At 42.7% G+C, this 115,343-nt stretch carries 113 protein-coding genes (2 of these 113 cut by a window edge); 70 read left to right on the top strand and 43 right to left on the bottom strand.

All coding sequences use genetic code 11. The annotated features are described in order from the left end of the window. The 5 genes in view from AWH66_RS21665 to AWH66_RS21645 are tightly spaced (at most 24 nt apart) and all read left to right on the top strand, a layout consistent with a single transcriptional unit that may run on beyond the window. Nucleotides 1-579, top strand: partial view of an acyl-CoA dehydrogenase family protein gene (locus tag AWH66_RS21665; protein ID WP_063603507.1) — the 3' portion only. The gene continues 576 nt to the left of window position 1, outside the view; only the last 579 of its 1,155 coding nucleotides appear in the window; its start codon lies beyond the left edge, outside the window; its stop codon occupies nt 577-579. A 24-nt stretch (nt 580-603) separates the two neighbouring features. After that, the gene (locus tag AWH66_RS21660) at nt 604-1,386 is read left to right on the top strand and encodes an enoyl-CoA hydratase (protein WP_063603508.1); all 783 of its coding nucleotides are present in this window, start codon (nt 604-606) and stop codon (nt 1,384-1,386) included. Nucleotides 1,387-1,395: 9 nt separating this feature from the next. Next, complete coding sequence (locus AWH66_RS21655; RefSeq protein WP_063603509.1) at nt 1,396-2,526, top strand: enoyl-CoA hydratase/isomerase family protein; 1,131 nt, start codon at nt 1,396-1,398, stop codon at nt 2,524-2,526. A gap of 11 nt (nt 2,527-2,537) precedes the next feature. Further along, on the top strand, nt 2,538-3,461 hold the full coding sequence (mmsB, locus tag AWH66_RS21650) for a 3-hydroxyisobutyrate dehydrogenase (protein WP_063603510.1): 924 nt from the start codon (nt 2,538-2,540) through the stop codon (nt 3,459-3,461). Continuing rightward, nucleotides 3,462-4,220 (top strand): SDR family oxidoreductase, encoded by a 759-nt coding sequence (locus AWH66_RS21645; RefSeq protein ID WP_063603511.1) that lies wholly within the window; start codon nt 3,462-3,464, stop codon nt 4,218-4,220. A gap of 22 nt (nt 4,221-4,242) precedes the next feature. Here AWH66_RS21645 and AWH66_RS21640 read toward each other — a convergent pair whose 3' ends face one another. Further along, nucleotides 4,243-5,910 carry an electron transfer flavoprotein-ubiquinone oxidoreductase gene (locus AWH66_RS21640; RefSeq protein ID WP_063603512.1) on the bottom strand — a complete coding sequence of 556 codons (1,668 nt, stop codon included), beginning with the start codon at nt 5,908-5,910 and terminating at the stop codon, nt 4,243-4,245. Between the two features lie 135 nt (nt 5,911-6,045). Here AWH66_RS21640 and AWH66_RS21635 point away from each other — a divergent pair, with 135 nt between their 5' ends. The 8 genes from AWH66_RS21635 (at nt 6,046) to AWH66_RS21600 (ending at nt 11,968) form a co-directional block, all read left to right on the top strand. Further along, nucleotides 6,046-6,795 carry an electron transfer flavoprotein subunit beta/FixA family protein gene (locus AWH66_RS21635; protein ID WP_063603513.1) on the top strand — a complete coding sequence of 250 codons (750 nt, stop codon included), beginning with the start codon at nt 6,046-6,048 and terminating at the stop codon, nt 6,793-6,795. A 27-nt stretch (nt 6,796-6,822) separates the two neighbouring features. Then, nucleotides 6,823-7,767, top strand: a complete 945-nt coding sequence (locus tag AWH66_RS21630) for an electron transfer flavoprotein subunit alpha/FixB family protein (protein WP_063603514.1) — start codon at nt 6,823-6,825, stop codon at nt 7,765-7,767. A gap of 238 nt (nt 7,768-8,005) precedes the next feature. Next, nucleotides 8,006-8,749, top strand: a complete 744-nt coding sequence (locus tag AWH66_RS21625) for a class I SAM-dependent DNA methyltransferase (protein ID WP_038226737.1) — start codon at nt 8,006-8,008, stop codon at nt 8,747-8,749. 149 nt (nt 8,750-8,898) lie between these two features. Beyond that, entirely contained in the window at nt 8,899-9,336 is a 438-nt protein-coding gene (locus tag AWH66_RS21620) for an ACT domain-containing protein (protein ID WP_063603515.1), read from the top strand. Continuing rightward, nucleotides 9,320-9,751 carry an NUDIX hydrolase gene (locus AWH66_RS21615; RefSeq protein WP_063603516.1) on the top strand — a complete coding sequence of 144 codons (432 nt, stop codon included), beginning with the start codon at nt 9,320-9,322 and terminating at the stop codon, nt 9,749-9,751. Before AWH66_RS21620 ends, AWH66_RS21615 begins: the two co-directional genes overlap by 17 nt. A gap of 27 nt (nt 9,752-9,778) precedes the next feature. Beyond that, the gene (locus tag AWH66_RS21610) at nt 9,779-10,420 is read left to right on the top strand and encodes a glutathione S-transferase family protein (protein WP_063603517.1); all 642 of its coding nucleotides are present in this window, start codon (nt 9,779-9,781) and stop codon (nt 10,418-10,420) included. Nucleotides 10,421-10,471: 51 nt separating this feature from the next. Beyond that, nucleotides 10,472-11,515, top strand: coding sequence for an NAD(P)H-dependent flavin oxidoreductase (locus AWH66_RS21605; protein ID WP_063603518.1), 1,044 nt, complete (start codon nt 10,472-10,474; stop codon nt 11,513-11,515). 84 nt (nt 11,516-11,599) lie between these two features. Further along, nucleotides 11,600-11,968 (top strand): MmcQ/YjbR family DNA-binding protein, encoded by a 369-nt coding sequence (locus tag AWH66_RS21600; RefSeq protein WP_063603519.1) that lies wholly within the window; start codon nt 11,600-11,602, stop codon nt 11,966-11,968. Between the two features lie 17 nt (nt 11,969-11,985). Here the strand turns inward: AWH66_RS21600 and AWH66_RS21595 are convergent, their stop codons facing one another. The 5 genes from AWH66_RS21595 to AWH66_RS21575 form a co-directional block, all read right to left on the bottom strand. Further along, nucleotides 11,986-13,134, bottom strand: coding sequence for a dihydrolipoamide acetyltransferase family protein (locus AWH66_RS21595; protein WP_063603520.1), 1,149 nt, complete (start codon nt 13,132-13,134; stop codon nt 11,986-11,988). Beyond that, nucleotides 13,131-14,129, bottom strand: a complete 999-nt coding sequence (locus tag AWH66_RS21590) for an alpha-ketoacid dehydrogenase subunit beta (RefSeq protein ID WP_063603521.1) — start codon at nt 14,127-14,129, stop codon at nt 13,131-13,133. Before AWH66_RS21590 ends, AWH66_RS21595 begins: the two co-directional genes overlap by 4 nt. Continuing rightward, complete coding sequence (pdhA, locus tag AWH66_RS21585) at nt 14,122-15,213, bottom strand: pyruvate dehydrogenase (acetyl-transferring) E1 component subunit alpha (protein WP_063603522.1); 1,092 nt, start codon at nt 15,211-15,213, stop codon at nt 14,122-14,124. Before pdhA ends, AWH66_RS21590 begins: the two co-directional genes overlap by 8 nt. A 363-nt stretch (nt 15,214-15,576) precedes the next feature. Beyond that, complete coding sequence (gene gloA2 / locus AWH66_RS21580; RefSeq protein WP_063603523.1) at nt 15,577-15,963, bottom strand: SMU1112c/YaeR family gloxylase I-like metalloprotein; 387 nt, start codon at nt 15,961-15,963, stop codon at nt 15,577-15,579. Between the two features lie 22 nt (nt 15,964-15,985). Next, entirely contained in the window at nt 15,986-16,909 is a 924-nt protein-coding gene (locus AWH66_RS21575; RefSeq protein WP_063603524.1) for a LysR family transcriptional regulator, read from the bottom strand. Between the two features lie 165 nt (nt 16,910-17,074). Between AWH66_RS21575 and AWH66_RS21570 the strand changes: the two genes are divergently transcribed. Continuing rightward, a complete protein-coding gene (locus tag AWH66_RS21570; protein ID WP_063603525.1) occupies nt 17,075-18,268 on the top strand; it encodes a glycine C-acetyltransferase in 1,194 nt (397 codons plus the stop codon). A 52-nt stretch (nt 18,269-18,320) separates the two neighbouring features. Next, nucleotides 18,321-19,352 (top strand): L-threonine 3-dehydrogenase, encoded by a 1,032-nt coding sequence (gene tdh, locus AWH66_RS21565; protein ID WP_063603526.1) that lies wholly within the window; start codon nt 18,321-18,323, stop codon nt 19,350-19,352. 70 nt (nt 19,353-19,422) lie between these two features. Here the strand turns inward: tdh and AWH66_RS21560 are convergent, their stop codons facing one another. Continuing rightward, on the bottom strand, nt 19,423-19,680 hold the full coding sequence (locus AWH66_RS21560; RefSeq protein ID WP_063603527.1) for a putative hemolysin: 258 nt from the start codon (nt 19,678-19,680) through the stop codon (nt 19,423-19,425). Nucleotides 19,681-19,889: 209 nt separating this feature from the next. After that, nucleotides 19,890-21,374: a DUF3943 domain-containing protein gene (locus AWH66_RS21555; RefSeq protein WP_063603528.1), complete on the bottom strand. Its 1,485-nt coding sequence runs from the start codon at nt 21,372-21,374 to the stop codon at nt 19,890-19,892. Between the two features lie 188 nt (nt 21,375-21,562). Between AWH66_RS21555 and AWH66_RS21550 the strand changes: the two genes are divergently transcribed. Next, nucleotides 21,563-22,081, top strand: coding sequence for an NUDIX hydrolase (locus AWH66_RS21550; protein ID WP_063603529.1), 519 nt, complete (start codon nt 21,563-21,565; stop codon nt 22,079-22,081). 17 nt (nt 22,082-22,098) lie between these two features. Then, nucleotides 22,099-22,758 (top strand): potassium channel family protein, encoded by a 660-nt coding sequence (locus AWH66_RS21545; RefSeq protein WP_063603530.1) that lies wholly within the window; start codon nt 22,099-22,101, stop codon nt 22,756-22,758. Nucleotides 22,759-22,761: 3 nt separating this feature from the next. On the opposite strand, the gene AWH66_RS21540 is transcribed toward AWH66_RS21545, so the two are convergent. Further along, nucleotides 22,762-23,223, bottom strand: a complete 462-nt coding sequence (locus AWH66_RS21540; protein ID WP_063603531.1) for a DUF4174 domain-containing protein — start codon at nt 23,221-23,223, stop codon at nt 22,762-22,764. 123 nt (nt 23,224-23,346) lie between these two features. On the opposite strand from AWH66_RS21540, the gene AWH66_RS21535 reads away from it, so the two are divergent. Further along, entirely contained in the window at nt 23,347-23,826 is a 480-nt protein-coding gene (locus AWH66_RS21535; RefSeq protein ID WP_031496709.1) for a LabA-like NYN domain-containing protein, read from the top strand. A gap of 1 nt (nt 23,827) precedes the next feature. Continuing rightward, nucleotides 23,828-24,202, top strand: a complete 375-nt coding sequence (locus AWH66_RS21530) for a nitrous oxide-stimulated promoter family protein (protein ID WP_063603532.1) — start codon at nt 23,828-23,830, stop codon at nt 24,200-24,202. 22 nt (nt 24,203-24,224) lie between these two features. On the opposite strand, the gene AWH66_RS21525 is transcribed toward AWH66_RS21530, so the two are convergent. From AWH66_RS21525 to AWH66_RS21515, 3 genes are read right to left on the bottom strand one after another with little or no spacing between them, the layout of a single operon-like run. Next, complete coding sequence (locus AWH66_RS21525; RefSeq protein WP_083400102.1) at nt 24,225-24,689, bottom strand: DUF3429 domain-containing protein; 465 nt, start codon at nt 24,687-24,689, stop codon at nt 24,225-24,227. Nucleotides 24,690-24,701: 12 nt separating this feature from the next. Continuing rightward, a complete protein-coding gene (locus AWH66_RS21520) occupies nt 24,702-25,022 on the bottom strand; it encodes an AzlD domain-containing protein (RefSeq protein WP_063603533.1) in 321 nt (106 codons plus the stop codon). Beyond that, nucleotides 25,019-25,711, bottom strand: coding sequence for an AzlC family ABC transporter permease (locus AWH66_RS21515; protein WP_063603534.1), 693 nt, complete (start codon nt 25,709-25,711; stop codon nt 25,019-25,021). The genes AWH66_RS21520 and AWH66_RS21515 overlap by 4 nt, the downstream gene beginning before the upstream one ends. 279 nt (nt 25,712-25,990) lie before the next feature. Here AWH66_RS21515 and AWH66_RS21510 point away from each other — a divergent pair, with 279 nt between their 5' ends. Continuing rightward, nucleotides 25,991-26,674, top strand: a complete 684-nt coding sequence (locus AWH66_RS21510; RefSeq protein ID WP_143081557.1) for a hypothetical protein — start codon at nt 25,991-25,993, stop codon at nt 26,672-26,674. Here the strand turns inward: AWH66_RS21510 and AWH66_RS21505 are convergent. From AWH66_RS21505 to AWH66_RS21490, 4 genes are all read right to left on the bottom strand, one after another. After that, a complete protein-coding gene (locus tag AWH66_RS21505) occupies nt 26,671-27,462 on the bottom strand; it encodes an EAL domain-containing protein (protein WP_063603536.1) in 792 nt (263 codons plus the stop codon). The two genes, AWH66_RS21510 and AWH66_RS21505, sit on opposite strands and share 4 nt — an antisense overlap. A gap of 313 nt (nt 27,463-27,775) precedes the next feature. Beyond that, on the bottom strand, nt 27,776-28,564 hold the full coding sequence (locus AWH66_RS21500; protein ID WP_063603537.1) for a lipase family protein: 789 nt from the start codon (nt 28,562-28,564) through the stop codon (nt 27,776-27,778). An 85-nt stretch (nt 28,565-28,649) separates the two neighbouring features. Beyond that, nucleotides 28,650-29,282, bottom strand: coding sequence for a hypothetical protein (locus AWH66_RS21495; RefSeq protein ID WP_063603538.1), 633 nt, complete (start codon nt 29,280-29,282; stop codon nt 28,650-28,652). Nucleotides 29,283-29,316: 34 nt separating this feature from the next. Then, on the bottom strand, nt 29,317-29,961 hold the full coding sequence (locus AWH66_RS21490) for a helix-turn-helix domain-containing protein (protein WP_063603539.1): 645 nt from the start codon (nt 29,959-29,961) through the stop codon (nt 29,317-29,319). Between the two features lie 193 nt (nt 29,962-30,154). Between AWH66_RS21490 and AWH66_RS21485 the strand changes: the two genes are divergently transcribed. The 4 genes from AWH66_RS21485 to AWH66_RS21470 all read left to right on the top strand — a co-directional run bounded on the left by AWH66_RS21485 (nt 30,155) and on the right by AWH66_RS21470 (nt 33,102). After that, complete coding sequence (locus AWH66_RS21485; RefSeq protein ID WP_063603540.1) at nt 30,155-30,391, top strand: DUF2164 domain-containing protein; 237 nt, start codon at nt 30,155-30,157, stop codon at nt 30,389-30,391. Nucleotides 30,392-30,551: 160 nt separating this feature from the next. Next, on the top strand, nt 30,552-31,094 hold the full coding sequence (locus AWH66_RS21480) for a cytochrome b (RefSeq protein WP_063603541.1): 543 nt from the start codon (nt 30,552-30,554) through the stop codon (nt 31,092-31,094). Further along, complete coding sequence (locus AWH66_RS21475) at nt 31,091-31,660, top strand: YceI family protein (RefSeq protein WP_063603542.1); 570 nt, start codon at nt 31,091-31,093, stop codon at nt 31,658-31,660. The genes AWH66_RS21480 and AWH66_RS21475 overlap by 4 nt, the downstream gene beginning before the upstream one ends. Nucleotides 31,661-32,028: 368 nt before the next feature. Continuing rightward, nucleotides 32,029-33,102: a YadA C-terminal domain-containing protein gene (locus tag AWH66_RS21470; RefSeq protein ID WP_063603543.1), complete on the top strand. Its 1,074-nt coding sequence runs from the start codon at nt 32,029-32,031 to the stop codon at nt 33,100-33,102. A 99-nt stretch (nt 33,103-33,201) separates the two neighbouring features. On the opposite strand, the gene focA is transcribed toward AWH66_RS21470, so the two are convergent. Then, a complete protein-coding gene (focA, locus tag AWH66_RS21465; protein ID WP_063603544.1) occupies nt 33,202-34,650 on the bottom strand; it encodes a formate transporter FocA in 1,449 nt (482 codons plus the stop codon). 373 nt (nt 34,651-35,023) lie between these two features. On the opposite strand from focA, the gene AWH66_RS21460 reads away from it, so the two are divergent. Together AWH66_RS21460 and AWH66_RS21455 are read left to right on the top strand one after the other, a co-directional pair. Further along, nucleotides 35,024-35,929, top strand: a complete 906-nt coding sequence (locus tag AWH66_RS21460) for a LysR substrate-binding domain-containing protein (protein ID WP_063603545.1) — start codon at nt 35,024-35,026, stop codon at nt 35,927-35,929. 126 nt (nt 35,930-36,055) lie between these two features. Beyond that, nucleotides 36,056-36,535 (top strand): DUF1097 domain-containing protein, encoded by a 480-nt coding sequence (locus AWH66_RS21455; RefSeq protein ID WP_063603546.1) that lies wholly within the window; start codon nt 36,056-36,058, stop codon nt 36,533-36,535. A 49-nt stretch (nt 36,536-36,584) separates the two neighbouring features. Here the strand turns inward: AWH66_RS21455 and AWH66_RS21450 are convergent, their stop codons facing one another. Further along, on the bottom strand, nt 36,585-38,219 hold the full coding sequence (locus AWH66_RS21450; protein WP_063603547.1) for an ATP-dependent endonuclease: 1,635 nt from the start codon (nt 38,217-38,219) through the stop codon (nt 36,585-36,587). A gap of 241 nt (nt 38,220-38,460) precedes the next feature. Here AWH66_RS21450 and AWH66_RS21445 point away from each other — a divergent pair, with 241 nt between their 5' ends. Both AWH66_RS21445 and AWH66_RS21440 read left to right on the top strand, forming a co-directional pair. Continuing rightward, entirely contained in the window at nt 38,461-40,170 is a 1,710-nt protein-coding gene (locus AWH66_RS21445; RefSeq protein ID WP_063603548.1) for a bifunctional metallophosphatase/5'-nucleotidase, read from the top strand. Nucleotides 40,171-40,575: 405 nt separating this feature from the next. Next, on the top strand, nt 40,576-41,154 hold the full coding sequence (locus tag AWH66_RS21440) for an SOS response-associated peptidase family protein (RefSeq protein WP_063603549.1): 579 nt from the start codon (nt 40,576-40,578) through the stop codon (nt 41,152-41,154). A 271-nt stretch (nt 41,155-41,425) separates the two neighbouring features. Here the strand turns inward: AWH66_RS21440 and AWH66_RS21435 are convergent, their stop codons facing one another. Both AWH66_RS21435 and AWH66_RS21430 read right to left on the bottom strand, forming a co-directional pair. Beyond that, entirely contained in the window at nt 41,426-41,671 is a 246-nt protein-coding gene (locus tag AWH66_RS21435; protein ID WP_063603550.1) for a YgjV family protein, read from the bottom strand. A gap of 274 nt (nt 41,672-41,945) precedes the next feature. Further along, the gene (locus AWH66_RS21430; RefSeq protein WP_006072802.1) at nt 41,946-42,263 is read right to left on the bottom strand and encodes a DUF496 family protein; all 318 of its coding nucleotides are present in this window, start codon (nt 42,261-42,263) and stop codon (nt 41,946-41,948) included. Nucleotides 42,264-42,429: 166 nt separating this feature from the next. On the opposite strand from AWH66_RS21430, the gene AWH66_RS21425 reads away from it, so the two are divergent. The 5 genes from AWH66_RS21425 to luxQ all read left to right on the top strand — a co-directional run bounded on the left by AWH66_RS21425 (nt 42,430) and on the right by luxQ (nt 47,497). Beyond that, nucleotides 42,430-42,669, top strand: a complete 240-nt coding sequence (locus AWH66_RS21425) for a hypothetical protein (RefSeq protein WP_083400101.1) — start codon at nt 42,430-42,432, stop codon at nt 42,667-42,669. 50 nt (nt 42,670-42,719) lie between these two features. Continuing rightward, nucleotides 42,720-43,379, top strand: a complete 660-nt coding sequence (locus AWH66_RS21420; RefSeq protein WP_063603552.1) for a YceH family protein — start codon at nt 42,720-42,722, stop codon at nt 43,377-43,379. 60 nt (nt 43,380-43,439) lie between these two features. Next, nucleotides 43,440-43,724 carry a GIY-YIG nuclease family protein gene (locus AWH66_RS21415; protein WP_063603553.1) on the top strand — a complete coding sequence of 95 codons (285 nt, stop codon included), beginning with the start codon at nt 43,440-43,442 and terminating at the stop codon, nt 43,722-43,724. Between the two features lie 84 nt (nt 43,725-43,808). After that, nucleotides 43,809-44,903, top strand: a complete 1,095-nt coding sequence (locus AWH66_RS21410; RefSeq protein WP_063603730.1) for an autoinducer 2-binding periplasmic protein LuxP — start codon at nt 43,809-43,811, stop codon at nt 44,901-44,903. After that, nucleotides 44,903-47,497, top strand: coding sequence for a quorum-sensing autoinducer 2 sensor kinase/phosphatase LuxQ (gene luxQ, locus AWH66_RS21405; protein WP_063603554.1), 2,595 nt, complete (start codon nt 44,903-44,905; stop codon nt 47,495-47,497). Before AWH66_RS21410 ends, luxQ begins: the two co-directional genes overlap by 1 nt. A gap of 49 nt (nt 47,498-47,546) precedes the next feature. Here luxQ and AWH66_RS21400 read toward each other — a convergent pair whose 3' ends face one another. The 5 genes from AWH66_RS21400 to AWH66_RS21380 form a co-directional block, all read right to left on the bottom strand. Beyond that, nucleotides 47,547-48,806 (bottom strand): hydroxymethylglutaryl-CoA reductase, encoded by a 1,260-nt coding sequence (locus AWH66_RS21400; protein WP_063603555.1) that lies wholly within the window; start codon nt 48,804-48,806, stop codon nt 47,547-47,549. 161 nt (nt 48,807-48,967) lie between these two features. Then, nucleotides 48,968-49,180, bottom strand: a complete 213-nt coding sequence (locus AWH66_RS26020; RefSeq protein WP_063603556.1) for a hypothetical protein — start codon at nt 49,178-49,180, stop codon at nt 48,968-48,970. 158 nt (nt 49,181-49,338) lie between these two features. After that, a complete protein-coding gene (yccS, locus tag AWH66_RS21390; RefSeq protein ID WP_063603557.1) occupies nt 49,339-51,510 on the bottom strand; it encodes a YccS family putative transporter in 2,172 nt (723 codons plus the stop codon). Nucleotides 51,511-51,629: 119 nt separating this feature from the next. Beyond that, complete coding sequence (gene ylqF / locus AWH66_RS21385; protein ID WP_062458800.1) at nt 51,630-52,568, bottom strand: ribosome biogenesis GTPase YlqF; 939 nt, start codon at nt 52,566-52,568, stop codon at nt 51,630-51,632. 136 nt (nt 52,569-52,704) lie between these two features. Then, nucleotides 52,705-53,604, bottom strand: a complete 900-nt coding sequence (locus tag AWH66_RS21380) for a LysR substrate-binding domain-containing protein (protein ID WP_063603558.1) — start codon at nt 53,602-53,604, stop codon at nt 52,705-52,707. Between the two features lie 112 nt (nt 53,605-53,716). Between AWH66_RS21380 and AWH66_RS21375 the strand changes: the two genes are divergently transcribed. The 6 genes from AWH66_RS21375 to AWH66_RS21350 all read left to right on the top strand — a co-directional run bounded on the left by AWH66_RS21375 (nt 53,717) and on the right by AWH66_RS21350 (nt 59,357). After that, nucleotides 53,717-54,652 (top strand): DMT family transporter, encoded by a 936-nt coding sequence (locus tag AWH66_RS21375; RefSeq protein WP_063603559.1) that lies wholly within the window; start codon nt 53,717-53,719, stop codon nt 54,650-54,652. Nucleotides 54,653-54,777: 125 nt separating this feature from the next. Next, complete coding sequence (locus tag AWH66_RS21370) at nt 54,778-56,928, top strand: LruC domain-containing protein (protein WP_083400099.1); 2,151 nt, start codon at nt 54,778-54,780, stop codon at nt 56,926-56,928. A 9-nt stretch (nt 56,929-56,937) separates the two neighbouring features. Next, complete coding sequence (locus AWH66_RS21365) at nt 56,938-57,432, top strand: hypothetical protein (RefSeq protein WP_063603560.1); 495 nt, start codon at nt 56,938-56,940, stop codon at nt 57,430-57,432. Between the two features lie 103 nt (nt 57,433-57,535). Further along, nucleotides 57,536-58,012, top strand: coding sequence for an RNA-binding S4 domain-containing protein (locus tag AWH66_RS21360; RefSeq protein ID WP_063603561.1), 477 nt, complete (start codon nt 57,536-57,538; stop codon nt 58,010-58,012). An 87-nt stretch (nt 58,013-58,099) separates the two neighbouring features. After that, a complete protein-coding gene (locus tag AWH66_RS21355) occupies nt 58,100-58,843 on the top strand; it encodes a phosphatase (protein WP_063603562.1) in 744 nt (247 codons plus the stop codon). A 127-nt stretch (nt 58,844-58,970) separates the two neighbouring features. After that, a complete protein-coding gene (locus AWH66_RS21350) occupies nt 58,971-59,357 on the top strand; it encodes a cytochrome b562 (protein WP_240495657.1) in 387 nt (128 codons plus the stop codon). A 73-nt stretch (nt 59,358-59,430) separates the two neighbouring features. On the opposite strand, the gene AWH66_RS21345 is transcribed toward AWH66_RS21350, so the two are convergent. After that, nucleotides 59,431-61,134, bottom strand: coding sequence for an FAD-dependent oxidoreductase (locus AWH66_RS21345; protein ID WP_063603564.1), 1,704 nt, complete (start codon nt 61,132-61,134; stop codon nt 59,431-59,433). A 160-nt stretch (nt 61,135-61,294) separates the two neighbouring features. Here AWH66_RS21345 and AWH66_RS21340 point away from each other — a divergent pair, with 160 nt between their 5' ends. From AWH66_RS21340 to AWH66_RS21315, 6 genes are all read left to right on the top strand, one after another. Beyond that, entirely contained in the window at nt 61,295-61,630 is a 336-nt protein-coding gene (locus tag AWH66_RS21340; RefSeq protein ID WP_143081556.1) for an ArsR/SmtB family transcription factor, read from the top strand. Nucleotides 61,631-61,721: 91 nt separating this feature from the next. Next, nucleotides 61,722-62,138 (top strand): YeeE/YedE family protein, encoded by a 417-nt coding sequence (locus tag AWH66_RS21335; protein ID WP_063603565.1) that lies wholly within the window; start codon nt 61,722-61,724, stop codon nt 62,136-62,138. 15 nt (nt 62,139-62,153) lie between these two features. Beyond that, nucleotides 62,154-62,597, top strand: coding sequence for a YeeE/YedE family protein (locus tag AWH66_RS21330; protein ID WP_063603733.1), 444 nt, complete (start codon nt 62,154-62,156; stop codon nt 62,595-62,597). 192 nt (nt 62,598-62,789) lie between these two features. Then, entirely contained in the window at nt 62,790-63,794 is a 1,005-nt protein-coding gene (locus tag AWH66_RS25770) for an efflux RND transporter periplasmic adaptor subunit (RefSeq protein ID WP_143081555.1), read from the top strand. Between the two features lie 9 nt (nt 63,795-63,803). Then, a complete protein-coding gene (locus tag AWH66_RS21320; protein WP_063603566.1) occupies nt 63,804-66,980 on the top strand; it encodes an efflux RND transporter permease subunit in 3,177 nt (1,058 codons plus the stop codon). An 81-nt stretch (nt 66,981-67,061) separates the two neighbouring features. Further along, nucleotides 67,062-67,250: a YgaP family membrane protein gene (locus tag AWH66_RS21315; RefSeq protein ID WP_063603567.1), complete on the top strand. Its 189-nt coding sequence runs from the start codon at nt 67,062-67,064 to the stop codon at nt 67,248-67,250. Nucleotides 67,251-67,282: 32 nt separating this feature from the next. On the opposite strand, the gene AWH66_RS21310 is transcribed toward AWH66_RS21315, so the two are convergent. Further along, nucleotides 67,283-68,173 carry an endonuclease/exonuclease/phosphatase family protein gene (locus AWH66_RS21310; RefSeq protein WP_083400098.1) on the bottom strand — a complete coding sequence of 297 codons (891 nt, stop codon included), beginning with the start codon at nt 68,171-68,173 and terminating at the stop codon, nt 67,283-67,285. A 296-nt stretch (nt 68,174-68,469) separates the two neighbouring features. Here AWH66_RS21310 and nrdD point away from each other — a divergent pair, with 296 nt between their 5' ends. From nrdD to AWH66_RS21290, 4 genes are all read left to right on the top strand, one after another. Continuing rightward, a complete protein-coding gene (gene nrdD, locus AWH66_RS21305) occupies nt 68,470-70,590 on the top strand; it encodes an anaerobic ribonucleoside-triphosphate reductase (RefSeq protein WP_063603568.1) in 2,121 nt (706 codons plus the stop codon). Nucleotides 70,591-70,622: 32 nt separating this feature from the next. Next, the gene (gene nrdG, locus AWH66_RS21300; RefSeq protein WP_063603569.1) at nt 70,623-71,093 is read left to right on the top strand and encodes an anaerobic ribonucleoside-triphosphate reductase-activating protein; all 471 of its coding nucleotides are present in this window, start codon (nt 70,623-70,625) and stop codon (nt 71,091-71,093) included. Nucleotides 71,094-71,229: 136 nt separating this feature from the next. Further along, a complete protein-coding gene (locus AWH66_RS21295) occupies nt 71,230-72,411 on the top strand; it encodes an amino acid aminotransferase (RefSeq protein WP_063603736.1) in 1,182 nt (393 codons plus the stop codon). 54 nt (nt 72,412-72,465) lie between these two features. Next, nucleotides 72,466-73,182 carry an ATP-dependent zinc protease family protein gene (locus tag AWH66_RS21290; protein WP_063603570.1) on the top strand — a complete coding sequence of 239 codons (717 nt, stop codon included), beginning with the start codon at nt 72,466-72,468 and terminating at the stop codon, nt 73,180-73,182. A gap of 54 nt (nt 73,183-73,236) precedes the next feature. Here the strand turns inward: AWH66_RS21290 and AWH66_RS21285 are convergent, their stop codons facing one another. Then, a complete protein-coding gene (locus AWH66_RS21285) occupies nt 73,237-73,773 on the bottom strand; it encodes a hypothetical protein (protein ID WP_063603571.1) in 537 nt (178 codons plus the stop codon). 112 nt (nt 73,774-73,885) lie between these two features. Next, entirely contained in the window at nt 73,886-74,263 is a 378-nt protein-coding gene (locus AWH66_RS21280) for a YgiW/YdeI family stress tolerance OB fold protein (RefSeq protein ID WP_063603572.1), read from the bottom strand. A gap of 179 nt (nt 74,264-74,442) precedes the next feature. On the opposite strand from AWH66_RS21280, the gene AWH66_RS21275 reads away from it, so the two are divergent. From AWH66_RS21275 to modC, 4 genes are read left to right on the top strand one after another with little or no spacing between them, the layout of a single operon-like run. Beyond that, nucleotides 74,443-75,912 carry a cobyric acid synthase gene (locus AWH66_RS21275; RefSeq protein ID WP_063603573.1) on the top strand — a complete coding sequence of 490 codons (1,470 nt, stop codon included), beginning with the start codon at nt 74,443-74,445 and terminating at the stop codon, nt 75,910-75,912. Next, nucleotides 75,912-76,670, top strand: coding sequence for a molybdate ABC transporter substrate-binding protein (gene modA / locus AWH66_RS21270; RefSeq protein ID WP_083400097.1), 759 nt, complete (start codon nt 75,912-75,914; stop codon nt 76,668-76,670). Before AWH66_RS21275 ends, modA begins: the two co-directional genes overlap by 1 nt. A 2-nt stretch (nt 76,671-76,672) precedes the next feature. Beyond that, nucleotides 76,673-77,365, top strand: a complete 693-nt coding sequence (modB, locus tag AWH66_RS21265; RefSeq protein ID WP_063603575.1) for a molybdate ABC transporter permease subunit — start codon at nt 76,673-76,675, stop codon at nt 77,363-77,365. Further along, on the top strand, nt 77,362-78,474 hold the full coding sequence (gene modC, locus AWH66_RS21260; protein ID WP_063603576.1) for a molybdenum ABC transporter ATP-binding protein ModC: 1,113 nt from the start codon (nt 77,362-77,364) through the stop codon (nt 78,472-78,474). Before modB ends, modC begins: the two co-directional genes overlap by 4 nt. Before the next feature lie 44 nt (nt 78,475-78,518). Here modC and AWH66_RS21255 read toward each other — a convergent pair whose 3' ends face one another. Beyond that, nucleotides 78,519-78,956 (bottom strand): DUF3069 domain-containing protein, encoded by a 438-nt coding sequence (locus AWH66_RS21255; protein ID WP_038226845.1) that lies wholly within the window; start codon nt 78,954-78,956, stop codon nt 78,519-78,521. 213 nt (nt 78,957-79,169) lie between these two features. Here AWH66_RS21255 and AWH66_RS21250 point away from each other — a divergent pair, with 213 nt between their 5' ends. Beyond that, entirely contained in the window at nt 79,170-80,153 is a 984-nt protein-coding gene (locus AWH66_RS21250) for a GGDEF domain-containing protein (protein ID WP_083400096.1), read from the top strand. 137 nt (nt 80,154-80,290) lie between these two features. Then, entirely contained in the window at nt 80,291-81,262 is a 972-nt protein-coding gene (locus AWH66_RS21245; RefSeq protein ID WP_063603578.1) for a Solitary outer membrane autotransporter beta-barrel domain, read from the top strand. Nucleotides 81,263-81,278: 16 nt separating this feature from the next. Here AWH66_RS21245 and AWH66_RS21240 read toward each other — a convergent pair whose 3' ends face one another. After that, a complete protein-coding gene (locus AWH66_RS21240) occupies nt 81,279-82,517 on the bottom strand; it encodes a GGDEF domain-containing protein (RefSeq protein ID WP_063603579.1) in 1,239 nt (412 codons plus the stop codon). Nucleotides 82,518-82,810: 293 nt separating this feature from the next. On the opposite strand from AWH66_RS21240, the gene AWH66_RS21235 reads away from it, so the two are divergent. The 8 genes from AWH66_RS21235 (at nt 82,811) to AWH66_RS25515 (ending at nt 91,419) form a co-directional block, all read left to right on the top strand. After that, a complete protein-coding gene (locus AWH66_RS21235; protein ID WP_063603580.1) occupies nt 82,811-83,086 on the top strand; it encodes an HlyU family transcriptional regulator in 276 nt (91 codons plus the stop codon). 344 nt (nt 83,087-83,430) lie between these two features. Further along, entirely contained in the window at nt 83,431-84,969 is a 1,539-nt protein-coding gene (gene pntA, locus AWH66_RS21230) for a Re/Si-specific NAD(P)(+) transhydrogenase subunit alpha (RefSeq protein WP_063603581.1), read from the top strand. Nucleotides 84,970-84,977: 8 nt separating this feature from the next. Then, the gene (pntB, locus tag AWH66_RS21225) at nt 84,978-86,381 is read left to right on the top strand and encodes a Re/Si-specific NAD(P)(+) transhydrogenase subunit beta (RefSeq protein ID WP_063603582.1); all 1,404 of its coding nucleotides are present in this window, start codon (nt 84,978-84,980) and stop codon (nt 86,379-86,381) included. Between the two features lie 621 nt (nt 86,382-87,002). Beyond that, nucleotides 87,003-88,457: a sensor histidine kinase VxrA gene (vxrA, locus tag AWH66_RS21220; protein WP_143081554.1), complete on the top strand. Its 1,455-nt coding sequence runs from the start codon at nt 87,003-87,005 to the stop codon at nt 88,455-88,457. Beyond that, nucleotides 88,432-89,091, top strand: coding sequence for a response regulator transcription factor VxrB (vxrB, locus tag AWH66_RS21215; RefSeq protein WP_038226856.1), 660 nt, complete (start codon nt 88,432-88,434; stop codon nt 89,089-89,091). The genes vxrA and vxrB overlap by 26 nt, the downstream gene beginning before the upstream one ends. Then, nucleotides 89,091-89,969: a DUF2861 family protein gene (locus tag AWH66_RS21210; protein WP_063603583.1), complete on the top strand. Its 879-nt coding sequence runs from the start codon at nt 89,091-89,093 to the stop codon at nt 89,967-89,969. Before vxrB ends, AWH66_RS21210 begins: the two co-directional genes overlap by 1 nt. A gap of 91 nt (nt 89,970-90,060) precedes the next feature. Beyond that, nucleotides 90,061-91,179 carry a conjugal transfer protein TraF gene (locus AWH66_RS21205; protein WP_063603584.1) on the top strand — a complete coding sequence of 373 codons (1,119 nt, stop codon included), beginning with the start codon at nt 90,061-90,063 and terminating at the stop codon, nt 91,177-91,179. Between the two features lie 78 nt (nt 91,180-91,257). Continuing rightward, entirely contained in the window at nt 91,258-91,419 is a 162-nt protein-coding gene (locus AWH66_RS25515; RefSeq protein WP_083400095.1) for a YoaH family protein, read from the top strand. Nucleotides 91,420-92,695: 1,276 nt separating this feature from the next. Here AWH66_RS25515 and yciH read toward each other — a convergent pair. Together yciH and AWH66_RS21195 are read right to left on the bottom strand one after the other, a co-directional pair. Further along, nucleotides 92,696-93,007: a stress response translation initiation inhibitor YciH gene (gene yciH, locus AWH66_RS21200; protein WP_063603585.1), complete on the bottom strand. Its 312-nt coding sequence runs from the start codon at nt 93,005-93,007 to the stop codon at nt 92,696-92,698. A gap of 1 nt (nt 93,008) precedes the next feature. Next, nucleotides 93,009-93,383, bottom strand: a complete 375-nt coding sequence (locus AWH66_RS21195) for a DUF3319 domain-containing protein (protein ID WP_063603586.1) — start codon at nt 93,381-93,383, stop codon at nt 93,009-93,011. Between the two features lie 97 nt (nt 93,384-93,480). Between AWH66_RS21195 and AWH66_RS21190 the strand changes: the two genes are divergently transcribed. Further along, nucleotides 93,481-94,440, top strand: coding sequence for a site-specific integrase (locus tag AWH66_RS21190; protein WP_063603587.1), 960 nt, complete (start codon nt 93,481-93,483; stop codon nt 94,438-94,440). Here AWH66_RS21190 and AWH66_RS21185 read toward each other — a convergent pair. Then, complete coding sequence (locus AWH66_RS21185) at nt 94,437-95,432, bottom strand: D-alanine--D-alanine ligase (protein WP_063603588.1); 996 nt, start codon at nt 95,430-95,432, stop codon at nt 94,437-94,439. The two genes, AWH66_RS21190 and AWH66_RS21185, sit on opposite strands and share 4 nt — an antisense overlap. Nucleotides 95,433-95,596: 164 nt before the next feature. Further along, a complete protein-coding gene (locus tag AWH66_RS21180; RefSeq protein ID WP_063603589.1) occupies nt 95,597-96,187 on the bottom strand; it encodes an SPOR domain-containing protein in 591 nt (196 codons plus the stop codon). A 244-nt stretch (nt 96,188-96,431) separates the two neighbouring features. On the opposite strand from AWH66_RS21180, the gene AWH66_RS21175 reads away from it, so the two are divergent. After that, the gene (locus tag AWH66_RS21175; protein ID WP_063603590.1) at nt 96,432-99,116 is read left to right on the top strand and encodes a bifunctional acetate--CoA ligase family protein/GNAT family N-acetyltransferase; all 2,685 of its coding nucleotides are present in this window, start codon (nt 96,432-96,434) and stop codon (nt 99,114-99,116) included. Nucleotides 99,117-99,125: 9 nt separating this feature from the next. On the opposite strand, the gene AWH66_RS21170 is transcribed toward AWH66_RS21175, so the two are convergent. From AWH66_RS21170 to AWH66_RS21160, 3 genes are all read right to left on the bottom strand, one after another. Then, nucleotides 99,126-100,013, bottom strand: coding sequence for a LysR family transcriptional regulator (locus AWH66_RS21170; RefSeq protein ID WP_063603591.1), 888 nt, complete (start codon nt 100,011-100,013; stop codon nt 99,126-99,128). A gap of 115 nt (nt 100,014-100,128) precedes the next feature. After that, nucleotides 100,129-102,162, bottom strand: a complete 2,034-nt coding sequence (locus tag AWH66_RS21165) for a TonB-dependent hemoglobin/transferrin/lactoferrin family receptor (protein WP_063603592.1) — start codon at nt 102,160-102,162, stop codon at nt 100,129-100,131. Nucleotides 102,163-102,374: 212 nt separating this feature from the next. Further along, nucleotides 102,375-102,740: a hypothetical protein gene (locus tag AWH66_RS21160; protein WP_063603738.1), complete on the bottom strand. Its 366-nt coding sequence runs from the start codon at nt 102,738-102,740 to the stop codon at nt 102,375-102,377. A 509-nt stretch (nt 102,741-103,249) separates the two neighbouring features. Here AWH66_RS21160 and AWH66_RS21155 point away from each other — a divergent pair. From AWH66_RS21155 to AWH66_RS21145, 3 genes are all read left to right on the top strand, one after another. Next, nucleotides 103,250-104,482 carry an L-lactate MFS transporter gene (locus AWH66_RS21155; protein ID WP_063603593.1) on the top strand — a complete coding sequence of 411 codons (1,233 nt, stop codon included), beginning with the start codon at nt 103,250-103,252 and terminating at the stop codon, nt 104,480-104,482. A gap of 152 nt (nt 104,483-104,634) precedes the next feature. After that, the gene (locus AWH66_RS21150) at nt 104,635-106,989 is read left to right on the top strand and encodes a fatty acid cis/trans isomerase (protein ID WP_063603739.1); all 2,355 of its coding nucleotides are present in this window, start codon (nt 104,635-104,637) and stop codon (nt 106,987-106,989) included. Between the two features lie 30 nt (nt 106,990-107,019). After that, nucleotides 107,020-107,205 (top strand): hypothetical protein, encoded by a 186-nt coding sequence (locus tag AWH66_RS21145; RefSeq protein ID WP_006074903.1) that lies wholly within the window; start codon nt 107,020-107,022, stop codon nt 107,203-107,205. 27 nt (nt 107,206-107,232) lie between these two features. Here the strand turns inward: AWH66_RS21145 and AWH66_RS21140 are convergent, their stop codons facing one another. The 3 genes from AWH66_RS21140 to torS all read right to left on the bottom strand — a co-directional run bounded on the left by AWH66_RS21140 (nt 107,233) and on the right by torS (nt 111,145). Then, nucleotides 107,233-107,718, bottom strand: coding sequence for an RES family NAD+ phosphorylase (locus AWH66_RS21140; RefSeq protein WP_063603594.1), 486 nt, complete (start codon nt 107,716-107,718; stop codon nt 107,233-107,235). 77 nt (nt 107,719-107,795) lie between these two features. Next, entirely contained in the window at nt 107,796-108,149 is a 354-nt protein-coding gene (locus AWH66_RS21135) for a hypothetical protein (protein ID WP_063603595.1), read from the bottom strand. Between the two features lie 74 nt (nt 108,150-108,223). Beyond that, a complete protein-coding gene (torS, locus tag AWH66_RS21130; RefSeq protein WP_063603596.1) occupies nt 108,224-111,145 on the bottom strand; it encodes a TMAO reductase system sensor histidine kinase/response regulator TorS in 2,922 nt (973 codons plus the stop codon). 92 nt (nt 111,146-111,237) lie between these two features. On the opposite strand from torS, the gene torT reads away from it, so the two are divergent. Next, complete coding sequence (gene torT, locus AWH66_RS21125) at nt 111,238-112,230, top strand: TMAO reductase system periplasmic protein TorT (RefSeq protein WP_063603597.1); 993 nt, start codon at nt 111,238-111,240, stop codon at nt 112,228-112,230. 162 nt (nt 112,231-112,392) lie between these two features. Further along, entirely contained in the window at nt 112,393-112,848 is a 456-nt protein-coding gene (locus tag AWH66_RS21120; protein ID WP_006074898.1) for a methylglyoxal synthase, read from the top strand. 47 nt (nt 112,849-112,895) lie between these two features. Here the strand turns inward: AWH66_RS21120 and AWH66_RS21115 are convergent, their stop codons facing one another. Next, complete coding sequence (locus AWH66_RS21115; protein WP_063603598.1) at nt 112,896-113,810, bottom strand: alpha/beta fold hydrolase; 915 nt, start codon at nt 113,808-113,810, stop codon at nt 112,896-112,898. Nucleotides 113,811-113,983: 173 nt separating this feature from the next. Further along, a protein-coding gene (locus AWH66_RS21110) for a response regulator (protein WP_063603599.1) crosses the window boundary here: on the bottom strand, nt 113,984-115,343 show its 3' portion. 1,805 nt of this gene lie beyond the right edge of the window; only the last 1,360 of its 3,165 coding nucleotides appear in the window; the start codon falls outside the window, past its right edge — the gene reads right to left on this strand; the stop codon is at nt 113,984-113,986.

The raw sequence follows: 115,343 nt of genomic DNA, 5'->3' as shown, positions 1-115,343 counted from the left end.
TATGGGCGCAAAGAGCCTAAAATGGGCTGGAATAGCCAACCAACGCGAGCCATCACATTCGATAGCGTCGTTGTCCCAGCGCAATATCGCTTAGGTGAAGAAGGACAAGGCTTTACCTTTGCCATGAAAGGGTTGGATGGCGGGCGAATCAATATCGCGACGTGTTCCGTAGGGACGGCGCAGCATGCTTTAAACCAAGCTGCTCAGTATCTCCATGAACGGAAGCAGTTTGGAAGTAGTTTAAGTCAGTTTCAAGCATTGCAGTTTAAGTTGGCAGATTTGGCAACGGAGTTGGTTGCGGCGAGACAAATGGTACGTTTGGCGGCATTTAAACTAGATAACCAGCATCCAGATGCGACGACCTATTGCGCCATGGCGAAACGATTTGCTACGGATGTCGGATTTAAAGTGTGTGACGGTGTGTTGCAACTCTTTGGTGGTTACGGATACATCAAAGAATACTCGCTTGAGCGTCATTTCAGAGATGTAAGAGTGCATCAAATCTTAGAAGGGACTAACGAGATTATGCGTTTGATCATCGCAAGACGGGTCCTAAGCGACGCATTCGCTATTGAGTAACGCATTCAACGCGGAGGAAACAAGATGTCAGAGGTCAATTCGATTCCTTATACCATTGATAACCATGTGGCTGTATTAACCATGTCCAACCCACCCGCTAATACATGGACTTGTGAAAGCTTAGTTCGTCTTAAACAACTAATAATTGAGCTAAACGATAACAAAGATGTCTATGCGCTGGTTATTACCGGGGACGGTGACAAATTCTTTTCCGCCGGCGCTGATTTGAAGGTGTTTGCTCAAGGGGACAAAGAAAGTGCTTGCACCATGTCACGAGTGTTCGGTGAAGCGTTTGAGGCACTGTCTGGTTTTTGCGGCGTGTCTATTGCAGCCATTAACGGCTATGCGATGGGTGGTGGTTTAGAAGTGGCACTCGCTTGTGATATTCGAATCGCAGAGCAACAAGCCATTTTGGCACTTCCAGAGGCCAAAGTCGGTTTGTTACCTTGTGCGGGAGGAACACAAAACCTTACTGCTCTGGTAGGTGAAGGTTGGGCTAAACGAATCATTTTGTGTGGAGAGCAAGTATCGGCACAAAAAGCACTGGATATTAGGTTGATTGAAGAGATTGTCGAAAGGGGTGATGCATTGTCTACCGCGGTAGCATTGGCAGAACAAGTTGCTCATCAATCACCGAGTTCAGTAACGGCATGCAAGACGTTGATTCAGTCTAATCGACACGATTTTATATCTTATGGGTTAGTCAAGGAGAGAGAGCTGTTCATTCGATTATTCGATACCGACGATCAGCGAGAGGGGGTGAATGCTTTTCTAGAAAAAAGACCACCTGAATGGAAGAACAGCTAGGAGAGCAAAATGTCAGATACGGTTAACTTTCAAGAACTTCCCTGTGGTGAAGACGATAATGTTGTTGCTATTGCCACGCTAGATAACAGTGGCTCATTAAATGCACTCACTCACAATATGATTGTGCTACTGAAACAACAACTCGAAAAGTGGCATCAGGATGAGCGAGTGGTGTGTGTGATTTTGGACGGTGCGGGTGAAAAGGCGTTCTGTGCGGGTGGCGATGTACGGGCCATGCACACCGTGATGAAAACAGAACCAGCAGATGTGGCCAAAGCGTACTGCGAGCAGTTTTTTAGTGTGGAATATGAATGCGACTACCTAATTCATACCTACTGTAAACCTATTATTGGTTGGGGTGATGGCATTGTGATGGGTGGAGGGATGGGGCTCTTCATGGGAACAAGTCATAAGGTTGTGACTTCGACATCACGCTTAGCCATGCCAGAAATTAGCATCGGTCTGTTCCCCGATGTGGGTGCTACTTATTTCCTTAACCAACTTGAGGACCGACTAGGCCTGTTTCTAGGACTAACTGGTGTCATGTTTAATGCTACGGATGCGATGGACATTCATATGGCTGACCATTTAGTTGTCCCTGATGCTAAAGAAAAGCTAGTTATTCAGTTGCAAGAAACAGATTGGAACTGTGTCGAAGATAGTTACGAATTTATCTCCGAATGTTTGGAGAAGTTGGCCGCCAAAGATAAGTCCTACTTGCCAGCACCGCAGTTGAAACCGCGCTTGAATGATATTTGTACGGCATGCAACGCAACCGACATCGGGATGGTGTTCACTAATATCATGGCGTTACCTGGTAACGAAAAGTGGTTGGCTGCAGCAAAACATAACCTAACAGGAGGCAGTCCTATTACTGCTCACATCTGTTTTCGACAAATTAACGACTATAGCCATTTATCGCTTGCGGATTGTTTTCGACTCGAACTCATTCTCGGTGTTAGGAGCGCCACGTTAGGGGAATTTGAAGAAGGGGTGCGTTCACGTCTAGTTGACAAAGACGGCGCGCCGCATTGGAAGTATCCAAACATTAACTCAGTTGATAAAGCCGTAATTGACGAGTTGTTTACCTCATTATGGCGAGAGCAAGAACACCCTCTATTTCAGCTTGGTCGCGTTTAAGGAGAAGCGCTATGAATCAGTCAGAATGTAACACCATTGCGTTTGTGGGGCTTGGTAACATGGGCGGTCCTATGGTGGAAAACCTGTTAAAAGCCGGTTTATCCGTCAATGTCTTTGATCTTGTCCCTGAGCTTGCAAAGAAGCTTGAGTCTGCCGGTGCGAAGGCATTTAACAGTCTAGAAGCTGCGGTTGAAAATGTTGATGCGGTAATAACCATGCTTCCTGCGGGAGAGCATGTGCGAGCGGTGTATTTAGGTGACCATCATGGAGGTGAAGGGCTACTCAAACTGGTAAAACCGGGTACATTCCTTATCGATTCTTCGACAATCGAGCCGGATTCCGCAAAGTTAGTTGCTAAAGAGGCGACCAAAAAGGGATTGAGTTTTGTTGATGCGCCTGTTTCTGGTGGAGTAGCGGGTGCCAAAGCTGGAACGCTTACATTTATTGTTGGTGGTTCTGCTCAAGCGTTTGAAACCTCAAATCAAATCTTGGCTCATATGGGGAAGAACATCTTCCATGCTGGGCAAGCCGGCGACGGCCAAATGGCTAAAATTTGTAATAACTTGTTATTGGGTATCGTCATGTCTGGAACCTGTGAAGCCTTGAGCCTTGGGATCGATAACGGTCTCAACCCTGAAGTACTATCAAATATTATGCAACAGAGCTCTGGAAGAAACTGGGTTTTAGAACTATATAACCCTTGTCCGGGAGTAATGGAAACCGCTCCAGCGAGCAATCAGTACGCTCCGGGCTTTATGAGTAAGTTGATGTCAAAAGACTTGGGACTAGGGATGCAGGCAGCGGCTAATAGCCAATCGGCTGTTCCTATGGGCGCATTAGCGCGTAATCTCTACGCATTTCATAACAATAATGGCAATGCAGAGTTAGATTTCTCCAGTCTGTTTGAGTATTTTCGTAGTGAAAGGGAGAAGTAGATGGAACTGAAACAGAGCGTTATCGCCATTACTGGTGCTGGCCAAGGATTAGGTCAAACAATGGCGACAAGTCTTGCACAACAAGGAGCGCATCTAGCCTTGATGGACGTGAACCTTGAAGCGTTGGCACAGACCAAACAGTTGTGTGAGGATTTAGGGGTTAAAGCGCAAATCTATCAAGTAGACGTGACCGATGAAGAGCAGGTGGAATCTGTATTTGGTGACATTGTCACTGATTTTGGGGCGCTAAATGGTTTGATTAATAATGCCGGTATTCTTCGTGATGGCATGCTAGTTAAGGCGAGAGATGGCGAGATATCTAAGATGTCTTTGGACCAGTTCAACTCGGTCATTAACGTCAATCTAACTGGTACGTTTTTGTGTGGACGTGAAGCCGCAGTGAAAATGATCGAGACGGACTCAAGAGGCGTGATTATCAACATCTCAAGTGTGTCGAGAGCAGGTAATATGGGGCAAACCAACTATGCAGCTTCTAAAGCTGCGGTGGCAACCATGGCTTCCGTTTGGGGGAAAGAGCTCGCGCGCTATGGCATTCGCGCTGCTGCAATTGCTCCGGGAGTCGTTGAGACATCGATGACCGCGCAAATGAAGCCAGAAGCTCGTGAAAGGCTTGAGCATATGGTTCCAGTAAGACGAATGGCCGATCCGTTGGAAATTGCTCATACGGTACGTTTTATACTGGAGAATGAGTACGTGAATGGTCGCGTCATCGAAGTAGATGGTGGTTTGGTGATTTAATCGTCTTTATTCGCATTAACCATTACATAGCTTGATAATTTGGACCTCCACCACCTTCAGGTGGGGTCCATTTTATATTGGCTGATGGGTCTTTAATATCGCACGTCTTACAATGCAAACAGTTACTGGCATTGATCTGCAGCTGTTTGTGACCTTCCACTTCAATAATCTCATACACACCGGCAGGACAATAGCGCTGACTAGGTTCGTCAAACTGTAGAATATGGCTATCGATTACCACATTAACATCCAGAAGTTGCAGATGACACGGTTGATTCTCTTCATGTTGGGTACCAGACAAATAAACTGAAGAAGGTTTGTCAAAACTTAATACTCCATCGGGTTTTGGGTAACTAATGTTAGGAACGTTGGCTTTATGTGCTAACTGTAGGTGATCGTCATTGGTGTCTGACACTGCCCAAGGAGCGGGGCGTTTGAATAGACGTGTCCATACATTTTGTTCGAACATATTGAGCATGCCGCCGATAGGTTCGCCAAAACGATGCAAATTAGCGCCAAAGTTTTGTGTGTCGCTGAGTTCTTGGTAGAGCCACGACGCTTCAAACAAGGTTTGATAATCGGCCTCATTGTGAGCACATCCCTTGGCGAGTTGTTGATAGACCGCCTCAGCAGATAACATGCCGGATTTCATCGCTGTATGGGTGCCTTTTATTTTGCCCATGTTAAGGGTGCCAGCATCGCAACCAATGAGCAGACCGCCAGGAAATTGCTGTTTGGGGAGCGAACGAAGACCTCCTTTGGCGATGGCTCTTGCGCCAAACGAGATTCGTTCACCACCGTGAAGGTATTTCGAAATGGCTGGGTGGTGTTTGAAGCGTTGAAATTCGTCAAAAGGGCTTAGGTGAGGATTGGTGTAATTGAGGTCGACGATTAAACCAACAGCGATCTGATTATTGTCCAAGTGGTATACGAAACTGCCTCCGGTGGCTTTAGAGTCATGTAATGGCCAACCGACACCATGAATAACTTTGCCTTTGGCGTAGTGAGGTTGCTCATCGGGAAGTTGCCAAACTTCTTTGAATCCTAAAGCGTAATGCTGTGGTTGCTTGTTCTGATCCAGCTTAAATCTCTGAATAAGTTCCTTACCTAAATGCCCACGCGCACCTTCAGCGAAAATTGTGTACTTACCCTTTAATTCGATACCCGCTTCAAACGTGCTTTTGTGTGCTCCTTTCTTATCTAATCCCATATCTGAGGTACAAACACCAACCACTGCGCCTGTATTGGAATAAATAACGTGCTGCGCTGCAAAGCCAGGAAAGATTTCAACGCCAAGGCGTTCTGCTTGATCTGCAAGCCACTGACATAACAAACCAAGACTAATGATGTGATTCGATTTGTTGTTGTGAAGGGTGGCTGGCGTTAGAAATGACGGTATGTTTAGGTGATTGTATTGTGTGGTCAGATAGATGAAGTCATCTAGCAGCACAGGATTGTGCACAGGCGCGTTAAGTGATTGCCAGTCAGGAATAAGCTCATCAAGCGCTCTGGTTTCAAACACTGCACCAGAGAGAATATGAGCCCCAACTTCAGCACCTTTCTCAATCACGCACACCGATAGCTCAGTATCGTTTTGCGTTGCAAGCTGTGTTAGATGAATGGCACAAGCAAGGCCCGCTGGGCCGGCACCAACTATAACTACGTCAAATTCCATGCATTCTCTTTCCATGTTCACCACCTAATTTTACAAAATGGGCCCATTTCGGAACTCTATGTATAACTATAGTGCAGTTGACGTAAACGTAAACTTTACTAAGCTCAAATAATAACCTTTAGGCTTGTTCTTTTTATCCAAGGAGTCGGTATGAAAGTGTTAGTTGCTGTAAAGCGTGTCGTTGATCCTTATGTGAAAGTGCGTGTAAATAAAGACGGTAGTGGTGTTGAAACTGCTAATGTCAAAATGTCGATGAACCCTTTCTGTGAGATTGCAGTGGAAGAAGCCATTAGACTCAAAGAGTCCGGCTCTGTGGACGAAGTAGTGGTGGTGAGTATTGGTGATAAGGCAGTGCAAGAAACTTTGCGCAATGCCCTTGCTTTGGGGGCTGACAGAGCGATTCATATAGAAGCGACATTATCACCTGAACCTTTAGCTGTGGCAAAAATCTTGAAAGCGATGGTTGAGAAAGAACAGCCGACACTGGTTCTACTTGGTAAACAATCGATTGATACGGACAATAATCAAGTCGCACAAATGCTAGCGGCTTTGACGAGTAGACCTCAAGGAACGTTTGCTTCTAAAGTCGCACTATCGAGTGAGCATGTTGAAGTCACTAGAGAGATCGACGGGGGATTGGAGACCTTGAAGCTGACATTACCTGCCATCATCAGCACTGATCTGAGGTTGAACGAGCCCCGTTATGCTTCTTTACCGAACATCATGAAAGCCAAACGCAAGCCACTTGATGTTATCGATATTGATTCATTTGGCGTGGATTTGATTCCAAAACATCAGATGTTAGAAGTCTTGGCACCCAAAGAGCGTCCAGCAGGAGTGAAAGTCGCAAATGTGGATGAACTGATTGATAAGTTAACTAATGAAGCGAAAGTACTTTAAGCAGAAGAGTATCAAGGAGAGATGATTATGGATACGCAAATTCTTGTTATTGCAGAGCACGATAACCACAGCGTAGCGCTTGATACCTTTAAAACGCTATCCGCAGCGGCGCAAATAGGTGGTGACATTTCGGTGCTTGTCATGGGGCATCAATGTCAGGAGGTAATAGAACGTATTGGCCACTGCGATATAGTCAAGCAAGTGATCGTCGCCGACGATGAACAATTTAGTCATTTACTTGCTGAGAACGGAGCACCAATAGCGGTGCAGCTTGCCAAAGACTTTACACATATTTTGGCTCCAGCGACGACATTTGGAAAAAATCTGCTACCACGTATTGCTGCGCTGCTCGACGTCGGCCAGCTATCTGATGTCGTGGAAATTGTGACGGCAGATACGGTTATCCGTCCAATCTATGCCGGTAATGCGCTAGCGAAAGTGAAGTCGACAGAGGAAAAAATACTCATGACGATACGCGGTTCGGCGTTTGAAGCAGTGGGGCATGACCCCGCGAATCAAGCGACAGTGATAACGGTCGGCGGTCATGATGTTGGGAATGGTCTTTCTGCATTTGTCTCTCAGCAACAAAATGAAAGTGAGCGCCCTGAATTGGCGGCTGCTCGTGTTGTTATTTCAGGTGGGCGTGGCGTAGGCAGTAAAGACAACTTTACTTTGGTGGAGCAGCTCGCTGATAAACTCGGTGGTGCTATTGGTGCGTCGCGAGCTGCGGTTGATGCAGGGTTTGTTTCAAATGACCTGCAAGTTGGTCAGACGGGCAAAATAGTCGCACCGGATTTGTACATTGCCATCGGTATTTCAGGCGCGATCCAACACATGGCAGGGATGAAAGACTCTAAAGTGATCGTCGCGATAAATAGTGATCCTGAAGCGCCTATTTTCCAAGTTGCGGACTACGGATTAGTAGGAGACCTGTTTGAGATTATGCCGGAGCTTATCGACAAAGTACCTTAAGAGCTTAGGTTAAACACCAAGTTGCTACTTTGCTGTTAGGACTTTTCCTACAGCGCGTTTGAGGCTGGTGATTACTCGATAATGTACTTCTAAGGTATTGAATAGCAGCTACTATTTATCTTTTAAGTGTGAATTGGTAGAGAAGTTGTTTTCGGGCGCTAACTTTTTGTTATGAATATCTTTGATTTCGTATAGGATGCGCCACCCGCAGTTTTTCGTCGGCAACGACTAGGCAAACATGTCCGCCAATTCTCTCTATACTGACCTTTCTGGTTACTACGACCTAATGTGTGTCGATATTGATTACCAAGCGCAAAGTCATAACGTAAAACGATTGCATCAATTGTTTGGAAACCAAGGAAATACTCATCTTGATTTAGCATGTGGTACAGGTCCTCATGTCCGTCACTTTATTGATTATGGTTATCAAAGTAGTGGTTTGGATATCAATCAACCTATGTTGGATTTCGCGTCGGTTAGATGTCCGGAAGCTCATTTTTCGCTACAAAATATGAGCGAGTTTAATGTTACACAACCACTTGATTTGATTACCTGCTTTCTCTATTCGATTCATTACTGTGATGGGATAGAAAAGCTTAAACAGTGCCTCAATAGTGTGTTCAATGCTCTGTCAGTCGGTGGCGTATTTTGCTTCAATGCGGTTGATAGGTTGAAAATCAATAACCATTCTTTTGTTCAGCATTCAGCAGAGAGTGAAGGCAGTAAATTTACGTTTCGTTCAGGTTGGTATTATGAAGGGCAAGGTGAGCGTCAGGCACTTAAGCTTAACATTGAAAAAAACACGGGTGAGGAAACGCAAAGTTGGTTTGATGAGCATCCGATGGTGGCTTTTACTATCCAGGAACTAAAAGCATTGCTAGAACCGCTATTCGAAGTGCATCTGTTTGAGCATGACTATGAAAAAATCACGCCTTGGGATCAGCAATCTGGCAATGTTCTAGCGGTTTGCGTAAAGAAGTAACAGTGTCTTGCTAGGTTGTAACGAGAGTAAGTGAATCAAAGCTCGTTAAATATGCAACCTAGCTATCATATTGAACACCCTTAACTTGAAGCGAGTGCACTTCGCTTGCAGGATAATGCACTCTGTTTTAAGTCACTAAGGAATGTTTGATGGCTGGTATTACCGAGCTGGAGCAGTTACTGAGCTCTATGAGTCCATGTCTACTCGACGACGAAGTCGTATTCTGTCATGTGAAAGGGACGCTTAAGGAATATACAAAACTTGAGTTGATTGCTACCTTCATTGAAGCGGAAGGTCTCACACTTGTCCTACCTAAAGCCGAAGCCGTAAAAGCGAAGTTGAGCTTTGAGTCAGTATTTCAACAAATTACGCTTAATGTTCATTCTAGCCTTGAAGCTGTAGGTCTAACCGCAGCCGTCGCCTCAAAATTGGCGGACAGAGGCATTAGTGCCAACGTCATCGCTGCCTACTATCACGACCATATTTTTGTGCCATCACTAGATGCTCAAAAAGCTTTACTAGCTTTACAAGAGTTTAGTGACGACAAATCCAACAATGATGAAGCATCTAATGACCGCTGCCATTAGAGCTAAAGCCGTTTGCCTTTTTCGGCATAACGGAAAGGTGTTACTTGCAGAAGGTTACGACCCTGCAAAAGACCAGAACTACCTGATCCCCATTGGTGGTGGCATTGAGTTTGGTGAAACGTCGCGAGAGGCCGCTGAACGAGAAGTAAAAGAAGAAATCGGCGCAGATGTGACCTCCCTTGAACTTCTCGGGGTTAGTGAGAATCTCTTTACCTTCGATGGACGCACTGGACACGAGATTGTGTTTGTTTATCAGGGGCGATTTGTTGATCAAGGTTTCTATCGAAAGACTCATATCGACGGGATTGAAACTAATGGAGTGGAATTCGTCGTTAAATGGGTTGAAGAAAGCGAGGTATTGGCAGGAAAGATACCGATTTATCCAGAGGGTATCTCAGAGATGTTACCAACGTAAGGAATGAAAAGAAGAAAGGACGCTGTTTTGTATCAATTATATTATTACCCTAACAATGCGAGCTTGGCGCCGCATCTTTTGCTTCATCATATGAAGCTTCCCTATGATCTGCTTTTGGTGGATAAAAAGGAGAAGGTTCAAAAGTCTGCAGATTATTTAAAGCTTAATCCTGCGGGGCGAATTCCCACTCTCGTCGCCAACGGTCAGGCTATTTTTGAGAGTCCGGCGATTTGTATTCACTTATGTGAAAGTCACCCCGAACATAAGCTGATTCCGGAGATTGGGAGTCCGTTGCGTCCGCTTTTTTTTCAGTGGTTAACCTATTTAAATAATACACTGCAAGCTGAATTGATGGTGCGTTACTATCCACATCGCCACACCAATGATGTATCGACAATTCCCAATCTCTTGTCGGCCCAAGACGAGCGTATTGCAGAGGCGCTAAGCATTATCAATGATCAGCTTGATGGTAACGAATACCTATTAGGTGCAAACATTTCTGCCTGTGATTATTTCTTATTTATGCTGGCGGAATGGTTACTGCCCATAGAAAAAAATCCAATGACGTTCACTCATTTGGCGGATTATCTACAAAGATTGTCGACTAACCCAACGATTAAAGCAGTCAGTGAACTAGAAGACATAGACCTTTCTCCATTTATCAAATAATAGAAAAATAACGGGATCGTCGGATAAACTAATACTAATAAGGGATTAAACATGAAACAAAGGACGTTTTCATCATGGCTGCATACTGAGCTGCCAATCATTCAAGCGCCTATGGCTGGAGTACAAGACAGTAAGCTCGCGATAGCGGTAAGCGAAGCTGGTGGTTTAGGCTCTATACCTTGTGGCATGCTTTCTAAAGAGCGTATTGTAGAAGAGTTGGAGTCCATTACATTAGCTACCGATCAACCATACAATCTTAATTTTTTCTGTCACTCAATGCCTAACTTTGATCAAGAACGCCAAGCTCAGTGGCGTAATCGACTTGCACCGTATTTTGAAGAGTTGGAACTCGATATTGCCATTCAACCAAGCATGGCAACGCGCATGCCATTTAGTGAGGATATCGCTGACGCTATTGAAGCATTTAAACCTCCTTACATCAGTTTCCATTTTGGCCTGCCTAACAAGGCTCTTGTGGAACGAGTAAAAAGCTGGGGGACATGTATTTTGTCTTCGGCGACTACCGTCGAAGAGGCGATTTGGTTAGAGAAAAACGGAGCGGATGCGATTATTGCTCAAGGTGTGGAAGCGGGCGGTCATAGGGGAATGTTCTTAACGGATGATCTTGCTACTCAATTATCGGTCGAAGATCTCATCAAGAAGATTGTTGATAACGTCACTGTACCCGTCGTGGCGGCTGGAGGCATCAGCACTGCAGACAAGGTTGAACAGGCATTTAACATAGGAGCTGAGGCAGTTCAGGTGGGGACCGCTTTTCTATTGTGTGATGAGGCCACGACATCGGTGTTACATCGTGATGCTATCAAAAGTACTCAGTCTCAGCATACTGCAATTACCAATGTGTACTCGGGCCGACCAGCACGAGGAATAGTCAATCGTGCAATGAGGGAGCTCGGTTTTATAACACAGGAAGCACCACAATTTCCTTATGCGTCTATTGATATAACACAGCTGAGGGGACAGGCGGAACAGCAAGGTAGTGCAGACTTCTCGCCGCTATGGTGTGGAGAAAGCACTGATGGTTGTAAGGAAGTATCGGCAGAGCAGATACTCAGAGAACTCGCTAGAGTCTGAATAACCAGCGTAATATTCCGATAAACCTTATTTATTCATAAACCATGGTTACTAATAAACTCAAGTTACTATAGGGAAATCACAATGGATTACGACCAATTCAACGAATTTTGCGGCGCTTTCCCAGCGACCAGTCATGTTATTCAATGGGGTGATGCTCATGTCTGGAAGGTCGGTGGCAAGGTCTTCGCTATTGGTGGCTGGAACAAAGAGAGCGGGGCAGCGTTTACTTTCAAAACGTCGGATTTGAATTTTGATTTTCTTAGTGACAGTGAAGGCTATCGGCCTGCGCCATACTTTGCGAGTCGTGGGATGAAGTGGATACAGCAGGTAGAGACGTCAGGTCGATTTGACGAAGAATTAGAGTATTACCTTAAAGAATCATATCGGCTGGTGGCGTTAGGTTTAAGTAAGAAAAAACGTGGTGAGTTAGGTATCCTGATTGACGGCTAACTCACCCTGTTTAACGTTTAGTCAACGGTTGGCTGCTGCAAGTGCTCAACCAGTACTTTGACGAATCGCGCTGCTTCGCCACCAGTACACGCTCGATGATCGAATGTGATCGACAAAGGTAGCGCTTTGATGACTATTGGCTGACCGTCTTGTAAAACTAGTTTCTCGATAATTCGACCAGCTCCTACGATAGCGACTTGAGGTGGTGAGACGACAGGGGTCGCGAATATTCCGGCAATGGCGCCAAAGTTCGACAGCGTTATCGTCGCGTGTTGAAGTTGTTCTCTGCCTATCCGTCTGGCTCGAATTCCCTCAACGGTGTCATTTAGCCAGTGACGGATTCCTTGTTGGTCAAAGCTATCGGCGTTTCTGAGTACTGGCACATACAATCCATGGCTACTATCTACCGCGATTCCGATATTCACTTTGCTATGAACACAACGTGTCATTGTATCGGCATCAAACCATGCGTTTAAGGCTGGCTCTTTTTGGCAAGCAAACACAACAGCTTTAATTAAACGACCGGAAATATCCTCTTTTTGTGACCAATTGGACAACAACGCTTCTTCAGTGATCGTCACAGAAGCAACGTTGTGATGTGACTCCGCCATAGTGCCGACCATGGTGCGTCTTGCACCTTTAAGCACTTCCGTCCCAGGTGTTTGTCGGTCGAGTTCGTTGTAAATATCTGTGTCAGTAATAACACCGTCGTGCCCGCTACCTTTCACCTTTAATAGGTCAACACCGAGCTTCTTAGCGAGAAGCCGAGCAGACGGCATCGCAGTGACCGTTTGTTCAGAGTTTGAATGGTGAGCAGGTCCCACCCAAAAGTCATCAACTTCAACGTGGTGTGTGTGGTTTGATACATTGCCAACAACGGTGGCTGCGTCGCTCGGGGCTGATGTAGAGTTAGTGGCAGACGCTTCCGTGACTACTTCTTCAATTTCAATCAGTAAACTGCCGATGTTGATGACGTCACCTTCCTCCCCATGACGGCTGACGATTTTCCCGCTGTAGGGTGCTGGCACTTCAACAACGGCTTTCGCAGTTTCGACGGTTAAGATCACCTGATCAACGTCTACATGTTCACCAACGTTAACGTGCCATTGAACAATTTCTGACTCAGCGAGTCCTTCCCCTAAATCTGGTAATAAAAATGACTTCATTTCCAGCCCTCCACAAGTTCGCGTGCGGCAAGTGTGATGTCTTGTTCTTGAATTAAGAAATAGTCTTCGTTTTTGTAATATGGCATAACTGTGTCGAGCCCGGTAACACGTTTAGGTGGAGCTTTGAGAAGACACATAGAATGTTCGGAAACTCGAGTAATGATCTCCGCTCCGACACCACAGCTTTGGCTCGCTTCATGGACGATAAGTAAACGTCCGGTTTTTTCCAGTGATTTAATAATGGTGTCCATATCGAGAGGCTTAATACTCGCGAGATCGATAACTTCTGCTTCAATTCCTTGCTCCGAAAGAGATTGAGCGGCTTGCAGGGTTTCAACTACACAAGCTCCCCAAGTGACGACCGTGAGATCTCGTCCTTTTCTTAGGGTGTAACAGGTATCGAGAGGCAGAGCTTGTCCATCGTTTACTACGGGTGATTTGACTGTTCGATAGATTCGCTTTGGCTCGAAAAACATTACAGGGTCGTTACTACGAATTGCAGATAGCAGAAGTCCGTATGCTCGTTGAGGAGAGGAGGGAACGACGACCTTCAGTCCAGGAATATGAGCAAACAGGGCTTCGATGCTTTCAGAGTGATGCTCAGGGGCGTGTATACCGCCACCAAACGGCGCCCGAAATACCGCAGGGCAGGTTAACCGGCCTCTAGTGCGGTTTCTCATTCTTGCAGCGTGGCAGATGAGGTGTTCCATTGCAGGAAAGACAAAGCCCTGAAATTGAAATTCGGCAATAGGTCTTAGCCCTTGTGTTGCCATGCCAACCGCAACGCCTCCTATTAGGGCTTCGGCAAGGGGAGTATCAATCACTCTTCTTAATCCAAATTTCTCTTTTAAACCGACAGTAGCGCGAAACACACCGCCGTTGTCTCCAACGTCTTCACCTAGTAGCACGACGTTGTTGTCGTGCTCCATTTCATAATGAAGTGCCAAGTTAACTGCTTCAATGAGCGTGATTTCGGGAGTTTGTTGATTAATCATGTTTGCCTCCCTGCATTCGCAACGTCTTATTAATCAGCGTATCTCTTTGCGGTGCTAGCTCGCTTGTTGGGGTTTCGTAGAGATAATCGAACGCTGATTCAGGTGGTTGAGGTGGTGTGGCTAAATAGCGAGTAACAGCCTCTTCAACGATGGTTTTAGCTCCTTGTACCAGCAACTGCTCCTGATCATCAGACCAAAGGCTTCGCGAGATTAGATAGGATTTTAGACGTTTTATTGGTTCATAGTCCCATGCTTGTTGTAGCTCTGAATCACTACGGTAACGACTAGCATCATCAGCGGTAGTGTGGTCACTAAGGCGATAGCTGATAGCTTCAATCAGCGTGGCTCCTTTGCCCTTTCTAGCTCGATCGACCGCTTGCAAAATAGTGTCATACATAGCTATAACATCGTTGCCGTCCACTGTCAGGCCGGGTAATCCAGCTCCAACTGCTTTGTCTGCCAAAAATTCTGCGCCACATTGTAGTGAGCGAGGGACCGAAATCGCCCATTGGTTATTGTTGACGACAAAAATCAAAGGAATGTTCCATGCACCAGCACAGTTGAGCGATTCCAAGAAGTCGCCTTTAGACGTGGCTCCATCTCCACAAGTTACCAAAGCGACATCGTGGTTCCCCTTAATTTTTAATGCGGACGCCACTCCTACGGCATGAGTGCATTGTGTGGCAATAGGAACGCAGAAGGGAAGATCGGTGCACGGTGAGCCATCATCAAATTCGAAGTCACTGCCTCGCTCATCGCCTCCCCAGTATTGAAGGTTTTTTTCTATGGCGATACCACGAACCCAGAGAGCGGGCATATCACGGTAGTAAGGAACAAAGACGTCTGATCTTGTGAGAGCGTGACCGACGGCGATACCTATGGCTTCCGCGCCAAGATGGGAAGGGTAGGTCCCAAGTTTGCCGGTTCGCTGAAGAGCAACGGCTTTTGCATCGTATGTTCTCGCAACTACCATGTCACGATAGAACTGAAGTAAGGTGTTCTCATCTGCCCAGTGGGGCAACGGCTTAACGAGATTACCTTGGTAGTCGATAAAACGATGCATGGGTAATGCTTGTACGTTCATCTCGAACTCCTTTTCGCACGCTCCGATAAGAGCTAGTGCTAGAAAATCCCAGGGTACAACCTTGATTTTTGTTTTCGGACATGATGGTAATCGTCTGAAGACAAAAGAATCATTGATACTATAAGTGTAATCAAATTGTTAAAAAGTGCCGCATTTAGATGCCCTGACACTAGTAAAATTAACCTTACAGGGGTACTTATGCGAATTAATATATGGAATTAAAAATCAAATCTGGGGATATTGACTGGTTTTGAATGGGTGCGATTGTTTGGTGTGATATATGTTACTGGTATTACCTGTTGTAATTTCATGTGGAGGTTGCGCAACTACAACAGGTTTTCTGCGGTATGTGGATCTTTAGTTCTAGAGCTCTTCACATAGTTCGAGTGGTAGACCGTCAGGATCTTGGAAAAACGTAAAACGCTTACCAGTGTATTCATCAATTCGTATTGGTTCTACGTCAATATCATTTGCTTCTAGATAATCGACGATTTGCTCGAGCTTGGTGACATTAAACGCTAAATGTCTTAAACCCTTAGCCTCTGGAAAGCTAGGACGATCAGGAGCACCAGGGAAAGTGAACAGCTCAAGTTGCGTGCCATCAGGTAAGGCGAGATCCAATTTGTAGGAGTCTCGATGTTCGCGGTAGTTCTCGTCGATTACTTCCAGCTTTAGTATGTTGACATAAAAGTGTTTCGACTTTTCGTAGTTGGAACAAATGATGGCGGTGTGATGGATCCCATTAAGCATTTTGTCTTCCGTCGTTGATTGGTTAATTGTTTAGCTTCGATGGCAGTTCCTTGACGACATAGTCAATAAACACGCGTAAGCGGGCCGGCATGTATTTGGTTTGTGCGTATTGGAGTGCAACGGCTCCATGGTAGTTACTCTTGATGGTCCAATCCGAGAGGACGGGCACAACACTGCCATCTTCTATGGCTTCAGAAATAACAAAATCATGAAATATTCCGATGCCGAGACCTTGTTTAACGCCATGGAGGCGCATTTGAGAGTGGTTGATGGCATAACGTCCTGTTACTTTCACGGTATGAAACTCATCGTCTTTGAGAAAATCCCAAATGTTGTCGCGTTCCGTTTCAGCAAGATAGAGGCAGTCATGTTTCTCAAGATCACCTGGTGTATAGGGCAGTCCGCGCTTAGCAATGTAATCGGGACTGGCACACAGTACGAGGTTGGTTGGTCCTAACTCTTTCATAACCAGGTTTTCGTCTGGTTTGTCAGTAAGCTTGAATGCTACGTCGATGCCCATGCGCAGCAGGTCGATTTCGCCATCAACGGCGCGAACTTTCAATTGAATCTCGGGATATCTAACTAAGAAGGGCGTAATAAAAGGTTGTAATACTGAGTTAAGAAACGCTTCCGGTGCGGCGACAGTAATAGACCCGCTTGGCTCAGCATGATCGGATTGAGAAACGTCAATGGCTTGTTGTGCCGCGTTCACCATTAACACACTTTGGTCGTAAACCTTTTGTCCAGCCTGAGTGATAACCAGTTTACGCGTAGTGCGCTCAAACAACTTTGCCGATAGCGCACTTTCGAGACGAGTAATGGTTTTAGATAGCGCGGATGGCGTAACACCCAGTTTTTTTGCGGCGGCGGTAAAGCTGCCTTCGTTTACTACCAAAATAAAAGACGCGAGGTCAGGTAATAAACTCAATAACTTATGGCTGAACATTATTGTTGCCTCAGATTCACTAATGGTTTTCCATCTTAAGGGATAATCGTTTGCACCACAATGAACTAAAATGATTCCAATCTAGATATAAGGCGAATCAATACGCTGTAAATATCACCTCCCTACATAACCTATTGATAAATAGGATAGAAAAAGGAATCCACTATGTCTTCTGCGTTTTATAAGCAAATCCAAGAGCAAATTGAAGAAGTAAAAGCTGAAGGACTTTACAAGTCTGAGCGCATTATCACTTCTCAACAACAAGCGGCTGTTGAAATCTCAACAGGTGAAGAAGTACTAAACTTCTGCGCGAACAACTATCTTGGTCTTGCAAACCATCCTGCACTTATCGATGCTGGTAAAGCGGGCATGGATAAAAACGGCTTTGGTATGGCTTCAGTTCGTTTTATCTGTGGTACTCAAGACATTCACAAAGAACTTGAGCAGAAACTGTCTACATTCCTAGGTAAAGAAGACACTATCCTTTACACATCATGCTTCGATGCAAACACAGGTTTGTTCGAAACTATTTTGGGTAAAGAAGATGCGATCATTTCTGATGCGTTAAACCACGCTTCTATCATTGACGGTGTTCGTCTGTGTAAGGCAATGCGTTACCGTTACTCTAATAACAATATGGAAGAGCTTGAGCAGCAACTAATCGCTGCTAACGAAGCAGGTGCTCGCCATAAGCTAATCGTAACTGACGGTGTATTCTCAATGGACGGTGTGGTTGCAAACCTTCCTGCAATCTGTGATTTGGCAGATAAGTACGATGCACTAGTGATGGTAGATGACTCTCACGCAGTTGGCTTCATGGGTAAGAACGGCGCGGGTACGCATGAGTTCCACGACGTTGTAGACCGTATCGACATCATCACTGGTACGCTAGGTAAAGCGATGGGTGGTGCGTCAGGTGGCTATACTTCTGGTAAGAAAGAAGTGATTGACTGGTTACGTCAGCGTTCACGTCCATACCTGTTCTCTAACTCTGTAGCGCCAGCTATCGTTAACGCTTCAATTCGCGTTTTAGACTTGCTGCAAGAGAGCGGTGACCTACGTGACCACCTATGGGAAAACGCCGCTCATTTCCGTACTCGTATGGAAGGTGCAGGTTTCACTATGGGTGGGGCAGATCACGCAATCATTCCAATCATGCTAGGCGACGCAAAAGTGGCTGCAGAGTTTGCTGAACGAGCACTAGAGAAAGGCATCTACGTTATCGGCTTCTCTTTCCCAGTAGTACCAAAGGGTCAAGCTCGTATTCGTACTCAAATGTCTGCGGCTCATTCTCGTGAGCAACTTGACCGTGCTATCGATGCATTCATCGAAGTGGGCAAGGATATGGGTCTTATCTAAGGTTTTTAGGGTTTCAGGCTTAAAGCCTGAAACCTGTCTTTAAGGTTACATTATGAAAATTAAAGCGCTATCTAAGCTAAAGCCTGAGCAAGGCATTTGGATGACCGAGGTGGATAAGCCTGAACTTGGTCACAATGATATTCTAATCCGCATTAAGAAAACTTCAATTTGTGGTACTGACGTACATATCTATAACTGGGATGAGTGGTCACAAAATACGATTCCTGTTCCTATGGTAGTCGGTCACGAATACGTAGGTGAAGTAGTTGGTATTGGCCAAGAAGTTCGTGGTTTCGAAATTGGCGACCGCGTCTCTGGCGAGGGCCACATTACTTGCGGACACTGCCGTAACTGCCGTGGTGGTCGTACTCACCTATGCCGCAATACGGTCGGTGTTGGTGTAAACCGTACTGGTGCGTTCTCTGAGTACTTGGTTATTCCAGCGTTCAATGCGTTTAAGATCCCTGAAGGCATCTCTGACGATCTTGCGTCTATCTTTGACCCATTTGGAAATGCAGTACACACTGCGCTGTCTTTCGACCTAGTTGGTGAAGATGTACTGATTACGGGCGCTGGCCCAATCGGTATTATGGCTGCTGCGGTTGCCAAGCATGTAGGTGCGCGCCACGTAGTTATTACTGACGTTAACGAATACCGTCTAGATCTTGCAAGACAGATGGGTGTAACACGTGCCGTAAACGTTGCAAAAGAAAACCTAAAAGATGTGATGGCAGAACTAGGCATGACAGAAGGCTTCGACGTAGGTCTTGAAATGTCTGGCGTTCAAGCTGCATTTAGTTCAATGCTTGAAACCATGAACCACGGTGGTCGAATCGCATTACTGGGTATTCCACCATCAGACATGGGTATCGATTGGAACCAAGTGATCTTTAAAGGTCTAGTGATCAAAGGTATCTACGGCCGTGAAATGTTCGAAACATGGTACAAGATGGCAAGCTTGATTCAATCTGGCTTAGATCTGACGCCAATCATCACTCACCATTACAAGATTGATGATTTCCAAGAAGGCTTCGACGTCATGCGCAGCGGGCAGTCTGGAAAAGTTATTCTCGACTGGGAATAATTTCCGATTATACTGTGAAATAAAAGAGCCAGAGAAGTATATCTCTGGCTCTTTTATTTAAGAATAGCGACTAATTTTTTTGCTCTTTATCTCTATTTTCGTAGTAGTCCCAAACGGTGTAACGCTCGTCGTCAGAGATAACGCAATAAGGTACACGTTTACCTTCTTCTGAGAATCTTTCTAATTTATGCCCCTGCTCAACGCAGTAAACATAAGCAGGGTCACTTTCAACCGTTATTTCGTCTACATCGTATTTATCTGGCTCGCTCGCACAACCAGCCATTACACCTACCGCTAATGCGCCAATCACCCATTGTAACTTTTTCATTCTTTCTCCTAGTTGGAATTCACGCTTTGAGTTAAGTGTAGGAGATTTCAAAGGAAAAGTGTTTTGATTGAGTCAAATTATTCAACATTTTATGCGAATGACAGGTCAATTGTAGTTTCGCTCCCAAAATTCCTACAAGCTGTGCTTCATTGGTTGAATAAATACAAAAACGGTAAGCATGGCACTCACCGTTTAGTGGCGTCAAAGCGTTAAATATACTTGTTGCCTTCGCCAAAGCGATAGATAAGCCGAGTTCCCCATAGTTGATCTCGAGCACCAGAATTACGATGGTAAGCGTATTTCCAGTCAGCCTGCAAAGACCAGTTGGCATTTAGAGAATAATGAACGCCAGTACCAATGTTCCATTGTAGTTTTTTAGTATCGCGGTCTTTGTCCAACATGGCCTCACCTACGCCAGCATTCAAATACGGTTTGAATGCGCTACCGGGCATAAAGTAGTACTGAACATCTAGGCTATAGTTCTCATAGATGTGCTTTTCGTTGCTTACGGTCGACTCATAATTTCCTTGCATGTAGCCTAAGCGAGTAGAGAACTGCTCTGTGAAGTACAGCCCCAATGTGAAGGCGGGTGCAAAGTCGTTTTTCAGGTTACGGTCTTTATCCAATTGCGGGTACGCAAAACCGGCACTCACACCAACGATACCGTATGTAACTGGGTCGTCGGTGTATTGGTGATAGTTCTTTTTCTGTCTACGTTTAAGGCTGTCATCTGTTTCACCTGCACCAAAGGCATAGTTAACTTGCATTTGGTACTTCGTCTCTACTTCACCATTGCGCATAACGTTGGAATGAACGCCGACGAAACCAGTGCCAGCTTTAATTACTTCGCGTCCTGCAATGTTGTTAACACCACGCCCCAGACTATCTACAGGGTCTAGGAAGAACAATGCAGTTGAACCTAAGGCATCAGAACCCCAAACCGTTCCTCCTCGTAAACGAATTTCTTTTTCTTTGTTAAATGCCCATTCACCGTATACCCAACCAAGAGTAGGGGTAACGACCAAATCTTGAATTGATGGGATTTCTGCGAAGGCTTCGATACCGTATTCCCAATAGAAGGTGGACATAAGTGTGGAATACATAAACGCATCCCACTGTCTATAACCGGATTTCCGAGCCGCTTGGTAATAAACACCACCAAAATAAGGATGTCCGATATAGTTGATAATGTGATCGTCGCGATCCCATACAGGCCCCGATCGTACGTTATCCCACCACTTATTCATTAATTGGACATCATCTTTTTCCCAGTTAGTAATAGACTCGGGCATCAGTGCTAAGACACCGGCTACACCGACACCATACGCAAAGATAGATTTAGTTTGGGACCAAAGCCTTTCACTGTCTTCGCCATTTTGAGGGTTAAACAAAGACACACGATAGGGAGAATCATAGAAGTTTGTTGGGTTGTCAGACTCATTTGCTATACGCAGCTCTTCAAAGCTGCTGTTAGTGGATATGGAACGGTATCCAAGGCTATTCAGTTGTGCAGATTGAGTTGAATTGAACTCTGAGTCAGATAGTTTCTGATCTTCAGCGATGGCTTGTTGAACAAAATCTTGCTGAGAAATAGCAGGACTATGATTATCAGAAGATAACGTGTCATCTTGAGCGAAAGTCGTTGGAACGGCGACTAAGATGGATAATGCGATTAGCGATTTTTGGAGTTTCATATTGTAAGAGGAACTTGGCAAACGAATTTATAATATTAGTTGCTTAAGGTCCCTTTAAGCGAGGGAGCAATAATACAGCGTTCATTTATGTTAGTCGCTTATTTAGTCAGGGCAAAACTGTGTCTAAGTGTAAATGAATGTTTTTGTGATAGACTTCTCGCAATATTTCATAGGTTAGCAGGTTAAAAGTGAGACAAATTACCACGGCTATTCATCCTGATATAGAACATCTCGATGACAAAAAGATTATCAAACGTAATGCAACTCGCGCTATTACGATTGACGGTGAAAACATTTTGCTGCTGTTTACTGAGCGTTATCATGATTATTCTCTTCCTGGTGGTGGATTAGATGAAGGTGAGGACGTTATCGCAGGTATGGTGAGAGAGCTAGAAGAAGAAACGGGTGCTAAAAATATCCATTCAATTAAGCCGTTTGGAATTTATGAAGAATTTCGTCCATGGTATAAAGATGATGCTGATGTCATGCATATGATTTCTTACTGTTATTCATGCAAAGTCGACCGAGAGCTTGGTGAGACTGCTTACGAAGATTATGAAGTAAAGAATGGTATGAAGGCGGTTTGGGTAAACATCCATGAGGCGATTGCCTTTAATGAAAAGACCATTGCAGAAAGCGATAAAAAAGGGATGAGCATCGAAAGGGAAACCTACTTGCTACACTTGATCGCAAAAGAAATGCTATAGAGTTAAGGAATAAGACAATGAAATTGATGACAAAAGACGACAATTTCTTTTACTTGCTTGGTTCTCTACTGGTATTGTTCTTCTTAAGTGCCGTCGTTCATCAGTTTAAAGACGACGCGCAAGACTATGTACTCGCGTTACTCATTCTCTGTATGAGTACATCGATCGTTGGCGTACACAGAAAACAGACGTTTTATCGCTCCTGGTACGCGATAATGATAACGGTGGTCGTGATTTCAGGTAGTATCTCAATCTTTGAAGACTATGACCTGTCATTAATCACCGTGTTTGCAATGCTGTTCTTCGTTTTAGCGCAAACTTTTTCCGCGTTGAAGCAGGTGATGACACCTAAGAAAGTTACGCTGAACCAGATTGTGGGCTCTATTTGCGTTTACTTGCTTTTTGGTTTGTCGTTTGCATTTATATACCTGATACAGCTTGAACTGTTTGTTGCACCCTTTAATGGCTTGGAAGCGAAGCCATGGCTCGATAATCTTTTCGAAGTCATCTATTTCAGTTTTATAACACTAACGACGGTTGGCTACGGTGACATCTCGCCAGCGCTTGCGATTCCGAAGTTTTTCGTTTTTCTAGAATCGATTACGGGTAGTTTCTATTTAGCGATAATGGTCGCCAGTTTGGTGAGCAGTCATCTGTCCCAAAAAGAAGTCCACTAGTGCTTAGATAGAGCAGCGACTGGCTGCTCTTTTCATTTCAGCTTGTCTCATTGGCATAGCATCAATGGTTTCCTTTACTAACGCCCAATCTGTCTTCGCTCCCCAGCGCAGTTTTTCAGAGCCATCTTTACCGATTAGAACAGCTGCATGCTCGCCCTTGCTAATGCCATACATTTTGATCAGGGTGGAATAATCAAACGTCTCTTTTACCCACGCAGGGGATGAGAACCCGTCCTCGGTAATAACCAGAGTAACAACATCTCTTTCCTCTAACGAGCATTCATTAGTAAGTGTACCCAGCAAAAATTCCTTCACTTTGTCGTCGTTGCTAGGTGCAAAGTACATCACGCTGCGATGCGACATATCGTAATGAACCTCTCCAGAGTGCTTTGACCCATATTCTGGATAACCACAGGCGGTGCCGCTCAACAATGTTAACAAAGCGATTAGTCCAACATTTTTCATCGTTACCTCCTAGAGCTGTCTCAGACGGTTATACGTTAAGTTTAGCAATTGAGTTTCCTATTGCTAAAACAATCAAACATGATTTCTGGTATCATGGACAGAAAATTGATAAAGATGTTTATTATGGAATCAATAGCGATATTTGTAGATGTACAAAATGTCTACTACACCACTCGTCAGGCGTTCGGTCGCCGCTTTGACTACAATGCGCTTTGGGCTAAGCTGAGCCAAAGTTATCGAATTGACATTGCAAGAGCCTACGCTATTTCGTCAACTGATCCTAAGCAGAGGCAGTTTCATCACATTCTAAGAGGCATTGGTTTTAATGTTCAGCTAAAGCCCTTTATTCAGCGTTTAGATGGTAGCGCAAAAGGAGATTGGGATGTTGGATTGGCTCTGGATGTGTACGAAACTGCAAATAGTGTAGATAGAATTGTCTTGATATCTGGAGATGGCGATTTTCAAGTTTTGGTGGAACGTATTCAGCAGAGATTTAACACCAAAGTTACGGTGGCCGGTGTGAGGTCGTTGACTGCCAATAATCTAATTCAAGCGGCTGACGACTATATTGAAATTGATTCTGATTTGTTGATAGGTCAGTAGAATGAAAAGTAACCTTCTCGAAGGCGCACTGGCCACAGAGTTCAAGACGGTTTCTGCGATGATGCGGATTTATTGCAAAAAGCATCATGGAAGTGATGAGTTGTGTGAAGATTGCAAATCATTGCTTGGCTACGCTGAGACGAAACTCGATCGTTGCCCATATGGTGAGTCGAAACCGACCTGTAATAAATGTCCAATACATTGCTATAAACCAGAACCTAAAGCTCAGATGAAAGAAGTCATGGTTTATTCGGGACCAAGAATGTTACTTCCACACCCGATCTTATCAATTCGGCACCTTTTACACGAGAGAAGAGAGGTACCTAAGAAGCCCGAGGTAGGGCAGTCAAACCGTGCAAAGCGTAAAGCAAAGTAAGCACGTTGGATAGCTAACGGTACTATGAGCCTGCAAGCGCAATAATGTGTGAGACAAGGACACCCAAAGTTAAATGATTGCGTAAGGTTGAGTAAGTTGAAGGGAAGTGTGAACCTGCCGTAGATAACTTTACTTTTTCTACGGCCCAAACACAGATATACCCCACCATCGAAACCACTAACGCCAGCTGAAACTGTTGCGGAGCAATCAAAATAACTAGCCAAGCCATCAAACAAATCAGATTACTGAGCAAAAGCATAGGCAGCAACAGTGGTTGATTTTCGCCAGACAAGGCATGCGACCACAGAATGCCACACAAAAAGCTCAATATAGTCCCACTGTATGCGATATAGACTATTCTGGTATTTAAGCCAAATAGCTCGGCGTTAGCATTAAAACTAGCGACACAAAGCGCGAAGGGAATTAATCCAAGATAACCCAACCAGTTCATCGTCTTTACGAGTGGTGGTTGCTCCTGTGTTGTCATAGTGGCTTCCTGCTATCTATTGAATATCCACAAGTTTAAGACGAGAAATACCAAGATGCTAACTATTGTCGTTAATAAAACATTTTTCGTTAACCATGCCATAGCGGCCGCAAAGGTTGCGGCGATCAAGTAAGGTAAGTTATCTGCAAGTGACAATTCGCCATGAGGTAGAAATACAATAGGTCCCCAAATAGCAGTAAGAACAGCAGGACTCGCGTAACTTAAAAATCGCTGAGCAGAACTACTCAATCGCAAAGGTACTGTTGGTTCTAGGAACAAGTAACGACTTAGAAATACTATGGCGGTCAACACTAAAATAATTAAATACGTCATCGTTTTAGTCTCTCTTCGCTTATATAACCCACGGTCATTCCAATTAGGCTCGCCAATACTAAACCCATGTCGATATCAAGCGCAGCAAAAGCAACAGATGCCAAGAGGGCTGACAATGCTGCAAGGAAAGTTGGAGTAGTTTTTATATTTGGTACCACAATAGCAATGAACGTTGCCGCTACCGCGAACTCTAAACCGTATTGCTGTAAATCTGGTATTTGGGAGCCTATGACGATACCGATGAACGTCGCGATATTCCATATCAAATAAAATGATAATCCCGCTCCGAGTGCATACCATCGATCAAATTTTCTAGGATCGTGGTGACCGCAAAGAGCGAAAAGTTCATCAGTAAGCAAGAAACCGAGCACGACTCGCCAACGCAATGGTAATACAGAAATATGGTTTCTCATTGAGAGACCATATAAAAAATGTCGTGAGGTAATAAAGAAAATGGTGATGACCATAGCTAACAAGGTCGCACCAGACTTAATCATGCCCATAGCAACAAGTTGAGCCGCTCCCGCAAACAGAATTGCGCTCATCGCCTGTCCTTCTAGTGGTGATAAACCAGCATCGATAGCAAATGAACCTGCTAGAAACCCCCAGGGCACTACCGCTAGACTGAGCGGCATCATCGCTATGGTTCCTTGCGCGAGTCTCTTGAATTTTGTTGTAGAACTTTCCATATAACACTCCTTGTAAGCAAGAGATTGTATTTGAAGTGTCAATTTTCAAGTGTGTAGATATATGAAATCAAAATTATTTTTGTATTTGATGACCTGATAATATCTTGCTCCCTTAATATCATTAGAGTTCCAATCACTGTCATGCGCAACGTTATTTTCTGTTTAACCTTGATAAGCACCATGGCTTTAGCCAATGAATCAGTTGTTTCCTCTAATTTAGAAGTAAAGGACGAAGATTTTGGACGGACTCTGCCTTTCTTTGGAGATAGAGTGCGTAGCGTGGGAATTAAGCTACCCAAACCGATCGGCATATCTTTGTTTACTCACCAACAAGAAGACTTAATGAACTTGAGCGACTTTAAAGTTGACGGTGAATCGGTAGGGGATTTACTGCCTGACGGAGCAAGTCAAACGGTAAATACAACGAGTATTATTGCGGTGAGAGGTGATGTTTGGTTGCTGCCGTTTTGGGGCTTCAACGCCATGATAGGCAAAGCGATAACTACATCGGACATATCAATTGGTGTTAATGACTTACTTAACGACAATATTGCAAAGTTGGAACTTAACGGGATGGCAACAACGTCTACCATCACATCGGTAGGTACAACCTTAGCCTATGGGCATAAACAGTTTTTTACGACCATAGATGCGCAATATGTCTCTACAGCTGTCTCTGGTGTAGGTGTCGATTTGGATGCGTTGGTGGTAACACCACTGGTAGGATTTAATATTGGTGACAGCGGTTGGAAAGTTGTCGTCGGTGGACAGTACCAAGACTATCAAAGGCAACTTAAAGGACAGCTTGCAGACATCCGGTTTAGTGCCAAACAAACATCAAGTAGATGGTCGACAATGGTCGGAATGCAAAAAGAGTTCAGCGATAACTGGGAAGCATCGTTAATGGCGCAGAGCGGTAAAACGAGAGAAGGCGTTACGTTTATGTTGGGTAAACGATTTTAAACCACTTGCTGCAATCGGGGAAGCAAAGCAGTTGGCATAGCCAGATGATACCCTTGGTAGAAGTCGATCTTCAGCGCTTTCATTGCAACGAGTTGTTTTTCGGTTTCTACACCCTCTATGACGGTCTTCGCGCCTGATTGCTCAGCAAGTTCTAACCCCGAGAGTAACGGTCGTTGATTTCCTTCCATATACTCAAGAAGCAACTGACGGTCCAACTTTAGTATATTAGGTTTAACTTGCTTAACCCTTTCAGGACTCGATTCTTTACATCCAAAATCGTCGATAGCAATCAAAAAATCTTCATTACTGAGCTGGCGTGCAGCTGAAGCCAATGTTCTCGCACTAAAGGCCGTTAACTCTACAAGCTCGACAACGACTCTTTTATTATCGATTTGCAATGCTTTAAGTCGAGACATTAACAGAGATGATTTTAATCCTTCAGCCGCTAGCCTTTCACTAGATATCGGTAGGAAATTAAGAAATATAAGTCTGTTGTTGTACAAGGACATACTAAAGTTACGCAGATGAATGGCACGGCTTAATCTGTCCACATTGAGCTGATCTGCTAATGAAATCTCATCATTCTGGAAAAATAGATTGGGTGGAATTGGTTCGTCATTTTGATCAAATAAGCGAACCAATGCTTCCATACCGATTATTTCATTTCTTATATTGAATATAGGCTGAAACACACTTTTTAAAGTCAAGTGTTTATAGGTTGCAATACAGCACCCTGAACGATCGAGTCTTATTCGTTGGGAAAATTGATGTTTATCGGTTAGTAGCATTTACAGCGTTTTATAAATGAAATTCAAACTATCATGGCACGCTGATCGCGGATGTCAAATTCAGTAACTGAATGATATCTGTGATAAATATCACTATTATTGTCTGAGCTAATGTGAACCATTAACGTTTTTTGAAAGTGAATCCGTGTCAGTGTTTATAATTTGATGAAATCTTGTATAAAAAGCAGCCAAAACTTGGCTAAGAATCTTAATTACATTGATATGTCTCATATTTGCCATAGCAATAGTATTGATTAATGTAATCGATTAACTTTTTATAGATTTGTCTGTTTTTTTTGAAACACGTCTCATTTTAACGTTCATCAAAGAAATCCTTGTTCCTTATGTATTTACTCATTAAATGATAAGAAAAAGGCCGGATTAACCAAGATATTAATGAGCGCCCGAGTCTCACTACTGAAGGGGTGTTTTCATAAATGCGGCCGTTGTATAGCCATAACATTTTACCCACGTGCCAGTACGCGAATGGAATGGGGGGTAAAAACGTGACCACGTCGAGGTCACAACAGATTCGGTAGGTTTTATGGGCTAGTTTGAAGCGCTTTTTAAATCCATACCCCCCAATAGCAGGTTGGCCAAACGTTACAATGCGTTTTATTGATTTGGGGTATTTTTGTTCAAGCGCATCAGCAATGACACATCCGATTGCGCCGCCAGAGGAATGGCCAGTAATCGCGATACGCTTACCATTCTCAATCAATTCAGAAGCGATGCTTATCGTGCGTTCGAACACAGAAAGACCTAATTGGTCTTTTTTATGTGTGGGCCGGCTTTCTTGGTTAAGAATAAAGTGAAAACCTGCATGGATGGAGTAGTTGAGCCCAAAATGTCGACAGGTTCTGTGCCACATAGCGAAATTTAATAACCAATCAGTAGGACTGTGAGAGCCTTTTATTACGATGACCGCTTCTTCTCTGTTTTGGCTCCACAGAATGCGAACGACGGTTTTTCCAGTTCTATTGGCGACAATTCGTTGCCCATTAGGATCGAAGCCGTAGCGTGTTTGTTTGAATACTCGAGGATATGCCAAGTTACACAACACAGCATATTTTTCATATTGGTATCGTTTGAGACTTTTCACTTCAACTCTAGCTTGGTTAGTAACGGAACCACTATGAGAAATTGTAGTTAAAGTTTGATGACAACTATCGTGAAAAACAAAGCCGCTAGGGATGAATAATTGCGAAAAGCTGAACGTACTTTAATACTGGATCTTGATTAGCTGTCCGTTTTAACGGGTGAGTGAAGTTAATATAGCTAGGTGTCATCGCAAGTCGATTTCGAAGTGAACCACTAAGTGAATGATCTGCCTCAATCAATTTAACTCCTTGGCGGACATAACAGTCGAGATCTGGTGGAAGTGTATTTTGCCACCAATGGATAAGTCCTCGGCTCTGAGCACATCGATTGATCCAATGGTCAGCGACAACAACCAAAATATCCTTGGATTGAATAGCGTAATGATTCTCGGCTTGCCATTGTTGGAGGTGAGTAAATAGGCGCTCTTTACTTGCAGAGTTAGCATTAATGAAATGATGGGTGATTATCCAAATAGTCCCCAAAGGAGAACTAACCCGATAATTACATGAACTTGCCGAATCGCTTTTGGAATCTAAAGGTGCCAGTGTTGCCTCATGGCCCAAACTTATAAAGCTCGCGGAAAGTCGTCTGGCAAACGCGAGTCCGAGGTGATGTTCGGTCATTCCACCATTATGGACGGCAGGGTAGTGTTGGTGGCAGAGCTTTTGGCAGTCTGCTTGAAAGTTGCGAATACTATGCACTACGATATCTTGCAACAATGAAAAATCCTTCTTCCTTGAAACGGAGTCGTTATTAGATTCGTTTTTCCCAAGTGCCCCAACGCACGACACCTAACACGTCTATATCATTATCACTGACTTGATGAATTGCATTCTTGGTTGTGTCGTCGCCATACCAGACGTGGATGATCGTACCAACTTTAACAAGAGTGAAAAAATCCGGGTAAGGGTTGCCTGGAAGTCTTGCTAATACGATGTCATCGTTAACCCAAGCCTTATTAGGATTAACGAGCGCGATACAATCCCATTTATAGGACACGGACCCAGTAACTGGGTACATTACGCCAAAACATTCTTTGTACTCAGGGGGAACAGGTATAGAGCCTACTGAAGGAGGCGTGTCGCCGCTTAATAATGCATTGACCTCTGTACGATTATACACAGCAACAGTGACCGCACTTTGGTTTGCTGCATGGGTAATATCTTCAGCGTCTGTATGTTTGTCGCCTACACCAAAGCAAAGCCAATGGGCTTGCACTTTAAAATATTCAGCGATTAATGAAAGATCTTCAATGGACGGATAAGTACGTGTTGGGCCTTTCGTGAGGTAACGTCCTATCGTGGCTTTACCTTTTCCGATCGCTTCGGCCAACTCGTTATTGGTAATGTTTTTTTCTTTTAACAGTGTAGAAATGCGTTCTTGATATCCGTCGGTCATGGTTCCTCCATAAAATTGTCTTTATGATAGTTTATGGGTTTCAAAAATGAAACTTATAAGGGAAATAATCAAAGATTATGAGACTTGCGTGGAAAATTGTGACAATGGGATTGAGATCCACTGCGTAATACTTGCCTTAGCTCGAGCAGTGTTATAGTTAACCCTTTAATTGTAACAAATAATTAGGAATAACATGTTTGAAACCAAGAAAAGAGCAGAGCTCATTAGTGATTTACAAACCTATTTTAGTGATGAGCTCGACTATGAGTTAGGGCAGTTCGACGCTGAGTTTTTACTAGATTTCCTGATCAAAAAACTAGGTCCCGCCTTCTTTAACAAAGGGTTAGATGATGCTAAACAGGTACTTGAACGGAAAGTCATGGACATTAGTGATGAGTTATATGAGATAGAAATGCCAGAAGATAGCTAAGTGACTAATTGATAAATAAATATCTTGTTCGAAAAAACTGAATAACATTATCAAAGAGTGATTATCGTTAAAGTGTCAATTTAGGTAAATACTGTATCTCAAAGGTTGTATGGTTGTTAAGATACTAAATGAGATGCAATATCAAGTAACGGAATTGGTAATGACTGGAAACGAAGTAAAAAACTATAACCCTATGGCGAGAGCACTGCATTGGCTTTCTGCGATTGTGATTATAGGAATGTTTGCCGTTGGTTTATGGATGGTTGACTTAACCTACTACAGCGAGTGGTACAAAACAGCTCCTCATTGGCATAAGTCGATAGGTATTCTTTTAGCTGGTTTGACGGTTTTTCGTCTTCTTTGGATAAGTGTCACTGCCACACCAAAAATTGAAGGCCATCCTATTGAGCAATTAGGTGCAAAAGTTGGCCACTTACTGATGTATCTAGCACTGGTTGTTATATTCGTCAGTGGCTATTTAATCTCTACCTCCGACGGTAGGGGCATAGAGGTATTTGATTGGTTCACTGTACCTGGTGCAGGTGAGTTGTTTGCTAACCAATCTGACATAGCGGGCGAAGTTCACTTTTATGCTGCTTGGTTCGTTATTATTGCCGCCGCTGGACATGCACTAGCCGCGTTAAAACATCACTTTATTAACAAAGATAATACCCTTCGAAAAATGTTAGGAGTTTCGAAATGAAAAAGACACTAATCGCTACAGGAATGGCAGTGGCAATGATGTTGCCGCTAGGTGCAAATGCTGCAGACTATGTAATTGATACAAAAGGTGCACACGCCTCTATTAACTTTAAAGTGAGTCACCTTGGGTATAGTTTTATCAAAGGTAGATTCAACAACTTTTCAGGCGAGTTCAGCTATGATCCTGCAAACGTTGACGCAGCAGCGGTAGAAGTCGTTGTTGATACGACAAGCTTAGATTCAAACCATGCTGAGCGTGACAAGCACATCCGCAGTTCAGACTTCATCGATGCAAGCAAGTTTTCTGAAGCAACGTTCAAAAGTACTGGTGTAAAAGACAAAGGTGACGGCAAACTTGACGTGATGGGTGACCTAACACTTCACGGTGTAACACAACCAATCACGATTGAAGCAGAGTTTATCGGAGCAGGACAAGACCCATGGGGTGGCGAGCGTGCAGGCTTTAATGGTACTACACGTTTAGAACTGGCTGACTTCAAGATTCCAGTTATGGGCGATTCAAGCTATGTTGACATGGAACTTCACGTAGAAGGCGTGAAGAAATAACCATTTCTTATCAGTATGCTAATTTGATTTTTTAAGCCCCTTTCTAAGGGGCTTTTTTGTGAACCAAACTAATTCAAAAATACTGATAACTATCGTCAGATTTCCTTTTCTCTTAAGTTGCGAATCATTTACTAATATTTCGTTAACTGCTTTCTATAAATAACTAATTTTCTTCAACTACATTAGAAAAATCTTTGTATCTAACATTCGCCTCGTTCTCAGCAATGAGCACACCAGTTACCAACGGAACGGCTCGGTAATTGGCGAAATGATTGGTCTACGGTGAGTGGCTGATGTTTCGATAGGGCGAAGGGATAGTCGCCAAATAATAAATCCTATTTTCCTTATTGATACAAAGAGTTATAAAAATGAAAAAGACGATAATCGCACTTTCACTGACTACTTTATTCGCAGCACCAGTTATAGCTGAGCAAGCGCCAAAAGTAATAGACATGAAAGACGCAGAAGCAACGGTCAATTATATTGTTGAACAGCACAACCTATCTGTAGATAAAAGCGGCGATATTTATTCTAAGGTTTATGACCATAACGGTGAAGTAAAAGAGTTTGTAAAAGTTGGCAAGACTGACGGCAAAACTTACACAGTTACAGACGAGTCCACCGGTGAGACAGTAGCGATCGACATTAACAGCAGCAAAATTGACTATAGCGATTCCGTCGGTGGCAGTGAGTCTTTTATCGTCGTTCCTGAAAATAACGTGATTATCGATGACCCTAGTAATGAGTATCAAATTGTTGAAAATCGGGACCTTGAAAACTTTTTTGATGAGAACGAACTAGTAATCGACGAAACAGGTCAAATCATTACTAAATACGGTGAGGGAGAAGTTGTCGGAACGGTAACTAACAAAGATGGAGAAGTCGAAATCACTTCATACATTGATGGAAAGAAACACACAGCATCAATCAAAAAGTATGATGAAACAGCTTCAAAAGTAAAAGTTGATACTGAAGATGCACCAGTTCCAGCACCACTGCCAGATCTTCATGTGAAAGTTGAAGACGCGACAGCGGCAGCACGAGAACTAGAAAAAATCGCTGCTGGAGCATATACCGAAGCTACTGCAGCATATAGCACTCTAGACAACAAGATTGCTGCAAACACGAAACGCATTGACTCTTTAGAAGCTGATATGGCAAAAATGGGTAACAAAATGCTAGACCTCGAAGACCGCATGGATGGTGTTGTTGCAACGTCTCACGCAGTTACTAACGCACGTCCAATGGTTCAAGATTCTGGTGAATTTGCGATGGGTGTAGGTATTGGTGCAGCGGGTTCTAAACAAGCTCTTGCTCTAGGTGGTGCATATCAATTTAACGCAAACTGGTCTTCATCAATGACTGTGAACTACGAAACAGCGGGTAAGCGCTCTAATTCACAAGTATCTGCTGGCGCAGGAGTTCAGTACCGTTTCAAATAATAATAACTAAGTCTTTACGAATAAGATTGCCCCGGTTTTTACACCGGGGCTTTTTTCGGCCAAACGACTTATTTCCTAGCCAAAAACTTTTGTGTCGAACTATGCGGTTTCAAGCTCACGTTCAACAATATTCAGGCGTTCACCATAGATTGGGCGAACTGCTTTCATAACTTCTGCTCTAGACAGCACACCTACTAAGACACCATTTTCAAGAACCGGTAGTACATGTGGCTTACTGACCTTCATCGCTTTAGCGCGTTCTTCTAGTGATAGAGTAGAGAAACTCGTAGCGATGCCCATAGAGCTCACCGGATATAGCTGCTCTTTGTCGATGCAAAGAAACTCAGCCACATCTACCAATTTTTCGGTAGCATTGATGGCAACGACATCACGACTCATTAAATCCACCACTTTCTGACCTTGCTCTGGGATGTAGTCTTGGCACCAAAGGTCTACCATAACGTCGTGGACAGAGAAGAAGCCTACCAAACGTCCTTCAATATCGGTGACTGGTGCACTTGTTAAGTTGTGGTCTAAAAGCGTATCAAGTGCAACAGCAGTAGGCATTTCAACACTAAGCGTTACCGGTTGAGTGTTCATGATGTCTTTTACGATAATGTTGTTGTTCATTTGTGTCTCCTTTACTGACGTTAGCGCAGTAGTTGTTGTGATTGCAGTGACATTTGCTGCTTTTAGTTGTGGTCTTCGGTAGATGCTCCAATTGGCAAGCCCTACCAAAACCGCGCCACCGATGATGTTACCTAGCGTGACTGGTATTAGGTTATTAGTGAGAAAGTGCATTGGGGTTAAGTCGCTAAACTGTGCAGCGGTTGTACCCGTTGCCGCCCAAAACTCGCTGCCCGCAAAGTTCTGAATAACGATTCCAAGTGGCACCATAAACATGTTTGCTACGCAGTGTTCAAAACCGCTGCTAACGAACATAGCGACAGGTAAGACGGTCATTGCAGCTTTCGTCATAGCGTTCGCTGAGCTAAAGGTTAGCCATATCGCCAAGCAAACAAGTAGGTTACAAAGCACACCTAATGCAAAAGCTTGTACCCACGTATGATGAAGCTTATGTTGAGCGATATTCAGTGCGTTAAGGCCCCATTGACCGTTGTCCATTTGGTAAAGTCCGGCTGCTGACACAATCAACAGCAAAAACATTGCGCCGATAAAGTTGCCGACATAGACCTTTCCCCAAATTGACAGCATTTTTCTGAAACTGATTTGTTTATTTGCCCACGAGATGCTGGAGAGAACAGAGCTGGTAAATAGCTCACCACCGCAAATAACAATTAAAATCAGGCCCATACTGAATGCGAGTCCACCCGCTAATCGGCTTAGTCCCCATCCTGCATCTGCACTTCCAGTCGTAACTGTGATGTAGAAAAGGAATGCAAGCCCAATGAAGGCCCCGGCCATGATGGCCAGACTCATCGTCATCCCACTGGTTTTCTTCGCTTTACTTAAGGCAAACTTTTCAGCTTCTGCCATCATTTCAAGTGGCGAAAAGAGCAGATGATTGTCGGAGCTAGCTGATGCCATTAATGACTCCTTACTCTTGTCGTATTGGATGTTTCGCGCATTTCATAACTCCTTAATCAAAGTGCGAGAACAAGGCACCTTGCCGTGTTCGAATCTAGATTAAGGGGTAGAGTACCTAGTGGTAAAATTGATAATTTTTAAAATCTATATCAGAAATATTGATAACTTATCTGCACAAGGTAGAATAAGGGTTGTTGTCCATAACGTACTGTTTTTAAGTGAGAGATTGACAGGTTTAGAAGATTCTTGGTGGTGAAATAATAATCACAAAAATCCACCTGGCGGGCAGCATAAGGGAAACTGATGATGTCCAGTCGACGCCTGAGAATTGATTGCGGCATTCAATTTGGATTTAGTAGTGGAAGGAAAGCAGATGCGATATTCATTAAAGCAGTTAGCAGTATTTGATGCAGTAGCCGATACAGGAAGTGTCAGCCAAGCTGCTGAAAAGCTGTCTTTAACCCAATCAGCCACTAGCATGTCGTTGGCGCAATTAGAGAAAATGCTTGGCCGCCCTTTATTTGAACGTCAGGGTAAGCAGATGGCGTTGTCCCATTGGGGAGTTTGGTTGCGTCCAAAAGCGAAACGCTTGTTACAAGACGCCCAGCAAATTGAGATGGGGTTTTACGAACAGCATCTATTGAGTGGCGAATTAAAGCTTGGTGCTAGTCAAACACCTGCAGAACACTTAGTCCCTGATCTTATCAGTGCCATCGACAACGATTTCCCTGAGATGAGAATTACGTTGGGTGTACAGAGCACAGACTCAGTTATCGAAGGTGTTTTGGATTACAAATACGACCTTGGCATTATTGAAGGTCGCTGCGACGATAATAGAGTTCATCAAGAAGTTTGGTGTCGAGACCACCTGACTGTAGTGGCATCTGCCCATCACCCTTTTGCAAGAAGAGATAGAGTAAGTCTCGCTCAACTAGAGCAAGCGCGTTGGGTATTGCGCGAACATGGTTCCGGTACACGTAAAATCTTCGATAGCTCCATCCACCATCTCATTGCGGACTTAGATGTCTGGCGTGAGTACGAGCACGTTCCTGTACTTCGTAGTATGGTCGCGAATAGCCAATACCTAACTTGCTTACCATATCTTGATGTAGAGCGTTTTATTGAAGCTGGTCAATTGGTTGCGTTGAACGTTCCCGAACTAGAAATGGAACGTACACTGTCATTCATCTGGCGTGCTGATATGGCCGAGAACCCTTTAGCTGAATGCGCAAAGAGAGAGGGGCTACGAATGATGAAAGGTCGCCCTTCAGTTTTATAGTGATATGTATCACACATATAATGTACACGATGTAATTCAAATAATATTAACGTGATCGTAATCACGTCAATATCCAGTGTATTTGTTAACCTAGCATAATCAATCATTTTGCTAGGTTAACCCTTTATGAGTCCACTAATCGCTATTTCAATTACCACAGGTATTCTCTCTGGCATCTGGGGATGGACGGCGATGTCATTAGGTTTGTTATCGTGGGCGGGGTTCCTAGGGTGTACTAGTTACTTTGCATCACCGAAAGATGGCGTAAAAGGTTTAGCACAAAGCGTACTAACCAATATGTCTGGTGTTATTTGGGCTTTAGTGATCATTCATGGCTCTTCACTGGTCAATCTAGAGATCGTTGGCTATTTAATGACGGCTTTAGTTTCATTCTTTATGTGTTTTCAAGCAAAACGTGATTGGTTAGGTTACATTCCAGGTACGTTTATTGGTGCTTGCGCAACTTTTGCTGCCAATGGTGACTGGCAAATCGTTGTACCGTCTTTAGTGCTGGGTGGATTGTTTGGCTATTCAATGAAAGCCAGTGGACTTTGGTTACATCAACAGCTTTCCGTTAAAACGACTCAAGAGCTAGCAAAAGACTGAATTTCATAGTTAAAGCCTGCTATCAAAACAATTGATATCAGGCTTTTCGCTAAGTGTTACCATTCGCCATAGTTACAACTCGTTTCAAGATCCACCTTATCAATAAAGGGATGCTGTCCGGTCCTCTTTCCTCACATTCTGCGACAATCGCCAGTGCGAGGTCGGGTTTTGCAAACTTTTTGAGTACGCGAGTGACTACCTTTTTCGGTGGGATTGGGTGATCATGAGGAATTTTGATGAGATCCCTAAAGAAATCTTCAAAGCCATGTGTATACAGATAATGCTCAATATCTCTATCGGGTAATTCGGTTAAATGATGGCGCGGATGGTCGCCATGTAATTGATGGATAACAGTAGTTGCGTATTTCTTCCCAGCAGCATCACCGTCCGTAACAACATGCCAGTCAATACCAAATGCTTGGGCAACTTTGATCAAAGACTTCAGACCTGATTGTGCAAATTCGATGATTTGAACCCCTTCTGCGGATAGGTTATAGCCCGAAAGATTAGCGAGTTCATTGAACAGCCATACCTCGGTCTCGCCTTCAACCAGTAACCAACAACGGGCAAATAGTGCGCGTGAACGGTGAAATCGGATATGAAAACCGACGCGTCTTAAGTCATCTTTAGTTAGGTTGTTAGGAGAGATACTTGTCGTAACCGTCTTATCAGACTGTCTGACGAGTCGACGGATCGATTCCAGTGGTACTGCACCGAGTAAGTCACTACTGTTCGTAGTAAGGATCTTTTGCATTGGAAGCATTTGCAATAAGCTCCAAGCGCGGGAGAGGTGAGTCGGGTGTAAACGACCTTCAGGATCTTCAATGATGAGTATTGGACGTGCGCAACGTCTGAGTTCATTTGGACCTTTTGCCTGTAAATAAGCATTGAGCAACCCTAATAGAAGCAACCGCGTTTGATGGTTCTTGGTTTCATCGATGACTTGGGAGAGATTTTGCTCATTCGAAGGTCGCGAGAAGAATACGCCATCGCGATTGCCATTTTTAGAAAGCCCGCGTGAATGGCTTTTAAATGAGAAATAGTGCTCTACCAGCACCTTCATCGAGTTGAGGCTACTTTTCATTTCTCCTTTATTCACATGACCAGGTATCGCCATTAATCGACGCACTGTGTTATTGATTCGCTTCTCAGAGCGTGAGTTATGACCATTAGTAGCAATCTCATGATGGTAGAATCTACGGGAGTCTCTAAGCCGTATGACAGGGTGAAGTGTCATCAACTCTTGCGCTAATTTCTCTGAATGGTGTAACCGTAGCGGAGAGCCATTTAAATCAAGAAAGGCATAGTGCTGAGTGACATCATAGCCTTCTAATGTAGCGCTGATTCGATAATAGAAACGTTCTACTCCATTACTGTCTTGCTGCCAGACTGGTTTAAGCTTGCGATAGCGGCCTGAGTGAGTTTCATTTCTTTCAGTGGCTACAAAGGAGAGAATAATCTGTAGGTGCCTCGTTTGGGGATGTGAAGCGGCGTAATCTACGTGAAAATCTTTCATTTCGAACTGATATAGTTCGCCGTCAGCGGGAAGTACAACACACAAGGCATCAAGTAAAGAAGACTTACCCCATGTATTTTCACCAATCAACGTGGTTAGGTCATTGAGCGCGAGAGAGAGGCGCTTAATGCCGCGAAAACCGGATATATCAATGCGTTCTAACTTCATCCAATTCTCCTTAAGTTGTAGTCAGTATGTAGAAGCGAAAATACTAACTATCTCAATCAATTATAAGAGGGTTTTCGAGAATGAGCTGTAATCAAGCTCATATTAATTTCAAATATCCCTAGAGAATTTATGTGATGTATATCAAACACAGACCTGTATAATGTGCTCTGCATTTCAAGAACTTCATTGGAATGTCACATAAAGCGGTCTAACATCAGAGGGGAGATAACAGAGAAACGCTATGAAGAAAAACAATAAACCTCTCAAACTAACGATTGCTCATATCAATGATACTCACTCTTACTTTGAACCAACGTCACTTCCATTAACCATCGTCCATAACGAAACTGTCTACCAACCATTTGTTAGCGCTGGCGGCTTTGCACGCATTGCAACTCGAGTTGAACAACTGAGAGCACAGGCGGATGATGAGGCATTCTTGCTGCTACATGCAGGTGATTGTTTTCAAGGGACGCTGTACTTCTCTTTATTTAAGGGCGAAGCTAACGCTGAATTACTCAATGAACTTAGACCAGATGCGATGGCACTGGGTAATCATGAACTCGATATGGGTAATGAACCTGTCGGGAAGTTCATTAGAGAAATAGAGTTTCCGTTATTGGCGGGTAACTGGAACCTCTCTAGAGAGGGTGACAAAGAGTTTCCGCTGAATGGGCATCCGAATCTATACCAATATGATGTGGAGCAAAAAACTGCACAATGGATAGTGAAGAGTGTTGGGAACGAACAAGTGGCCATCTTTGGTTTGTCTATCGACAAAATGGCTGACATCGCGAACCCGGACTGTGATACAAGCTTTGAGTCTTCGCTAGAGGTTGCGCGAGCGACTATCGACGCAATTAAACAAAGTGGCATCAATAAAATCATTATCTTAAGCCATATGGGCTATGATACCGACCTTGAAATAGCGGGCCAATTGGAAGGTGTTGGGCTTATTATCGGCGGACATAGTCATGTGTTACAGGGTGACTTTTCTCAACTAGGATTGGCTTCCAGAGACCACTATGGCGTTAATGTGAATGGCACATATGTGGTTCAAGCGGGTTACCATGCGATGATGATGGGCCATTGTGAAATTGAGTTTGCTAGTGACGGCTCAGTAGTGAGCTTTAAAGGCAAAAACGAACTGTTAGTTGGACGTCGAGTGTTTATGGATGTAGACGGTGAGGTATCATCCATTCCTTATGAAGCGATCAGAGATAGAGTTCAATCGCATCCGAACGTCCAAGTTTGTCGTAAACATCCGTCAATCAAACAGATAATGAACGATAAGTACCGTCCTAGAGTAAAGGCATTGCAAGAGCAAAAAGTAACGACTCTGAATCATACTCTTCGACATATTAGGCTCCCAGACGAGCAGGGCGGTAGTGAGATTGCCCCTCTCGTTGCTGCGTCATTCTTACACACCATGAAAGCGCTCGGTAATCAGGTTGACTTTGCTATTCATAATGCTGGTGGCGTGCGTAATTCACTTAATCGCGGCGCCATTTCGGTTGCGGACATTGCCGGAAAATTATTGCCTTTTGCCGTGCCGATAGGCATCTATAAGATAAAAGGGAAGTACATTCCACTTATCATCGAAGGTGCAATAGACAACGCCATAGGTAATGGTGTTGTTGGAACGGGCTCAGGCAGTTATCCGTATACGTCGCAACTTGAGTTTCATTATGACAAAGACAAACCTAAAGGTGCTCGAGTTACAGATATTAAGATTGCTAATCATCCAATTGACTTGAACAAATTATATACTGGCAGTTCAAGTGCTTATACCATGAAAGGAAAAGAAGGCTACGACGCCATATTAAATATGGAGGGAACAGGTACGGTCACAAATTGGTCGATGGCTGATTGTTTTATAAAGCTTTTATCGGATAGACCGTATGTTGTGAATAGAGTAAACCGAGAAAACAAAGACTCGGTTCCAAAATAATGGAACGTAAATTGCTTTTATTGAACTGATCTTGACGGTTGCAGTCTATCGAAACAGATTGCGCCACATTCACTGGAGGAACCATGTGGAACAGAGATTGGATTGATACGCTTGTGGTACTGAGTTGGATAGGCGCATGGTCGCTACTAGTCTACTTTATACCGGGAGGGGCAATTTAGCCCACACTGCACTTTAGCCAGCTCAAATGAGCTGGCTTCTTTTTTTATATTTTTCTTCTTAGATGCAGATAAGAAAGGGGTTGGCCGAGGACTGCTTAATCTCGGCCGTTCCAGACGCGCAAGCAAAGGCGTTCCGTAAACAAAACTAAGAGCCAAGGCTTGCGTCGTCAAGAGAAATCGCACGTGATCCTCTATAATTATCCAAAAAAACTGGTTTAGTTTTACTATGTGCGGTCGACTTAACATTATCGATGATCCATTTAGCCAACTTGTCTCACGTCAACTTGGCATTCCTTTTTACGCCAAGTCGAATCTAGACATTCGGCCGAGCGAACAGCTTCAATGCATTGTTGCGTCTCCCGAAAGAGACTTGTTTCAGTTTCCACTATGCTGGGGACTCAGAACAAGCTGGAGTAGTAAGTTGATTATTAATGCTCAAGCCGAAACGGTATCTATTAAACAGACTTTCCAACAAGCTTTTGCTCTACATAGGGTCGTTGTACCATTTTCTGGTTGGTATGAGTGGAGTCAAGGAACCTCTTCCACTGAAAACAAAACCAAGTGTTCATTTTATGCTGCAGATAATTCGCCTTTGTATATGGCAGCTATTGGTTATCCGGAGTCGAAGAGGGTTATTACACTCACAACCACTCCAACACAGAGGTATCTACGCCATCATCACCGTATGCCAGCGTTACTTGCGGTTGAATCGGTTTCAGATTGGCTTAATTCCAATGCTCGCGAGGCGGAAGCTTTGTTGAAAAGTGGATTAATACGTGATGCTTGGACTTGCCAAGAGGCATAAAAGGCGAAGTGAAAACAACATCACTTGTGATTCATAGAGAAGGAAGTAAAATCTCTCGGACTTTCAAATACAAAGGGTAAACTTGGTATGATGCTCATCGCTTATAAACTGGTGAAATTAGCGCTTATTACTGCTGTGTTTTTGACAATTTTTGATCTGGTCGCTTACGGTGAAATAACGTGGTTCAGCCGTTGGTTTGGACTCTAAGCAAGAAACCATTACGTATAAAAAAAGCCTCATCTAGTGAGGCTTTTTTCGAATTCTGTTTGCACTAAGCGTTAGAGCTTACAATGCGTTTTTCTTGTTGCATCTTGATTAGGAAGTAAACATTGACGCAAGCAATAAAGCCGTTAGTGATAACAACTGGCATGGAATCAATAGCCAGTCCGTAAGCTGTAAATAATGCACAGCCGATAAAGTTCAACACTCGTAGCTTTACGATATCCTTCATCGTTAATGAGATAGCCACCATAATTGATGCTGCATAACCCAATAACTCAACCATATTAATGTCCATAATGTGCTCCTCTAAATCTTGCCAGTGAGTCTGGTACCTATTCTTCTCATCATGAGATTTACGAGGAAGCTCCTTGCCTCGAACGGTGTTGCTAATTCGGGTGCACTATATCAGCCAGAGTTCTGTGATGGAAGCCTCACTTTTGTGTTCGGAGAGGGTTAGCGATTACGCAAACGTTTTTTCGGCTGACCTTAGTTACGAAGAACGCTTTTTGTTGAGTAAAATGTTAAAAAAAGCCCGCTTTAAAAGCGGGCTTATAAATCCGGTTAGGCGATTACTTCTTACCTTGAACCATTTGCTTGTCTTCTTCAGTCAGTTCGCGAATGCGACGGCTGATATCACGACGAGCTTTTGAAATCTCAGCGCTCTTGATGATGTGGTCATCAACACGGTCTTCGTAGTCTGCTTTCATGTTTTTTATGATGGTGACGATTTCATCGTGAGTCATTTCAGGCTTGATGTAGTCCATCAAGTTTTCTAGCAAGTCTACACGTTTACGGTTATCACGAACTTTTTTCTCGTTATCTAGAAGCTCGCGTTTTAGTTTGTTCTTACGACGTGCTTGTGCAACGATCTCGAATACGCTACTCATAAGTCCTTTCCTAAATTATTGTCAAAATCTAGCTTGATTAAAGCATAACAAAACTCGTTATAACAGCCCTTAGATCAATACTGACGGTCTATTGCTCATAATGTCATCACTCAAGAAAGAAACAATTGAGTTAATAGCTCACTTAGCGCTATGATTTCCGAACCCAATGTTTGCCAATTTAAAGAAAACCATGTTACCTCACTCAAAAACACTTCCTGAATTCAAAAGTGACATAGTGGTCAATCAAGAGGAACCTCAAGTTTCGCCGTCAAAGAAACTGAAGGGGGCTTATATCAACGAGCGCTCTCGACTGGAAGTGACAGAAGTTGAGCTCAACCGTAGTAAGGTTGTGATGGTCGACCAAGATGGCAATTTTATTAGGGTTCCGTTTCTTTCTGAACACTAGGTACGTATGCTTACTTCTGTAAGGTTTAAAGCGAATAAAAGGATATAACAATGAATATAGAACTTTCCTTGGTCGAGGCTCGTGTTATCGGATGCCTTATCGAAAAAGAAGTGACAACGCCCGATCACTATCCCCTTACGTTGAATAGTCTAACAACAGCATGTAATCAAAAAAGCAATCGTGACCCAGTGTTATCCTTGTCAGAAGCTGAAGTTCAAGATGCTACTCAAGCACTGATTTCTCGTCGCTTAGTGAGTGACGAAAGTAGCTTTAATAGCCGAGTGTCGAAATTTCAACATAGGTTCTGCAACACAGAATTTGGTGACTTAAAACTCAGCGAACAGGAAAAAGGTGTTGTTTGTTGCTTGTTGTTGAGAGGCGCTCAAACTCCGGGTGAATTGCGTACCAGAACCAACCGTTTATGCGAGTTCACGGATGTTAAAGAGGTCGAAGTTGTTTTAGATGCGATGAGCAGTCGCGAAGGTGGAGCTCTTGTCGTAAAACTCCCAAGAGAGGCCGGCAAACGTGAGTCTCGATACATGCACCTATTTAGTGGCGAAATCGACATTGAGGAGTTTGCGCAGCAATCTGCGGGGCCTATTTCTGTCTCCACTCCGACGTCCGAACGTATCGAAGCTCTAGAGCAAGACGTTGAATCTTTAAAATCTGAGCTTAGTGAGCTAAAAGAGCTAGTCAATTCACTTATGTAATGCGAGAAAGGGTAGCAATCATCGCTACCCTTGTTTTTTAGCGTATTTTGAAATTAAGTCATGGAAGTTGAAAACGAAGAGCCACTCTGGTTTGTTTACCTTATTAGAACGTCTCAATCGGCATTGTATTGCGGGATTACTAATGATTTGCAACGACGCTTTAAACAACATCAAGAAGGCAAGGGAGCAAAAGCGTTACGTGGTAAAGGGCCCTTGCAACTGGTGTGGAGTCAATCTGAAATAAACAAAAGTGAAGCTCTAAAAACAGAAATAGCTATCAAGAAGCTCAAAAAAGCGCAGAAAGAACGTCTAGTAAAGCAGGCTGTCCGTTTCGAGCGAAAATAACAGTAGCAAGATAACTGGCTGAAGACATCGATGTTGTATACACTTGTTCTATAACAGAATAGTGATAAGCAACACATGAATAGAATCTACTCAACTTTGCTCGCTTCCATGCTCATTCCATTCTCCGCTCAGTCGGTAGCGAGTGATATATTGCCGGGTTATTGGGATTATCAAGAATATCTCCGTGCCCATCCTGTTCAAGAACAACTTACCAATGAGCTTTCCGAGGTCGTTAGGCGACAGCCATCACCACTCTCTGTCGAGCAGAATAAACCCGTGACAATATCGGTGGTTTACCCCGGTCAACAGGTGTCTGATTATTGGGTAAGAAACATCAAAGCGTTCGAGACACGTATGGAAGAACTTGGTATTAACTATGAGCTAAACCAAGTTTTTACTCGACCTAATATAGATTTACGGCAGCAAAGTGTTTCGCTGATGGAAGCGGTGAAAAACAAATCTGGTTATTTGATTTTTACACTAGATACGACACGTCATCGTAAGTTCATTGAGCACGTTATTCATTCTACTGACACCAAACTCATCTTACAGAATATAACGACTCCAGTGAGGGCATGGGATGAAAACCCTCCGTTTCTTTATGTTGGTTTTGACCACGTGATTGGCAGTCATCTACTCTCGGATTACTTTAAACAGCGCTTTGAAAATAACCATTCCTACTCTGTCTTGTATTTTTCAGAAGGTTACGTTAGTGATGCACGTGGTGGTACATTTATCCAAGACATGGAAGACTCAGGTAACTATCAACTTGCTTCATCCTATTACACAAAAGCGAACAAAGAGAGTGGCTACAAGGCGGCATTGAGTAGCTTGCAACAGAACCCAGACATTAGCTTTATTTATGCTTGCTCGACGGATGTAGCTTTAGGTGCGGTTGATGCTCTAGAGCAAATTAAACGCAATGATATCGTTATTAATGGCTGGGGAGGAGGGTCTGCCGAACTGGATGCAATCGCTAATAAGAAGCTTGATGTCACCGTTATGAGAATGAACGACGACACTGGTGTTGCTATGGCGGAAGCAATTAAGTGGGATCTTGAAGGAAAGCCCGTACCAACGGTTTATTCCGGTGATTTTGAACTAGTTACCAGTAAAGATTCGCAATCAAGGATCGATGAGTTGAAAAAGAAAGCATTTAGATATTCTGATAAAAGCTGATGCCACTAACGAACTTCAATAGACATAAGACACTCGCTACACTTATTACCCGTACTGTTGTATGGGTAGTGACGATCTTTACTATCGGAGTGTTGATTCAAAGTTGGCATTTAAGCCGAGATATTGTGCAAGAAGAAGTGCAACGGACCTCTCGCCAAACGAGTAGCTTAATACATAACTTCTTCGAATATCGCCTTGCTTCGTTACAAATTTTGCAAGACAGTAATGCTAAAAGTGATACGGTTGAGAGTTTTTTTAACAATCATGATTCTCGCTCGCTAGACTATTTTTTTCTCCGAGAAGACAACCTTGAGCCAATCCATTCACCAGACTTTCGATTTATCAGTCATTTAAGTGATGTAATTTGGGATGACGGCAATGCTCTTTTCTATGGTTTAGAGTCCTCAAGTTTAACTGAGTTGTTTCATAAAGTGGACATCCATAGCAATTGGAACGCATTGGTCACTGATTCCCAGTTAGGACTAAAACATACTTTGATTCGACGTACGCCAATCATCCAAAGTGAGTCCGGGGAAGTCCTTGGTTTCCTATTTGTTGGTGTTGTGCTTGATGACAATGCTGGTTTGTTAGCTAGCTTGTTACGTGGCAGCAATAGCGACGATGTTATTCTGCGTTTTGGTAATAAATTTATTGCTTCGACTATTTCACCTGATGACAATTACACCCTTAAGTCAATTTCTGATTTGATTTATAGCGGAGAAACAGATTTAAATAGATTATTGATCACTGAAACAAATTTAACGGTAGGAACGAAACAAGACGTCTTGACCATCTTTTCAGTGCAGCGAAACCCTAGTGTTCTAGCGCTTCGTAATAGCTATTTGTTCTGGATTTTTCTTTCGCTTGTCGTCATAACTGCCATATCTTTTTTAACTAGGCGTTGGCTAAATAGAAAGGTAACTCAAGAGTTGTCTGAGCTAATGGTTTACACCAAAGTTGCTGTAGACAAAGAGCGGGTTCAGAGGTTTGCAGGTTCAAGCATCCATGAGTTCAATCATATCGGTAACACACTAAGCAATACATTTGAACGCTTGTCAGAACAAGAAAAACTGTTCCAAGATCTATTCAATTTTTCTTTATCTCCAATCATTGTCTGGACCGAGAAAGCCACGATTCTACAAATTAACCCAGCCGCGAAAAAATCATTAGAGCTGTTTGAAGAATTGAATCAGTCAAATAGCGAGAGCTTTGTTTCATTTGTAAACGAAATGACGCCACTCGTTATGAAGGCGAGTATGGGGGCAACATTAACAGGTATTGATGTCCCTATTGGAGAAAAAGTATATCGATGGAGTCTATCAGCAATTCAGACTAGAGATGACAGTACTTTGGTACTTTCACAAGGGCAAGACATTACCAAACTGGTAGAGGCTGAAAAGCAAAGTATTAAAGCCCGTAAAGAGGCAGAGTGGTCAGCTAAGGCCAGGACTGACTTTTTAGCGAAAATGAGTCATGAAATTCGCACGCCATTAAACGGAATCTTAGGTATTTCGCAGCTCCTTAAGCAGGGTGGTAATGATGGTCAATATCAAGAGCAAATTGAAGTGCTTTGTAACAGTGGCGAACACCTACTGGCAGTACTAAACGATATTTTAGATTTCTCTAAAATTGAAAATGGTAGCTTTAAACTTGAAAAGCACAACTTCAAGTTCAAAGAAGTGATTACTGCGATTGAGGGGATTTATAAGCCACTTTGCGATCATAAGAATATCGAGCTCGTTATCCAAAATAGTTTGAGTGCAAATACAGCGTTAAACACAGACCAAGTCCGATTGAATCAGATTTTGTTTAATCTGGTTAGTAACGCGATTAAGTTTACCCATAAAGGTTTCGTGAAGGTGAGCTTTGCGCTTAAAACAACCGAATCGAGCAATACAAATTGGTTAACCATCCATGTCGAAGACACTGGTATTGGTATCCTAAGCGATCAAATTCAGCAGATCTTTGACCCATTTGTTCAATCAGAAGCAACGTTGACACGTGAGTATGGCGGCAGTGGTCTTGGGTTAGCAATTGTTAAAAACCTAGTGACTATTTTTGATGGCCAAATCCAAGTCAGTAGTGAGGTAGGTCGCGGAACTAGATTCGAAGTTAGGCTACCCGTAGAAACGGCAATAGGTCAAGCAGAGCAAAGTGTTGAAGAAACAGTTATCGACTTTAATTTGTTTTCTGAAGTAGTGAATGTGTTGCTGGTAGAAGACAATCATACCAACGCCTTTATTGCCAAAGCCTTCTGTGAAAAGTACGGTATGAATGTGATTTGGGCTAAGGATGGACAGGAAGCGCTAGAGATTCTAAATACGATGTCATTTGAGTTGATTTTAATGGACAACCAGTTGCCTTCTGTCTCTGGTATTGAAGTGACTAAGCGAATTCGGAATACGATAAATCAAAAAGTACCTATCTATGCTTGTACCGCGGATAATTTAGATTCAACCCGACAAGCCTTCTTCGCAGCTGGGGCAGATTTTGTCATTGTGAAACCGATTAAAGAGAAATCTTTGTACGAAGCACTTCGACATTTCAAAAAGTATCACTATCAGCTGGAACCAAAACAGGCTGCCGAGAAGTAATAAAAAGGGAAGCGAAATTCGCTTCCCTGCTTTTAATCGTTTGATTGAACTAACGAGCTAGCTTGTGATGGGCATTTGAGAAGTGTCCCGCACAAAATGCACCAACAATCGAAAGCTCACCGGCTAAACAAAGGCTTGCAGCTACTTCTGCCAAGGCTTGGGAGTTACCGGTTCCATGCAAACCTAACAAGTCTAAGCAGGCTTTTTGACTTGGTAAGCCTGTGCCGCCTCCAACAGTACCTACCATTAAGTTTGGTAGGGTGACACTTGCATACAACTCACCTGCATCAGTGACTTCCATACGCGTCATACCAATAGCCGATTCTGCCACGCAAGCAGCATCTTGCCCACAAGCGATATAGAGTGCTGCTAACGCATTAGCGTAATGTGCGTTGATACCGATAGTACCACTGAGCGCTCCGCCAACTGTGGTCATCTGCCCAAACTGAGCCATTTTCTTTGGCGTGGTGTGTAGGTATTTTTCGACTAACCTTGCTGGAATCAGAACTTCTGCGGTGACTTTCTTGCCTCTAACGCTACGTAGAGTTTGAGAGTTGGCTTTTTTATCACCGGATAAGTTACCGTCGAGAAACGCATAGTCAGGCTCGACAGGGGTATGCGTCATGATGTAATCAAATACAACGTTGGTAGCGATGGTCACCATGTTTTGACCCGAAGCATCTCCTGTCAAATATTCAAATACCAGATAAACATGATTACCTTCGATATTAACGTTGATATCGCTTAATTTGCCATGTGAAGTGGTTGATTCAGCCAATTGTTTAAAATGGTCAAACTGCGTCACTAACCAAGCAACGAATTTTCCAGCTTCAATTAACGACTTAAAGGCGAAACCAGGTGTGCGCGTTACGCCCTCATTAAGTAACATAGCGCTAGCACCACCGCATGCAGTAATAAGGTTGGCGCCACGGTTGTAAGAGGCGACGAGAGCGGCCTCTGTTGTTGCTAATGGGACTTGAAAGTCACCCTGTGCAAATAAACCATTGACCCGTAGAGGACCCGCCGTACCAATAGGCATTTTTAGGGTGCCTATGAAAAACTCGATATTTTTCGAGTAACTATCCATTTGCGATTTGGTATGAGGATCGAGTAATTGTGACTTAGCTTCTGAGTTATCAAGAATTCCCCAACGGTAATCAACATTACGAGCAGTTAGATAAGGGCTGCGATTCACTTTTCGTGAAGGTGTATGCTGCTTAGGCGATAACTTGGCATCGAACTCAGTTAAAGTGAGATCTTTATCAATGCTAGTGAGGTAATCACGTTTATGAAGGTTAACTTTTGGCATGAGGGTCTTAGTAAAACAGTTTGGAAGGGGATTCTACCCACCTAACACTCAGATACAAGGAGTTCCAGTGCGGTTATGTGACATCTTATTACTTTGCCACGTGTATCCAATGGCTTACTGAGAGAAAATGCAATACTTTGAAACAATACAGCGATTGGTATTTACTGGAATAGTTGCGTCAGAGCGCTCATTTCTTCGTCACTAAGTAGGCTCGCAGCACTTGGGGAAAGTTGGTTAGAAATTTCACCGTGTAATGCTTTCAATTGCTGAGGAGATAGTAATTTAAGTTGTTCTCTTAACTGTTCAAACTGTTGCGTCGACATTTTATGACCTTTATTTAGATTGTTGAGTAAAGCAGTTTGAGTTCCGTTCATCTTCACATCGTAATATGGCGTTGATGTTTAATCTATCGTTGAACTGATGAGAATTTGTCCGAGTATTGTAAGGAACAGTTAATTGAACTGTAAGAATAGTCAGGTTGCTTTACCTACAATTATTCAAAGCAACCTGAATGGGTAGGGAGTGGTGAGACCTAAACTTGTTTGCTGCTTTCACCGTGTGGTTGGGTCAGGGTGTCAGTTAACGTATGGAACTCGGGCAACATTCGATAGATTAAGTGTAATTGCTGCAAGACCATGCGAGCCGAACGATCATCTTCATCGCGCCACTCTATCAACCTGCGGTGTATATCAAACTGATCAACGGTAGTAACGTTATTTTCATCCCCCGTTCCTTCAAGTTGATTTTCCAATAACTCAATATGATGGTTTATGGTTCTATGTGCCTCTAGGACGAGAAGGTGAATTGACTCATCTTCGAGTCGTTGCCTATGCGCGCCCAAAGCAGACACATAACTGAGAAGCGCATGGCTTAGCGTTAAGAAGCGGAAGCTCTTATCTGTGTCTACTTGATAACGCCCTGGCTCCGCCAACATATTTGAAATCGCGGTAGAAAGATTAGCATCGGCATTATGAGCATCGCGCCTTGCGATGCGATAATTCAAATCGTCTTTTTTACCCAGACGATATTGGCCGATGATCTGCATTAGATACTTTCGATTTGTCCTCAGCGAATTCGCCATGATCTTATGCATACGTTTCGATTCCCAATCCGGGAGAATAAAGTAGACGGCACTTACTGCTAGAGCACAGCCGATAAGTGTGTCCATCAGCCGTGGCAATACTACGGCATAACCTTCACCAAGCTGGTGAAAACACAGCAGTACAAGTACGGTAATAAAGCCGGTAGCGTATCCGTAATTGTTGATTCTAAATGCAAAGAACATGACACCAGAAAGAACAATCAGGAACAATTGGCTCTCTGGAGAAGGGAACAGAGTAAGTAAAGGGACGCCAACAAATAACCCGACTAGGGTACCTGCAATTCGCGCTGAGAGCTTTTGACGTGTCGCGCTGTAGTTTGGTTGACAGACGAAGAGTGTTGTCAGCAAGATCCAATACCCTCGATCGAGTTCGAAGCCCTGAATGATGCCATAGCCAATAGTCAGAGCTACTGATAAGCGAACGGCATGCCGAAAAAGTATCGACTCTTTCGACATACTTGCCTTGATTCGATTCCACATCGCCGTAAACGTGTGTGGGTTAGTGTCGTCCAGTATCCCGTCTTCCAAAATATTACTATCGGGATTACTGACGTTACTAAGTAGCTTTTCTACGGTAGCCAAGTTATTAAACAGATAATTTAGCTGAACTAACAAAGGTGACCATTCGGGGTTGTTTTGTCGCTCTAGATACTCAATTGAATCTTGTAATTCGACTAACGCTTTAATGGAGTCGTTGCTGTGAGAGTACTTTTTCCCCAACTTAAGCGCAAAGGCGATCTCTTTACAGGCTTTTGCCTGCATTTCCAAAACATGCTTAAAACGAAACAGGACATCAGAATGTGAAAATTGAGTTGCTAATTCTTGATAACGATAGTGACTTGAACTTACGCGCTCATGAATATCTTGCGCGATAAAATAAACCTGCAAAAAGCGATCACTTGGTCCATCGACGTGACCTCGTCGAGAGCGGTTCAATAACGTCGATTTGCAAGCATTGAGCGCAAAGACAGTACATGCATTAAGACTGGCTTCTTTTAAGCGATGAGGCTGTGGAATTAGGTTTAGCGTAGGGTGGAATAAGTTTCTTTTAGCATCTAGATACAAACTCAACTCTTTAAACACGTTAGAGAGACTTTGCTGAACCGGTTGCATTGGCCAGAAACTATTCCAAATAATAGAAACTAAGTAATACCAACTCGCACCACCTAGTAGTAACAACGGCTGGAACCAGATGTTCGTGCTCTCATGCGCTCCGAGCATGGTGTAAATGGCGATTAGTAATGAGCCAAATGCAATACTAGAGTAGCGAGGACCGATGGCACCGAGAATAATGAACAGGAACGTTGAACAAAAAAGTCCAATCGCAAACAGCCAAGGTATGTTAAATAGAATTTCAATAGAAAATGCGGCAATGGCAAAGCAAATGAGAGTAAGGGTGATGGCTTTAATGCGCCCGAAGAAATTGTCGTCAGTTTCGGCTAGCGCAGCGGCGATGACGCCGAGAATTAATGGTGTAACCCATGTGTGTTGCTCGAAATACCAAGCTGGGATCACAACGCCTAATAGCGCTATGAGCATTAACACACTGTAGTTAAACGTTTTATTGGCCCATTGAAGGCGAAGTTGACCAAGAATGCTCACAATAGAATGCTGTATCTGATAAAACCGTTATTCTAGCAGAAACTACTGTGTCTTATAAATGACTGTTTTCTAGGAAGAACGAGCGACATTCGTTCTTCCTAATCGCAAGAGGTGAGGGATTAACGTTTGTTCTTTAGATAACGTTTACGGCGCTCTTCTTTACGTTTTGCTTTCTCTTCTGCTTTTCGTGTAGCTTCTATTTCAACTTGAACGAGCTCTTCTGTAATCATTTCAGGCAACTCAAGAGTGACCTGACCTAAAGTACCGTTCCGCAATTCGTGAAGTAGTATTTCAGAGGCTTTATGAAGATTGACACGACCACCAGATTGCAAAGCACCGCGTTTACGACCAATTAGCTCCATAAGTTCTAAATCAGATTCAGGAAGTTCTTCGTCGATCTGATAACGTTCTTTCAGACGTTCTGGATACTGCGCAGCCATATATTCAACGGTATAGAAAGCAACTTCATCGTACTCGATAGCGGTATCTTTTACTGCGCCAGTAGCTGCTAATCTAAAACCACTATGAGGGTTTTCTACTTTTGGCCACAAAATCCCCGGAGTATCAGAAAGAACGATACCGTTTTGCAAGTTAATTCGTTGTTGACGACGAGTAACCGCTGGTTGATTGCCGGTCACAGCGATGGTTCTACCTGCAAGGGTGTTAATGATAGTTGACTTACCAACATTTGGGATTCCCATTATCATCGTGCGAATGTTTTTGCCAATCTCTTCGCGGTGTGGCGCGAGCTTTCGACAAAGCTCAAGAATTTTGTGCACTTCTTGAGTATTAGATGTGGTGATGGCCATTGCCTTAACACCTTGCTCTTTCTCTAGGTGTTCGATCCAAAGTTCCGTCTTTTCTGGATCCGCCAGATCACGTTTGTTCAACACTTTGACGACAGGTTTGTCGCCACGGAGTTGAGAAATCATAGGGTTTTCACTACTAAATGGAATACGTGCGTCAAGCACTTCAATAATGACATCTATTTGTGGGATGACTTCTTCGATTTCTTTGCGAGCCTTGTGCATGTGGCCTGGAAACCATTGGATAGACATGAGTGAAAACCTATATTTTGAAATTTGTGCACATTGTAGGAGGTTCAACGAGATAGTAAAGCCCTGCATTCAAGTGGTGAGCGAAGTTTTTGTCGTGATGTTCTTGAATAGTAGGTGGAGAAAACGCCTTTATCGTCTACTCTTTTTGGCCGAACTCGGTACGTAGCCATCGCCTGAGGGTAATAACACTTTCGTATTTCAAGCTCTTTGGAGAACACGCAAAATAGAACGCTTGATACGGATTTGGGATGGGCGAGCCAAGCTCTACCAGCAGTCCTTGTTCCACTTCATCTTTAATAAACAAACGGTGAGTGACCAGTATGCCTAAGCCTCTGATTGCGGCATGAATAGCCTGTACAGAAGCATTAAAAATCAGGTGATTATGGTATCTAGGGAGTGTTAAAGCATTGGCTTTACACCATGTATCCCAATCGTGTTTCCGTCTATCGTTAGTAACCAAAATACTAGGATAATCCACCAGCGCAGCGTCGAGTGATATAACTGTATGTTGATCGAGTAGGTTAGGGCTGCACACCAACACCAGTTCATCGTCCCCCAGCTTTTCACAATAGTAATCTTGCCATTCGTCTGTTTTACCGTGAATCAATGCGATATCGACGCCTTCTCGCTCAAGGTTAAAACTGCCAATTAAATTCGAAATACGGATATCCAGATTCGGAGCAAAATGTTGGAGATTGGTTACTCTCGGGATCCACCAATGAAGTGCCAATGAGTTAACCATATTTACAGTAAGCCGATTTGTCACCGTTTTGTTAAGTAATGCTTCATTAGCTGCAATAATTTGCTCAAGAGCCGGTGCAACTTTTTTATAGTAAAGGCGGCCTTGTCGATTTAACTCTATGCGCCGTCCTATTCGATGAAACAGCTTAGTATCGAGTTGATCTTCTAAGGATTTAATGGACTGGCTTACAGCGGAGTGACTTACGAATAGCTTTTGTGCCGCTTCGGACATGCTGCCTGTTTCTGCTACGGCTACGAATGTATAGATAGACTTGAGTGCGATGTATTTTTTCATTTATCACTCTATGTAAGTAAAACTTACATAATCATTAATAATTACTCAGTATTTTTCAGTGATCGCGATCACTATAATTTAGCCCTAAAGACACATTTCGTGAGCACAATACATGGTAAAAACTACACTAACCCATCCCCCAGTTTTCTATATGCTATCGTCGACACTTAGCTTATCTGTCACTGGATTACTAACTAAGTATCTGTCTGAAAGTTTCGATGTGACTACATTGGCGTTCTTACGATTTGCGCTTCCGGCATTTCTCATATTTTCGATACTGCTTTTCAGTAAGATAAGAAGGCCTAATGTTGCCATGGCCAAATTACTCGTTGTAAGAGCACTGTGTATTGGAGCGTGCCAATTGTGCTTTATCTATGCATTGAACAAGCTCTCATTGGTGGAAAGTGTGGTTCTATTTGGAACAGGGCCTATTTTTATCGCAGTTTTGGAAAAGGTTCTCTTCAATATCAAACTTCATCGTTCAACCATCGTAGCGCTGCTGATGACGTTTATTGGAGTGGTAATGTTGGCCAATAATGGTAGTGGTTTTGTTGTCAAGCCTGAACTCTTGGTCGGTTTATTAGCGGGTTTCTTTAATGCCGGTTCCCAGTTAAGCCTTTATAAAGCGTCAAAAACGGAATTGTCAGGTTTAGAAACCAATGCGTGGACATTTGGTATTGCTAGTTTAATTCTACTACCGATTGTAATGTTCTCTCATTGGGCTTCCCCTGAGAGCTTTTTCGGCGGCAATACTATAAATACTGAGGTACTTTTGGCTCTAGTGATTATGGCGCTACTGATAATCAACACTCAGGTTACACGTCACAAAGCGTATTCAACTGCTGATACTAACTCCCAATTGGCGCCTTTAATCTATAGCAATCTGGCTTTCACAGCCTTATGGCAACTCCTTGCGTTTGACATCGAATTTAGTCATACACAGGTACTCGGTCTAATGCTTATTGTTATTACCAGTGTTCTAACGACGGTCCTTCCACTCCCAAAGGGCCATATTTCTCATAAAGAAAAGTCTTCCATAGTTGGTTAGCTAAATTGAATTGCAGATTGAAAACTGACTCGAATGTTAGGCTATCTATATGAAATATATAAATTAAATTTATGGCACGAGTTTTGTAAACATCTGATAGGTCATTCATAAGCAGGGAACAGCAGATGAAAAAACAGATGTTACCGCAAGGCACAAAACGACTCATAGCTTCCTTGGCACTGAGCGGCACTTTGTTTAGTGCGAGCAGCAATGCCGTGCCGTTTGATACGTGCCCAAGTAAAGCCTATCTTTTCCAATCAAATCCAGTTCAAGTGTATGGTGTAAACCTTGTGACGGGCTCAACTAGTCTATTGCAAAGCGATACTGGTATGAATGTGAACATTAACGGCGTGGGTTTTGACTTTAACAACCGTTATATCTATGGCTACGACACTAGCAATAAGCGAATCGTTCGATTAGGGAGCGACTTCCAAGCGGAAGTCGTAAATACATCGGGTTTACCAACTGACCATACTTTTTATGTCGGTGATGTCTATGAAAGTGTGTATTACCTCTATAGAACGGGAAAAGGACTGTTTACTATCGATATTTCACCGCTAGCGAGTGATAGTAGTGCGGTTTTACCCGTTAACCGAGTAACGACGCGTGCTGTAGTTAGTCTTACTGACTTCGCCTTCCATCCAAGCGACGGCAAGCTTTATGGTGTAGATAACGGCTCGGGAGCTTTATATTCTTTCAACGCTAGCACAGGTCAGGAAACCTATATTGGTGATACGGGCGAAACGGGTACGTTTGGAGCAGGGTACTTCGATGTAGATGGTTACTATTATGTGTCGAGAAATCAAGATGGTCAGATCTATCGCATTGACCTTTCACCGGGTAACGCCGCAAACATAGATGCGGGCATAGTACCGGCTGTCAAATTTGCCGATGGTCCAAATTCGAACCAGAACGACGGAGCACGATGTGCGAATGCACCAGTGATAGATGAGGACTCAAATATTGATTTTGGTGATGCTCCGGAAAGTTACTCAACCAAGCTTGCTGATAATGGCCCACGACATGAGCTCGACGGTAGTACATGGTTGGGGAGTGGGGAACCAGATGGTGAACAAGATGGACGTTACAACAATTTAGCAGATGATGAAGTTGGCACTGATGATGAAAACGGTGTGGGGTTTGTCACAGCGGTTGAACCCGGGCTTGACAGTATTGTTAGGGTTAATGCTTCGACTACGGGGTATCTGTCTGCATGGATAGACTGGAACCAAGATGGTGACTTTGCGGATGCTGGTGAGCAGATCTTTACCGATGAATCGCTCTCTGCCGGAAACAACGATCTAGTCTTTACTGCTGATATCAATGCACTAGTGGGTACAACTTGGAGCCGTTTCCGCTTTAGTCAACAAACAGGATTAGATTACTTTGGTGGTTCGACAAGTGGTGAGGTAGAGGATCATGCTTTAACCGTTACCGGAGATGGCATCACAGTTCGCTATTATCCAAATGCTACCGGTTATGCCACCGTTGCCTTTGAAGATAACTGGCCTTATACCACCGATTATGACATGAACGACGTTGTTGTTAGTTACCGTGTCACGGAAATTCTTAAAAACGACCAAGTTGTCAAATCTAAAATTGATGGATACCTAGGGGCAGTGGGCGCATCTTACCATAATGGCTTTGCTATCCGACTTAAAGGTGTGAACCGTGACGATATTGATAGCGCTACTACTCGTCAAATCCAAAACGGAGAAACATTAGCTTCAAGTGGATTAGAGCTGATTTCTAATGAAGCGATTATTGTCATCACAAACGATACGTCAACATTTAAAGTAGACGGCTGCGATTTCCATAGGACCTTGTCTTCGTGTGCTCAGCAAGAAGATGTGCAACTCAACTTTACTGTTCACGTTAACTACAATAGCGGCACTACTACAGGGCTAATGTCTATGCCGTATGACCCTTTCATTTTCGCAACAGACAATACGTACCATGGCGATGGGTTTACTGAACCAGGACGTAAATGGGAAGTTCACTTACCTAACTATGAACCAACTGAGCAATTTGACGCGGATATGTTCGCTGGGTTAGGTGTTGATGTAAGCAATTCGAACACTGGTGTGTACTTTAAGACAGCACAGAATCTACCTTGGGCGCTATTAATCAATGATGAGTGGGAATGGCCACTAGAGTATATCGATTTGGTGGTTGCTTATCCTCAATTTGCGACTTATGCAGAGTCATCCGGGGAGAATGCTCAAAACTGGTTTGAATCGCAGTATGCTACCCCTGGCAAATGCTATGTTCCTTAGGAGAAAATTATGAATATCAAATATATAGCTCTACTGATTACCTTAGGAACACTCTCGGCTTGTGGAGGCGGCGGTGGTGGCGGTGGCGGTGATTCTTCAGGAGGCGGTTCTACTGGGAATACAACCGACGCGGCACCGGAGCCAGCTCCTGCTCCCCCTCCGGCCACAGTGTCAGTAACAAGAACAATGGATGATCTGTCGATACCAGACACATTGGACTATAAGCCGATCGAAGACTATTCATTGGACATTGACGCAAGTAGCGATGTAACTGGTAGAGCATTTGCTTCGGTTTACACAGAATATGAGGACGACGGCTCTGGTGTACTCACTCCTGTGTATGACAGTAAAATAGCTTCTACGTCACTGAGCAATGGCAGTGCACAAATCGATTTTTCAGCAGCAGAACACGTCGATGCCTTCTTAGTTGAAATCTGGACGTATGATGGCAACCCTCCAGCTCAGAAACTGGTGTCTGCGAGTAGTAGCAACCTCGCTTGGTAACAAAAGAGGAAAATACGAATTGCCCCGTTTTACGGGGCTTTTTAATGGCTTGCCAGTCAACAACACAGTACAATGCGGGAAAATATACGATTCAAATCACATTATGAGCCAAGAATACAACGACGAGCACTATGACAACGATGCCATTGAGATTGAAGCTATTGGTATCGAAGTTTCAAGCCATCCAATCGAGCTATACAAACTATTTAAGGTAGCAAACCTTGTTGGTGGTGGCGGTGAAGCTAAGCACTTTATAGCGGAAGGCTATGTAGCGGTGAATGGCGAGCTAGAAACGCGCAAACGACGCAAAATGTACGATGGTGATTTCTTTGAGTTTAACCAAGAATATTATGTCGTCGTGTGTGACGAGCCACCTGTTGAACCTGAGGACAGAAAACAACTTCAATCTAAACAGCCTGAGGTAGCAGCGCCTTCGTCAAAGCCAAAAAAGCAGAACAAGCAACAGAAAAAGTCGAAAGAGCAATCGACGAAACAGAAGAAGAAATCTAATGAGCCGAATAAAGCGCGCTCTAAATCAAAAGACCCTAATAGCGGACGTGGCGGTATCGATTTTTTCTAGAACAACATACGTTGTGCATGCAATGAATCGACATTCGCTGTCGTTAAAGTGCCACAGTTACCGCTGATAGCAATAGAGGAGATAACAATGAAATTTGAGGTAGATACGCATACTCATACTTACGCAAGTGGGCATGCCTACAGTACCATTATTGAAAATGCTAAAGCGGCAAAAGAACATGGATTAAAAGTCCTGTGTACCACAGATCATGCTGATTCAATGCCAGGTGCTCCTCACTTTTGGTTTTTCTCCAACCAACGTGTTATCCCAAGGTTTCTATCTGACGTCGCTATTATTCGTGGTGTAGAAGCGAATATTCTTAATGTGAATGGGGATATTGATGTACACCTTACGTCATACAAAGCACTTGATTGGATTATTGGCAGCTTTCATGAGCCTGTGTTTAGACCTTCTACTAAGGAGGAACACACTCGAGCGCTCATCAATACAATTGAAAGTGGCAATGTGGATGCGCTTGGACATTTGGGAAATCCGAACTTTGACTTTGATTTTCAAAGCGTAGCGGACTGTGCTGCAGCCAATCATGTCGCAATAGAGATCAATAACTCAACATTGAGAGGGCACAGCCGAGTCGGAAGTGTGGATCGCTGCTATGACATCGCTCGAGCGGTAAAGCGAGCGGGCGGCTACATCACTACAGGCAGTGACTCGCACTTTTGCGATACCATTGGTTTATTCGAACTGACCAGTGAATTACTGACTACGGTTGAAATGCCGACGGACAAGATTATTACTTACAACGCTCGTCAATTCTTGGATTTCCTCGAGCTGAGAGGGCGCGCACCGATAGAAGAGTTTGCTGAACTCTAATAATTAGATAAATAACGTTTAGAAACAATTTCATTAACGTTGTAGTAACGAGTTTTAGTAAACTCGGTATTCAGACCTCAGGAAACTGGGGTCTAATTGATCTTCAAAAGGAATAATAATGATAAAAATAACTACGACTAGCCTGCTTACAACGGTTCTTTTGTTTTCTACTAGTGTTCTGGCAGAGGAGGTGGACCTCAAGAAGAACATGCAAGCCATGAAGTTAGCATTTAAACAAGCAGCAGAAGCTCAGTCTATTGACGAAATGCGCAAACCAGTACTTGATTTGGAGAATCTTATTGCCGATTCAAAGCAAGGTGATTATCCACCAGAGAAAACAGAATTGTATCTGGAAGGTTTTAAAAAGCTGTCAGGCGCGGTAAGTGAAGTAAATGCAGAGCTGGACCAGGGTGACCTTGAAGCGGCCAAGCAATCATTACGTGAAGTCGATAGCTTGAGGTTGGAGTACCATGACAAACGTAATCCAAGCATTTGGAAGCGTTTGTTTGGTTAACTGATATCGAATCCGGACATTAAAAAGGAGCACTCGTTGAGTACTCCTTTTGATTTAGTTTAAACAGGTAGTGCTATGCTTGTGCAAACTTATAGGTTCGGTAGCCTCCAATTAAGTTCTTCGCTTTATAGCCATTATTCACTAATTGACGATATGCAACGTTACCGCGTAACCCGACTTGGCAGTAGATAATGATCTCTTTATCTTTAGGAAGCTCTTCCATGCGTTGGCGTAACTGATCTACCGGTATATTGATTGCACCGTTGATAAAACCTACATTTTTGAGTTCACCTGGGTTACGTACATCCAGCAACAACTGGTTGTCGCTCAAATGATCTATTTCATCGAAATGTATCGGTGTTGCATCACCCTTCAAAATATTATTGGCAACGAAGGCTGCTTGGTTGATGACATCTTTGGCGCTGCCATAAGGGGGAGCGTAAGTTAGTTCGAGATGTTGTAGCTGCTCCATAGTCATTCCTGCACGCTGAGCCACAGCTAAAACATCGATGCGCTTATCAATGCCGTCTTTTCCCGCTGCTTGCGCACCAAGGATTTTGCCAGTTTCGGGGCTAAACAATAGTTTTAACGAAACAATTTCCGAACCTGGGTAATAACCGGCATGACTAGCGGTATGTACGTATACTTTCTCGTACGCGATATTGTCACGTTTAAGTGTCTTTTCGTTTTTACCCACGGACGCTACAGCAAGATCGAAGATCTTAACTATCGCAGTACCTTGTGTGCCTTGATAACTCTCTTTACGCCCTAACATGTTGTCAGCAGCCATCCGGCCTTGACGATTAGCAGGCCCAGCTAACGGAACGAAGCTAGGTTTTCCTGTGATGAAATCAGGATCTTCTACAGCATCGCCTACTGCATAAATATATGGATCGCTGGTTTGTAGATGTTCGTTGACCGAGATACCACCAAACGCACCGAGTTGGAGACCTGTATTTTGGGCTAGGGTATTTTCAGGTCTGACACCGATAGACATTATCAGCATATCTGTATCTATGGCATCGCCATTGTTTAATGTTAAACGTAACTTACCCTGTAAATGTTGATGTTCGTTTGACTCTCCGGCATTTTGATCAGCAATATGTTTATTTGGAATATACTCAACAGATTCAAGTGCCGCACTCAATCTGAGGTCAACGCCTCGCTGTTTGATCTCTGCATGTGCAAACCCCGCCATTTCTTTATCAACGGGAGTCATCACCTGATCGGCCATTTCAATTAAGGTTGTACTTATTCCTAACTGGTGGAACGCTTCCATCATTTCCAATCCGATAAAGCCACCGCCAACGACAGTTGCATGCTCAGGCTTATTCATTTGAATCGTCTTTATGATTCGATCCATATCAGGGATATTACGAAGGGTATGAGTCAATGGGTTATCAATGCCAGGTATGGCCGGTACAAATGGAGCAGCGCCTGGACTTAACAATAGAAAGTCATAACTTTCAGAGTATTCATTCCCGTCAACGAGGTTACGAACAGTAACAAATTTGCTCTGTTTGTCGATGGAAATGACTTCGTTCATAACACGAACGTCAACATTAAAACGAGCGAGGAAACTCTCTGGAGTTTGAAGTAATAACTTTGAACGGTCTGTGATATCTCCACCTATGTGATAGGGAAGGCCACAATTTGCAAATGAAACGAAAGGTCCGCGCTCAAACATAATAATTTCGGCTTCTTCACTCAAACGTCGAGCTCTTGCTGCTGCAGATGCGCCACCTGCAACTCCGCCTACGATTAAAATCTTAGTCATACTTTACCTCTGTCGGTGTCGTTTAGGTGCGATGTTCTAAACGATCATTCAATGTCATTTGTGGTTACTATATCAATAAAATTAGATATGTCTAATATAAAATTAACTAAATATTAAAAAGCTAATTAAGTATTGACTAAAGTAACGCATTGGACAGATAATGCGCGCTATGCAAAATGATCAAATCGTGGAGACTACCGTTATGGACTTAATGCAAATGAAGAGCCGAGTCATCGATGTAGCGGATGTACTCAAAACATTATCGCACCCAGACAGACTATTTGTTTTATGCCAACTTGTTGATGGCGAACAAGGGGCGGGGCAGCTTCAATCTAACTCAAATTTAAGCCAATCTGCATTTTCACAACACCTTACCGTATTAAAAAAAGCAGGACTCGTTGACATTAGAAAAGAGTCTCAACACGTTTATTACTCCTTAAAAGACGAAAGAGTCGTGAGTCTAATTAGCCAATTACATAACCTATATTGTCATTAGCACCATTCTCTTAGAGCGAGTTTAATTTGCAAAATTCATATTGAGTTTTGCTACTTAAATTTTCTTAAGTTTGTTTTTTTATGAGGTGATAATGGAATTTTCAGTTCCTTGGGTGTCGTTGTTTGGCGGTATGATGCTGGGGCTATCTGCATCTATTTTATTGATGTTTAATGGAAAGATTGCAGGTATAAGCGGAATTGTAAGTAAGATATATAAAGGTAAGGCTGGTGATACAAGTTGGAGGCTGTTGTTTGTATTAGGCATGATTCTTGGTGGTGTGGTAACAGCAAAATGGTTGGAATTAGCGCCTGTAGCCATGGTAGTACCAACACCATTGGTTCTCGTTGCAGGGCTACTTGTTGGTTTAGGTACAAAACTGGGTAACGGGTGTACTAGTGGGCACGGTATTTGTGGAATGGGTCGATTATCAACTCGCTCAATAGCCGCTACCATGACTTTTATGGCTGTCGCTATGCTGACGACATTTTTTATGTTGCACGTACTATAGGAGGAGTTAGTGGGTATGCAAAAGTTAGTTTCTCTCCTCGCTGGCTTCTTATTTGGCGCTGGCATGATAATTTCTGGTATGAGCGATCCAACAAATGTTGTTGCTTTTTTAGATGTTTTTGGAAATTGGGCGCCTGATTTAGCGTTCGTTATGGGGGGCGCGTTGATGATATTTGCTCCTAGTTATTGGCTAGTTATCCGTAACAAAAAAGAACCAGTATGCACGGATTCATTTTGTATGTCGGATAATAACAAAGTTGATACTCAACTACTTATCGGGGCAGCCTTATTTGGCATAGGTTGGGGGATTGCAGGCATCTGCCCAGGACCTGCGATCGCGTCTATTGCTAATGGCAGTTATGGTGTTTTAGGGTTTGTTGTTACCATGCTCATTGGTATGTTTATCGGCGATAATATGTTGGCTAAAGTGGGCGAACGGGAAACCGCTCATCAACCCTAAGTGTTTATAGGGTATTAGATAGGTTACGTAACAAAATCATGGTGTTCTAGAGAAGCTCGGTAGTTCTATCGAGCTTTTTTTGTATCTGATAGAGAGTGGTACTCTAATTAAGGTATTTCTAATTAATAATATTAGACAAAGCTAAATAAAGCATTTATATTAGATAAAGCTAAATTAAAAATGGAGTCTACCATGAGTGTTCGAATTAGTAAGTGGTGGTTGCTGACCAGTTTTGTCTTCCTCTCGCCTGCATTTGCTTATGACACTATCAGTGTTGGATTAACGCAGACCAAAAAGATTATAGAGTTGGATGGTACGGTTGAGGCGGTAAACCGTGGGACGTTAGCTGCGCAAACGTCTGGTCGTATAGTGGCCGTCAATGTGGATGTTAACGATATAGTCAATCAAGGTGATGTTCTTCTTGAAATCAGTGCAGAGCAACAATCGGCATCGCTTGATGCAGCACTTGCTCAGCTAAATAGTGCCAAAGCACAAAATATTAAAGCAACAGCACAGGTTAGACGCTACCGAGAGTTGTTTCCGAAAGGTGCTATTTCTAGAGAACGTCTTGATGCAGCAGAAGCAGAAGTTCGCTCTTCAATTGCGAATGTCAAACAAGCGAATGCTGCAGTGACTCAAGCCAAAGAATCCTTGGGTTATACCAGTATTACTGCTCCTTATACAGGTGTTGTCACTCAGCGTTATGTCGAACTAGGAGAAACTGTAGGGCCGGGCACTCAACTGATTACGGGATTCTCGCTATCACCTCTTCGTGTTGTCACCGATATTCCTCAACGTTACCGCGACCAGGTAGAGCAACCGGAGCAATTTAGCATCACCACACTTACCGGTGAAACACTTGAACCTTATGAAGCAAAGCTATTTAACTATGCACATCAACAGTCTAGAGCATTTAAGCTCCGTTTGGAGCTTCTAGAGGAGCCCCAAAACTTATTACCAGGCGAGTGGGTTAAGGTCGCTTTCCGATATGGTGAAAAGCAATCTTTGCTCATTCCCCAAAGTGCTGCGATTCGCCGAGGCGAGTTAAGTGTCGTTTATCGTGTACATAATCAAAAAGTAATTATGAATCCGATCCGAATTGGTCAACAACATGGAGAGATGTTAGAGGTCATTAGTGGGCTAGAAGTTGGCGATATTATCGTATCCGATGCTGTGTCGTATTTGGCAGACAAATAGGAGAACAACATGAGCAGTAACAAGATAGGGATTTCAGGGCGAATTGCTGCGGCTTTTCAGAATTCCGCAATGACGCCTCTATTGGCCTTGGTTGCACTACTTTTAGGGCTAGCAGCAATTGCGGTCACTCCGAAAGAAGAAGAGCCACAGATTGATGTAACCTTTGCCGATGTGTATATCCCATTCCCTGGAGCCTCTCCTAGAGAGGTTGAAAGCTTAGTAACTAATCCTGCAGAACAGATCATCTCGGAAATAAACGGCATAGATAAGATTTACTCGTTCTCACAGCCAGGTGGAGCGATGATTGTCGCCATTTTTGAAGTTGGTATTCCACGCAATGAAGCAGTAGTTAAAATCTACAACAAATTATATTCAAATAATGATTGGATGCCTCATAACATGGGGGTAGGTCAGCCACTGATTAAGCCTCGTGGGATTGAAGATGTACCTATTGTCAATGTGACATTATCACCAAAAGGGGAGTCTCCGGCACTGCGGGAGTTGACGAATGTCGCTCATGGGTTAGAAACCGAATTGAAGAGGATCAAAGGGACACGAGATATTTATACCGTTGGACGTCAACCGACGATTGTAGACGTTAGACTTGACCCTGCCAAAATGTCAGGTTACGGCGTAACAATTAATTCCCTTAATAGAATGCTTCCTGATGCAAACTCTGCATCACCAATGTTAACTCTTACTCAGGATAATCAGGCAGTCCCTATACAAATCGGTGAGTTTTTAACAAACGTAGATCAAGTAAAGCAGTTGGTTGTTGGCCTTCACAACAATCAGCCCGTTTACCTTGCTGACATTGCTACTGTCGATATTGGGATCGACACACCGACAAAAGTTGTATGGACAAGCGATAAGGTCACCCTTAAACCAGCTGTTACGATCGCAGTTGCGAAGAAAAGCGGAGAGAATGCAGTTGACGTAGCAAAAGCGATAGAAAGGCGCCTTGCGGAATTAGATAGCACGCTGATTCCAGATGATGTTCAAGTCGATGTCACACGAAACTACGGTCAAACTGCCGCAGACAAGGCGAATACTTTAATTGGTAAGCTTGCCTTTGCCACTGGCGCTGTAGTGCTATTGGTTTTGGTCACAATGGGGATACGGGAAGCGGTTGTTGTTGGAGTAGCGGTTATTATAACGCTATTACTGACACTGTTTGCTTCTTGGGCTTGGGGTTTTACGTTAAACCGAGTGTCACTGTTCGCACTGATTTTTTCGATTGGTATTCTGGTGGATGACGCTATAGTTGTCGTGGAAAATATACATCGACATATGATCAAAGGTGGCCAGAAATTGGCTGATCTTATTCCAGGAGCTGTAGATGAAGTGGGTGGTCCAACGATTCTTGCAACGCTTACAGTTATAGCGGCATTGCTGCCGATGGCATTTGTATCAGGGTTGATGGGGCCGTATATGAGTCCGATTCCGATCAACGCGTCGATGGGAATGTTAATTTCATTAGTCATTGCTTTTGTACTGACTCCTTGGCTATCGCGTATCCTTCTAAAAGAGGGGGAAGCTCACCACGAAAAAGTCAGTAACAAACAAGCTACATTCTTTAAAAAGCTTATGTCCCCATTCGTGGTGAGTCGTGTACAGAAACGCAATCGTCTGCTGCTCGGTGCGGGTATCATGATCGCGATTTTTGTCTCAATGTGGCTGCCAGTACAGAAACTGGTCGTCATGAAAATGCTTCCTTTTGACAATAAGTCTGAATTTCAAGTCATCCTAGACATGCCGGAAGGAACATCATTAGAGCGTACACAGCGAACATTGTTTGAGATGAGTGAAGTACTCAATGAAGTGGAGGAGGTAAGTGACTATCAAATCTATGCTGGTACGGCAGCCCCTATTAATTTTAATGGTCTAGTTCGTCACTACTTTCTCCGTCAAGCACCAGAAAAAGGGGATATTCAGGTCAATCTAGTCAATAAGTCTGAACGGGATCGCTCTAGTCATGAGATTGCTTCACAGCTTAGACCTGCATTGGTTAGAATCGCGGAACGATTCGGTGGCAAAGCAAAAGTAGTCGAAGTTCCTCCTGGTCCACCAGTTTGGTCACCGATTTTGGCGGAAGTTTACGGTCCGACTCAAGAAGTACGTGAACAGGCAGCTTTGCAACTTAGAGAAATCTTTCGAGAGACAAACGATATTGTAGATGTCGATCTTTATTTACCAGAATCTCATGAAAAATGGCAAGTGGTGATTGACCGTTCAAAAGTGTCTAGATTGGGGGGTGCCTACTCATCCGTCGTCGATTCACTTGCGACGGCTGTTGGTGGTAAGCCAGTAAGCTATTTGCACAGTGAGCAGAGCAAATACCCTATTCCAATTCAAATCCAAGCGAAAGAGAGTGCTAAGGCACGACTTGAGCAGGTGATGAATATGAAGATCAGTGCGGCAAATGGAAAACAATACTTATTGGCTGACTTGATTAAAGTTCGACAACAACCGATGGATAACTACATAGTACACAAAAACCTAGTCCCAATGATTATGGTTGTCGGGGATATGACCGGAGAATTGGATAGCCCTCTATATGGTATGGCAGACATTTCAACCTCGATGGCGGATAAAAATTTAGATGTTGAACAGTACTTCATTAATCAACCGTCAGGGTTAACTGACGTGGAGATATTCTGGGATGGAGAGTGGACGATTACCTATGAAACGTTCCGAGACATGGGTATTGCTTACGCTATTGGTATGGTACTGATCTATATACTTGTTGTAGCGCAATTTAAGTCGTATTTAGTTCCGTTGATCATTATGGCGCCTATTCCCTTAACTATTATTGGGGTCATGCCAGGGCATGCTTTATTAGGGGCTCAGTTCACAGCAACGTCGATGATTGGCATGATAGCGTTAGCCGGGATTATCGTTCGGAACTCTATACTGTTAGTGGACTTCATAAATCACCAGTTGCGAGATGGAATCGAGCTTGGAGAGGCTGTTATTGAATCAGCAATCGTTCGCGCAAAACCAATTATGTTAACGGCTTTAGCTGCAATGATAGGGGCGGTGTTTATTCTCGATGATCCGATATTTAACGGACTTGCTATTAGCTTGATCTTTGGCATCTTCGTTTCGACTGTCCTGACATTATTGGTTATACCAATTCTGTACTATGTGGCACTTAAGCGCGGTATCGTAAGCACCAATTATTAATAGTAATGGCCTCGTTATTAGGATAGCGAGGCCATTTATTTAAACTTGTGAATTAGCAATGGCTAATTAAAGGAGTTGTAAATGAAAGTCGAAAATGGTATTCGAATTCTAGCTGGCACTATGCTGCTAATATCACTGTTATTGACATTGTACGTCAGTGAACATTTTATTTGGTTTACTGTTTTTATTGGTCTAAACCTAATCCAAAGCGGATTTACTGGCTTCTGCCCACCTAAGAAACTGCTAATGAAATTGGGGTTGAAAGAGTGACAGCGAACGTTAGTAAGATAAGTATTCGATGATCAATATAATTCTATACTCAATGGGCAATGGTCACTCATTTGATAATTTAATACGTCTTTTACAGGCATAGTATCTTGTTGAGCGGGGCTGGTTCGAAGTTCCGGACTAACCACAATATGGTCAATTAGCGAACGAAATTGATGTGTTTTTGATGGGTTATTGCGAGATCTCACTTTACAGTCAGCTTGGGTATGCTGAGAGCTTAAACGTGGTACTGTGTTTAAGTTCTTAGTGATTACTTTCCACAGCCAGTCATCTCGATACGCCAAGTTGTGGTTAAAGTCACCAAGTAATACGTACGCTTCGTTTTGTGATTCTATTTGATGCAGCCAGCTATTTAATACCTTTCCTTGCTTCTTTAAGGTATGGCAGGAATTCTGATTTGTGAATTTACCACTGCAACCAGCCTTTAGATGCAAAGAGAGTAGATTGATCATTTCTCCATTAACCTTTAACTTGATGGCTGACGCAAATCTTAATCGATTTCCTTTAGTTAAAGGAAAGTCGGCTACGTTTACAACTTTAACGTCGTTTCGAACGGCGAACCCTGTGTACTGGTTTATCTCACCGAATTGATGGTGCCGATTGACGGGCAAAGAGCGGTCAGAGAGGTAAATAGTGTAGTTAGAGCCAACTACTTCTTCGATAGCGTCTGTGCTATCTACTTCTTGAAACGCGAGTACGGTCGGGGAAATGGCTGTAAAGTGACTCCTTAAGGCTGCGAAGTCATCTGAATCTCTATAACTTGACTTAAATTTGCTCGATGGCGTTAACGTCAACCATTCAATATTCCAAGTTGTTAATGTCGTAGCTGTTCCCAATGTAGGAAAAATAGAGATTCCCAAGATTAGGCCAACAACACTTGTGTAATGACTTAACGTTCGTTTCATATTAACTATCACTGTCAAATTCCTTTAGAGCCAATGTGCCGCAAGCCTTGCTAAAAATGCAACTAAAATTGACCATATTTTCCTGAAAAATTTTGTTTTTCCTTCATATGAGATCTACTTCATCTAGATCGAATTCTTCTTGTCCACTACCCATTTTTTATTGATCCATATCAATACTTTGATTTGGTGCTTTTCGTTAAATACACCACAATATATTGTGTCAGAATAAAAAGTAACAACCCTATATAGTGTGTTTGTGGATAACTCTGTGAGTATGCTTTGGGTAAGGAGAAAGGGTGAAAACAATCGTAATCAAGAGAGACGGCTCTCGTGCTCCGTTTACAAAGGATCGTATTGAAGCTGCTGTGGTAAGTGCGGCGGAACATGCAGATAAAGAGCTCGAAATCTACGCTAAAAATGTGGCTTTAGCGGTAGAGCTCAAACTGCAGGATTGCGAACATGTAGACATTCAAGAAATTCAAACAGCGGTAGAGAATGAACTCATGCAAGGTCCATATAAAGGACTTGCTCGTTCGTACATTGAATATCGCCATGACCGTGATATTGCTCGTGAAAAGAAAAGCGCTCTGACTAAAGAGATCGAAGGTCTGATTGAAGAAAGCAACGCCGATCTTCTTAATGAGAACGCTAATAAAGATGGCAAGGTTATCCCGACGCAGCGTGATTTGTTGGCGGGTATCGTCGCTAAACACTATGCGAAGACTCGAATTCTTCCTAGAGACGTTGTGCAAGCGCACGACGAGGGCGACATCCATTATCACGATCTTGACTACGCGCCTTTCTTCCCAATGTTTAACTGTATGCTCATTGATTTAAAAGGCATGTTAACGCATGGCTTTAAGATGGGTAATGCTGAGATTGATACTCCGAAATCAATTTCAACTGCTACAGCTGTAACTGCACAGATTATTGCTCAAGTGGCAAGTCATATTTATGGTGGCACAACAATTAACCGCATTGACGAAGTGTTAGCGCCTTACGTAAAAGCAAGCTATGACAAACACCTTCAAATTGCTCAAGAGTGGGACATTCACCAGCCAGAAGCATTTGCCCAAGCTCGTACGGAGAAAGAATGCTATGACGCATTTCAATCATTAGAGTACGAAGTAAACACCTTGCACACTGCCAATGGTCAAACACCATTTGTTACTTTCGGCTTTGGACTTGGTACGAGTTGGGAGTCAAAACTTATCCAACAGTCGATTCTGAAGAATCGAATTGCTGGTCTTGGCAAAAATAGTAAAACAGCAGTCTTCCCTAAATTGGTGTTTGCGATCAAAGATGGCTTAAATCATAAGTCTGATGATCCAAACTATGATGTTAAGCAGCTAGCGTTAGAGTGTGCGTCTAAGCGTATGTACCCAGATATTTTAAACTACGATAAAGTGGTTGAAGTAACGGGGTCATTTAAAACGCCAATGGGTTGTCGTAGTTTCCTTGGTACATACGAAGAAAACGGTGAACTTCAACATGAAGGACGCAATAACCTAGGTGTTGTGAGCTTGAACCTTCCTCGCATTGCTATCAAAGCCAATGGTAGTGTTGAGAAGTTTTATGAGTTGTTAAACGACCGTTTAGTGTTGGCGCGTAAAGCTCTTGAAACTCGTATTAGTCGTCTAGAGAAAGTTAAGGCTCGTGTTGCCCCAATCCTTTATATGGAAGGCGCATGTGGTGTACGTCTAAAAGCTGACGACTCTATTGCACCGATTTTTAAGAATGGCCGTGCTTCAATTTCTCTTGGTTACATTGGTATTCATGAGATGGTTACAGCTCTATTTGGTAATGACGTTCATATGTACGATGACAATACTATGCGCGACATGGCGCTGGATGTTATTAAGCATATGAAGCAGGTGGTAAACCAATGGGCTGAAGAAACCGGCTACGCATTTAGCTTGTACGGTACGCCAAGTGAAAACCTATGTAGTCGTTTCTGCCAAATTGATACTAAAGAATTTGGTATTATCGAAGGAGTAACAGACAAGGGCTACTACACCAATAGCTTCCACCTAGACGTACAAAAGAAAGTCAATCCATACGACAAAATTGACTTTGAAATGCCTTACCCAGAAATTTCCTCAGGTGGTTTCATTTGTTACGGCGAATTCCCAAACATGCAGCGCAACATTGAAGCATTAGAGAATGTATGGGACTACAGTTACACGCGCGTTCCTTACTATGGTACGAATACACCGATTGACGAGTGTTATGAGTGTGGCTATATGGGAGAGTTTGACTGCACTAGCAAAGGCTTTACTTGCCCTAAATGTGGCAACCATGACTCTACCCGAGTCTCTGTAACGCGTCGTGTATGCGGTTATTTAGGTAGCCCAGATGCACGCCCATTTAACTTCGGTAAACAAGAAGAAGTTAAACGTCGCGTTAAGCACCTTTAATATCATTTGCTAAGAATCAAGAGAGTCAATATATGAACTATCATCAGTATCATCCTATCGACGTAGTCAATGGACCAGGTACGCGTTGTACTCTCTTTGTTTCAGGCTGTGTTCATCAATGTAGAGGCTGTTATAACCAAGCTACATGGTCTTTGCATTCAGGGCATAGCTTTACAGATGAGTTGGAAGATCGGATCATAGCCGACTTAAACGATACTCGTATTAAGAAGAGAGGTTTATCGTTATCTGGAGGGGATCCGTTACACCCATCGAATGTAAGTCGAGTACTACAGTTGGTGGAACGAGTAAGGCGTGAGTGTCCCGATAAGGATATCTGGCTTTGGAGTGGTTATTTGTTACAGGAACTGTCACCTGAGCAGAAACAAGTGATTGACCTGGTGGATGTTCTCGTTGATGGTAAATACGAAAAAGAGTTGGCTGACCCAGAGTTAGAATGGCGAGGCAGTTCGAATCAAGTGATTCATCGATTTAAACAGTTTTAATTGAAAAAAGGGAGCGCAATGCTCCCTTTATTATGTACACACTGAATTAATCTTGTTTATAACAAAACTATTTCAATATTTTTAATCTAATGCTAACGTGATGCCACTACTTGAATTTCAAAGGGTTGTGACTTTCATGTTCTCTCAATTACCCGAGCCAGTGCTCGATCCGATTCTTTCCTTATCCGTTGCTTTTAGAAATGATGAGCGTGCCGACAAAGTTGATTTAGGCATTGGTGTTTATCGTAACAGTGATGGTCAAACTCCAATAATGAAAGCCATTGCTGAAGCTCAGCGCATTGTCACTACGGAGCAACAGACTAAAGCTTATGTTGGTCTCGCTGGGTGTGAAGAGTTTAACCAAAGTATTTCCAAAGTCGTGTTTGGTGAAACACCTATTTATGACCGTATGTCCGTCATTCAAACACCGGGAGCGAGTGGGGGGTTGCGCATGTTGGGAGATTTACTAAACGTTGCTCAACCAGGTACAACGGTTTGGTTGTCGAATCCAAGTTATGTCAATCACAAACCAGTAATGGAAGCCGCGGGTCTACAGGTTAAGTATTACCGCTACTTTGACCCCGCAACTAAACAGGTTGACCGTGATTCAATGCTGTCTGATATTGCTCAAGCAGGGCAAGGCGATGTCGTATTGCTGCATGGGTGTTGTCACAATCCAACTGGCGCTGATATATCGCTTGAAGATTGGAAAACAATCACAGAATTAAGCGTGAAAAATGGTTTTGTACCATTTGTTGACGTCGCTTATCAAGGCTTCGGTGAAGGGTTAGAGCAAGATGCATATGGTCTTCGGCATATGGCTGAAAATGTTGAAGAAATGCTCCTCACTACTTCATGTTCAAAGAATTTCGGGCTATATCGTGAACGTACCGGAGCGGCCATCGTCATTGGTAAGAATGCGACTGAGGCTGCGAATGCGAAAGGTAAACTACTTACACTAGCGCGTGCTACGTACACCATGCCACCGGACCATGGAGCAGCATTGGTTAAAACCATCTTGGCCGATGAATACTTAACTAATATGTGGACAACAGAATTGACAGAAATGCAACAACGACTGGTTGCGTTGCGTGATGGCCTTTGTAAAGAATTGAAAAATACGCATTCATCTGACCAATTTGACTTTATCATGTCTCACAAAGGCATGTTTACTGTGCTAGGATTTACACCAGAGCAAATGCAGCGTTTGCGTAATGAGTTTGCTATTTACGGTGTAGACGATGGGCGAATTAACATCGCTGGCTTATCAGAGTCGCAATTACCTTATGTAGCCAAAGCGCTGATTGCTGTCAGTTAATAATCGATGAGCATCTTTGCGCGTCACAGAAATAGAATGAATAAAGGTGAATGAATGAAACCGTGGAAAGTGATTTTACCACTGATGTTAAGTGGTGGCTTAGTAGCTTGTTCTACTACACCAACTGAGCCAGTGACTCCACCAAAAGTTGAACAGCCAAAGCAAGACACTGAAGCTGAAAAATCAGAAAAAGAAACCGAAAAGAGTGCAACGGAAACTGAGAGCACAAAAAAAGAAAGTGAAACTCAGAAAGCACAACCAGAGAAAGAGACAAAACCCGCAGAAAAACCTGAGGCTAAACCAGAAAAGCCAGTCGCTAAACCTGCGCCAGTGAAAAATGAAGAAGGTAAATTGATACTAGGTGAGCAAGAATATGTTCGTTTAGTTGATATGAAAGTTACCACTAAAGCGCGTATAGACACAGGAGCTACTACATCGTCCCTAAGTGCTGTCGATATCGTTCCTTTTGAGCGTGATGGTAAAGATTGGGTTAAGTTCAAGGTAAAACATAGTGGTGTCGAATCTAAAGAGATGAGTATGCCAGTTGAGCGTTGGGTAAAAGTAAAACAGTCAAGTTCAGAAGAGAGTGATAAGCGTCCAGTTATAGTATCCGTCATTAAGATAGGTGACATGACTAGCAAAACTGAGTTTACTTTGGCTGATCGTACGCACCTTAAATACCCAGTGCTGTTAGGTCGCAGCTTTTTTAGAGATGTAGCTCTTGTGGATGTGAGTCGTAAATACGTTCAACCTAAACCAAGCAGCAAATAATCCAAGTAACGAGTATTAAAAAAATGGCTTTCCAATCGGAAAGCCATTTTTTATTTAGAAATTAAATGCAACAGACATTTCTACTTGGTTTCCATAGGTACCATTATTAAATATGGCTGCACCAAGTGAAAGAACATCTGTTGAATGGAAACGCGCGCCCACTTTCCAAATGAATTTGGTGTCATCCTGCCCGTTCAGCATGCCAATTCGAGCATCACCTTCGACGTTTTGAAGAAACCAAATACGAGAGCCGATATTAAACTCAGATGCGAAATCTGTATTCCACTTGTCGTGGCTTTTAGTTTTTATGTTGTGAACAAGTAGTTGTCCGTACACATCTGCGAATTGTCCAGCAGGCCCGTTAAAACCAATACCTCCGGCAACGTCCCAATCACCTTCAAATCGACTGTCGCCACGAAGTATAAAGTGGGTGTTTTCGGTGAAAAACGTAGTAAATTCAGCTCCAACAGTACCAGGATCGGCGCCTAGGCGAACTTGAAAAGCATTGTAGTTAAAGTTGTTAGCATAAACCAACGAAGGGGCGGTTACTGCCAATGTTAATAGGGCAGTACGGCTTGCTTTACCTAGCATGAGAACTCCGTGATGAATTGATGTCGACATAGTCTCTAAAAATGAGTTTGTCCAGTATATAGAAAAATGGTCTGCAAAATACAGACCATTTTTAACTAAGTCGAACTTTTCTTTACATTATTTGAATGTAGTCAACCTCAATTTCTGGCGTATTTCCACCTTCGTACTCTCCAAAAATTCTTACTTTAGTTTCATTATTAATCGGAGTGGTTAAACGCGCGTCGTCCATATCTACCTGAATTTCAGCATTACCATCGCTGAAGATAAACTTATCGTCCCGAACTTGACGAACTAAATAGCCATCAACAATAACGTTTTTCTCAGTGAACATACTAGTATCGGTTAATAGCTCGGTTACAGAGATCGTTTCAACAGGCCCTGTATATACGACGCTTGGCGCTTTTGATTCGTGATGCCCATCGTCTTTTGCTAGTACAAGAGTTGGAGCAAGAACTAATGCTGCTGCTAGAGTTAATACCGTTTTTTTCATAACTTTCTTCCTTTTATTGTGTCACTTTAGTCTTCGGTTGTTATTTAAACGTATTTAAGCTTAACCGTTACTGAGTACGACATTCATATTCCATTCACTGAGGTTTTTTATGCTGATAGTTGGGTCAAAGGAGTAAAAAAGGTAAACTTACCAAAGACTTCATAGCAATTTGAGAGTATATGCGTCGCACTTCACAAGCTCTAATGGTTCAAGGAACAACTTCAGATGCAGGAAAAAGCGTCTTGGTGGCAGGATTATGCCGGGTATTAGCGCGAAAAGGGATCAATGTTGCCCCATTTAAACCACAAAACATGGCGTTGAACAGTGCAGTTACTAAGGATGGTGGTGAGATAGGGCGAGCTCAAGCTGTTCAAGCACAAGCTGCTCGAGTTGATGCGACGGTGGATATGAATCCTGTTTTGATTAAACCCAACTCCGATACTGGGGCTCAGATCATTATTCAAGGTAAAGCATTTGCCAATATGGATGCTGTTGGCTTCCATGACTACAAAAAAGTGGCTATGCCTTTTGTTCTAGATTCTTTTTCTAGACTAGCCGAGTGCTTCGATACCATCATGATCGAAGGGGCTGGAAGCCCTGCAGAGATCAATCTTAGACAAAACGATATTGCCAATATGGGTTTTGCTGAAGAAGCGGATGTTCCTGTTATTATTGTTGCGGATATCGACCGAGGAGGAGTGTTCGCTCATTTATACGGCACATTAGCATTGTTATCTGAGAGCGAACAGAATCGAGTCGTTGGTTTTGTTATTAATCGCTTTCGTGGCGACATTTCATTGCTTGAACCAGGGCTTGAATGGTTAGAACAAAAAACAGGAAAGCCTGTAATTGGCGTGATCCCCTTTATTCACGGCCTCAATATCGAAGCAGAAGACGCTATCAGTGCGGACCACGTAACAGCGGAAACAACTAAACTAAGCGTTGTGGTACCCGTACTTACTCGTATTAGTAATCACACCGATTTTGACGCGCTGCGGTTACATCCTGACATAGACTTTCGTTACGTTGGTAAGGGAGAGCGTATCGACAATGCTGATTTAATTATACTGCCGGGTACGAAATCTGTTAGAGATGATCTTAGTTACCTGAGAGAGCAGGGATGGGATAAGGATATCTATCGACATCTACGATTTGGCGGAAAGGTGATGGGAATCTGTGGTGGATTTCAAATGTTAGGCAAGCATATTACCGATTTACTAGGTATCGAAGGAGCAATTGGAACTAGTGAAGGTTTAGGCTTACTTGATGTAGACACTGAACTACTCCCAGAGAAACAGCTGACTAACGTAACTGGTGTGTTATCTCTTGAAGGTACACGGGTTGACGTTTTTGGCTATGAAATACATGCGGGACAAAGCAAGGTTTCAAGCCAGCCACTTATTGAACTGAGTATTGGTACGAAAGATGGTGCGATTAGTGAGGATAATCAAGTAATTGGCACCTATCTTCATGGCATACTGGACTCTTCCGAATTTGTCTCTTTGTTGGTGCAATGGGTAAACGGAGAGTCTGTTTCTAGTTATTCGATTAACGATGAAAAGGAACAAGCGCTTGATACGATAGCGGACGCTCTCGAAAAACATCTAGACCTTCAACAACTCTGGCCAGACTTAGGTTTCACAAACTGATGAAAAAGTTACTAACTCTATTTTTAGTTACACTGTCACCATTGACATTGGCGGCAACGCTAAATATATACGCTGCATCTTCAATGACAAATGCCGTTGATGAATTAGCCAGTGAGTTTAATCAGCAAGCAAACGTTGATGTGGTAAAGGTTTATGGTGGTTCTTCTTCTATGGCACGTCAGATTTATCAAGGCGCTCCAGCGGATCTGTTCATTTCTGCTAACGTTAAATGGGTGGAATATTTGATAAAGAAAGGGACAGTCGAAGCACAAAATGTATCCAACATTGCACAGAATCGACTGGTGTTAATCAAAAACAACGCCACAACACAAAAAAGTGCGTTTGTGTTCGATTCACCGAAGAGTTGGGAGAGATGGTTAAATGGTGAACGCTTGGCGATAGGGGCAGTGTCCTCTGTACCCGCTGGTATCTATGCCAAACAATCGCTCGAATCTTTAAATGTCTGGGTGTCTGTACGTTCTCATTTAGCACCCGTTAATAATGTTAGGCAAGTATTAGCTTTGGTTGAGAGAAATGAGGCTCCATTGGGGATCGTCTATCAAACTGATGCGATGGCAAGCGATGATGTTGATGTAATTGGGGCTTTCCCTGACACCACCCACGATCCTATTATTTACCCGCTAGTAAAATTGAATTCACGCCACGAGACCCAAGAATTTGTAGAGTTTATTAAGTCTCAAGCTGGTCAAAAAATCTTGGCCAAATATGGATTTTCGCCATTAGGTGGTAACTACTAAACATGTTAACAGACTATGAAATCCAAGCATTACTGTTGAGTCTGAAAGTAGCTGGTGTCGCTATAGTTTGGCTGATACCTATAGGTGTGTTTTTTGCGTGGGTCTTAAGTAAGAAAGAATTTTACGGCAAAAGCATTCTCGATAGCTTGATTCACCTTCCTCTTGTACTTCCTCCCGTGGTTATTGGCTATTTGTTACTGATTTCTATGGGCAGACAAGGGGTTATTGGAAAATTCATTTATGAGCTTACAGGCATCAGTTTCAGCTTCAGTTGGCGAGGTGCCGTTATTGCTTGCATCATTGTATCACTCCCTCTTATGGTCCGCTCTATTCGCCTCTCTATGGACAGTGTCGACCAAAAACTAGAGCAGGCCGCCCGAACACTTGGTGCTTCGCAATTGAAAGTTTTCTATACCATCACTTTGCCTCTCGTGATTCCAGGAGTAATAAGCGGGACTATGCTCTCATTTGCCCGAAGTTTGGGGGAGTTTGGGGCGACGATAAGTTTTGTGTCAAATATTCCTGGGGAAACACAAACCATTCCGCTCGCTATGTACAACTTCTTAGAGACCCCGGGTGCGGAAGATGCGGCTATGAGGCTATGTATTATCTCGATTGTTATTTCTCTTGCATCCCTCTATTTTGCAGAAGGACTAAATCGTTGGATGAGTAAGAGATTGGGTGTAGCGAAATGAGTAGAATAAGTCTCGACGTTAAAAAGAACTTCTCTGATAAAAGCTTTCACTTAAAAACACAGTTACCGTCGAAAGGTATCACGGCCATATTTGGACGCTCTGGTGCTGGTAAAACGACGTTGATTAATTTGGTCAGCGGACTGGTTACGCCGGACTCTGGCATGATTAAAGTCGCAGATCGCGTTTTGTTCGATTCAACCCTAAAACTTGATGTGCCAATTGAAAGTAGACAAGTGGGTTACGTGTTCCAAGATGCAAGATTGTTTCCCCATATGACTGTTATTCGCAACTTACGCTACGGTGTCACAGATAGCAACCCTGCGTATTTTAATGAAATTGTTGGACTTTTAGCTATTGGGGATTTGCTAAATCGTTATCCAAGCAGCCTGTCAGGGGGAGAGAAACAGCGTGTAGCAATCGGAAGAGCACTCCTAAGTAAACCACAAATTTTGTTAATGGATGAGCCATTAGCGTCGTTAGATATTTCACGTAAACGTGAACTAATGCCGTTTTTGGAGAAACTATCGCACTCTATTGATATTCCAATCCTTTATGTTACTCATAGTTTGAATGAAATCCTTCGTCTTGCTCAGCATCTCGTTGTCATCGAAGACGGCAGAGTTGTGGAAAGCGATACCATTGAAAATGTTTGGAGCTCATCAATTATGCAGTCGTGGCAATCATTTTCAGATAGAAGCTCCTTGTTTAAGGGAGAGATCCTTGAACAAAATAATTATTACGGGCTAACGAAAGTAGCGTTAACCGAGCAACATTATTTATGGGTTCAACATACAGAGGGCGTGATAGGTGAACATGTTCGATTGAGAGTGAGAGCGAGCGATGTCTCCATCGCACTAGAACGCCCAAATAAAACATCTATTCGTAATATTTTATCCTGTACGGTAAACGCTATTCACCTTGGCGGTAAAGGGACGTCTAGGCAGAGTGTAGAAGTCATTCTCTCGCTGACGAATCAACAGAGATTGATTGCGACAGTAACTCAATGGGCGATAGACGATCTTGCGCTAGAAGTAGGTCAGAAAGTATATGCTCAAATAAAAGGTGTCAGCGTCTCTCAGAAAGACGTTGCTATTGAACCGCAAATATAAAAAAGGTCGCGAACTCGCGACCTTTTAAATGAGAATATATTACTTTATTTTTCAAATACTTCTTTGAAATCACGCTTAAGAATAGCATCACGACGCGCTTTCTTAATCTGCTTAACCATATCACGAATGCAGTTGCTTAAGACTTTATCCAGCAGTTGAGCACGATAATCTTCTTTCTCTTCGTCAGTCATGTCAGCAGGGAAGTCCATTGTCGTGAATTCTTCCATTGTGCTCACGCCGGCAAATGCTTGACTAACTGAGATTAAAGCATGGAATTGCTCAAAGTTGTCGAGGATATTCTGTGCACTGGCAGGTAATGTGTCCCAAGCTTCACGCACAGCTTCTTCAGTCACTTCGTGAATAGAGACCACCATGTTATGCAATTCTTCAGGAACATCATCAAACGCGATGACTTGACGTAATTCTGGGGATACCAATTCTAGGTCAACTTTGGTTGCTTCGTTGTTTTGTGTCTCAGACATACTACTATCTCAGTGTTTAAAATTGCGCTTATCGTAGGAGAAGCGATGTAAAAGTCAATAATAATCGAAGTCTCGACAAAAATCCTCCCGATATTGGACAAATCAGCCTTATCAATACGTTAAAACTTGGATTAAAGTGGGAGTGAGTGAATATTGTCCTAATATGTGTTATATCTGACTCATTAGGGTTGGCATGCAATTACAGGAAGGCTTATGACACCCATGGATTCTTCAATGAGAATTCTTCTCGTAGATGATGCGCAACTAGAACGGATGCAGCTTCAAATTCGACTTAAACAACTTGGGCATGAAGTCGAAGTCGCCGCGAGTGGAAGAGAGGCGCTAGCCTTATACCCATCATTTGATCCCGAGCTTGTTCTCCTTGATATCTCGATGCCGGAAATGGATGGCTTTCAGGTGGCTGCGGAGATACGTGAACGCTATCAAGCGGACTGGATTCCCATCATTTTTCTGAGCAGTCATGATGAACCGGAAATGATTGCAAAGGCTATCAGGGCAGGTGGTGATGATTACTTGGTTAAACCAGTTAACAAGATAGTCTTGCAATCGAAACTTGTCGCTATGCAACGTATAGCTGATATGCGTCGTGAGCTTAAACAAGCAAGCGCCCAACTAGAAGAGGCTAATAGGGCACTACAACATCAAGCAAATGAAGATGGACTGACCAAACTTTTTAACCGTCGTTATATGGACGAAAAGCTCACTGAGCTCATTCAATGGCACGGTCGACATCAGATACCTTTCTCGGTTATTCTGATGGACGTCGATCACTTTAAGGCGTTCAACGATAATTATGGCCATACGGAAGGTGATCAATGTTTAATCAATATTGCTCAGTTTCTTGATGTGATGTTTATTCGTAGTGGCGAGTATGTCGGCCGATATGGCGGTGAAGAATTTGTTATTCTACTCAGCAAATGTGATATTCGTGAAGCAGAAGAGAATGCGGCTAGAGTTAGAGAAGGGATCTTTCAGTTAAATATTCCCCATCAATTTTCTAACACTACGGATAGAGTGACACTGTCACTTGGAGTGTTTAGTTTAATTCCAACTGGGACTGAGACCATTAACGAGCTGTATGAAAGTGCTGACAAACTGCTTTATCAAGCCAAACGAACCGGTAGAGACCGGTATGTTTCTCAGATTGAAGGCGATATCATTAGTACAACGTCTTGAGTCTGACGTAAAATTACGTTCTGAGCTCCTCAATTTATTGAGGAGCTTTTTTATGTAGTTCCAGTAGATAATTTCCTAGATTACAAACTGTTACCCACAAATATTCATTGTGGGGCTATTATTAAGATATTTCCTCAATGGGTAAAAAAGCTGTGTTCAAGGCTCGTTTCATTTCTTTGATGTGTTTTACAACTTTATCGTCTCACAGTGTAGCTGACCCTGAATTTCGCGACTTGTTTGAAGAAGATTTTGCAGCTGCCATCATTCTCACGGACAGTGATGCTCTAACATTAGGGTTCAAAGATTTTGACCCGAGCTCAGTATTCAATATTGATAACGACGAAATAGGGTCTCAGGAGGCGCTTGATCGACGTAAAAATATTGCGGTCTCGGCGCTACCGCTTACTTTTTCACTAAATGATGATGATAGTTTCCAGCAAAGACTAATGCTTAGGTTTTCAGCGCTTAGAATTAAGGACCAAATCCTAGATGCACCAGACAGCCATACCAAATATGTTTTGGGTGCGTTTACAGGCTACGAACAAGAAATACAGTTTTCTAAGCACTGGACGTTTGAGACCGGTATTGGTGCGCACCTTCAATATCTGCACAGTGATTATGATTTTCAATCGCCATATTCAAAACTATTTCAACCTTTCATAGATGGTAAAATAGTCAATACCTCAGCATGGGCAGCAAGTCTCCAACCTAAAGTCGGTTTTAACTACCACAAATACAAGCCTTGGGGAGAAGTGAAATTTAAATCTACATTTAACTATTTCTCAGGCGTAGGCTGGGGAAAAGCAAATGACGGAGATGTTGGAACACCAGAAGGTTGGTATTGGTCCAATGAAGCCAAATTGTTTTATGACGTTACTGATTGGGGGCGCTCAGTTCAGACTGTCTACACAAGCATAAGGCGAGTGGATATTGGAGGGGATACTGTCGGCATGCTAGGAGCTCCTCACTACTATGAAGGAACGGTTGGTTGGTTGATGACGCCTCCGTTTAAGATTGAGTATGTTGATAATATTGGGATTGGGTTAAGTATTAACTACGGAAGTGATCTCAAAGGCGGTAGCATTGTGTTGTTTTTCAACCAAGATTAGTTCACATAAAACAGCATCAGCGGGCGCACTGTACTTGATTGCGCCCTTTTTCTTTGGCGCTATACAACGCTTTATCAGCTTTCTTTAAAACTTCTTCTGGTTTTCTTGTGCTTTTGCTATCTGCCGCACCAATACTCACAGTGATGCTTACTGTTGCACCTTTGCTGTTCGCGTTACGTTGTTTTGCGCCTTTTTTATTGTCATTCGGGCGTTCGACGCTATTTCTAATCACCATTTCATAATCCGCTATCTTCTCTCTTAGTTCATCTAGGTAGACTTTACTGTCCTTGGCTGTTTTACCCTTAAACAGAATCGTAAACTCTTCGCCGCCATATCGATAGACTCGTGCGTTACCGCCAACAGATAACATTCGTGAAGCAACTAGTTTTAATACGTCGTCACCAGTGTCGTGACCATAGGTATCATTAAACTTCTTAAAATGATCAACATCCAACATAGCAACAGTAAACTTTCTGCCCAAGTGCTTCATATCCATTTCTAAAGCGCGACGACCTGGAATATTAGTGAGTCGATCGTTAAATGCCATTTGATGACTGGCAGAAATGACATAAATAATGACTAGAACACCTGCTAAAGAAAATAGGGTGCTCGACATATGGGGTACATGAAAGAAAATGAATGTGCTGCTCGCAAGCAAAATACTGGTATACACAACAGCGTCTATTGGTCGATTGTAGTTTAATAAGAAAATACCCGTTGCACCTGTTATAGCGAGGCAATACAAAACTAAAACCAAAGGTAAACGAGAGATTTCAGGGATGGCGAAGAGCAGGTCACTGTCAAAATGGTTAAAGCCACCAGTAGCGAAGTGGCTCAATATCAAATAACTCCATAGTAAAAAGCTGATGACAATCGCAGAGAAAAGGTACATTCCCTTGCTCAACACACCGGTATCTGGAAACAAAAACGCAAGACAGCAAGCTACAGGTAGCAGAAAACTTAACAGCGAGAGTTCCAAAAGAGTCGTACCTGTCGATAAAGGACTTTGTAATCTTAATTGAATTACACCGTACGCCAACAACATAGAAAGCGCCACCATAGCAATGCGTGATTGCTTGAAGCTGTGGCTTAGCGCGAATGCTGTACCAAACAAAATATAGGGCAGGTTTGTAACAAAGCCTGAGTTGGCTTGAGTGGCAGCAATGATATGGTTTAAGCCTACGAGAATACCCGCAATCATGATAAGTGGAATAAATAGCCGGAACAGATTTGAGCTAGCAAAAGAGGTCGACATTAACGATATGACTCAGAGACTTAACAGTGGATTATAGTTCAACATCTTAGGATACGGTAATTTGATGTTTTGCCAAGTAGTTTGTTAATGCAAGACTCAAAACTCACACCCTTTTCTCAAACTCAAGAAAAATCGCTTCATTAGTTTAATGAGTTTATAAAACCTAACGCCTATACAGGGGAAGGTAGAAATAACGCAAACTGTAAACAAGATTCACTTTCCATACGCTAATGGTTGACCAAGCGCTCTAAACCCTACAACATGAATCAATCCATATAGAAAGAGGAAAAAAAGTGGGATTCTTCTCTAAGTTATTTGGTGGCGCTAAGGCTGCCGAGCCAAAAATCGTTGAGCCAGTTGAATACAAAGGTTTTTTAATCTACCAAGAAGCATTGGCTGAAGGTGGTCAGTATAGGATTGCTGGCAGGATTACAAAGCAATTTGGTGATGAAACAAAAGAGCATCGTTTTATTCGCTCTGATGTGGTTGGGTCTGAGTCTGATGCGAATGAGTTAATGTTAAAAAAAGCACAAATGTTCATCGATCAGATGGGTGATAGTATTTTCTAAAGTCAATCCCACCACCAATATATTAATGTCGATTGATGAAGATTTATTCTGGCAAGACCAGTATTAGTTGTTTGATTTAATTGATGTTGGTCATCTGCTTGCAGCATTTATTGTCATAATATGACCTACCTACACGAAATTCCTCTGCGAAAGCGTATTATAGCACTGGTAAGACCTCTATATTGAGGGTTTCGTGTGGTTTTTTTACTAAAGATGCCTGTTTAAAAGTCATTACGTTCAGTTATATGTAATGAAATATTGTTTTTTTATTACAAATTGCTTGATGTTGTGCACTTGGTTGGTTAAAAAAGAACAATACTTCTGCCAATAGTTAAGGAATAGCTATGCAAATTGGTGTGCCAAAAGAAATTCTCGCGGGAGAAACGCGAGTCGCTGCGACGCCCAAGTCGGTCGAGCAGTTACTAAAATTGGGGTTTGATGTCTCAATAGAATCACAAGCAGGTCTGCTTGCGAGTTTTGACGATTCCGCTTATGAAGCGGCTGGAGCAACCATCACTTCTTCAAAGGAAGTATGGGAGTCGGATATAGTACTAAAAGTAAATGCGCCTACTGATGAGGAAATAGCTTTCCTTAAAGATGGAGCAAGTTTAGTTAGCTTTGTATGGCCGGCACAGAATCCAGAATTAATGGAAAAGCTCTCAAGCAAGAACATTAACGTGATGGCTATGGATTCGGTACCGCGAATCTCTCGTGCACAAGCTTTAGATGCACTAAGCTCAATGGCCAATATTGCTGGCTATCGAGCTGTCGTAGAAGCTGCACATGAATTTGGACGCTTCTTTACTGGTCAAATTACCGCCGCTGGTAAAGTTCCACCTGCTAAAGTACTGGTAGCCGGTGCTGGGGTTGCTGGCTTAGCAGCGATCGGTGCTGCAGGCAGTCTTGGCGCAATTGTTCGTTCATTTGACGTACGTCCAGAAGTAAAAGAGCAAGTCGAGTCGATGGGTGCAGAGTTTTTGGAAGTCGATTACCAAGAAAACTCGGGCTCAGGTGACGGCTACGCGAAAGAAATGTCAGATGAATTCAACAAGAAAGCAGCTGAGCTCTATATGGAGCAAGCGAAAGACGTTGACATCATTATTACTACGGCATTGATTCCTGGTCGACCAGCGCCAAAGCTGGTGACTAAAGAAATGGTTGATGCAATGAAACCTGGTAGTGTTATCGTTGATTTAGCTGCCGCAAATGGTGGTAACTGTGAATACACCGTTGCCGACCAAGTGGTAACAACAGAGAATGGTGTTAAAGTTATCGGTTATACTGACATGGTAGGCCGCCTTCCAACTCAATCTTCTCAGCTCTATGCGACTAACCTAGTCAATCTTCTAAAACTACTTTGTAAAGAGAAAGACGGCAATATTGACATCGATTTTGAAGACGTCGTACTTCGCGGTGTAACCGTAGTTAAAGAAGGTGAGGTCACATGGCCAGCACCGCCAATTCAAGTATCTGCACAACCAGCTCCGGCAAAAGTCGAAGTGGCTAAACCTGCGGAAAAAGTTGAAGAGCCAACGTCACCAGTGAAAAAACTGCTTGGTCTTGCTGCAGCCGTTGGTGTATTTGGTTGGGTTGCTTCTGTTGCGCCAGCTGCGTTCTTATCTCACTTTACGGTCTTCGTGTTGGCGTGTGTAGTAGGTTATTACGTGGTATGGAACGTCACACATGCACTACATACACCACTCATGTCGGTAACTAACGCTATTTCAGGGATTATCGTTGTAGGTGCGCTTTTGCAAATTGGACAAGGAAGTGGCGTTGTCACGTTTTTATCCTTTATCGCAGTATTGATAGCAAGCATCAACATTTTTGGTGGCTTTACCGTAACCAAGCGCATGCTTGAAATGTTCCGTAAAGATAAATAGGAGGCAACATGTCTGCAGGATTAGTACAAGCAGCATACATTGTTGCTGCATTATTTTTCATTATGAGTTTAGCGGGGTTGTCTAAACAGACCTCAGCTCGTGCTGGTAACTATTACGGCATTGCTGGTATGACAATCGCATTAATTGCGACGATTTTCAGTCCCGATGCGCAAGGCTTCGGTTGGGTTATCGTGGCCATGGTAATCGGTGGGGCGATTGGTATTTTCTACGCACGTAAAGTAGAAATGACTGAAATGCCTGAGCTAGTGGCAATTCTTCACAGCTTTGTAGGTTTAGCCGCCGTTCTTGTTGGTTACAATAGCTACATTGATCCACCGGCGATCGCCAACGTTGAAATGCTTTCTGAAGCCGAAGTTCATGCTCATCATGTTATTCACATGGTAGAAGTATTCTTAGGCGTGTTTATCGGTGCGGTAACTTTTACTGGTTCTATTGTGGCATTTGGTAAACTACGCGGGGTTATTTCATCATCGCCACTTAACATCCCACACAAACATAAACTCAACCTTGCTGCGATTGTTGTCTCAACCTTGTTGATGATCTATTTCGTGAAAGCAGACGGCAGCATGTTTGCTCTGATCGTGATGACACTGATTGCCTTCGCATTCGGTTATCACTTAGTTGCCTCCATTGGTGGTGCAGATATGCCTGTAGTTGTATCAATGCTTAACTCTTATTCTGGTTGGGCAGCGGCAGCAGCTGGCTTTATGTTAGCAAATGACCTACTTATCGTTACTGGTGCATTGGTCGGCTCATCAGGCGCAATCCTTTCTTACATCATGTGTAAAGCGATGAACCGTTCGTTCGTTAGTGTCATTGCTGGCGGGTTTGGTCAAGAAGTGGTTATTTCAAGTGATGAAGAGCAAGGTGAACATCGCGAAACATCGGCTGAAGATGTTGCTGACATGCTTAAAAATAGTAAGTCAGTTATCATTACTCCTGGATACGGTATGGCGGTGGCTCAGGCCCAATATCCAGTACATGAAATCACTGAAAAATTGCGTGCTCAAGGCGTAGAGGTTCGTTTTGGTATTCACCCTGTCGCGGGTCGTTTACCTGGTCATATGAACGTTCTATTGGCAGAGGCGAAAGTACCTTATGATATCGTTCTGGAAATGGATGAAATCAACGATGACTTTAGTGAAACAGATACGGTTCTAGTTATTGGTGCAAACGACACGGTTAACCCTGCTGCTCTTGAAGACCCAAATAGTCCTATAGCTGGCATGCCGGTTCTAGAAGTTTGGAACGCACAGAATGTTATTGTGTTTAAGCGCTCTATGAACACGGGTTATGCCGGTGTACAAAATCCACTGTTCTTTAAAGAGAATACCTCGATGCTCTTTGGTGATGCCAAGGAGAGTGTGGACGCTATTTCCAAAGCACTTTAAAGCCTAATCAAAATAATAAAGCCAGCTTACGCTGGCTTTATTTGTGTATGGTTATAACCATTATAACCAATAGAATCGTCGGTAATTTGTAGTCTAAGTACTGATTTAAACCTCACAAGTCAGTGCGAATACACTTCAAATAGGGGACCCCGATGCTAAAATCTTTTGCTTGCTTTATAGCTTTTGCCGCAATTATAACAGTTGGAATAGTAAACTATGCAAAGGACTCCAAATCTTATTATCTAGTTCATAAAAGTAACCTAGCTGACATCACCTCAATTCTCGACAAACGACACGATGCCTGTGCACAGTATTTTAGTTGCTCAACGCCCCTTTACTCGCAGCCAAAGTATCAAACTTGTGTCGATCCAGACCATGGCACAGCACATAGCATCGTACGCCAGAAGCGCATAGCTGAACTACGGTTAACTAATCTAAAAGGTCGAGTTGGAAAAATTTTGACTTCATAACACTGGCTATACATTGAAGTCAGAATGCAAAATAGTACCACAAATCTTGTTTTCCAATAATTGACAAAATAATTGCGTGCACTTGGCGCGAATCTTGCCGATAATATGTAAATTAGTGTTTTTATATTATTGACCAGACAAGATTATTCGTTTGAAGAAACTAGCGCGCCCTTTGCTTACCATTGTATCTATTGTTCTTGCTCCTCTAGCTTTTGCCGAGTCGCTACCTGAACGTATAGATAATTTCGTCAGTTTTTTTGATTTTGAGCAAGCGAGCGCTTCATACGATGTGAGGGTTATTCAGGCTGACTACCCGACACAGCTTCTTACACCTATATCTATGCTTCCTCAAACAAGTAAATACCCTCTGAAAGAAGTACAACAACTCTATCGGTTAGCTGAAAAGTGCAGTGGTACGTTACCACTAAGCCCTTTAATCACAGAGCCTTTAGTTTTTACAAGGGCAATGTGTGGTGGCCGTAAGCTATCGACGAAATGGTTTGCGCGCAGTGGACTGATTCATCCGGGTGGTGGTACTTACGCCGCTAGGTACATCACTAAATACCCAGATAAAAAACAAGAGCTTCAAAAGTTTATGCATATCAAAGAAAGAGAACTGGCACCTCCTGGTTCTCTCTTGGGTAGGCTGCAAGTAATGGATGAGCAAACTGTCATTTCTTTGATCCGTGGTTCCTCAATGTTTGTTGAAAACGAGGAGCTGTGGTTGAGAAGAGGCGATATTTACTATTTGTTCCCTTCGAACATTTGGACCTCTAAAGCCAAAGAGGCTGGCCTCAACTTTAAACTAGCTTCTCAAACCAATACGTGTTTTGTGCAAAGAGGAAACTTATGTTGGGAAGTTGAAGACCATTCTGATGTACTTCGTATCAGCATGATCAGTTTGATCATCGCTAACATACTGTTAGTAATTGGTTGGGCAATCTATCGCTGGAATACAAAACGTCAAGAGATGAAAAGCCGGATGCTAGTGTTACAAATTCTTACACACGAATTGAGAACACCCATCGCTAGTTTATCTCTGACAGTCGAAGGGTTCAGACGTGAATTTGAGCACTTACCAGAAACTGTATATGATGAGTTTAGAAGACTATGTGAAGATACACGTAGACTGCGTCAGTTAGCTGAGGCCAGTAAGGACTATTTGCAATCTGATAACAAACCTTTATCGACAGAATGGCTACCATCTGTACAAGATTGGTTAAGTTTCAAAGCAGAGGAAGAATTTGAAGCTGACGTGAATTTGACTATTAACCAAGACGTAGCCGCTAAAATTAACATATATTGGTTAGGAACTTGTATTGATAACCTAATACGTAACGCGATTAAGTACGGCGTTGCACCAGTGAGTTTGAATGTTGTGACTTCTTCAAACTCTATCAAAATTGAAGTCATCGACAACGGACAATTAACTTCAAAGGACTGGCGTGAGCTTAGAAAGCCATTTGTAAGTAAGGCAGGTCTTGGGCTTGGCCTTACTATAGTAGAATCTATGGTTGGTCGAATGGGCGGTAAGATGTACCTAGTCGGGCCACCAACAACATTTATTTTGGAGATACCTTGTGAAACAGACACTGCTACTTGTTGAAGACGACAAGAATCTAGCTGACGGCCTTTTGGTGAGTTTAGAGTTGGCTGGTTATAACTGCCTTCACGCTGAATTCATCTCTCAGGTTGAGCAACACTGGGAAGAAGCAGACTTGGTAATTCTCGACCGACAACTTCCAGACGGTGACTCAGTTGAGCACCTTGCTGGTTGGAAGAAAATCAAAGATGTTCCAGTGATATTGCTCACTGCGTTAGTAACGGTTAAAGACAAAGTTACTGGCTTAGATGCAGGTGCAAATGACTATTTAACCAAACCTTTCGCAGAAGCGGAGCTTTTCGCTCGTATTCGTGCACAACTCCGTGCGCCAGAAGCAGACTCGGAGGACGCAACTAAGGTTGTAACTGAGAGTCTAGTGATCGATAAAGCGACTCGTGAAGTGAACTATAAAGGTGAACTGATTACATTAACACGCACTGAATTTGATCTACTGCTATTCCTAGCAAGTAATTTGGGACGTGTATTTACTCGTGATGAGCTGCTTGATCATGTTTGGGGTTATAATCATTTCCCAACAACACGAACCGTTGATACCCACGTGTTACAACTTAGACAGAAGCTTCCTGGACTAGAGATCGAAACACTTCGTGGTGTTGGCTACAAAATGAAAGGCTAATGTCTAGAGCATCTAAATTTTTAGCGCTAGCAATCCTTACGGCATCAACATCAGTTGGTGCCGATTGGTTTGAAAATAATACAACCATTACACAGGCGCATCGTCATTTACTTAATCGTGATTTGGAATCCATGTTCCAATCACTAGTCGAAGAGTGGCAGCAACAACCGACTAAGAGTATTAAAAACCATATAAACAGGTTGTTTTTACAATCTTTAGAAGTGGATTGCGGTAAAGGTTACTCCTCTCAACCCCTACCAGAATGGATAGACTCCGTGGTAGTAAGACAACAATCTATTCAAAGTCCCGGAAGAGACACATATTTATCTGCGATAGAAATTGAATCAAAGCGCGTCATTTCAGAAATAAGCCTAAAGAAATGGGTTGATCGAAGAGTTTCCAATGATAGCGAATTTTATGTGAATCCAATTGGTGACGCCGTAACCGAAGAGGCCGCTTATGGGATCCGTTACAACTTAACATCACCATTAGATGTCGGTCTCTATCGTCTTGACGTGCGCTTACTTGATGGTGAAACTTGGAGCCAGTGGTTAATCTTTACCGATCAGTCATTGAAACAGACTGTTCGTTGGTCAGCGAAAGATGAATGGCGTATCGAAAAAAATGCGCTTCTAAACCCTTACTGCCCGCTACCAAAACTCGAAGTTGGTTTATACGATTACATTGGCGGCAAATATACTCAAGTTTGGGGCAAAGAATACGAGTCCGACTATCCGACAAGTCTAGAAGCAAACAACGTCACACCTGATCGCTATGTATTAGCGGTTTCGATGAAGCAAAGTCGTTGGCAAGGCCCAATACTTTTCGAGCGCTCTCAAATAATTAGTAAAACGTTCGACGTCTCCGCCGACGAATAGCTCATAAGTAATATTTCGCTCTGAAATCACTAAAGAATCTCGAATCGACGCCGTTAATAAATGCACAAAGGATTAACGGCGTTATTTTTAGATGAAAACACAATTAAAAACACTAGCAGCCCTGATTGTCGCTACTTCTATGTCGGCAGGCGCTTCGACGTTAGCAATCGACGCTCGTGGTGACGCAATGGGTGGAACAGGTGTTGTTTCTGCTTCTTATCTCACCGCTCCATTTTATAACCCAGCACTCGTCGCTATTTATCGACGAAACGATGATGCAGGAATGTTGTTACCTAGCTTAGGGCTAAACTACAACGACGAAGACAAAATGTTAGATAAAATTGATAACGCGGTAAATAACCCAAGTGCGTCGGCGCTTAATGAGTTAAATGGTACTCAGGCCAAAGTAGATTTTGGTGGTGCTGTAGCATTTGGGCTTCCTAACCGTTACATCGCGGCAAATATTTTCGGCAAAGCTTATGTGGAAAACGTTGCAACACCAGATATTGATCAAACAGGTAGTAATGATGCGGATAAAGCGGCTAGGTCAGCGGTCAAAACCGCTTCAGTAGCCGTTACAGAAATCGGGATATCTTTGGCCAAATACCAAACGTTGTTTGGTCAACATTTTTCATTCGGCGTTTCTCCTAAAATCCAAAGAACCTATACCTACGCTTCAGTAAGCTCACTAAATGATTTCAATTTAAACAACATAAGAGAAAACTCTCAGGGCGATACAGCATTTAACATCGATGCTGGAGCATTGTGGTTCCATGGTCCGTTTAGACTTGGATTTTCGGCCAAAAATATGTTGTCTAGAAATATTGAAACTGCGAGCGGCACTAAGAATATCGGCGGGAAAGACATACAATACGGCTACGAATACCAATTGACACCTTTGTATACCGTTGGCGCGGGCTTTGTAGCAGACTACTTTCAGTTTTCTGTGGACTACGACCTCAATACTGAAAAAAAATTCACACAGTTCGACGATGACGTAAGAATGTTAAGAGCAGGTGTAGAAGTCGACTTAGCACGACAAATTCAGTTAAGGGGAGGGTACATGAAAAACATGGCTCGAGATTCAGAAGGAACAATCACTGCAGGTATCGGTTTACGTCCTCTGAATATTATTGAAATGGACATTGCTGCTAGCTACACATCACCTCAGGCTATGGGGGCTTCAATCAACTTTATTGCAACGTATTAGATTTAATTCTCTTGCTAGTAAATCTAAATAGTCTATAGTCCTGTCATTAATTAACGTCCGTGTTATTGGGAGGACTTTATGTTTGACGATTTATCTCTTAGCCACGAAGAGCAGCAAGCTGCTGTAGAACGAATCCAAGAACTGATGAAGCAGGGGATTAGCACAGCTCAAGCGATCAAAATCATAGCTCAAGAGATCCGAGAAGAAAAATCGAACGACAGTTCTAACGAACAAAGTTGATTTCTGTTAGACAAGTTTATCTATAAAAGCCCTTTAAAAGGGCTTTTTTTGTATCCAAAATTCACCTATTCGCTTATCGAATGCATAAGGTAGGATAGAGTCAAAAGACATGTTTCACTTCGTCATTCGGAGGCGATATACAACTTAACTATTTTATATCAATCACTTATCGCAGAATAATCTGTCGCCATTGTCATCGAAAAATCTCAAGTTGTAACTTAATTACTCGGTTGTTTGAGTGGCAAATATCTAGCAGTGAATTATGCTGCCCAATAAATACAGGTAGCTTAGACATAGTAAGTAATCACGATCATTATTTGATCTTATTTAAGGAAGCGAGGCTTGTGGCAATAAAAAGCCATGTAGTCGATTAGAGAGACTGATAGATGGTTTTGATTTACTTAAACGAAATAATGCATGACAGTGTCACGTTTCTATTGAAAACTTGCTCTCGACGTTAACCAAATAGCAGCACTATAGCTAAAACCAGACCAGCTACGATTAAAAGTACACGCCATATCGGACGTGTGTTTTGAATATCTGAACCGTTGTGATGACACATACCCATAACAAATATACTCGACTAATTGATTCTCATTTGTTAACCATAAAGCTTGCTCCTAGGTTAAAGTCAACGATCCAAAAAGATAAACTAGGACAACGACCAGAACGCTGCTTAACAAAGCATAAATGTGGTTTCGTGTTAAAACGTTATTATGTAAGCGGAGAAGTTTAAGTTAGTTTGTCTAGGTTCCTTCAAAGTGATGCTGCTTTTAATTTGGAACACCAATCAATAATATTTGCACATACACCGTCAGGTGTTTTTGGATGCCACTTGAACTCCCCAACATTCAAGTGGCTTTTTTTATCGTCAAAATGTTTGTCAAACGTGAGGTTTCGTTATTAAGAAAGGAGTATGTTCCTGAAAGTTCTTACAAAATAGTGTTCAGTTCCTAGATTGCTAGAGCATTAATTAAAGCTGTAGATTGGCAGAATCTTAGTTTATCGGTTGTTGCCACAGACTAAAGACGGTACTGCGTCTTTGTTAATACCTCACACTTAAGTGCGTATTATCTATCTTATGTTAAATGGCGTATGCGTGAGCTTAAAATCCTTACCTTAAACCGCTCTACTACCTTGTTCTAGCGCAGATTTAACCATAATCGATATTTACCATAAAATACCTAATAATCACATGAGTTCATCTACGTTTAACTCATGTGATTATTAGGCTTAAAAAAGCCAGCATAAAAATGCTGGCTAATATGTTGTTGGATTAACCACCTGCAAGCTTGACGGTATGTCCTTTTTTCTCGAGTGCGGCTTTTATCTTGTCTCTTGCGTCACCTTGTATTTCTATGTTGCCGTCTTTGACAGAACCACCGCAACCACAAACTTTTTTAAGTTCCGCTGCGATAAGCTTTAGCGCGGCATCCTCTAAGTCCAAGCCAGTGACAATTGAAACGCCTTTACCTTTGCGTCCTTTAGTCTGTTTTTGAATTCTAACGATACCATCGCCTTTTGGACGCTCTGGCTTTTGTTTTTCTTCTTTAATGCGTCCAGTTTCTGTTGAATATACAAGAGTCATGTTAGTTCTTAGTTTGTTCTGCTTTCTTTTTTGCGATTAGATAAGCTTCAATGTGTCGCTGGATTGCAAGCTTACCACCTTTGATAAGTTTACCATTAAACATACAGTACCAGGCATTATTTGCACCTGTATCGTTCTTTATAGTAAACCCATGAAAATTCTCTTGGGTGCCTGCTGTCCCGCTCGCGCGTTCCGTTGCAGCTTGTGTTAGCTGTGATGGGTCTATGATAGACGCCGTATCACACCACCAATCAATGCTTTTTTTAACCGCAGATAAAGAGCCTTGTAACTCTCTATTTTTAATAGTTACTTTCCATATTTGGTTTGTTGTACCAATGGACTTGAGGGTAAACCCACGATAACTCGCTAGAGCCATAAAGATCTATCTCTTATTGTGTACGTTGATGCTTTACGTTGCGTTTCACATGGTATCAGTTATTCTAAACCAATCAATTGAGTTATAGTGCATTAGTATGAAAAAAGACATACCCAGAATCACAGAAACAAAACAAATTGATAGATACTTGGCGAAACTTAGAAATTCTATAGATACCAGTACCTTTGATGAACTAACGTCCTATCGATACTCTAAAAATTCCGTCGTCGCAATGACCAAAGATTGGCATTTATTCAATGAATTTTGTATCTGCTCTCATTACCCATCACTTCCAGCGTCCGTTGCCACCATAAAAGCATTTATCGAGCATGAACAACAAAAACGGAAATTCTCAACAATAAAGCGTTACGCTGTAACTATATCCTTAATCCACTATTTGTTCGAGTTTAAAGATCCTACCAAATCAAGAGAAGTAGGCTTACTTATTGAAAAAATAAGAGTTTTAGGCGTTGATTCTGTCTCAGAAACTCAAGCATTAACACAGGAACACCTACAACAGCTGAGGTTGAAACTCGGTCGTAGTCAATCTCCGAAAGATATTAGAGACATGGCAATATATAGCGTGATGTTTGAATGCGCATTAAAACGGCGAGATTTACGTCAGTTATCTCGAACGAATATTCAGCTGAACGAGCATGGTGAATGTTTCGTGGAAATTGATGGTGCAGTTTACCAATTGAGTAATGAATCAAGCATCATTCTATTAAAGTGGCTCGAATTGACACCCTGCTCTACTGTGTTTACTGGTATTGACCGACACGGCAACATCAAGGACAACGAACTGAATGATTCTTCAATTTTTCGAATCCTACGTCAAGCCAGCGACATACTTGACCTGCCATTTGAAGTTAAATTCTCTTCCCAATCGTGTCGTGTAGGTGCTGTTAAAAAGTTGGCTCAGGACGGTCTTAAAATAAAAGAAATTCAAGAATTTGGTCGATGGGCTAGCCCCGCTATGCCACTACAATATAGTGGCAAGCGGACATTATCCGAAAAGGAAAAAGCAAAGTTTAAAGACGACAATAACTATGATTAACGGAATGTAGATTCAATACAGTCGGACAAGAACTCAGAGAACTCAAGACCAGAATGCTCAACCATCTTTGGAAACATAGAGATCGGAGTCATACCTGGAAAAGTGTTAACTTCGTTTAGGTAAATCTTGTTGTCTTCTGTCAAAAAGAAATCAATTCTTGATAGGTGTCTGAGTTTCATTTGAGTGAATACTTTGACCGCACTGGTATGAATGATTTCTAACTGCTCGTCTGTTAGGTCACGCGCTTCTACTGTTGTAGTGGAATGACTGTCTGCGCTGTACTTTTCATCGTAAGTATAAAACGCACCATCGGGAGCAATAATTTCTCCAGGCTTGGTAATGTGCAACTCTCCTTTGTACTCGTACGCCGCGACCTCAAGCTCTCTAGGTTTTACCGACTGCTCAATGACAACTTGGTCCGAATAACCAAAAGCTGCGTTAATACTGGCCTCTAACTGCTCGGCCTCAGTTACACTGTAACATCCAACAGAAGACCCCTGCTTTGCGGCTTTTACGAATACTTTCCCCCACTTTTCAAAAGCTTGAGCAGCTCTCGCATGAGCTTCTTTATCGTTATCGGTAAGGAACAGATAAGGTGTATTAGGTATGCCTAATGTGTCATACCACAGCTTCGAGGTGATTTTGTTAAAGCTATTACTACTAGCTTCAGGACCGCATCCTAAATACGGAATACCTGCCATCTCAAAAAGAGATTGAATATCGCCGGTTTCACCAGGAAAGCCATGAATACATGGGACAACATAATCTACATGTAAAATTTGCTGATCATTAACAAGGGCTTTTTGATTAAGGTCTAAAACAACTAAATGACCATCACTGCATTTCCAACCCTCTTGAGTTATTTCAACCCGGGTAACATTGAATCTAGGATTGAGTTTGAGTTGGCTTTCTAGAAAGTTGGCTGAAACGAGAGACACCTCGTGCTCAGCAGAGCCACCACCACATAGAAGAAGGATATTGAGTTCTGACATCTTAAGCTTGTCCTTAAATTGCTTTCACTAAATGATAAACGATCGAGAAACAACATTCAGTTCTAAATCTGTTAAATCTGCCACCATAGTTACTGTCTGCACACAATACATACAAAAACGCGCTCAATTTTGGATTGAACGCGTTATCACCGTAGGAGTATCAATTAGTTCAGCTTGCTCAATGTTGGATATTCTGACTTTTTGATTTGGTCGATGCTACGTACAAACGGCTTAAGGTTTTTAAACTCTTTTGGCAGTGTCGCGATAGCTTCCTTCGCTTGTTGCTTCGTAGCATAGTCACCGAAGAGGATTGAATACCATTTTGTTCCGTTAACTACCTTGTAGTTTTGCCAAATTGGTTGGCCGTTCTTTGGTAGTTTATCCGAAAAAGTTGCAACTTTGGCTTGGCTGCCAACGGCGACTACTTGAATTGTGTAGCCAAAGCGGAAATCTTGCTCAGCTTGTTTTTTTGATGGTGGTACGATTTTCACTACATCATCTTTAGCGGGCTGTGTTTGGGTCGTTGTCGTGGTTGTTTCAGCCACTTTTTGCTCTTGCACGGGGGTTTTCTGTGCCGTTGGCTCTTTCTTAACATCTTCTGTTTGCGTAGCCGCTACAGCAACAGGAGCAACTGTCGTTGTTTCTACTGGTGTGTAATCCTCGCGATAACTTTCAGATTTCACCTCGGTTGTATACTCACTAGAAGAACACGCTGCTAATAATGAAACTAAACTTAAAATAACGACTTTTTTCATTTTATTACTGCCTGAGTTAATAATTCCCTAAATCATGCAGACAGAATTCTCTTGAATCAAAGATTCACAGCACCTGTCCTTTCTTCCTGTGACATGTTACACAATAATTGAGGTACAGCAATATGTTATGTCTAATTTTAGGAGGCAGCAGTGTCTAAGTGATGCCTTCCTAGACTACTATAGTTAGGTCTCATTGGGATCGTATGTAGGTCACTGTCGTCTTTTACTGCTGTAGAGGTAAACCATGTCGTTAGATACACTTTTCAAGCCATCTTCTATTGCTGTTATCGGCGCATCGATAAAGCCTCATCGAGCTGGTAGCGTAGTGATTAAAAACCTTCTCTTAGGAGGTTATCAAGGCACGATTTTGCCTGTCCACCCTCGATATAAGTCAGTTAACGGCATACTCTGCTATCGTGCAGTGAGTGAACTCCCATTAAAGCCAGATGTAGCCATCTTATGCACTAAAGGTGAGCGAAACGTAGATTTATTCAACGATCTTGCGATTTCTGGCGTTAAGACGGTTATCGTGATGGCATCAGATATGAGTCGTCCGTTTGATGAAACGACAACGATAGAACAAAAATGTCTTCAGATAGCGCAGCGGTCTGGAATGCGCATATTGGGTCCAAATAGTCTTGGCATCCTTTTGCCTTGGCAAAATTTCAATGCGTCATTTTCTCCCGTTAATTGTAAGCCAGGTAAACTGGCATTCATATCTCAATCATCAGCCGTTTGCACCACTATACTTGATTGGGCCAATGATAAGAGCATAGGTTTTTCGGCATTCTTATCTATTGGTTCCGGATTGGATGTGGATTTTGACGAGTTACTTGATTACCTAGCTCGAGACAGTAAGACTGAATCCATTTTATTGTATGTAGACTCCATTCGCGATGCTCGCCGTTTTATGTCGGCAGCGCGCGCTGCCTCGCGTAACCGTCGGATTTTGGTCTTAAAAGCAGGTAGAAACAACCTGACTAATTTAGTCCAAGGCCATGATTACCACTCATTTGATATCGTTTACGACTCGGCGATCCAGCGCGCCGGTATGCTACGGGTAAACAACACGCACGAACTATTCGCAGCAGTAGAAACGTTAACACATTCCGTCCCGCTTCGTGGAGAAAGACTTGCTGTGATAACCAATGGAATTGGACCAGCAAACATGGCATTGGATACGCTAACCGATAGAGGTGGTAGTATCGCCCAACTTTCCGATGAGACAATAACTAAACTGTCTAAGGTTTTGCCTGACACTTGGTCCAATGGAAACCCTATTGACCTCGTTGGTGATGCAACAGCGAAAAGGTATTGTGACGCACTAAGCATAGTCTTAGACAGTGATGAAGTGGATGCTATTCTAATCATGCATAGCCCATCTGCTACAGCGGATTCGAAGCAGACGGCTGCGGATCTGATTGAAACGATCCAAAAACATCCTAAGTCCAAACGGTTTAACGTTTTAACTAACTGGTCTGGAGAAGCGACAGCTAAAGAGGCTCGACTTCTATTTACCGATCATGGCATACCAACATACAGAACTCCCGAGAGTGCAGTCACGGCCTTCATGCATTTGGTAGAATACCGACGAAATCAGTGGCAGTTAATGGAAACACCGACAACGACAGATTCGTACACCACTGAGCAACTTTCTAAAGCTCACGAATGGCTCACATCCCATGTAGAATCCATATCAGAAGATAAAGAATACACGCAACTCGAATCTCATATTTGTGAGCAACTATTTGATTTATTTGAACTTCCCACACTACCTACTTGGTTGGCACATGATCCGACCGAGGCGATTCATCTAGCGGAAAATATTGGTTACCCTGTCACAGTTAAACTCCGTTCTCCAGATATCCCTCACAAGTCTGATATACATGGCGTCATGTTAAACTTGAGAGATGCCAACGAAGTTAGTAGCGCGGCACAGTCAATACTCGATCGAACCAAGCTTTCCTATCCTGAAGCCAGAATTGAAGGATTGACGGTTCAACAAATGGCTAAAATTGCAGGTGGTCAAGAGATTCGTGTCAAAGTGATCACCGATGCTACGTTCGGACCCGCAATATTTCTGGGTCAAGGCGGCTCAGACTGGAAAATTGAAAAAGAGGCAGTCACCGCATTGCCTCCAGTTAATATGGCTCTGGCTCGTTACTTAATTATTAATGCAATCAATAAAGGAACTTTAAGATTCCAGCAATCTCCTAATCCGGTGAATTTAGGCAACTTAGCTCAGTTTTTAGTAAAAATTTCGCAGATCATTGTCGCTTGTCCGGAGATTCACGAGTTAGATATCCACCCACTCCTTTTGAATGGTGATGACATCACTATATTAGATGCTTCAGTGGTAATAAAAGGCTACGAAGGTGAACCTCAAGCTCGACTCGCAATCAGGCCGTATCCAACTGAGATGGAGGAGTTCATAACCTTGAAAGATGGCTCCAAAATTTCATTACGCCCTATTCGACCTGAGGATGAACCTTTTCATGCAGACTTCATTAATAACGTCACCAAAGAAGACCTTTATAAACGTTTTTTCTCAGATGTCGGAGAGTTCAATCATGAGGCGTTAGCAAACTTAACTCAAATCGATTACGACCGTGAAATGGCATTTGTCGCTGTTGATCTTAGTTACGCTAGTCCACATATCATCGGAGTCTCTAGGGTTTTAGTTACACCCGACAATTCTGACGCCGAGTTCGCCATATTGATACGTTCAGATTTGAAAGGCAAAGGGCTTGGGCGAGTATTAATGAACAAAATTATTGATTATTGTAAAAGTAAGAAGACTAGACAGATTTCTGGCATGACCATGCCGACAAACCGCGGGATGCTAACGCTAGCTCAAAAATTGGGTTTTGAGCTAGACGTACAATTCGAAGATGGCGTAGCAGATATGGTTTTAGTGTTAAATCGATAACTTGAGCAATTATTGTAGATCCCAAGTGTTGGCTAAATGGCGTATACACCAAGACTTGGCCTCTCCAATATTGTTTCTTTTCCAAGCCATAACAATATCTATGGTCACTTCATCGGTGTCTTTGATTCGTTTGAGCTTACCTTCTCTGATCAACGTATCAGCTACTTGTGTTGGTAAAGTCCCAATCCCAAGCCCTTTTACCAATGCATCTATTTTAGTCACCAAATTTGATACCGTAAGACGCGGCTGCTTCTCTAGGATATTAACGCTCAACGCTGGTTGTTCTCTCGCAGTATCGGCTATAGCAATAACGCGATATTTTTCGCGAGCGCTACTGTCAAAAACACCACTACGTTTATGTACGTAATGATCTGTTGCAGCGACCCAGGTCATTGACATGGGTCCGAGTACTTGTGTTTTTACCCCTTGAGGCACGACTTCAGGTTGAGGGCACACCAACAAGGCACAACGATCTTCATTTAGTGACTCCCAACAACCCGCTAACACCTCTTCCTCTAGTTTGACTCTGGTTTTGCTCACCATGCCAAGTTTATCGACTAAATCAAAAAAATTGCCAACAGGAATAATGCTGTCGTATGCAATCGTAAGGTCGAGCTCCCATCCATTTGCGAGTAAACGTGCCTCATTGACCATATTCTCTGTTGCTTGGAGTATGACTCGCCCTCTCTCTAGAATTAGCTTTCCGGCATCCGTTAAAGATGCTTTATGGCCCGAACGGTCAAAGATCATGATATCTAAATCTTGCTCAAGCTTTTGAATTTGATAGCTCAGGGATGACGTTGCTTTATCGAGTTCCGACGCAGCTGCAGCAAACGAGCCTCTTCTTTCAATAGCATCAAGAATATGGAGGGCTTCTAGTGTTATTGGGTTATGCACTTAACTTCCTTATTAATGAAACAGATGAATATATAATACAATCTAGAGCAAATAAAAAAAGCGACTTCATTTAGAAGCCGCTTTTTACATTAGAGCCTTTTAACATCAGACCATTTTAAAATGTATACTGAGCATTCAAACGAACAGAGCGCCCTGGCTGATATACTTGAGTCCAAGCTGTTCTATAATTTTCATCAAAGGCGTTAATTAAAGATAGGTCAACCTTTAGCCCTTCGAGGTTGCTTGTAGGTTCCCAAGATGCATAAAAGTCAACAAGTTGGTAAGAGTCAAACGGCCCTTCAGCGTAACCTGTTGGAACTCTATCTTGTGCACTTACGAAAGTAGCTCTTGTACCGATTTTAGTGTCGATATTCCAAAAACCATATTGTAAATGTGCAACCCATTTATCCGCGGGAATGTTAGTAATCCATTCATCAGTATCGGTATCTTTACCACGAGTTTGACCATAAGATAAGCCGACCAATAACTGCTGCCAACGATAGTCCGCTGCTACTTCATAACCGGTAAGTTCTGCGTTATCGATATTGCTAGATCTACTTGTACCTGCACACCCCTCAAGCGAACCACCAATACCACACGAGCCAGAAGGTGTCATGTCTACATCTAAGTTGATAAAGTCTTTAACTTTGTTTTGGAATGCTGTTGCTGTTATGTCTAAAGAGTCATCAGCGAATACATTTTCAAAGTTAAATTGTCCCTTAAGCTCGATGTTGTGAGATTTCTCTGGGTTCAGTTCTGGGTTTGGAACAAAGATGTTGCTAGGACCACCTGGTCCAAAGGCAAAGTGTGTTCCACTCATATAAAGCTCTGATGTATCAGGCGCTCGGAACGCTTCGTCATATCTAATTGACCAAGCCATCCAATGCTTAGCTTGCCACAACAGACCTACAGATGGTGACCATGCCGACTGGTTATTATCGTCATAACCTTGAGCTTTAGATGTGAAAGAATCATATCTGACTCCCAAGTCTGCGACTAATGAATCCACAATTTGATAATTGATATAGCCAAATGCTCCAACTACTGAAGTTTGTGCATCTTTAGGTAATTCAGGTCTCCCCGAAACTGATGCAGCTCGTGCTGCATCTAGCTCATCTAAATAACCATCTACACCGGTGAATAACTTCAATTTTCCTGATTCAGACTGGTTCGTCAAATTGAACCCTGTGGTGTTTAGTTGAGATACATCTTCACCAGCTATAGAGGGGTCGTTTTCGGTGATCTTAGTATCATTTCTATATAAGGAGGCTTCTAGGTTAACCCAAGGATTATTCGGGTTAAATGCGTAGTTGACGCCATAGGATTGATCTTTAGTGCGGCGACTAATCAAGCCATCAGGATCATTAAGTTGACCACTAGAATCACCTACTACAGGCGGGCGGCCATCTAAATCAGCATAACGAAGGTTAAATCCAAGTTTGTGTGCTTCGTTGATTTGCCAGTTAAACTTGGCAAGACCGGTTTTGTTAGTAGCCTCTGTACCGTAAAGTGTCGAACCATCACCTTGTTTCATGTAACCACTGTCTTTGTAGCTACCAGCGAGAATCCAATCAATGTTGTCATTTTTGTTTGCTAAAGCAGCGGTATTTGTCCAAACATCACCATTGTCTTGGTAACCAACTTTTACGCGACCTCCTAAACCGCTTTCTTCAACGATATCGTCAGCGCTCAGGGTATTCTGTACTACTACTCCACCTATAGCACCAGACCCGTATAACGAACTGATTGGGCCTTTTACAACTTCGACGCTACCTAAAAGAGATGGGTCTAAAAAGTAAGTAGGTCGATGTCCGTACTGCATGTTTTGGCGGTTACCATCAATAATTTGAAGAACCTTGTTACCACTTAATCCTCGAATGTTTATTGATTGATTTCCTGGTACATTTGCTCCGGCAACTGATACATTGGGTTCGTATTTTATGGCTTCTGCTACCGAGTTAGGCTGGATTTCATCGAGTTTCTCCAAATCGACCTTAGCTACAGAACGAGTTTTGTCCTGATCGGTTTTTTCCGCTCGGGAACCTGTAACGACAACTTCATTCAGAGAAGACACATCCTCTTCTGCCATAGCATTTGCAGAAAGTGCTAGCACCACAGAGCTAGCGATAATCGACAGTTTAAGTTTCATAGTTCCTTCTTTATATCTGTTCGAATAACATCAAGGCTGTCGATTATTACAAATATAAATACGAATTACTATCATTACTACTTGTGTTTCTGAGAATTATTTCATCTTTGTATTGAAGTACACTAACGTATGCACTCTTTTTTATATGAGATTTTAGGTACAAAAAAAGGAAGGTAAAAACCTTCCTTTTTTAGAGAATTTGAATGATAGCTTTAAGCCAAAGATGATTTCATCACCTTAGGTGCAGGAGTAATGCTATCTCTATAGCTAAACCATAGGTAACTTACTGCGATAATGTAAAACAGGTATGAAAGTGCAAATACAATAGGCGAAGTAATTAGGTCATTTGAGATGCTAAGCCCGACACCAACTACTGTGACGGTTAGTTTGGCGATCGTGCCTAACAACAACAAGCCCATTGCAAATTGAGGGAATCGTGTGCTTGCAAAAGCAATCATGTAACATGCCCCTACTGCTAGTGAAGCAATAGATAAGCCTAAAAGGTATGAGTGAAGGTGATCAGCTGCCGCATAACCTGCTCCAAGTGAAACACCAAGCAACATTAAAATCTTAGTCATGAACATAAGTTACCTCAACAAAATAGAAAAATAGTGTTTGAAATGTCCATTTTTCAAATATGCAAACTCATTTTGCATCTATTGTCTGCGTTATTTTATCGAAATTCAAGCACGTTTTTTACGCAATTTGCCAGTTTAAATCACCACCTTATTCACTGTAACAAATAGATAACATCAATTACCTTTACTCTCCTTTATTTACAGTATGTTACGTATTTTACTTTTATTAGCATTAACGAGATTAACAAATAAATTACATGAAAGAGAATTTATATTAATTTTAATTTCTGTGAACAGCACCGGAAATACTGCCAATGAAACATATAATTAACCTTAACGTTTCACTGAATTTACATGATTGAATTTATTTGAACTAATTCAAAGAAATCGATTCCAATCACAGTTTTATTGGTTATAATCCGCGCTCATTTGCGACATATGTTGATAAATGCAAACTTAATTTGATTTTTTAACCCCCCGAACATTGTTCGAAATATCAGAGAACCAAAATGAGCAAGATTGATAAAGCTATGCGAATCCTAATTGCCGGATTCTGTATCAACCTTTGTCTTGGCATCCTATATGCTTGGAGTGTCTTCAATAAAGCTTTAGTTAGCGAATGGGGCTGGAGTGCTGCTGATGCCTCTTCTCCTTATGCTATTGCAACCATCACCTTCTCGATCTGTCTTTTAGTTGCGGGTATTCTTCAAGACCGTATGGGTCCACGTAACATCCTAATTCTAGGCGCAACACTAACTGGCTTAGGCATGATCGCTTCAAGCTTTGCTCAATCAGTTTTAATGCTAAATATTACCTTTGGTGTTATCACTGGTGCAGGAATCGGTTTTGGCTACGCATGTCTTTCTCCTTCTGCTATGAAGTGGTTCCACCCTTCTAAGAAAGGTATGGTTAATGGCCTAATCGCTGCTGGATTTGGATTAGCCGCCGTCTATCTAGCGCCTTTGACTTCATCTCTGATTGGACAAATGGGGATCAGTTCTGCGTTTATGGTTCTGGGTGTTGGTGTCCTGATCATCGCTGTTCCACTTGCTGCAACTATCAATAATCCACCAGCTGGTTACGTTCCTTTGGAACCGAAAGTAAAAGCAGGTAAAGCACCAGTTCAGGTGAAAAAAGCAGCCGATATTGGTTGGAAAGCAATGCTTAAAACGCCTCAATTTTATTCACTTTGGGTCATGTATGCATTTGCAGCCGCAGCGGGCTTGATGATAATTGGTAACATCACCAACATCGCAAGTGTTCAAGCTAACTTACCAAATGCTGTTTATCTGGCTTCATTACTTGCTATTTTCAACTCTGGTGGTCGTATTGCTGCGGGCATTCTATCGGACAAAATTGGTGGCGTGCGAACGCTGATGCTAGCGTTTATCTTACAAGGCGTAAACATGGTAATGTTTTCGACTTTCACTAGCGAATTCATGCTGATTATAGGTACTGCTGTTGCTGCAGTTGGTTACGGTACGCTTCTAGCCGTATTCCCTTCTCTAACTGCGGAATATTATGGCCTTAAGAACTACGGCACTAACTACGGCGTTCTGTATACCTCTTGGGGTATTGGCGGTGCAATTGGCGCAGCAATCGTTGGTTACTCAATGACTCACGGCGGTGGTTATAACCTAGCCTATACCATTTCAGCGGCAATGATGGGCGTCTGCGTGGTTCTGTCTTTCATTACTAAACCAATCTCAGAGCAAAAAGCGGCGCAACTTTCAGCGGCTTAACAACTCTAGACAAATATCGTTTCACCAAGGCTCAACGTTCCGTTGGGCCTTTTTTTTGTTAAACGTTGGAAAAATATTGATTTATTAACAAAAATTAGCACTATGCATAACAGGGAATTTAAACGCAATTTGCGTAGCATTGAGAGCTAATGATGAAAACGAAAAGTATTGTCCTCTATTTACTTGTACTAGTGTTTTCTGGTTGTGCCACTTACGCTGGCTTAAACTATGACCAGCTATTTGGAAAACCAGAAGTCCGAGAAAGAACCGTTACCCCAACCTCACCCACCGCAGATTATTTTCTTACTGAAGTTAAACCTATTATCGATAATCGCTGTGTTGTATGTCATGCATGTTATGACGCTCCTTGTCAGTTAAAACTGTCTTCTGTTGATGGAATCGACAGAGGAGCTAGTAAAGAAATGGTATATCAAGGCACTCGCCTAACGGCTTCGCAACCAACGAGATTATTTGAAGACGCACAAAATACCTCTGAGTGGCGTGAACTGGGCTTCTTTCCTGTTTTGAATGAACGTCAACAGACATTAGCTGGTAACTTGGACGCTGGGTTGGTGTCTCGAATGATCACTCAAAAAGCCAGACATCCTCTTCCAGAAACGGCACAACTTGAAGGCTTTGATTTCTCTATTGATCGCACTCAAGTTTGTCCGACTATTGAAGAATATGACGCTTATGAATCAGATTACCCGCTTTGGGGAATGCCTTTTGGTATGCCTAATTTGGAACCATCGGAGTATCAAACGTTGATTGCTTGGTTAGGTGGGGGGGCAAAAATGAACGCGCCTATCCCGCTGACGTCAGAAGAACAAATGATGGTCGACAAGTATGAAGTGCTATTAAACAAAAGTGCTCGTAAAAACCAGCTTGCGGCTCGCTATATATATGAACATTTGTATTTGTCTCACTTGTATTTTTCCGAAATTGAGTCTCAACGTCGATTTTTCACCATTGTTCGTTCAGCAACTCCTCCAGGAGAGCCATTAAAGCGTATCGTCACTAGAAGGCCTTATGACGCACCGGGTGTGGACCGCGTCTACTACCGTCTAGTTCCCGTTCGAAGCACAATTGTTGACAAAACACACATGCCGTTTGCACTTAACGACCAGAAACTGGAACAATGGGATGAATGGTTTATTGAACCGGATTACGTTGTTCAAACCTTGCCGAGCTACGATATTAATGTCGCAGCTAATCCTATGACTGCTTTCAAAGACATACCTGTGAAGGCACGCTTTAGCTTTATGTTAGACAATGCGCAAAACACAATTATGGCGTATATCAAGGGGCCAGTTTGCCGCGGACAGTTAGCGCTCAATGTAATAAACGATCGTTTTTGGGTATTCTTCTTAGATCCAGATAAATCCGATATCCCCGCTGTAGACCAGTTTTATCAAGATCAGGCTGAAAACTTAAAACTCCCCAGTGAGTTAGAAAGCAATACTGTTCCAGTCACTAATTGGGTGAAGTATTCGAATCAACAAGCTCGATATCTGGAGGCTAAATCAGAGTTTATGAACACGTGGTTCAAGGGCGGAAAGCATCTGACCACTGACGTACTTTGGACCGGTGATGGAGAGAACCAAAATGCTGCGCTAACAGTCTTTAGACATTTCGACAGTGCGTCCGTTGTTCAAGGTCTAGTTGGCACTAAACCCAAAACGGCATGGATTCTTGACTATGCATTGCTTGAGCGTATTCATTACCTACTCGTCGCAGGCTTTGATGTTTATGGAAACTTTGGCCATCAACTTATTACTCGTATGTTTATGGACTTCTTACGTATGGAAGGAGAAAGTAACTTTTTAGCGCTACTACCAAATACGGTTAGACATGAAGAATTCAGCAGCTGGTATCAAGACCAAAGTCCGCAATTTAGTGCGTTCTTACAACGAAACATCAAGCCATTTAGTCAACCGACGCAAGAACTTTACTTAACCACAGATTACAAATCTGAGTTATTTGACAAGATTGAAGCAAAGCTTGAGCCAGTGTTGCATGACCGATTTAAAATCGTCAACACAGGTCTTTCTGCAGAAAATGAAGCCTTGCTTCAGCAAATCGATAGTATCACAGGTGAAGGGCTTAAATCCGTACCGCAGATTATTATGGTTATGATAGAAACCGAGTCAGGTAATGAACAGTTATTTACGCTTCTGCACAATAATGCTCACATAAATATTTCGAGCTTATTTTCAGAAGAAGCCAACCGCGATTACAAGAATGACAGTCTCACATTTGTGCGTGGAGTGATCGGCAGCTACCCTGCTGCGTACCTAACTCTCAAAGAACGCGAAATTGAAAATTTCGTTAACGATCTTAAAAATATTCAGGATGAACAGAGTTACATAAAACTGCTCGACAATTATGCAGTTAGACGTAGTAGCAAAAATTTTTGGGACTTTAGCGACCGCGTTCACGAGTTTTACCAACGCACCCAGCCTATCGAATTTGGTCTTTTGGACTATAATCGATTTGAGAACAGATAGGTGCTCTCCGGAACTCTTTGGAGGTGTATGATGAGCATTAAAGATAGCATTGAAGCCATCGAGCAACAGATATATGTTGCCTGTTCAGACGGCGACTACGAGGCCGTGAATATGTTGGAACACCAACTTGAACATTTGAGAGGACTCTCAAACAGAGGACTTGATGAAGACCCTTATGCGATTGAACATCGTACCTTCTATGAAGACGAACGGTAAACCATCAAGGACGATCTAATAAAGGGCTCATTTGAGCCCTTTTTTTATTTCATGATTTATAGTGAGCTGATCACCATACACCGCAGCGAGACGCCCGTCCGGATCATACAAGGTGATTTCACCATCCTGCCATCGAATAGCGACCAAGTTATATTCGCCTACCATCTGATAGCTAGGTACTAATAGAGCCTTAACCTCAGGACGTTGTTGAATTGCTTGGTATAGAACCCATCCCAAAGGCTGCTTTTTCTTCAACAGTTCAAGTCGCCAACCTGAAGAGAACTCTTGATAATATAAACGTAAGTCGAGTACGCCATTTATGTCGACATGGTATGAGCATAGTGTCATTGGATCGAGCAAACGTGTCGATGCGCCACCAGCTATCTCAGCAATACACGTTTCCGGTTTCAAACTTAAGTAAAGTGCGGGTGACCCCTTAGGGTTGAATCGCCCACCCGCGCGCACAGCCCCTTCAGTACTAAGTGGAGACCATGCCCAAACAGGGTTATGCATTCGATAACAAACACCTTGAAACCTAGTTAAAGGTGCAGAAAGCAGGTTGGATATCAATGGATTGTTTTGACTTAAAATCACTCAAAAGAACCCATTTCTTTAGCTGTGATGTAATCGTTCAATGCCGCTACACCTTCAGCTTTATACTGCTTAATGATCTCCGAAGGCGTCAGTCTACCAAACGAAGCGATCGGTTCACCAATAAACCATGACCAAGCTGCTTGCTCACTCGAAAACCATGGTTGAACCCTTCTTAAGAGTGCATGGACTTCTAAAAGACGAGTTTGAATCCTCGCTTGCTTTATGCGGTCCACTCGTTTTAATGACTGAACAGGTAAGTCCACAAATAAAGCGATATGATCAACTGTCGTGTAAAACGCGTTGGCCCAAAGTTTGGGATCTTCTATCCCTTCACGTTGTAAACTCAACATCAGCACCTCGACATATTAATGACATGAAATTACGTCAATTATACGTCAAACTTAGCAAATAGTCACCTTTTGGCTCAACCTGTATGTTTATCCAGTACTGATATCAGCGAGTCTACTGACATTCTCTGAGCCGTAACTAAAGGTTCAAGTAATTCTAAATATCGTCCAAGTTGGTCTTCTGAAGATTCGATTGACAAACAGATTTCAAAAAGTCTGCTTAAGCCAAGGGAGCCTGCTGAACCCTTCATTTTGTGCGCTAATGCCTTAATATCTTTTGCGTTGTCAATTTGTGCGGCTTGTTCTAACTCGTGTAACGCCTGCTCACTTGAGCTAGTAAATGCGCCTACAATCTTGGTCATTCTTTCGATTCCCAGCACTTTGATGTCTGCCTCAATAACGCTAGGGTCGATAATACCCGTTTGTTCAATAGCAGGTTCTTCGTAAGTAGAAATTGCATGTTCTTGATTTTTCATTTCGAAATCACTGCCTTTTAACTTAGTTTGAATCATCTCTTTTAACGCTTCCCTATCTACAGGCTTAGGGAGGTAGCCATCAAAACCAGCTTCCAAATAACTTTCAACTTCTTCACTAAATACATGAGCTGAAACGGCGATCATAGGAGCATGATGTTTTTGCGCTTGAGAGACCTCGATTTCACGAAGTTGGTGCATTAGGTCGACACCATTGCAATCTGGAAGGTTGATATCGACTAAGACTACGTCAAAGTCGTTATGAGAAAAGATATGTTTTGCATCATGGCCACTTTCAGCACAAATGACATGGTGTCCCATATTCATTAAAAACCCTTCAGCCACCATTGCGTTCACTGCATTATCTTCGATCAACAGGATGCGACCATTTACTGTTTTAGTGATGCCAAGCGGTTGGATTATTTCTTGTTTATCTATAGTGCACTGCTCTAGTGGAACGACGAACCAAAAGCGGCTACCTTCTTCTAAGTAGGAATCAACGTAAATTGCCCCATTCATCGCTCTTACCAATTTTTGGCTGATAGCTAGGCCAAGCCCAGTACCGCCTGCTGATGAATTCCCATTTTCAGCTTGAGTAAATGCGTCAAACAGATTGAGCTGATCCTCAGGACTGATTCCAATCCCCGTATCCGAAACCTCTACCATCACACATGTTTCGTCATCTGGATCGAGTGAAACGTAAATATCCACTTGGCCTGAAGATGTGAACTTAATGGCATTGCCAACGAGGTTATTGAGCACTTGGCTTAATCGAGTTACATCGCCACAATAGACGTCAGACACGTCACTTTCGATATGAAACTTAAAGTCGAGACCTTTCTCTAAAGCTTTGCCTAACATAAGTTGATAGCAATCTTGGATCATACGATAAAGATCAAACGGCTTGTTTCTTATTTCTAAATGCCCTGCTTCTATCTTGGAGTAATCAAGCACATCATTGAGAATAGCAAGCAGGTTCTGACCACTTCGATTAATGACATCAAGAAACTTCTGTTGTTGGCCGTTTAATGGTGTCTCTTCCATTAAAGCTGCTGTACCGAGAACCCCATTCATAGGAGTGCGTATTTCGTGGCTCATTGTCGCCAAAAATGCCGATTTAGCACGATTTGCCTGTTCCGCGGCATTTCTCGCTTTAGCGTGGTTGAGTACTTCTTGATTTAATCGTTCATTACTCTTCTGAAGTTGTAACGTTCGATCTGCCACGATCTCTTCAAGATGTTCTTTGTGCTCTTGAAGCTCTCTTTTTGCGGCGGCTTCAGCCTCAGCAACCACCTTAAGTGCTTGAGCAGTATTGCGAGCAGTGATGATGGCTTGTCCCATATGAGCAAGTTCGTCATTACCCTTAACAGTAACATCTACCTTTAATTGGCCCTTAGCAATGGAAAGTAATGCTGATGAGTATTCACCTAGACGTTTTACTACGGACACATAGACAACTCGCCATACAATCAAAACAACAACGACAAAACCTGCAATAGATAAAAGTGCTAACGTCCATTGTGCAAAACTTAATGTCGAAGATAGCTCAGCCACCGCTTTCGTGGTCGCCGCATTTGACTGATCGACCAATTTTGACACGGTGGAGTTTAACGACGTAAGCTGCTCTAGCGTCTCTTGCATCAATGCTTTAGAGCGTTGTCTAACATTGTGTTTCTGATTTAGTAATGAGAAAACGCGCTTTCCTTGAGATAGTTCAGCCAAAAGCTCACTCATTTGCTTAGAACGAGCAGGATCTTCAACCCCTTTGACTCGTCTTGTCATAATACTGATGTTGTTTTGATAGTCCTTTTGCAGTTCTTCAATTCGACCGAGATCTGAAACTGTACGACTCTCCTCAATTTGATTTAGAGTCTTAAAAGCCAATAAGTGCAATTCGTGTAATCGCTCAGACAAGTCAAGGTCAACTTCCACCAAACTGTCTAGCGCATCTAAAGCGTCGGCTTTATTCTCTTGTTCCAGCAAGCGATATATATGAGTCACATTCGCAACGGCGATAGTACTAGTATTGAGCACCTGAGTACGTGTTAGCTGCTCAAGTTCTTCGGCTTTTACTCTTAGAAGTTCGACTTCATCGTTAATAGACTGATCCAAGGTAATAGATTGCTCTACAGCAACCCCAAGTTCGACGAGACTATCAATAATTGATTGAACATAGTTCTCAAGCTCGTTGAGCAATTGCGAATCAAATGAGTCTGAACCTAACGTTTTAATATGAGTGAGGAGTGCTTCCAAACGTGAAAACAGCACTTTGCCGGCTTCTTGGTGTTGTTCTTTGGTTTTCGCATTAGACAGGGTTTGGACAGAAGCAATGATACGAGTACTCAGCTCTGATACTTCACGCGCTTCGAGCATTGAAGGAATGGCGGTATCGACAACATTACGCTCTGTTTTAGCAACAAATGAGAACCCTGATACACCGATAGCCGTTGATAGCAAAACCAACATCGCCATAACAAGAAACGAGAATAATAATTTACGGCCAATACTGGCTTTAGAGAGTAACATTAACCACTCCGGCAGAATCCACTTCTTTACTCTTTGATAGTACGCTATATTTTGCAGTGTTGAAGATAGAGATGCCACTAAACGATTAACCAATGTCAAAAAAAAACATATTCCATTCCATTTTCTATGTTGCCTTGCTCATTTCTAGCTTGCAAGCCATCGCGTCTCAGGAAAAGATCTGTGCAATCTATCCTCACCTCAAGGATTCCTATTGGCTATCCGTTAACTACGGCATGGTTCAAGAAGCCAAAGAGCAAAAAGTAGAGTTGAAAGTGTTAGAGTCTGGCGGCTACCCCAATATTGAAAAACAAAGGGCTCAATTGAGCGCCTGTCGTCAATGGAACGCGGATGCCATTATTCTGGGTACCGTCTCTCCTACTGCATTCACTCACGATTTATCCGCATATACAGGTGATGTACCAGTTTTTGCCACCGTTAATCACCTTGTCGTCGACAAACAACAAGAGAGACACGTGAAAGGCGTAGTTGGCGTTGATTGGTACTGGATGGGCTACAAAGTTGGCGACTATCTCGCTAAGAAACACCCAAAGGGAACTGGAATTACTCCTGTGGCATTGTTACCTGGCCCTCGCTCTAGTGGCGGTACGAAACCTGTCATTCTTGGTTTTCTGGAAGCCATCAAAGATAGCGACATCAATGTAATCGAAACTCTGTGGGCCGACAATGACAAGGAGTTACAGCGTAACCTAGTTCAACAAGTTATAGAAGACCACGATAATCTGGCATATATCGTTGGAAGCGCTGTTGCGATTGAAGCCGCAATCAGCGAGTTACGAAGCTCTGGAAAAGAAGATAGCATTGAGTTGTTGTCCATCTACCTCAGTCACGGTGTCTATCGAGGGTTATTGCGAGACAAAGTTCAGCTTGCTCCTACAGATAAGATGGTGGAACAAGGTCGCCTATCATTGCTTCAAGCTACTTCTTACTTGAGAGGAATACCATTTAAAAAGGACCAAGCACCTAGTATTGAGGTTCTTTCACCGACACACTTATCAAGTCTCGCAATTGAAAAGTCACTATCTCCTACAGGCTATCGGCCTGTCTTCTCAGTCCAAGGGGATTAACTGTCACAGATATCAGTTATCATCATTGATACTGTGTAATACAACCATTAACATCAAAAAGTATCTGAATACCTTTCAATTCCAATAACGAATATGGCAATACATGGTTATTGAAAACATGGTTATTGGAATTGGAAGATAAACACTTAGGAACTGAGTCAAATGCAAAAAACTATTCGTACCATGCCAGCACATAAACATATAGCCCTGGTCGCACATGACCATTACAAACCAGAATTGCTGCGCTGGGTGCAAGAGAATAAAGAGAAGTTACAAGGTCACTTTCTCTATGCGACCGGCACCACTGGTCACATGTTAAGTAAAGAGACTGGTCTGGCAATCAAAAGTATGATTAGTGGCCCAATGGGTGGCGACCAACAAATCGGTGCGTTGATCTCTGAAGGAAAACTAGACATGCTGATTTTCTTCTGGGACCCACTAAATGCGGTACCGCATGATCCTGATGTTAAAGCCCTACTGCGTATTGCTAGTGTTTGGAATATTCCTGTCGCGACAAACCGTGCAACGGCCAACTTCCTGTTTGAGTCAAACCTTTTAGAGCAAGAAGTTGAAATCGAAGTGCCAGATTACGATGCGTATCTAGCAGAGCGAGTCTAGATACTCGAACAAAGCGCCAGTTACTACTGGCGCTGTAACTTGCGATTTTAACTCCGAGCTAAATGTTCCAACAGTGCAGCATTTACTTGCTCCGCCGCCTCAAACTGCAATACGTGACCAGCATTCTTCAACAACACGAAGGTTGTGTTTTCACCCAACATGTCAACTACCCTGCTAGCATCTTGGACTGGTATTACTTTGTCTTGGTCCCCCCAAATGACCAATTTTTTTATGCCACTTAGTCCGACTAATTTATAATCTTCACTAGGGTCTTTGGAGATTAGGTTATTAGCCGTATCGATAATGGCTCTTCTGAAACCTTTGTATTGCATCTGTTCTGCAAATCTCTTTTCCCAATTAAGCTGTTTTTCCGGATAGACTAAATCATTAAGTTGATTAGCGGCAAGCTTCGGAATAAAGAAACTATATCCAAGCCATTTGCCAATGACCGGTAGTGTCAATGCCCCAAGATCAACAGGTTGATTGAACGGCGCAATGTAACCAACACTCAGTACTTTATGAGGGAATGTTGACGCGTAGGCCGATACTATTGCGCCTCCCATAGACAAACCAATCAAGTGAAATTTATCCGACGGCACAACTGCCTGCGTTAGTTCTTCTATCTGGTTAACGAATAACTGGCGATCATAGATTGTGTTAGGTCGGTCGCTATAACCGCGTCCATATAAATCAAAAGTTAGTACTCTGTACCCAGCACTAGTCAGTGAAGATACGTTTTTCTCCCACATATATGAAGGTGCAGAAAAACCATGAATCAAGACCACTACGTCGCCACTGTCATCTCCTTGTAAATCGTAATGAACATAACCCTTTGATAGTTTGATTACTCTTCCAGGAACCAGATCTCGGCTATATTGGTCGAGGTAACACTTCTCCTTATTACGAATAATAGGTAACAATAGAACGGCAAATATAACAATTGAAATAGAGATAAGTAGCATCGAAACACTCAGGTAATTTAGATTGACTTATATTAGGTGTTTCGTGATGACGGTTCACCTGACCAAGCGAACAAAGTATGCATTTCTCTAATGGTACGGTAGCATTGCTATCTTTCGAGACACTATATGTGCTGCAGCAATGCCATTGTTTAAAAAGACTAAGTCTTGAGAAGTTACGGCAGATAGTTGTTCATTTCATGTAGGAGTTTTTCTCTGCGCACAGGCTTTGGCACATACGCATCCATTCCTGCATCAAAACACTTCTGAATATCATCATCGACCACACTCGCTGTTAACGCGATTATTGGCGTTGGGTTCAATCCATTCTCTTTCTCGTACGAACGGATATCCTGTGTTGCATGAAAACCATCTTTTACTGGCATCATACAGTCCATCAAAATGACATCGAACTTACCTTGACTGATAAATAGCTCCAATGCTTCTTGGCCATCAGCCGCTATTACGTAATCAAACCCGGCTTTTTTGAGATGTAATGATGCAACCTTCTGATTAACCAAATTATCTTCCACCAACAGAACTCTTCCAGAAGACAGGGCATCAGACACAGACTCAGTCTCTACTGGTGCTGGATTAGATTTAGGAGTCTGTTCAATCGGTGTATTGCTATCGAGTGTGATAGGATTATCAACTGTACCTTTTAGCTCAATAGCAGACACGATCTTTTCTTTGAGTATTTCGGCTTTGAAGGGCTTAGGAACATAATCATCCATACCTGAGTCAAAACACTTCTGAATGTCATCATCGACCACACTCGCAGTCAAAGCAATAATTGGAGTACGAGGTAGATGGTTATCGGATTCGTGATTTCGTATTTTTTCTGTCGCTTCGAATCCGTCCATAATAGGCATCATACAGTCCATCAAAATAAACGCGTAGCCTGCATCTTTCTTATAAAGCTCAATAGCTTCTACACCGTTGTTTGCAACATCATATTCAAGCCCCATCTTGTTAAGGTGCAGGCTCGCTACTTTTTGATTCACGATATTATCTTCAACTAACAGGGCTTTGACTCGCTTAGTCGCACAAGTGTCGCTGTTTGGAGCAGTTACCCCCTTATCTAACGTCCTACAGCAAGCCTCTAGAGATTTCAAAAGTCGATTACCCAGCAGAGGGTAAGTAATGAGTGCGCAAATGTTATTGCCAAAGTCCTTATTCGAACTTTCAAATTGTCTGATTAAACATATTGCCGTTCGGTTCGCTTGAATCTCAGCAAAGCGTGTTTCATCCTTATCTGAATTGACGTCTCCACCTTCAACATAGATTAATAAGGTCTTTTTCTGTGGATTGAGCAAGTCAGCCTCATGAATTGAACGGCAAACCCGCGCAATGTTCAGCTGATAAAAGCCAAGTTCAGTACGTAAACGCTGCTCATAGGCTACTGAATCACAAACGATGACAAGCTCATCTAAGACTAATGGACTACGGTGCTGGTAGTCTCTTTCATCAATGGCTAATTCTAGTGTGAAGTAAAAGCGACTCCCTACTCCCTTAACAGAATCAAGTTGGATCTCC

The sequence above is a fragment of the Vibrio barjaei genome (genome assembly GCF_001639065.2).
Classification (GTDB): domain Bacteria; phylum Pseudomonadota; class Gammaproteobacteria; order Enterobacterales; family Vibrionaceae; genus Vibrio; species Vibrio barjaei.
Note: the sequence above shows the minus strand (reverse complement) of the source record. Positions and strands in the feature narration are given on the sequence as shown.

What these genes read in the sequence shown, in the direction of transcription:
- AWH66_RS21660 (WP_063603508.1), top strand. Translation starts at nt 604, where the DNA reads ATGTCAGAGGTCAATTCGATTCCTTATACCATTGATAACCATGTGGCT.
- AWH66_RS21655 (WP_063603509.1), top strand. Translation starts at nt 1,396, where the DNA reads ATGTCAGATACGGTTAACTTTCAAGAACTTCCCTGTGGTGAAGACGAT.
- mmsB (WP_063603510.1), top strand. Translation starts at nt 2,538, where the DNA reads ATGAATCAGTCAGAATGTAACACCATTGCGTTTGTGGGGCTTGGTAAC.
- AWH66_RS21645 (WP_063603511.1), top strand. Translation starts at nt 3,462, where the DNA reads ATGGAACTGAAACAGAGCGTTATCGCCATTACTGGTGCTGGCCAAGGA.
- AWH66_RS21640 (WP_063603512.1), bottom strand. Translation starts at nt 5,910, where the DNA reads ATGGAAAGAGAATGCATGGAATTTGACGTAGTTATAGTTGGTGCCGGC.
- AWH66_RS21635 (WP_063603513.1), top strand. Translation starts at nt 6,046, where the DNA reads ATGAAAGTGTTAGTTGCTGTAAAGCGTGTCGTTGATCCTTATGTGAAA.
- AWH66_RS21630 (WP_063603514.1), top strand. Translation starts at nt 6,823, where the DNA reads ATGGATACGCAAATTCTTGTTATTGCAGAGCACGATAACCACAGCGTA.
- AWH66_RS21625 (WP_038226737.1), top strand. Translation starts at nt 8,006, where the DNA reads ATGTCCGCCAATTCTCTCTATACTGACCTTTCTGGTTACTACGACCTA.
- AWH66_RS21620 (WP_063603515.1), top strand. Translation starts at nt 8,899, where the DNA reads ATGGCTGGTATTACCGAGCTGGAGCAGTTACTGAGCTCTATGAGTCCA.
- AWH66_RS21615 (WP_063603516.1), top strand. Translation starts at nt 9,320, where the DNA reads ATGACCGCTGCCATTAGAGCTAAAGCCGTTTGCCTTTTTCGGCATAAC.
- AWH66_RS21605 (WP_063603518.1), top strand. Translation starts at nt 10,472, where the DNA reads ATGAAACAAAGGACGTTTTCATCATGGCTGCATACTGAGCTGCCAATC.
- AWH66_RS21600 (WP_063603519.1), top strand. Translation starts at nt 11,600, where the DNA reads ATGGATTACGACCAATTCAACGAATTTTGCGGCGCTTTCCCAGCGACC.
- AWH66_RS21595 (WP_063603520.1), bottom strand. Translation starts at nt 13,134, where the DNA reads ATGAAGTCATTTTTATTACCAGATTTAGGGGAAGGACTCGCTGAGTCA.
- AWH66_RS21590 (WP_063603521.1), bottom strand. Translation starts at nt 14,129, where the DNA reads ATGATTAATCAACAAACTCCCGAAATCACGCTCATTGAAGCAGTTAAC.
- pdhA (WP_063603522.1), bottom strand. Translation starts at nt 15,213, where the DNA reads ATGAACGTACAAGCATTACCCATGCATCGTTTTATCGACTACCAAGGT.
- gloA2 (WP_063603523.1), bottom strand. Translation starts at nt 15,963, where the DNA reads ATGCTTAATGGGATCCATCACACCGCCATCATTTGTTCCAACTACGAA.
- AWH66_RS21575 (WP_063603524.1), bottom strand. Translation starts at nt 16,909, where the DNA reads ATGTTCAGCCATAAGTTATTGAGTTTATTACCTGACCTCGCGTCTTTT.
- AWH66_RS21570 (WP_063603525.1), top strand. Translation starts at nt 17,075, where the DNA reads ATGTCTTCTGCGTTTTATAAGCAAATCCAAGAGCAAATTGAAGAAGTA.
- tdh (WP_063603526.1), top strand. Translation starts at nt 18,321, where the DNA reads ATGAAAATTAAAGCGCTATCTAAGCTAAAGCCTGAGCAAGGCATTTGG.
- AWH66_RS21560 (WP_063603527.1), bottom strand. Translation starts at nt 19,680, where the DNA reads ATGAAAAAGTTACAATGGGTGATTGGCGCATTAGCGGTAGGTGTAATG.
- AWH66_RS21555 (WP_063603528.1), bottom strand. Translation starts at nt 21,374, where the DNA reads ATGAAACTCCAAAAATCGCTAATCGCATTATCCATCTTAGTCGCCGTT.
- AWH66_RS21545 (WP_063603530.1), top strand. Translation starts at nt 22,099, where the DNA reads ATGAAATTGATGACAAAAGACGACAATTTCTTTTACTTGCTTGGTTCT.
- AWH66_RS21540 (WP_063603531.1), bottom strand. Translation starts at nt 23,223, where the DNA reads ATGAAAAATGTTGGACTAATCGCTTTGTTAACATTGTTGAGCGGCACC.
- AWH66_RS21535 (WP_031496709.1), top strand. Translation starts at nt 23,347, where the DNA reads ATGGAATCAATAGCGATATTTGTAGATGTACAAAATGTCTACTACACC.
- AWH66_RS21530 (WP_063603532.1), top strand. Translation starts at nt 23,828, where the DNA reads ATGAAAAGTAACCTTCTCGAAGGCGCACTGGCCACAGAGTTCAAGACG.
- AWH66_RS21525 (WP_083400102.1), bottom strand. Translation starts at nt 24,689, where the DNA reads ATGACAACACAGGAGCAACCACCACTCGTAAAGACGATGAACTGGTTG.
- AWH66_RS21520 (WP_063603533.1), bottom strand. Translation starts at nt 25,022, where the DNA reads ATGACGTATTTAATTATTTTAGTGTTGACCGCCATAGTATTTCTAAGT.
- AWH66_RS21515 (WP_063603534.1), bottom strand. Translation starts at nt 25,711, where the DNA reads ATGGAAAGTTCTACAACAAAATTCAAGAGACTCGCGCAAGGAACCATA.
- AWH66_RS21505 (WP_063603536.1), bottom strand. Translation starts at nt 27,462, where the DNA reads ATGCTACTAACCGATAAACATCAATTTTCCCAACGAATAAGACTCGAT.
- AWH66_RS21490 (WP_063603539.1), bottom strand. Translation starts at nt 29,961, where the DNA reads ATGACCGACGGATATCAAGAACGCATTTCTACACTGTTAAAAGAAAAA.
- AWH66_RS21485 (WP_063603540.1), top strand. Translation starts at nt 30,155, where the DNA reads ATGTTTGAAACCAAGAAAAGAGCAGAGCTCATTAGTGATTTACAAACC.
- AWH66_RS21480 (WP_063603541.1), top strand. Translation starts at nt 30,552, where the DNA reads ATGACTGGAAACGAAGTAAAAAACTATAACCCTATGGCGAGAGCACTG.
- AWH66_RS21475 (WP_063603542.1), top strand. Translation starts at nt 31,091, where the DNA reads ATGAAAAAGACACTAATCGCTACAGGAATGGCAGTGGCAATGATGTTG.
- AWH66_RS21470 (WP_063603543.1), top strand. Translation starts at nt 32,029, where the DNA reads ATGAAAAAGACGATAATCGCACTTTCACTGACTACTTTATTCGCAGCA.
- focA (WP_063603544.1), bottom strand. Translation starts at nt 34,650, where the DNA reads ATGGCATCAGCTAGCTCCGACAATCATCTGCTCTTTTCGCCACTTGAA.
- AWH66_RS21460 (WP_063603545.1), top strand. Translation starts at nt 35,024, where the DNA reads ATGCGATATTCATTAAAGCAGTTAGCAGTATTTGATGCAGTAGCCGAT.
- AWH66_RS21455 (WP_063603546.1), top strand. Translation starts at nt 36,056, where the DNA reads ATGAGTCCACTAATCGCTATTTCAATTACCACAGGTATTCTCTCTGGC.
- AWH66_RS21450 (WP_063603547.1), bottom strand. Translation starts at nt 38,219, where the DNA reads ATGAAGTTAGAACGCATTGATATATCCGGTTTTCGCGGCATTAAGCGC.
- AWH66_RS21445 (WP_063603548.1), top strand. Translation starts at nt 38,461, where the DNA reads ATGAAGAAAAACAATAAACCTCTCAAACTAACGATTGCTCATATCAAT.
- AWH66_RS21440 (WP_063603549.1), top strand. Translation starts at nt 40,576, where the DNA reads ATGTGCGGTCGACTTAACATTATCGATGATCCATTTAGCCAACTTGTC.
- AWH66_RS21435 (WP_063603550.1), bottom strand. Translation starts at nt 41,671, where the DNA reads ATGGACATTAATATGGTTGAGTTATTGGGTTATGCAGCATCAATTATG.
- AWH66_RS21430 (WP_006072802.1), bottom strand. Translation starts at nt 42,263, where the DNA reads ATGAGTAGCGTATTCGAGATCGTTGCACAAGCACGTCGTAAGAACAAA.
- AWH66_RS21425 (WP_083400101.1), top strand. Translation starts at nt 42,430, where the DNA reads ATGTTTGCCAATTTAAAGAAAACCATGTTACCTCACTCAAAAACACTT.
- AWH66_RS21420 (WP_063603552.1), top strand. Translation starts at nt 42,720, where the DNA reads ATGAATATAGAACTTTCCTTGGTCGAGGCTCGTGTTATCGGATGCCTT.
- AWH66_RS21415 (WP_063603553.1), top strand. Translation starts at nt 43,440, where the DNA reads ATGGAAGTTGAAAACGAAGAGCCACTCTGGTTTGTTTACCTTATTAGA.
- luxQ (WP_063603554.1), top strand. Translation starts at nt 44,903, where the DNA reads ATGCCACTAACGAACTTCAATAGACATAAGACACTCGCTACACTTATT.
- AWH66_RS21400 (WP_063603555.1), bottom strand. Translation starts at nt 48,806, where the DNA reads ATGCCAAAAGTTAACCTTCATAAACGTGATTACCTCACTAGCATTGAT.
- AWH66_RS26020 (WP_063603556.1), bottom strand. Translation starts at nt 49,180, where the DNA reads ATGAACGGAACTCAAACTGCTTTACTCAACAATCTAAATAAAGGTCAT.
- ylqF (WP_062458800.1), bottom strand. Translation starts at nt 52,568, where the DNA reads ATGTCTATCCAATGGTTTCCAGGCCACATGCACAAGGCTCGCAAAGAA.
- AWH66_RS21380 (WP_063603558.1), bottom strand. Translation starts at nt 53,604, where the DNA reads ATGAAAAAATACATCGCACTCAAGTCTATCTATACATTCGTAGCCGTA.
- AWH66_RS21375 (WP_063603559.1), top strand. Translation starts at nt 53,717, where the DNA reads ATGGTAAAAACTACACTAACCCATCCCCCAGTTTTCTATATGCTATCG.
- AWH66_RS21370 (WP_083400099.1), top strand. Translation starts at nt 54,778, where the DNA reads ATGAAAAAACAGATGTTACCGCAAGGCACAAAACGACTCATAGCTTCC.
- AWH66_RS21365 (WP_063603560.1), top strand. Translation starts at nt 56,938, where the DNA reads ATGAATATCAAATATATAGCTCTACTGATTACCTTAGGAACACTCTCG.
- AWH66_RS21360 (WP_063603561.1), top strand. Translation starts at nt 57,536, where the DNA reads ATGAGCCAAGAATACAACGACGAGCACTATGACAACGATGCCATTGAG.
- AWH66_RS21355 (WP_063603562.1), top strand. Translation starts at nt 58,100, where the DNA reads ATGAAATTTGAGGTAGATACGCATACTCATACTTACGCAAGTGGGCAT.
- AWH66_RS21345 (WP_063603564.1), bottom strand. Translation starts at nt 61,134, where the DNA reads ATGACTAAGATTTTAATCGTAGGCGGAGTTGCAGGTGGCGCATCTGCA.
- AWH66_RS21340 (WP_143081556.1), top strand. Translation starts at nt 61,295, where the DNA reads ATGCGCGCTATGCAAAATGATCAAATCGTGGAGACTACCGTTATGGAC.
- AWH66_RS21335 (WP_063603565.1), top strand. Translation starts at nt 61,722, where the DNA reads ATGGAATTTTCAGTTCCTTGGGTGTCGTTGTTTGGCGGTATGATGCTG.
- AWH66_RS21330 (WP_063603733.1), top strand. Translation starts at nt 62,154, where the DNA reads ATGCAAAAGTTAGTTTCTCTCCTCGCTGGCTTCTTATTTGGCGCTGGC.
- AWH66_RS25770 (WP_143081555.1), top strand. Translation starts at nt 62,790, where the DNA reads ATGAGTGTTCGAATTAGTAAGTGGTGGTTGCTGACCAGTTTTGTCTTC.
- AWH66_RS21320 (WP_063603566.1), top strand. Translation starts at nt 63,804, where the DNA reads ATGAGCAGTAACAAGATAGGGATTTCAGGGCGAATTGCTGCGGCTTTT.
- AWH66_RS21315 (WP_063603567.1), top strand. Translation starts at nt 67,062, where the DNA reads ATGAAAGTCGAAAATGGTATTCGAATTCTAGCTGGCACTATGCTGCTA.
- AWH66_RS21310 (WP_083400098.1), bottom strand. Translation starts at nt 68,173, where the DNA reads ATGAAACGAACGTTAAGTCATTACACAAGTGTTGTTGGCCTAATCTTG.
- nrdG (WP_063603569.1), top strand. Translation starts at nt 70,623, where the DNA reads ATGAACTATCATCAGTATCATCCTATCGACGTAGTCAATGGACCAGGT.
- AWH66_RS21295 (WP_063603736.1), top strand. Translation starts at nt 71,230, where the DNA reads ATGTTCTCTCAATTACCCGAGCCAGTGCTCGATCCGATTCTTTCCTTA.
- AWH66_RS21290 (WP_063603570.1), top strand. Translation starts at nt 72,466, where the DNA reads ATGAAACCGTGGAAAGTGATTTTACCACTGATGTTAAGTGGTGGCTTA.
- AWH66_RS21285 (WP_063603571.1), bottom strand. Translation starts at nt 73,773, where the DNA reads ATGCTAGGTAAAGCAAGCCGTACTGCCCTATTAACATTGGCAGTAACC.
- AWH66_RS21280 (WP_063603572.1), bottom strand. Translation starts at nt 74,263, where the DNA reads ATGAAAAAAACGGTATTAACTCTAGCAGCAGCATTAGTTCTTGCTCCA.
- AWH66_RS21275 (WP_063603573.1), top strand. Translation starts at nt 74,443, where the DNA reads ATGCGTCGCACTTCACAAGCTCTAATGGTTCAAGGAACAACTTCAGAT.
- modA (WP_083400097.1), top strand. Translation starts at nt 75,912, where the DNA reads ATGAAAAAGTTACTAACTCTATTTTTAGTTACACTGTCACCATTGACA.
- modB (WP_063603575.1), top strand. Translation starts at nt 76,673, where the DNA reads ATGTTAACAGACTATGAAATCCAAGCATTACTGTTGAGTCTGAAAGTA.
- modC (WP_063603576.1), top strand. Translation starts at nt 77,362, where the DNA reads ATGAGTAGAATAAGTCTCGACGTTAAAAAGAACTTCTCTGATAAAAGC.
- AWH66_RS21255 (WP_038226845.1), bottom strand. Translation starts at nt 78,956, where the DNA reads ATGTCTGAGACACAAAACAACGAAGCAACCAAAGTTGACCTAGAATTG.
- AWH66_RS21250 (WP_083400096.1), top strand. Translation starts at nt 79,170, where the DNA reads ATGACACCCATGGATTCTTCAATGAGAATTCTTCTCGTAGATGATGCG.
- AWH66_RS21245 (WP_063603578.1), top strand. Translation starts at nt 80,291, where the DNA reads ATGGGTAAAAAAGCTGTGTTCAAGGCTCGTTTCATTTCTTTGATGTGT.
- AWH66_RS21240 (WP_063603579.1), bottom strand. Translation starts at nt 82,517, where the DNA reads ATGTCGACCTCTTTTGCTAGCTCAAATCTGTTCCGGCTATTTATTCCA.
- pntA (WP_063603581.1), top strand. Translation starts at nt 83,431, where the DNA reads ATGCAAATTGGTGTGCCAAAAGAAATTCTCGCGGGAGAAACGCGAGTC.
- pntB (WP_063603582.1), top strand. Translation starts at nt 84,978, where the DNA reads ATGTCTGCAGGATTAGTACAAGCAGCATACATTGTTGCTGCATTATTT.
- AWH66_RS21210 (WP_063603583.1), top strand. Translation starts at nt 89,091, where the DNA reads ATGTCTAGAGCATCTAAATTTTTAGCGCTAGCAATCCTTACGGCATCA.
- AWH66_RS21205 (WP_063603584.1), top strand. Translation starts at nt 90,061, where the DNA reads ATGAAAACACAATTAAAAACACTAGCAGCCCTGATTGTCGCTACTTCT.
- AWH66_RS25515 (WP_083400095.1), top strand. Translation starts at nt 91,258, where the DNA reads ATGTTTGACGATTTATCTCTTAGCCACGAAGAGCAGCAAGCTGCTGTA.
- yciH (WP_063603585.1), bottom strand. Translation starts at nt 93,007, where the DNA reads ATGACTCTTGTATATTCAACAGAAACTGGACGCATTAAAGAAGAAAAA.
- AWH66_RS21195 (WP_063603586.1), bottom strand. Translation starts at nt 93,383, where the DNA reads ATGGCTCTAGCGAGTTATCGTGGGTTTACCCTCAAGTCCATTGGTACA.
- AWH66_RS21190 (WP_063603587.1), top strand. Translation starts at nt 93,481, where the DNA reads ATGAAAAAAGACATACCCAGAATCACAGAAACAAAACAAATTGATAGA.
- AWH66_RS21185 (WP_063603588.1), bottom strand. Translation starts at nt 95,432, where the DNA reads ATGTCAGAACTCAATATCCTTCTTCTATGTGGTGGTGGCTCTGCTGAG.
- AWH66_RS21180 (WP_063603589.1), bottom strand. Translation starts at nt 96,187, where the DNA reads ATGAAAAAAGTCGTTATTTTAAGTTTAGTTTCATTATTAGCAGCGTGT.
- AWH66_RS21175 (WP_063603590.1), top strand. Translation starts at nt 96,432, where the DNA reads ATGTCGTTAGATACACTTTTCAAGCCATCTTCTATTGCTGTTATCGGC.
- AWH66_RS21165 (WP_063603592.1), bottom strand. Translation starts at nt 102,162, where the DNA reads ATGAAACTTAAACTGTCGATTATCGCTAGCTCTGTGGTGCTAGCACTT.
- AWH66_RS21160 (WP_063603738.1), bottom strand. Translation starts at nt 102,740, where the DNA reads ATGACTAAGATTTTAATGTTGCTTGGTGTTTCACTTGGAGCAGGTTAT.
- AWH66_RS21155 (WP_063603593.1), top strand. Translation starts at nt 103,250, where the DNA reads ATGAGCAAGATTGATAAAGCTATGCGAATCCTAATTGCCGGATTCTGT.
- AWH66_RS21150 (WP_063603739.1), top strand. Translation starts at nt 104,635, where the DNA reads ATGAAAACGAAAAGTATTGTCCTCTATTTACTTGTACTAGTGTTTTCT.
- AWH66_RS21145 (WP_006074903.1), top strand. Translation starts at nt 107,020, where the DNA reads ATGAGCATTAAAGATAGCATTGAAGCCATCGAGCAACAGATATATGTT.
- AWH66_RS21140 (WP_063603594.1), bottom strand. Translation starts at nt 107,718, where the DNA reads ATGCATAACCCTGTTTGGGCATGGTCTCCACTTAGTACTGAAGGGGCT.
- AWH66_RS21135 (WP_063603595.1), bottom strand. Translation starts at nt 108,149, where the DNA reads ATGTTGAGTTTACAACGTGAAGGGATAGAAGATCCCAAACTTTGGGCC.
- torS (WP_063603596.1), bottom strand. Translation starts at nt 111,145, where the DNA reads ATGTTACTCTCTAAAGCCAGTATTGGCCGTAAATTATTATTCTCGTTT.
- torT (WP_063603597.1), top strand. Translation starts at nt 111,238, where the DNA reads ATGTCAAAAAAAAACATATTCCATTCCATTTTCTATGTTGCCTTGCTC.
- AWH66_RS21120 (WP_006074898.1), top strand. Translation starts at nt 112,393, where the DNA reads ATGCAAAAAACTATTCGTACCATGCCAGCACATAAACATATAGCCCTG.
- AWH66_RS21115 (WP_063603598.1), bottom strand. Translation starts at nt 113,810, where the DNA reads ATGCTACTTATCTCTATTTCAATTGTTATATTTGCCGTTCTATTGTTA.